The 115343-nt window shown below is 74.1% G+C and carries 92 protein-coding genes, 2 tRNA genes and 1 pseudogene; 48 read left to right on the top strand and 47 right to left on the bottom strand.

Annotated features, from left to right (window positions below; translation table 11 throughout):
• Nucleotides 1-2 precede the first annotated feature (2 nt).
• The 7 genes from ACYVO2_RS10250 to solA form a co-directional block, all read right to left on the bottom strand.
• A complete protein-coding gene (locus tag ACYVO2_RS10250) occupies nt 3-1283 on the bottom strand; it encodes an NAD(P)/FAD-dependent oxidoreductase (RefSeq protein ID WP_461007348.1) in 1281 nt (426 codons plus the stop codon).
• Nucleotides 1284-1390: 107 nt separating this feature from the next.
• Nucleotides 1391-2230 carry an ABC transporter permease gene (locus tag ACYVO2_RS10245; protein WP_461007347.1) on the bottom strand — a complete coding sequence of 280 codons (840 nt, stop codon included), beginning with the start codon at nt 2228-2230 and terminating at the stop codon, nt 1391-1393.
• Entirely contained in the window at nt 2227-3093 is an 867-nt protein-coding gene (locus ACYVO2_RS10240) for an ABC transporter permease (protein WP_461007346.1), read from the bottom strand. Before ACYVO2_RS10240 ends, ACYVO2_RS10245 begins: the two co-directional genes overlap by 4 nt.
• Nucleotides 3094-3132: 39 nt before the next feature.
• Complete coding sequence (locus ACYVO2_RS10235; RefSeq protein WP_461007345.1) at nt 3133-4299, bottom strand: ABC transporter ATP-binding protein; 1167 nt, start codon at nt 4297-4299, stop codon at nt 3133-3135.
• Entirely contained in the window at nt 4292-5386 is a 1095-nt protein-coding gene (locus ACYVO2_RS10230; protein WP_461007344.1) for an ABC transporter substrate-binding protein, read from the bottom strand. The genes ACYVO2_RS10235 and ACYVO2_RS10230 overlap by 8 nt, the downstream gene beginning before the upstream one ends.
• A gap of 186 nt (nt 5387-5572) precedes the next feature.
• Nucleotides 5573-6253 carry a haloacid dehalogenase type II gene (locus tag ACYVO2_RS10225; protein ID WP_461007343.1) on the bottom strand — a complete coding sequence of 227 codons (681 nt, stop codon included), beginning with the start codon at nt 6251-6253 and terminating at the stop codon, nt 5573-5575.
• Nucleotides 6254-6372: 119 nt separating this feature from the next.
• Nucleotides 6373-7509, bottom strand: coding sequence for an N-methyl-L-tryptophan oxidase (gene solA, locus ACYVO2_RS10220; protein WP_461007342.1), 1137 nt, complete (start codon nt 7507-7509; stop codon nt 6373-6375).
• Between the two features lie 296 nt (nt 7510-7805).
• On the opposite strand from solA, the gene ACYVO2_RS10215 reads away from it, so the two are divergent.
• Complete coding sequence (locus ACYVO2_RS10215) at nt 7806-9428, top strand: PucR family transcriptional regulator (RefSeq protein ID WP_461007341.1); 1623 nt, start codon at nt 7806-7808, stop codon at nt 9426-9428.
• A 104-nt stretch (nt 9429-9532) separates the two neighbouring features.
• Here the strand turns inward: ACYVO2_RS10215 and ACYVO2_RS10210 are convergent, their stop codons facing one another.
• The 5 genes from ACYVO2_RS10210 to ACYVO2_RS10190 all read right to left on the bottom strand — a co-directional run bounded on the left by ACYVO2_RS10210 (nt 9533) and on the right by ACYVO2_RS10190 (nt 14270).
• Complete coding sequence (locus tag ACYVO2_RS10210; RefSeq protein ID WP_461007340.1) at nt 9533-10591, bottom strand: tartrate dehydrogenase; 1059 nt, start codon at nt 10589-10591, stop codon at nt 9533-9535.
• A 73-nt stretch (nt 10592-10664) separates the two neighbouring features.
• A complete protein-coding gene (locus ACYVO2_RS10205; RefSeq protein WP_461007339.1) occupies nt 10665-11549 on the bottom strand; it encodes a LysR family transcriptional regulator in 885 nt (294 codons plus the stop codon).
• Between the two features lie 286 nt (nt 11550-11835).
• On the bottom strand, nt 11836-12210 hold the full coding sequence (locus tag ACYVO2_RS10200; RefSeq protein ID WP_461007338.1) for a fic family toxin-antitoxin system, toxin component: 375 nt from the start codon (nt 12208-12210) through the stop codon (nt 11836-11838).
• Nucleotides 12207-12458, bottom strand: a complete 252-nt coding sequence (locus ACYVO2_RS10195; RefSeq protein WP_461007337.1) for a plasmid mobilization protein — start codon at nt 12456-12458, stop codon at nt 12207-12209. The genes ACYVO2_RS10200 and ACYVO2_RS10195 overlap by 4 nt, the downstream gene beginning before the upstream one ends.
• Nucleotides 12459-12650: 192 nt before the next feature.
• Nucleotides 12651-14270 carry a PucR family transcriptional regulator gene (locus tag ACYVO2_RS10190; RefSeq protein ID WP_461007410.1) on the bottom strand — a complete coding sequence of 540 codons (1620 nt, stop codon included), beginning with the start codon at nt 14268-14270 and terminating at the stop codon, nt 12651-12653.
• A gap of 255 nt (nt 14271-14525) precedes the next feature.
• Here ACYVO2_RS10190 and ACYVO2_RS10185 point away from each other — a divergent pair, with 255 nt between their 5' ends.
• The 3 genes from ACYVO2_RS10185 to ACYVO2_RS10175 are packed head-to-tail and all read left to right on the top strand — an operon-like array spanning nt 14526 to nt 20154.
• On the top strand, nt 14526-15785 hold the full coding sequence (locus ACYVO2_RS10185) for an aspartate aminotransferase family protein (protein ID WP_461007336.1): 1260 nt from the start codon (nt 14526-14528) through the stop codon (nt 15783-15785).
• Nucleotides 15782-18697: an FAD-binding and (Fe-S)-binding domain-containing protein gene (locus ACYVO2_RS10180; protein ID WP_461007335.1), complete on the top strand. Its 2916-nt coding sequence runs from the start codon at nt 15782-15784 to the stop codon at nt 18695-18697. The genes ACYVO2_RS10185 and ACYVO2_RS10180 overlap by 4 nt, the downstream gene beginning before the upstream one ends.
• Nucleotides 18694-20154 (top strand): NAD-dependent succinate-semialdehyde dehydrogenase, encoded by a 1461-nt coding sequence (locus ACYVO2_RS10175; protein WP_461007334.1) that lies wholly within the window; start codon nt 18694-18696, stop codon nt 20152-20154. The genes ACYVO2_RS10180 and ACYVO2_RS10175 overlap by 4 nt, the downstream gene beginning before the upstream one ends.
• A 235-nt stretch (nt 20155-20389) precedes the next feature.
• Here the strand turns inward: ACYVO2_RS10175 and ACYVO2_RS10170 are convergent, their stop codons facing one another.
• A complete protein-coding gene (locus tag ACYVO2_RS10170) occupies nt 20390-21337 on the bottom strand; it encodes an alpha/beta hydrolase family protein (protein WP_461007333.1) in 948 nt (315 codons plus the stop codon).
• A 283-nt stretch (nt 21338-21620) separates the two neighbouring features.
• Between ACYVO2_RS10170 and ACYVO2_RS10165 the strand changes: the two genes are divergently transcribed.
• Nucleotides 21621-22010, top strand: coding sequence for a MerR family transcriptional regulator (locus tag ACYVO2_RS10165; RefSeq protein WP_461007332.1), 390 nt, complete (start codon nt 21621-21623; stop codon nt 22008-22010).
• Between the two features lie 73 nt (nt 22011-22083).
• Here ACYVO2_RS10165 and ACYVO2_RS10160 read toward each other — a convergent pair whose 3' ends face one another.
• Complete coding sequence (locus ACYVO2_RS10160) at nt 22084-22821, bottom strand: SDR family NAD(P)-dependent oxidoreductase (RefSeq protein WP_461007331.1); 738 nt, start codon at nt 22819-22821, stop codon at nt 22084-22086.
• Nucleotides 22822-22906: 85 nt separating this feature from the next.
• On the opposite strand from ACYVO2_RS10160, the gene ACYVO2_RS10155 reads away from it, so the two are divergent.
• A complete protein-coding gene (locus ACYVO2_RS10155; RefSeq protein ID WP_461007330.1) occupies nt 22907-23539 on the top strand; it encodes a TetR/AcrR family transcriptional regulator in 633 nt (210 codons plus the stop codon).
• Between the two features lie 193 nt (nt 23540-23732).
• Here ACYVO2_RS10155 and ACYVO2_RS10150 read toward each other — a convergent pair whose 3' ends face one another.
• A complete protein-coding gene (locus ACYVO2_RS10150; protein ID WP_461007329.1) occupies nt 23733-24290 on the bottom strand; it encodes a TetR/AcrR family transcriptional regulator in 558 nt (185 codons plus the stop codon).
• 87 nt (nt 24291-24377) lie between these two features.
• Here ACYVO2_RS10150 and ACYVO2_RS10145 point away from each other — a divergent pair, with 87 nt between their 5' ends.
• The 3 genes from ACYVO2_RS10145 to ACYVO2_RS10135 all read left to right on the top strand — a co-directional run bounded on the left by ACYVO2_RS10145 (nt 24378) and on the right by ACYVO2_RS10135 (nt 27206).
• Complete coding sequence (locus tag ACYVO2_RS10145; protein ID WP_461007328.1) at nt 24378-25535, top strand: FAD-dependent monooxygenase; 1158 nt, start codon at nt 24378-24380, stop codon at nt 25533-25535.
• 298 nt (nt 25536-25833) lie between these two features.
• A tRNA-Met gene (locus ACYVO2_RS10140) sits at nt 25834-25908 on the top strand.
• Nucleotides 25909-26201: 293 nt separating this feature from the next.
• Nucleotides 26202-27206 carry an AraC-like ligand-binding domain-containing protein gene (locus ACYVO2_RS10135; RefSeq protein WP_461007327.1) on the top strand — a complete coding sequence of 335 codons (1005 nt, stop codon included), beginning with the start codon at nt 26202-26204 and terminating at the stop codon, nt 27204-27206.
• Nucleotides 27207-27402: 196 nt separating this feature from the next.
• On the opposite strand, the gene ACYVO2_RS10130 is transcribed toward ACYVO2_RS10135, so the two are convergent.
• Nucleotides 27403-27795 (bottom strand): hypothetical protein, encoded by a 393-nt coding sequence (locus ACYVO2_RS10130; RefSeq protein ID WP_461007326.1) that lies wholly within the window; start codon nt 27793-27795, stop codon nt 27403-27405.
• A gap of 574 nt (nt 27796-28369) precedes the next feature.
• On the opposite strand from ACYVO2_RS10130, the gene uppS reads away from it, so the two are divergent.
• The 7 genes from uppS to ACYVO2_RS10095 all read left to right on the top strand — a co-directional run bounded on the left by uppS (nt 28370) and on the right by ACYVO2_RS10095 (nt 37101).
• On the top strand, nt 28370-30070 hold the full coding sequence (uppS, locus tag ACYVO2_RS10125; protein WP_461007409.1) for a polyprenyl diphosphate synthase: 1701 nt from the start codon (nt 28370-28372) through the stop codon (nt 30068-30070).
• 91 nt (nt 30071-30161) lie between these two features.
• Nucleotides 30162-31547, top strand: coding sequence for an aminotransferase class V-fold PLP-dependent enzyme (locus ACYVO2_RS10120; RefSeq protein WP_461007325.1), 1386 nt, complete (start codon nt 30162-30164; stop codon nt 31545-31547).
• Nucleotides 31548-31676: 129 nt separating this feature from the next.
• Nucleotides 31677-32000, top strand: a complete 324-nt coding sequence (locus tag ACYVO2_RS10115; protein ID WP_461007324.1) for a PadR family transcriptional regulator — start codon at nt 31677-31679, stop codon at nt 31998-32000.
• 62 nt (nt 32001-32062) lie between these two features.
• Nucleotides 32063-32401, top strand: a complete 339-nt coding sequence (locus ACYVO2_RS10110) for a hypothetical protein (protein WP_461007323.1) — start codon at nt 32063-32065, stop codon at nt 32399-32401.
• Between the two features lie 23 nt (nt 32402-32424).
• Nucleotides 32425-33516 (top strand): serine hydrolase domain-containing protein, encoded by a 1092-nt coding sequence (locus ACYVO2_RS10105; protein ID WP_461007322.1) that lies wholly within the window; start codon nt 32425-32427, stop codon nt 33514-33516.
• A 276-nt stretch (nt 33517-33792) separates the two neighbouring features.
• Entirely contained in the window at nt 33793-35310 is a 1518-nt protein-coding gene (locus ACYVO2_RS10100) for an ABC transporter substrate-binding protein (protein WP_461007321.1), read from the top strand.
• Nucleotides 35311-35331: 21 nt separating this feature from the next.
• Nucleotides 35332-37101 (top strand): ABC transporter permease subunit, encoded by a 1770-nt coding sequence (locus ACYVO2_RS10095; RefSeq protein ID WP_461007320.1) that lies wholly within the window; start codon nt 35332-35334, stop codon nt 37099-37101.
• Nucleotides 37102-37141: 40 nt separating this feature from the next.
• On the opposite strand, the gene ACYVO2_RS10090 is transcribed toward ACYVO2_RS10095, so the two are convergent.
• Nucleotides 37142-38113, bottom strand: a complete 972-nt coding sequence (locus tag ACYVO2_RS10090; protein WP_461007319.1) for a PrsW family intramembrane metalloprotease — start codon at nt 38111-38113, stop codon at nt 37142-37144.
• Between the two features lie 420 nt (nt 38114-38533).
• Here ACYVO2_RS10090 and ACYVO2_RS10085 point away from each other — a divergent pair, with 420 nt between their 5' ends.
• The 5 genes and pseudogenes from ACYVO2_RS10085 to rbsD all read left to right on the top strand — a co-directional run bounded on the left by ACYVO2_RS10085 (nt 38534) and on the right by rbsD (nt 44482).
• Nucleotides 38534-39541 carry a LacI family DNA-binding transcriptional regulator gene (locus ACYVO2_RS10085; protein ID WP_461007318.1) on the top strand — a complete coding sequence of 336 codons (1008 nt, stop codon included), beginning with the start codon at nt 38534-38536 and terminating at the stop codon, nt 39539-39541.
• Complete coding sequence (locus tag ACYVO2_RS10080) at nt 39538-41064, top strand: sugar ABC transporter ATP-binding protein (protein ID WP_461007317.1); 1527 nt, start codon at nt 39538-39540, stop codon at nt 41062-41064. The genes ACYVO2_RS10085 and ACYVO2_RS10080 overlap by 4 nt, the downstream gene beginning before the upstream one ends.
• Nucleotides 41054-43067 (top strand): annotated as a pseudogene (locus tag ACYVO2_RS10075) (ABC transporter permease/substrate-binding protein). Before ACYVO2_RS10080 ends, ACYVO2_RS10075 begins: the two are co-directional and overlap by 11 nt.
• 105 nt (nt 43068-43172) lie before the next feature.
• Nucleotides 43173-44084 (top strand): ribokinase, encoded by a 912-nt coding sequence (rbsK, locus tag ACYVO2_RS10070; protein WP_461007316.1) that lies wholly within the window; start codon nt 43173-43175, stop codon nt 44082-44084.
• Nucleotides 44081-44482: a D-ribose pyranase gene (gene rbsD / locus ACYVO2_RS10065; RefSeq protein WP_461007315.1), complete on the top strand. Its 402-nt coding sequence runs from the start codon at nt 44081-44083 to the stop codon at nt 44480-44482. Before rbsK ends, rbsD begins: the two co-directional genes overlap by 4 nt.
• Nucleotides 44483-44698: 216 nt before the next feature.
• On the opposite strand, the gene ACYVO2_RS10060 is transcribed toward rbsD, so the two are convergent.
• Together ACYVO2_RS10060 and ACYVO2_RS10055 are read right to left on the bottom strand one after the other, a co-directional pair.
• On the bottom strand, nt 44699-45118 hold the full coding sequence (locus ACYVO2_RS10060; protein WP_461007314.1) for a hypothetical protein: 420 nt from the start codon (nt 45116-45118) through the stop codon (nt 44699-44701).
• 278 nt (nt 45119-45396) lie between these two features.
• Nucleotides 45397-45825 (bottom strand): MarR family winged helix-turn-helix transcriptional regulator, encoded by a 429-nt coding sequence (locus ACYVO2_RS10055; RefSeq protein WP_461007313.1) that lies wholly within the window; start codon nt 45823-45825, stop codon nt 45397-45399.
• A gap of 136 nt (nt 45826-45961) precedes the next feature.
• Between ACYVO2_RS10055 and ACYVO2_RS10050 the strand changes: the two genes are divergently transcribed.
• Nucleotides 45962-46849: an MBL fold metallo-hydrolase gene (locus tag ACYVO2_RS10050; protein WP_461007312.1), complete on the top strand. Its 888-nt coding sequence runs from the start codon at nt 45962-45964 to the stop codon at nt 46847-46849.
• A 17-nt stretch (nt 46850-46866) separates the two neighbouring features.
• Nucleotides 46867-48174: an MFS transporter gene (locus ACYVO2_RS10045; protein WP_461007311.1), complete on the top strand. Its 1308-nt coding sequence runs from the start codon at nt 46867-46869 to the stop codon at nt 48172-48174.
• A 14-nt stretch (nt 48175-48188) separates the two neighbouring features.
• Here ACYVO2_RS10045 and ACYVO2_RS10040 read toward each other — a convergent pair whose 3' ends face one another.
• Both ACYVO2_RS10040 and ACYVO2_RS10035 read right to left on the bottom strand, forming a co-directional pair.
• Complete coding sequence (locus tag ACYVO2_RS10040; protein ID WP_461007408.1) at nt 48189-48827, bottom strand: response regulator; 639 nt, start codon at nt 48825-48827, stop codon at nt 48189-48191.
• Nucleotides 48824-50026, bottom strand: a complete 1203-nt coding sequence (locus tag ACYVO2_RS10035) for a sensor histidine kinase (RefSeq protein ID WP_461007310.1) — start codon at nt 50024-50026, stop codon at nt 48824-48826. Before ACYVO2_RS10035 ends, ACYVO2_RS10040 begins: the two co-directional genes overlap by 4 nt.
• Nucleotides 50027-50136: 110 nt before the next feature.
• Here ACYVO2_RS10035 and ACYVO2_RS10030 point away from each other — a divergent pair, with 110 nt between their 5' ends.
• Together ACYVO2_RS10030 and ACYVO2_RS10025 are read left to right on the top strand one after the other, a co-directional pair.
• Complete coding sequence (locus ACYVO2_RS10030) at nt 50137-50895, top strand: ABC transporter ATP-binding protein (RefSeq protein WP_461007309.1); 759 nt, start codon at nt 50137-50139, stop codon at nt 50893-50895.
• Nucleotides 50895-53273, top strand: coding sequence for an ABC transporter permease (locus ACYVO2_RS10025; protein WP_461007308.1), 2379 nt, complete (start codon nt 50895-50897; stop codon nt 53271-53273). Before ACYVO2_RS10030 ends, ACYVO2_RS10025 begins: the two co-directional genes overlap by 1 nt.
• Before the next feature lie 46 nt (nt 53274-53319).
• Here the strand turns inward: ACYVO2_RS10025 and ACYVO2_RS10020 are convergent, their stop codons facing one another.
• Nucleotides 53320-53781 carry a MarR family winged helix-turn-helix transcriptional regulator gene (locus ACYVO2_RS10020; RefSeq protein WP_461007307.1) on the bottom strand — a complete coding sequence of 154 codons (462 nt, stop codon included), beginning with the start codon at nt 53779-53781 and terminating at the stop codon, nt 53320-53322.
• A gap of 133 nt (nt 53782-53914) precedes the next feature.
• Between ACYVO2_RS10020 and gap the strand changes: the two genes are divergently transcribed.
• Complete coding sequence (gene gap / locus ACYVO2_RS10015) at nt 53915-54919, top strand: type I glyceraldehyde-3-phosphate dehydrogenase (protein WP_461007306.1); 1005 nt, start codon at nt 53915-53917, stop codon at nt 54917-54919.
• Between the two features lie 143 nt (nt 54920-55062).
• On the opposite strand, the gene ACYVO2_RS10010 is transcribed toward gap, so the two are convergent.
• Nucleotides 55063-55635, bottom strand: coding sequence for a dihydrofolate reductase family protein (locus tag ACYVO2_RS10010; RefSeq protein WP_461007305.1), 573 nt, complete (start codon nt 55633-55635; stop codon nt 55063-55065).
• A gap of 437 nt (nt 55636-56072) precedes the next feature.
• On the opposite strand from ACYVO2_RS10010, the gene ACYVO2_RS10005 reads away from it, so the two are divergent.
• Entirely contained in the window at nt 56073-60317 is a 4245-nt protein-coding gene (locus ACYVO2_RS10005; protein ID WP_461007304.1) for a hypothetical protein, read from the top strand.
• Nucleotides 60318-60478: 161 nt separating this feature from the next.
• Nucleotides 60479-61933 carry a tryptophan 7-halogenase gene (locus ACYVO2_RS10000; RefSeq protein ID WP_461007303.1) on the top strand — a complete coding sequence of 485 codons (1455 nt, stop codon included), beginning with the start codon at nt 60479-60481 and terminating at the stop codon, nt 61931-61933.
• A gap of 18 nt (nt 61934-61951) precedes the next feature.
• Here ACYVO2_RS10000 and ACYVO2_RS09995 read toward each other — a convergent pair whose 3' ends face one another.
• Both ACYVO2_RS09995 and ACYVO2_RS09990 read right to left on the bottom strand, forming a co-directional pair.
• On the bottom strand, nt 61952-69850 hold the full coding sequence (locus tag ACYVO2_RS09995; protein ID WP_461007302.1) for a type I polyketide synthase: 7899 nt from the start codon (nt 69848-69850) through the stop codon (nt 61952-61954).
• A gap of 149 nt (nt 69851-69999) precedes the next feature.
• Nucleotides 70000-71724 (bottom strand): discoidin domain-containing protein, encoded by a 1725-nt coding sequence (locus ACYVO2_RS09990; protein ID WP_461007301.1) that lies wholly within the window; start codon nt 71722-71724, stop codon nt 70000-70002.
• A 313-nt stretch (nt 71725-72037) separates the two neighbouring features.
• On the opposite strand from ACYVO2_RS09990, the gene ACYVO2_RS09985 reads away from it, so the two are divergent.
• Nucleotides 72038-73255 carry a hypothetical protein gene (locus ACYVO2_RS09985; RefSeq protein ID WP_461007300.1) on the top strand — a complete coding sequence of 406 codons (1218 nt, stop codon included), beginning with the start codon at nt 72038-72040 and terminating at the stop codon, nt 73253-73255.
• Nucleotides 73256-73502: 247 nt separating this feature from the next.
• Here ACYVO2_RS09985 and ACYVO2_RS09980 read toward each other — a convergent pair whose 3' ends face one another.
• The 3 genes from ACYVO2_RS09980 to ACYVO2_RS09970 form a co-directional block, all read right to left on the bottom strand.
• Nucleotides 73503-75188 carry a ribonuclease J gene (locus tag ACYVO2_RS09980; protein ID WP_461007299.1) on the bottom strand — a complete coding sequence of 562 codons (1686 nt, stop codon included), beginning with the start codon at nt 75186-75188 and terminating at the stop codon, nt 73503-73505.
• A 112-nt stretch (nt 75189-75300) separates the two neighbouring features.
• Nucleotides 75301-75786, bottom strand: a complete 486-nt coding sequence (locus ACYVO2_RS09975; RefSeq protein WP_461007298.1) for a hypothetical protein — start codon at nt 75784-75786, stop codon at nt 75301-75303.
• A 348-nt stretch (nt 75787-76134) separates the two neighbouring features.
• Nucleotides 76135-76587, bottom strand: a complete 453-nt coding sequence (locus tag ACYVO2_RS09970) for a hypothetical protein (RefSeq protein WP_461007297.1) — start codon at nt 76585-76587, stop codon at nt 76135-76137.
• A gap of 340 nt (nt 76588-76927) precedes the next feature.
• On the opposite strand from ACYVO2_RS09970, the gene ACYVO2_RS09965 reads away from it, so the two are divergent.
• Together ACYVO2_RS09965 and ACYVO2_RS09960 are read left to right on the top strand one after the other, a co-directional pair.
• On the top strand, nt 76928-77161 hold the full coding sequence (locus tag ACYVO2_RS09965) for a hypothetical protein (RefSeq protein WP_461007296.1): 234 nt from the start codon (nt 76928-76930) through the stop codon (nt 77159-77161).
• Nucleotides 77158-78267: a radical SAM protein gene (locus ACYVO2_RS09960; RefSeq protein ID WP_461007295.1), complete on the top strand. Its 1110-nt coding sequence runs from the start codon at nt 77158-77160 to the stop codon at nt 78265-78267. Before ACYVO2_RS09965 ends, ACYVO2_RS09960 begins: the two co-directional genes overlap by 4 nt.
• Here ACYVO2_RS09960 and ACYVO2_RS09955 read toward each other — a convergent pair.
• Complete coding sequence (locus tag ACYVO2_RS09955; protein WP_461007294.1) at nt 78242-78826, bottom strand: GNAT family N-acetyltransferase; 585 nt, start codon at nt 78824-78826, stop codon at nt 78242-78244. The two genes, ACYVO2_RS09960 and ACYVO2_RS09955, sit on opposite strands and share 26 nt — an antisense overlap.
• Before the next feature lie 194 nt (nt 78827-79020).
• On the opposite strand from ACYVO2_RS09955, the gene ACYVO2_RS09950 reads away from it, so the two are divergent.
• On the top strand, nt 79021-80232 hold the full coding sequence (locus ACYVO2_RS09950) for a glycoside hydrolase family 64 protein (RefSeq protein WP_461007293.1): 1212 nt from the start codon (nt 79021-79023) through the stop codon (nt 80230-80232).
• A 122-nt stretch (nt 80233-80354) separates the two neighbouring features.
• Here the strand turns inward: ACYVO2_RS09950 and ACYVO2_RS09945 are convergent, their stop codons facing one another.
• Together ACYVO2_RS09945 and ACYVO2_RS09940 are read right to left on the bottom strand one after the other, a co-directional pair.
• On the bottom strand, nt 80355-81275 hold the full coding sequence (locus ACYVO2_RS09945; RefSeq protein ID WP_461007292.1) for an RNA polymerase sigma-70 factor: 921 nt from the start codon (nt 81273-81275) through the stop codon (nt 80355-80357).
• Nucleotides 81272-82477: an NAD(P)/FAD-dependent oxidoreductase gene (locus ACYVO2_RS09940; RefSeq protein ID WP_461007291.1), complete on the bottom strand. Its 1206-nt coding sequence runs from the start codon at nt 82475-82477 to the stop codon at nt 81272-81274. The genes ACYVO2_RS09945 and ACYVO2_RS09940 overlap by 4 nt, the downstream gene beginning before the upstream one ends.
• Before the next feature lie 258 nt (nt 82478-82735).
• Here ACYVO2_RS09940 and ACYVO2_RS09935 point away from each other — a divergent pair, with 258 nt between their 5' ends.
• The gene (locus tag ACYVO2_RS09935; RefSeq protein WP_461007290.1) at nt 82736-83986 is read left to right on the top strand and encodes a L,D-transpeptidase; all 1251 of its coding nucleotides are present in this window, start codon (nt 82736-82738) and stop codon (nt 83984-83986) included.
• A 152-nt stretch (nt 83987-84138) separates the two neighbouring features.
• Nucleotides 84139-84816: a hypothetical protein gene (locus ACYVO2_RS09930; protein WP_461007289.1), complete on the top strand. Its 678-nt coding sequence runs from the start codon at nt 84139-84141 to the stop codon at nt 84814-84816.
• A gap of 163 nt (nt 84817-84979) precedes the next feature.
• On the opposite strand, the gene ACYVO2_RS09925 is transcribed toward ACYVO2_RS09930, so the two are convergent.
• Nucleotides 84980-85378 carry a hypothetical protein gene (locus tag ACYVO2_RS09925; RefSeq protein ID WP_461007288.1) on the bottom strand — a complete coding sequence of 133 codons (399 nt, stop codon included), beginning with the start codon at nt 85376-85378 and terminating at the stop codon, nt 84980-84982.
• 45 nt (nt 85379-85423) lie between these two features.
• A complete protein-coding gene (locus ACYVO2_RS09920; RefSeq protein WP_461007287.1) occupies nt 85424-89137 on the bottom strand; it encodes a phage tail protein in 3714 nt (1237 codons plus the stop codon).
• A gap of 344 nt (nt 89138-89481) precedes the next feature.
• On the opposite strand from ACYVO2_RS09920, the gene ACYVO2_RS09915 reads away from it, so the two are divergent.
• From ACYVO2_RS09915 to ACYVO2_RS09905, 3 genes are all read left to right on the top strand, one after another.
• Nucleotides 89482-90579 (top strand): barstar family protein, encoded by a 1098-nt coding sequence (locus ACYVO2_RS09915; RefSeq protein WP_461007286.1) that lies wholly within the window; start codon nt 89482-89484, stop codon nt 90577-90579.
• Between the two features lie 211 nt (nt 90580-90790).
• The gene (locus ACYVO2_RS09910) at nt 90791-91690 is read left to right on the top strand and encodes a GNAT family N-acetyltransferase (RefSeq protein ID WP_461007285.1); all 900 of its coding nucleotides are present in this window, start codon (nt 90791-90793) and stop codon (nt 91688-91690) included.
• 181 nt (nt 91691-91871) lie between these two features.
• Entirely contained in the window at nt 91872-92195 is a 324-nt protein-coding gene (locus ACYVO2_RS09905) for a hypothetical protein (RefSeq protein WP_461007284.1), read from the top strand.
• 137 nt (nt 92196-92332) lie between these two features.
• Here the strand turns inward: ACYVO2_RS09905 and ACYVO2_RS09900 are convergent, their stop codons facing one another.
• The 3 genes from ACYVO2_RS09900 to ACYVO2_RS09890 all read right to left on the bottom strand — a co-directional run bounded on the left by ACYVO2_RS09900 (nt 92333) and on the right by ACYVO2_RS09890 (nt 95362).
• On the bottom strand, nt 92333-93502 hold the full coding sequence (locus tag ACYVO2_RS09900; protein ID WP_461007283.1) for a hypothetical protein: 1170 nt from the start codon (nt 93500-93502) through the stop codon (nt 92333-92335).
• A gap of 14 nt (nt 93503-93516) precedes the next feature.
• Nucleotides 93517-94347, bottom strand: coding sequence for a class I SAM-dependent methyltransferase (locus ACYVO2_RS09895; protein ID WP_461007282.1), 831 nt, complete (start codon nt 94345-94347; stop codon nt 93517-93519).
• A gap of 148 nt (nt 94348-94495) precedes the next feature.
• Nucleotides 94496-95362, bottom strand: a complete 867-nt coding sequence (locus ACYVO2_RS09890) for an LLM class flavin-dependent oxidoreductase (RefSeq protein WP_461007281.1) — start codon at nt 95360-95362, stop codon at nt 94496-94498.
• A 9-nt stretch (nt 95363-95371) separates the two neighbouring features.
• Here ACYVO2_RS09890 and ACYVO2_RS09885 point away from each other — a divergent pair, with 9 nt between their 5' ends.
• Nucleotides 95372-95497: a hypothetical protein gene (locus ACYVO2_RS09885; protein ID WP_461007280.1), complete on the top strand. Its 126-nt coding sequence runs from the start codon at nt 95372-95374 to the stop codon at nt 95495-95497.
• Nucleotides 95498-95550: 53 nt separating this feature from the next.
• Nucleotides 95551-95850, top strand: coding sequence for a hypothetical protein (locus ACYVO2_RS09880; RefSeq protein ID WP_461007279.1), 300 nt, complete (start codon nt 95551-95553; stop codon nt 95848-95850).
• A gap of 114 nt (nt 95851-95964) precedes the next feature.
• Here the strand turns inward: ACYVO2_RS09880 and ACYVO2_RS09875 are convergent, their stop codons facing one another.
• The 3 genes from ACYVO2_RS09875 to ACYVO2_RS09865 form a co-directional block, all read right to left on the bottom strand.
• Nucleotides 95965-96366 carry a cupin domain-containing protein gene (locus ACYVO2_RS09875; RefSeq protein WP_461007278.1) on the bottom strand — a complete coding sequence of 134 codons (402 nt, stop codon included), beginning with the start codon at nt 96364-96366 and terminating at the stop codon, nt 95965-95967.
• A 113-nt stretch (nt 96367-96479) separates the two neighbouring features.
• Nucleotides 96480-97325, bottom strand: coding sequence for an SAM-dependent methyltransferase (locus ACYVO2_RS09870; RefSeq protein ID WP_461007277.1), 846 nt, complete (start codon nt 97323-97325; stop codon nt 96480-96482).
• A 236-nt stretch (nt 97326-97561) separates the two neighbouring features.
• Nucleotides 97562-98788, bottom strand: a complete 1227-nt coding sequence (locus ACYVO2_RS09865) for an MFS transporter (RefSeq protein WP_461007276.1) — start codon at nt 98786-98788, stop codon at nt 97562-97564.
• Between the two features lie 253 nt (nt 98789-99041).
• On the opposite strand from ACYVO2_RS09865, the gene ACYVO2_RS09860 reads away from it, so the two are divergent.
• Nucleotides 99042-99476: a MarR family winged helix-turn-helix transcriptional regulator gene (locus ACYVO2_RS09860; protein ID WP_461007275.1), complete on the top strand. Its 435-nt coding sequence runs from the start codon at nt 99042-99044 to the stop codon at nt 99474-99476.
• A complete protein-coding gene (locus ACYVO2_RS09855) occupies nt 99473-99925 on the top strand; it encodes a hypothetical protein (RefSeq protein ID WP_461007274.1) in 453 nt (150 codons plus the stop codon). Before ACYVO2_RS09860 ends, ACYVO2_RS09855 begins: the two co-directional genes overlap by 4 nt.
• Before the next feature lie 46 nt (nt 99926-99971).
• Here ACYVO2_RS09855 and ACYVO2_RS09850 read toward each other — a convergent pair whose 3' ends face one another.
• Nucleotides 99972-100439, bottom strand: a complete 468-nt coding sequence (locus tag ACYVO2_RS09850) for a hypothetical protein (protein WP_461007273.1) — start codon at nt 100437-100439, stop codon at nt 99972-99974.
• A 439-nt stretch (nt 100440-100878) separates the two neighbouring features.
• Here ACYVO2_RS09850 and ACYVO2_RS09845 point away from each other — a divergent pair, with 439 nt between their 5' ends.
• Nucleotides 100879-102270, top strand: coding sequence for a glutamate-cysteine ligase family protein (locus tag ACYVO2_RS09845; protein WP_461007272.1), 1392 nt, complete (start codon nt 100879-100881; stop codon nt 102268-102270).
• A gap of 157 nt (nt 102271-102427) precedes the next feature.
• Here the strand turns inward: ACYVO2_RS09845 and ACYVO2_RS09840 are convergent, their stop codons facing one another.
• Both ACYVO2_RS09840 and ACYVO2_RS09835 read right to left on the bottom strand, forming a co-directional pair.
• Nucleotides 102428-103447 (bottom strand): LacI family DNA-binding transcriptional regulator, encoded by a 1020-nt coding sequence (locus ACYVO2_RS09840; RefSeq protein ID WP_461007271.1) that lies wholly within the window; start codon nt 103445-103447, stop codon nt 102428-102430.
• 132 nt (nt 103448-103579) lie between these two features.
• Nucleotides 103580-104200 carry a DUF6817 domain-containing protein gene (locus ACYVO2_RS09835; protein WP_461007270.1) on the bottom strand — a complete coding sequence of 207 codons (621 nt, stop codon included), beginning with the start codon at nt 104198-104200 and terminating at the stop codon, nt 103580-103582.
• A 178-nt stretch (nt 104201-104378) separates the two neighbouring features.
• Here ACYVO2_RS09835 and ACYVO2_RS09830 point away from each other — a divergent pair, with 178 nt between their 5' ends.
• Both ACYVO2_RS09830 and ACYVO2_RS09825 read left to right on the top strand, forming a co-directional pair.
• Nucleotides 104379-105284: a LysR family transcriptional regulator gene (locus ACYVO2_RS09830; protein ID WP_461007269.1), complete on the top strand. Its 906-nt coding sequence runs from the start codon at nt 104379-104381 to the stop codon at nt 105282-105284.
• Between the two features lie 86 nt (nt 105285-105370).
• Nucleotides 105371-105444, top strand: a tRNA-Cys gene (locus ACYVO2_RS09825).
• On the opposite strand, the gene ACYVO2_RS09820 is transcribed toward ACYVO2_RS09825, so the two are convergent.
• A complete protein-coding gene (locus tag ACYVO2_RS09820; RefSeq protein WP_461007268.1) occupies nt 105433-106158 on the bottom strand; it encodes a DUF2278 family protein in 726 nt (241 codons plus the stop codon). The genes ACYVO2_RS09825 and ACYVO2_RS09820 overlap by 12 nt on opposite strands.
• Before the next feature lie 214 nt (nt 106159-106372).
• A complete protein-coding gene (locus tag ACYVO2_RS09815) occupies nt 106373-108460 on the bottom strand; it encodes a cellulose binding domain-containing protein (RefSeq protein ID WP_461007267.1) in 2088 nt (695 codons plus the stop codon).
• Nucleotides 108461-108826: 366 nt separating this feature from the next.
• Here ACYVO2_RS09815 and ACYVO2_RS09810 point away from each other — a divergent pair, with 366 nt between their 5' ends.
• The gene (locus ACYVO2_RS09810; RefSeq protein WP_461007266.1) at nt 108827-109096 is read left to right on the top strand and encodes a hypothetical protein; all 270 of its coding nucleotides are present in this window, start codon (nt 108827-108829) and stop codon (nt 109094-109096) included.
• 122 nt (nt 109097-109218) lie between these two features.
• Here the strand turns inward: ACYVO2_RS09810 and ACYVO2_RS09805 are convergent, their stop codons facing one another.
• The gene (locus ACYVO2_RS09805) at nt 109219-110718 is read right to left on the bottom strand and encodes a hypothetical protein (protein WP_461007265.1); all 1500 of its coding nucleotides are present in this window, start codon (nt 110716-110718) and stop codon (nt 109219-109221) included.
• A 287-nt stretch (nt 110719-111005) separates the two neighbouring features.
• Here ACYVO2_RS09805 and ACYVO2_RS09800 point away from each other — a divergent pair, with 287 nt between their 5' ends.
• Nucleotides 111006-111128 carry a hypothetical protein gene (locus ACYVO2_RS09800; RefSeq protein WP_461007264.1) on the top strand — a complete coding sequence of 41 codons (123 nt, stop codon included), beginning with the start codon at nt 111006-111008 and terminating at the stop codon, nt 111126-111128.
• 14 nt (nt 111129-111142) lie between these two features.
• Here ACYVO2_RS09800 and ACYVO2_RS09795 read toward each other — a convergent pair whose 3' ends face one another.
• Nucleotides 111143-111364 (bottom strand): hypothetical protein, encoded by a 222-nt coding sequence (locus ACYVO2_RS09795; RefSeq protein WP_461007263.1) that lies wholly within the window; start codon nt 111362-111364, stop codon nt 111143-111145.
• 870 nt (nt 111365-112234) lie between these two features.
• On the opposite strand from ACYVO2_RS09795, the gene ACYVO2_RS09790 reads away from it, so the two are divergent.
• Together ACYVO2_RS09790 and ACYVO2_RS09785 are read left to right on the top strand one after the other, a co-directional pair.
• On the top strand, nt 112235-112771 hold the full coding sequence (locus ACYVO2_RS09790) for a DUF4240 domain-containing protein (protein WP_461007262.1): 537 nt from the start codon (nt 112235-112237) through the stop codon (nt 112769-112771).
• 250 nt (nt 112772-113021) lie between these two features.
• Complete coding sequence (locus ACYVO2_RS09785) at nt 113022-114392, top strand: hypothetical protein (RefSeq protein ID WP_461007261.1); 1371 nt, start codon at nt 113022-113024, stop codon at nt 114390-114392.
• A gap of 29 nt (nt 114393-114421) precedes the next feature.
• On the opposite strand, the gene ACYVO2_RS09780 is transcribed toward ACYVO2_RS09785, so the two are convergent.
• Nucleotides 114422-115006: a discoidin domain-containing protein gene (locus ACYVO2_RS09780; protein ID WP_461007260.1), complete on the bottom strand. Its 585-nt coding sequence runs from the start codon at nt 115004-115006 to the stop codon at nt 114422-114424.
• Between the last annotated feature and the right edge of the window lie 337 nt (nt 115007-115343).

Below are 115343 nucleotides of genomic sequence, written 5' to 3'. Positions count from 1 at the left end.
GGTCAGCGGATGCGGTCCAGCGTCTTGTAGTAGGCGCCCGCGAAGGGCAGGAACCAGGCGGTGCCGTTGTAGAGGGGGATGCGGGGCGGGGCCAGGTCGCGGACGGGGCTGACCTCGGGGCGGCCGTCCATCACCTCGGCCATGACCTGCCCCATGTGCGTGGCCATCTGCACGCCGTGGCCCGCGTAACCCATGGAGTAGTGGACGCCGTCCTCGGTCTGCCCCGCGTGCACGATGCGGTCCATGGCGAAACCGACGGAGCCGCCCCACACGTACTCGATCCTGGTCCGGGAGAGCTGGGGGAAGATCTCGCACATCTCACGGAACAGGATGGCTCCGCTCTTCTTGTCCGAGGTGGGGTCGGACGGTGCGAAGCGGGCGCGGCCGCCGAACAGCAGCCGGTTGTCCGGGGTGAGCCGGAAGTAGTGGCAGACCTTGTTGGAGTCGACGATGAGGCGGGCCTTGGGGATGATGTCCCGGGCCAGTTCCTCGCCGAGCGGCTCGGTCACGATGATGAAGCTGCCCACGCAGACCTGCCGGCGGCGCAGCCACGGGAAGTTCTTGTCGGTGTAGGCGTCGGTGGCCATCATGACCTGCCCGGCGCGGATCGGACCGCGCTCGGTGCCGACCTCGAACCGGCCGCCGGCGGTACGCCGCACCCCGATGGCCGCGTTGCGCTCGTGGATCTCGACCCCGGTGCGTTCGCACGCCTCGGCCATACCGCGCACGAAGCGGCCGACGTGCAGGGCGGCGCTGAGCGGGTCGAGCAGGCCGCCGTGGTAGGCGTCGGATCCGATCTCGGAACGCAGCTCGGCCTTGCCGATCAGCGTGGTCTCGTGTCCGAAGCACTTGGCCAGGGCGCGCTGTTGGGCCTTCTTGCTCTCGAAGTGCGAGGGCCGGGACGCGACGCCCAGGCGTCCGACGCGGCGGAACTGGCAGTCGATGGACTCCTCGCGCACGAGCCGCTCGATGGTGTCCACGGCCTTGCCGTAGGAGTTGTAGATCTCGCGCGCCCGTTCCAGTCCGTACCGGCGGATGGCCTGGCGTACGCCGATGGTGAAGCCCAGGTTGGCCATGCCGCCGTTGCGCGCGGAGGCACCGGAGCCGATCTGGCCCTTCTCGACGAGGGTGACGCGGGCGCCCTTGCGTGCGCAGTGGAGGGCGGTGGACAGACCCGTCAGGCCGGCGCCGACGACCACCACGTCGGCGTCCTCGGTCAGCGGCTTTCCTGACCGGTCGGGAAACACCCCGGCGGTTTCCATCCAGTAGGGAATCGTCTTCATTTCGGGTCCTCCGCGGGGGGATTCGAAGTGGGGCGCGGGGCCGGGCGCCATCAGGGGGACGGCCGACGGCGCTGCCAGTGGTGGCGCGGCCCGTGCCGGCGCAAGGCTCAGGTGAGGGGTTCGACGGGCAGGATGTCCTGGCCGGTGCGGTGGCCGCCGAGTTTGCGGACGAGGGCGACCAGGGCGAGGACGACGATGGCCAGGGCGATGAGGACCGCGCTGACGGCCGTGACGGTCGGGTCGACGTCGAACTGGAGGGCGTTGAAGACCAGGACCGGCAGGGTGCGGGTGTCGGGGGTGGACATGAACTGGGCGATGAAGAACTCGTCGAAGCTGGTGATGAAGGAGAACACGGCGGCGGCGATCAGGCCGGGTGTGGCCAGGGGGAAGGTGATGCGCCGGGCGATGGTGAGCCGGCTGGCGCCCATGCTGGCCGCCGCGTCCTCGAGTCGTTCGTCGATGCCCCGCAGGGTCGCCACCATGATGAGGACGGCGACGGGCGCGGCCAGGACGGTGTGCCCCAGGGCGATGGCGAGCGGGCTGCCGAGCATGCCGGCCGGTTCGAAGAACAGGAACAGCCCGAGTGCGATGACCACCTGGGGAATGAGCATCGGGGCCAGGACCAGTCCGTAGACGGCCGCGTGCAGGGGCAGCCGGCCACGGGCCAGGGCGGTCGCCGCGGTCACGCCCAGGATCAGGGAGAACACGGTGGTCAGGGCGGCGACCAGGCTGGACAGGGCGATGGAGGTGGCCCAGTTGCCGTCGGGTGCGGCCATCCGCTCGTACCAGCGGGTGCTGTACTCCTTGGGCGGGAAGGTGCCTATGCCGTCGGCGCCGAAGGACGTGACCAGGATGATGACGATGGGCATCGCCAGGAACAGCAGGATCGCGGTGGCGCTCAGGGCGCGGCCGACGTGTCCGGCCCGGGTGGGAGGCAGTTCCATCATGAGCTGCTCCTTCGTGCGGCGGTCTTCTTGCGGCGGAGCTTGGCCAGGCCGAGCACGCCCAGGCCGGCGAAGGTGAGCAGGAGCAGGATGACGCCGAAGGCGGCGGCGGAGTTCCACTGGTCCTGCTTCATCACCTGCTGGTCGATCAGCGCCGCGACGACGGTCTGCTTGTCGCCGCCCATCAGGGCGGGGGTGATGTAGTAGCCCAGGCACAGGATGAAGCTGAGCAGCCCCGCGGTGCCGATCCCGGGGGCGACCAGCGGCAGGTAGATCCTGCGGAAGATGGTGATCCGGCTCGCGCCGAAACCTGCCGCCGCGGCCAGGAGCCGGCCGTCGACGTTCCGCATCGTGCCCTGGAGGATGAGGACGGTGTAGGGGAGCATCACCGAGGTGGTGCCGATGACCACGCCGATCTCGTTGTACAGCAGCGAGTACGGGGCGCCCGGCGCGTGCAGTGACGACAGCACGGTGTTGATCATGCCGTGTTCGCCGAGCACGATGATCCAGCCGTAGGTGCGCACCAGGGCGCTGATGAAGTGGGGCACCAGGACGATCAGCATGGCGAGTGCGGCGAGCACCGGCCGCATCCGGGCGATGGCGTGGGCCAGGACGAAGCCGACCAGGAGACTGAGCACGGCGGTCTCCGCCGAGATCCGCAGGGTCGAGATCAGTACGGACAGGTTCGCCCCGCTGAGCGCGTCGGCGTACCAGTGCAGGGTGAAACCGCCGCTGTCGCCCTCCAGGCTGAGGGAGAGGACACCGATGATCGGGTAGACGAACAGGACGAGGAGGAACACCGTCACCGGGACGGCGTTGACCAGGGCGATGCGGGAGCGGTGCCCGCGTATCGCGGACGTTCTCACGCGCACCTTGGCGGGTGCGAGAGCGGTGTCGGCCACGGCTCACCCCCCGTCCGTCTCGTCGAAGAGGCTGACGTCCTCGCGCTCGGCGGTGACGCAGACCCGCTCTCCCACGCGCGGTGGGGTCCGGGCGGTCTCGATCCGCAGCGGCGGCGTGCCGGGCGCGGCACCGTCCAGGCGGAGGGTGATCCTGGTCAGCGAGCCGACGTACACCGCGGTCTCGACCGTGCCGGTACAGCAGCTCTCCTCGGCGCTGACCAGGCGCAGCCTGCCCGGCCGCACGGCGGCGCGCACCCGCTGTCCGGGCGCGAAGGAGTGGGCGCGGGCCGTGAGGACGCCGCCTGTTTCCAGCCGCACCTGGGTGCAGTCGTGTGCTCCACCGTCCTCGACCTTGCCGGTGAGGAAGTTGGCGGCGCCCAGGAAGTCGGCGACGAAGGGAGTCCGGGGGCGTTCGAACAGGCCGCGGGGGGTGTCGAACTGCTCGATCCGGCCGTCCTTCATGATGGCGATGCGGTCCGACAGGACCAGGGCTTCCTCCTGGTCGTGCGTGACGTAGACGACGGTCAGGCCGAGTTCGCGCTGGATGGACTTGATCTCGGTCTGCATCTGGTCGCGGAGCTTCTTGTCCAGCGCGCCCAGCGGTTCGTCCATCAGGACGATCGGTGGGCGGTAGACCAGGACCCGGCACAGGGCGACGCGCTGCTGCTGGCCGCCGGACAGCTCACGGGGCTTGCGGCCGGCGAACTTGGACAGGCCCGCCGCCTCCAGGGTCTCCCCGACCCGGCGGCGGATCTCCGCCTTCGCGACCCCCCGCAGTTGCAGCGGGAAGGCGACGTTCTCGGCGACGGTCATGTGGGGGAAGAGCAGGTACTGCTGGAAGACGAAACCGAAGTCGCGCTTCCCGGGGCTGAGCCGGGTGACGTCGCGGCCGTCCACCCTGACGGCGCCGGAGTCGGGCTCGGTGAACCCGGCGAGCATCATCAACGTGGTGGTCTTGCCGGACCCGGACGAGCCCAGGAAGGTGACGAACTCACCCGCCGCGATCTCCATGTCCACACCGTCGACCACGGTCGTCCCGCCGTAGGACTTGCGCAGCCCCGTCACCGACAGCGACTTGCCCGTCGGTGAGGAGGAGCGTGGGGCCAGGGCGGCGGCGAGCTCGTCGGCGGACAGCTTTCCGGCGGTGAGGCTCTGGGTCCGCTCAGGCATCGGCCCACTCCTGCCAGCGCTTGGTGACGGCGTCACGGTTCGCGTCCCACCAGGCCACATCGGCGTCGAACCCGGTCTTGAGGTTCTCCGGCGAGGTCGGCAGCATGGCCAGGACGTCGTCCGAGAGCAGCTTGTTGGCGCCGGGGACGACCGGGCCGTGCGGGAAGAGCTTGGCGAACGCCGCCTGCACCTCGGGACGCAGCGAGAAGTCGATCAGTCGGTAGGCCGCGTCCGTGTTGCCCGCGCCCTTGGGGATGCCCCAGCCGTTGGTCATCCTGCGCGCGCCGTTCCACTGGTAGGCGACCGGCTGCCCCTGCTTGATCAGCTCGTCCGCGCGGCCGCCCCACAGGCTGGTCATGACGACTTCCTTGCGGCCGATCAGGACGGCCGGCAGGGCGCCGGTGTTCCAGAACTTCTTCACGTCACCGCGGATCCGCGACATGGCCGCGAACGCCCGGTCCAGATCCAGCGGGTACAGACCGTCCAGCGGCACCCCGTCGGCCAGCAGCGCGAACTCCAGCTCCGGCAGGTCCACCTCCGCGCTCTGGAGCGAGCGCGGCCCCTTGTAGGAGTCCGTGTTCCAGAAGTCGGCCCAGCTCTTCGGGACACGCTTGAGGCTGTCCGTGCGGTAGGCCATCACGCTCGCCCACACGTTCTTGCCGACCGCGTACTCCGGCAGGTTGTGCCGCGCGATCCCGGCGCCCTCGACACTCTTCAGCCGGTCGTGGTCCACCGGCTCGAGACACTCAAGCCGGGCCATTTTCGCGAAGTTCAGCAGTGTGTTGTCCATCAGGTCCACCTGCGGACGGCCCTGCCTGACCTGGGCGATGATCTGCGCCGACTGGTAGTTGACCGTCGTGACCGCAATGCCCGTCTCCTTGGCGAACGGCTCGTAGATCGCCTTGGTCAAGGCGTCGTGGTACGAGCCACCGCTGTTGCTGACGACGAGCCTCTTCTTGCCGCCGCCCGACGAGCCGCGGCTCTGGCTGTTGCCCATGAGGGTGCCGCAGCCGGTCATCGCGGCGGCGGCGGCCGCGGCGCCTGCGGTGCGGAGTACGGCTCTGCGGCCTATCCGGTTGCTTTCCATGGCGGTGCCTCCTGGAGAACGCTGGGGATTCGGGGAATCCGTGATGCGGGGACGACGCACGGGTCCCGACGTGGGGAGCCGGGACGCCGTGAGTCGCGGACGGAACCGCGCGGGGCTCATGGGCGGCCGCGCGGGACCGGGGCCCACCTCGAAGAAGGTGCTGGGTGAGCGGGTGTGCGTCGCGTGTCAGATGCCGAGCATCCGGTTGACCTCGTCCAGGGACTTCACCGTCACGTAGTCGTAGCCGTGGGTGACCGGGTCGCAGCCACGGTCCAGGAGGATGAGGTTGCGGAAGCCCATGTCGTGCATCGGCATCAGGTCGTAGCGGGTGTGCGAGGCGACGTGCAGGAAGTCCTCGGGGGACGCGTCGAGCCGGTCGAGCATGTACTCGAACGCGGCGTACCGGGGCTTGTAGTAGCCGGCCTGCTCCGCGGTGAGGATCGCGTGGAAGTCCGCCCCGAGCCGGGGCACGCTCTCCGCGAGGATGGAGTCGTCGGCGTTGGAGAGGATCACCAGCTTGTAGTGCTCGCCCATCTTCTTCAGCGGCGCCGGCACGTCGGCGTGCGGGCCCCAGCTCCGCACACCGTCGGCGAACCGCTTGCCCGCGTCCGGGGCCGCCTTCACGCCCCACTTGCGGCAGACCCGCTCGAAGGAGTCCTGGAGCACCTGCTCGTAGGGGTAGTACTCGCCGCGGACCTGGTCGTAGCGGTAGCCGCGGAACTCCTTGATGAACTGGTCCCACCGCTCGGCCGGGATCTGGTCGCCGACGAGCTCGTACGTGATGGGGTTCATCGGCCACTCGATCAACGTGCCGTAGCAGTCGAACGAGACGTACTTCGGGCGGAACTGGAACGAGGGAATGGGCATGGAAGTGCTCCACCTTCTTGCTTCGGGGAACCGGTTGCGGCCGGCGCCCAGGTCTTTTGGACATGCTCATGACAGAGATGTCGATCGGGGGGTGACAGGCCGTCGACGATCGCCGGGGGTCAGGCGGCGCCGACTCCCGCCGGAGCGAGGAAGTCGACGGGGTGCTCAGTGGTGCCGTCGAGCGCCAGGTCGGCGGCGATCTCACCCATCGCGGGCGAGAGCTTGAAGCCGCTGCCGGAGAATCCGGCCATGACGATGATGTCGTCCTCGCCGGGGAGATGACCGACGAGCGGGTTTCCGGACTCCGTGTAGCCCTCCATGTAGGCCGACATCCTGATGGGGTCGGGGTTCAGGTCGGGCATGAGTTCACGGATGAGCTCGCGGAAGGTGCCGAGTTCTTCGGGGCGGACCGTACGGTCGAACCGTTCGGGCTCGGGCACCGGCGCGTGGTACTTGAAGGAGAGACCGAGCTTGACGGAGATGCCGTCGGGCGACGGGAGCCCGAAGCAGTCGTGGGGTGTGCTGCGCACGAAGGGAGGGGCCCCGCCCGTGAACCAGTCGTGGCGGGTGGGCACGTGCCAGGAGCAGATCACCCGGCGGACGTCGACGGTCCGCGGGAGGTCCGGGAGCAGTGTGTTGATCCACGGGCCCACGGTCACCACGGCGGCGTCCACGTGGTCCGCGCCGTGGTCGGTGACGATCCGCACGCCGCCTCCCGCCGCGGGGACGACCTCCCGCACCGGGGTGTAGCGGTGCAGCCGGGCGCCCATCTGTTCGGCGCGGGTGGCGGCCGCCTGGACCGACGCCTCGGGCCTGATGATGGAGCCCTGCCGGTCGAGGACGGCGATGTGTCCGTCCGGGAGACGATGCTGCGGGTAGCGACGGGCGAGGGCCTCCCGGTCCAGCACCTCGTGATCCAGACGATGGGCGATGCTGGAGGAGAGGAGGAGGCGCATGGACGGCGAGGCGGTCTCCCCCATCACGAGGCAGCCGCTGCGGCGTCGCAGCGACCGGCCCGTCTCCGCCTGGAGCCGCTCCCACAGCCCGTCCGCGAGCCGCAGCAGCGGAACATACCTGGGTTCGCCGAGGTGGACGGCTCGGAAGATGCGGCTCTCGCCCCCGGCCGCGCCGCGGTCGTGACCCGGCGCATACCGGTCGTAGCCGATGACCTCGGCTCCGCGGGCGGCCAGTCGCCACATGGCCTGGCTGCCCATGCTGCCGGCACCGATCACGGCGACGCGCTTCGGGACGCGCATGAGGTCGCTCCTCTCGACGGTGTGGTCTGGGTGGCGGTGTGGTCTGGGTGACAGTGGGGCCCCAGCACGGCGCGGACGCCTCGCGTACCCTTCCGGTTCGAGTCCCGCTGGGGATGGCGTTCACTTTCGGCCCGGGGGAACCCGCAGGTCAACCCACACTGTGTTCCACCTTGGGGCCTTCTTGAGACGGTGTGTCCCGGCGGACGACCGGACTGCACAAAATGCCAGCCGCCCCTTGTCACGGTGAGTGGCCGATGCGAGGGTGAGTCCGACCCCCTCGGATGAAAGCACCCTCTATGCACCCCAGGCATCCCGCAATCGGACACTTCCCCACGGTCAGGGAGGTACTGCGCCTGCCCGTGCTCGCCGAAGGGATGCCGCGCGTACTGGCCGGCGAGTCGCATCTGGACAGCGCGGTGCGCTGGGTGCATGTCACCGAGCTGCTCAATCCCGCCGATTTCCTGGAGGGCGGCGAGCTGGTGCTGACGACCGGCATGCCGTATCCCGAGGACGCCTCCGAGCTGCGCGGCTACGTCGACCAGCTCGCCGACGTCGGCGCGGCCGGCCTGATCGTGGAGCTCGGCTACCGGTACCGGAAGGTGCCCGACGAGCTGGTGGCGGCGTGCCGCGCCCGTGAAGTGCCGCTGGTCGAGCTGGCCCGTGGCGTCCGGTTCATCGACGTCACACAGACGGTGCACGCGCTCATCCTCGACGCGCAGGGGGCCCTGTTGCGTCGCGGGAGGGACATACAGGACATCTTCACCGCCCTGACGCTGCGGGACGCGGCCCCCGAGGAACTGGTGCACACCACCGCGGAGCTCACCGGAGTACCCGTGGTGCTGGAGGATCTCACCCACCGGATCCTGATGTGCGAGCTGCTCGGCCGACCGTACGAACCGGTGGTGTCGGCCTGGTCGCGGCGGTCGCGGGCCGCCCCGACGCCGGAGAAGATCACGCCGAGCGGCCCGGAGGGATGGCTGGTCGCGCCGGTGCAGGACCACCACGGACCGTGCGGGCGGCTGGTCCTCCTGGAGGGCCGGCTGAACGCCGAGCCCGACCCGGAACACGTCCTGGTGCTGGAGCGCGCGGCGGTCGCGCTGAGCATGGCGCGCCTGGCCGGGCAGGCCTGGTGGGAGCGTCGGGCCCACCGCTCCGTACTGCGGGACCTGTACCAGCGGCGTTTCCGCTCCCCCGCGGACGCCCGCGCCCGCGCCGAGGCCCTGGGGCTCCCTGCCCTCGGGCACCGGCTCTTCGCCGTGGTCATCCGCCACCCGTACACCGGCACCGAGGGTGAGCACCTCGACGAACACATCGCGAAGGCGCTGGCGCAGACCGGCGTCCGCGCCCTGGTCGGCGCGACGGCCCCGGGGCGGATCGGCGTGCTCATGGCACTGGCACAGGCGAGCGCCTGGCAGCCGGTCGCCGAGCGGATCGGCCGTCTGACCCGGGAGGAGCTCGGACCGCAGGCCGTGGTCGCCGTCGGCCCCGGGGTGACCGACCTCGCCGGGATCGCCCGGTCGTGGCAGGAGGCGGAGCAGACGGCCGAGGCCATCACTCCGGCCTCCCCGGAGCGGTGGTTCTACGTCCCCGCCGACGTCCAGCTACCGGAGTTGCTGGGCGTCCTGCGGGAGGACACCCGTCTTCAGCGGTACGCGGAACGGCAACTGACCCGCCTCATCGAGCACGACGACCGCAACGGCGGCGATCTGCTCCCGGCGCTGCGCGCCTATCTGGCGGCGTCCGGGAACAAGTCGGTCGCGGCGAAACGCGCCGGCATGTCCCGGCAGGCGTACTACCAGCGCCTCCACACCATCGAACGGCTCCTCGGCTGCGACCTGGAATCAGGTCTCCAGCGCACGTCCCTGCACGTCGCGGTGCTGGTCCTGGACGCGCGAGAGGCATCTGCGCCCGGCGCGTGACGGGCACGTCGGCCGTCACGCGGAGCAGCCGAGGGAGAGGGCGCGGGAGTGCCCGGTGAGCGGTGGACGGCGTCGTCCCTGCCGCCCACCGAGGCGGAGACGGCTCAGAGGAGCTCGATCAGCTTGTCGGTGAACTCGGCGGTCGTCGCGGTTCCGCCCAGGTCACGGGTGCGGATATCGGTCTTGGCCAGGACCGAGGCGATCGCGTCCGTGATGTCCCTGGCCGCGGCGGGATGGCCGAGGTGGTCGAGCATCATGGCCGCGGACCAGATCGCGCCCAGCGGGTTGGCGATGCCCTGGCCCGCGATGTCGGGCGCGGAGCCGTGCACCGGCTCGAACATGGAGGGGAAGTCCCGCTCGGGATTGAGGTTGGCCGCCGGGGCGATGCCGATGGATCCGGCGACCGCGGCCGCGAGGTCGCTGAGGATGTCGCCGAAGAGGTTGGAGGCGACGACGACGTCGAAGCGGCCCGGCTCGAGGACGAACTTGGCCGCGAGCGCGTCGATGTGCTGCTGGTCCCAGGAGACCTGCGGGAACGAGGCGGCCCGCTCGGTGACGAGCTGGTCCCAGAACGGCATGGTGTGCACGATGCCGTTCGACTTGGTGGCGGAGGTCAGATGGCCGCCGCGCCGGGAGGCGAGCGTGAAGGCGTAGTCCAGCACGCGGGTGACTCCGGCCCGGGTGAACACGGCCTCCTGCACGGCCATCTCGTCCGGGAAGCCCCTGTTGAGTCGGCCGCCGACCTCGCTGTACTCGCCTTCCATGTTCTCGCGCACGACGACGATGTCGACCTCGCCCGGCCGTGCGCCGCGCACCGGGCTGTCGACGCCCTCGAAGACACGGATGGGCCGGAGGTTGACGTACTGGCGGAATCTGCGCCGGATCGGGATCAGCAACCCCCACAGCGAGACATGGTCGGGCACCCCCGGGTGGCCCACCGCGCCCAGCAGGATCGCGTCCTTGTCGCGGAGCCGGTCGATCCCGTCGGCGGGCATCATGGCGCCCTCCCGCAGGTACCGCTCGCACGACCAGTCCTCGTACGACGTGTAGGACAGGGTGAAGCCGTGGCGGCGGCCGAGGACGTCGAGCACCTGCCGTGCCGGGGGCAGTACCTCGGCGCCGATGCCGTCGCCGGGGATCAGGGCAATGCGGTGGTTCGTCATGCCGTCGATTGCAGCAAGGCGGTCCGCGGGGCGTCCAAGACGCAAAGCGGATGTCCCTTATAAGCGCTGCCTATCAGGTGCCGGCGGCCGAGCCGGCGGCCGTGACGAACGCGGCGGCCGCCGGCGACAGGCTGCCGCGGCGGCTGACGAGGGCGATGTCCAAGGTGGTCTCCGGCTCGATGTCCAAGACGCGGGCGCCCATCCGCCGGGCCACGTCCCGCCAGGAGTCCGTGACCACCGCGAGCCCGACCCCGGCCAGTACCAGGGGCATGAGCGACACGCGGTGCTCGGTCTCGGCGGCGGCGGTGAACTCGACGCCCCGTTCCCGCAGCGCGTCGACGTAGGCGCGCATCCCGGTACCCGGCTGCCCGACGATCAGCCGCTGTCCCGCGAGCTCCCGGCAGTCCACCGCCGTCCGATCGGCGAACGGGCCGTCGGCGGGCACCACCAGCACAAAGCGCTGCCGCCCCAGGGCATGCGAGACGACCTCCTTGTCGGAGACCCGACCGGCGGACGCCAGCAGCCCCAGCTCCACGGCGCCCGTGCGCACCATGTCGATCACATCACGCGAGGTGAACGCCGCCTTGATGGCCACGGAGACGCCGGGATACCGGTGGCTGAAGGCACTCACCAAGGTCGTCAGCGGCTCCACCGCCTGCGACGGCATCGACGCCACATCCAGGCGCCCCGCACGCAGCTCCTGCACCGCCGCGACACTCGCCCGCGCCGTCTCCAGGCTCCGCACGGCCTCCCGGGCAGGGTCGATCAAGGCCCTCCCGGCCTCCGTCAGCACTGCCCTGCGCCCGATGCGACGGAACAGCTCGGAGCCGAGATCACGCTCCAGTGCCCGCACGGCCTGCGACAGCGACGGCTGCGACACGTACAGAGCCGAGGCCGCACGGTTGAACCCTCCACGATCGACAATCGCGAGGAAGTACTCAAGCTGCCGAATGTCCATACGCGCCCTCCGGCCCTCGAGGATCAACCGACGACTCGATCGGTCCCGACCATGGTTGCGCGAAGGATCGCCTCGACGAAGGAGGACCACCGGTGCACCGGCCGTGATCGTCCCCGAGGCGCGGTCTCGGGCACGCGTCGCCGACCGCCGCGCAGGGCCAGGTCGCGGCCGGGCCTCCGCAGTCCCGGGGGCGCGGTGAGGCGTCGTGGACGGGCGCGGGTCCCGGAGGGGCCGGCATGGGGGCCCAGCGGGCGGCCGGGCGGGGTGGTCGTCGGTCGCCCGCGGGTCAGGCGGCGATCCATCCTTTGAGCTCGTCCGCGACTTGGCGCACGCTCATGCCTTCGCGGCCGATCCGGTCGGCGAGGTTCGCGGCCTGCTTCGGCTGGACGGTCACGATCGCTCCGCCGACGGTCAGGTAGGAGGCCGCGACGACGGCGGCGAACAGCTCGTTGGCGTACTCCAGGGCCGGCACCCGGATCAACTGGTGCATCAGGGCCGCGGCCCGGTGATGGACCTCGGTGTAGACCGGGACCTCCATCACGGTGTCGGCATGGCGCGCGACAGCGGCCGCGAGCGTGCCGAAGTCGGTCACGTCGGGGTCACCGGGAATGTGCAGATGCGCCAGGTCCAGCAGCCACGCCCGGTCGATACGGACGATCACGCGGCCCTCCCCCGGGGGCCGCTCCCGGGGCGGGCGGCGCCGGGGGCGGGTCCGAACTGCTCCGCGAAGGCCTCGGCGAAGGTGTCGGTGAAGTGGGCGCCGGCGGCCAGGAACCGGTGGCGCAGGTCGTTCGCCTCGTCGGTCAGGACCTGCCGGGCGTACTCGGCCACGGACAGCCCCGCGGCCTCCGCGCGTGCCTCGATCCCCGCGTACGCCTCTTCGTCCACCCGGACGTTGATCTGCTTCATGCCCACCGAGTGTAGCGAAGCGTATGTGGCGCTACAGCCGCCTCGGGGAAGGGTTCCTCACCGGCCTCGCCCGCCGCCGCGAGCCAGGCGCGCTCCGCCTCGTCGGCGCCACCGGGCGCAGGTGTTCACCGCCCCCGACGGATCGCGGAGCCCCGGGGGTCGGCGGGCGGTGCGGCGGGGCGCCGCGCGCCCTCAGCTCCGCCGCATCGCCTCCAGTGCCATCAGCGCCACGTGCAGCTCCGCGCGGTGCTCGCCGGATTCCAGGTCGCGGTCCAGGAGCCGTTCGATGGTGTGCAGGCGCTGGTAGAGGGTCTGCCGGGAGATGGTGCCGCGGCGTGCCGCGTTGGTCTTGTTGCCCGCGGCGTCCAGGTAGTGGCGCAGCGTCGCCGTCAGCTCGGTGCCGTGCCGGGTGTCGTGTCCGATGAGGCGGCCGATCTGGCGTTCCACGTAGTCCTGGAGCCGGACGTCCTCCCGCAGGGCGTGCAGCAGGTGCGGCAGTCCGATGTCGGACAGCTCGTGGAAGGGCTTGCCCGTGGAGCCCGGCGGCACCGCCTCCGCGACGCGGGCCGCCTCCCGGAAGGAGCGGGCGGCGCGGGAGACGTCGGTGACCTGCGAGCCGACGCTGACCACGGCCCGGGGGTCGAGGTCCCGGGCGGCGCCGGCGAGGCGTTCGGCCCGCGGGCGCCAGGGCCGGTCCTCGCGCAGGGCCAGCAGGACGCCGACGCGCCCCGGGGCCAGCCGTCCCACCAGCGCGGGAGCGGCGCCCAAGGCCCGGGTCAGCGCGGTCTCGAGGTCGGCGCAGTGCTCGTCCCCGGCGTCCACCAGGACGGCGAGGAAGTGGACCTCGTCCGTGGGCAGGCCGAGGGCGGCGGCCGCGGCCCTGGCCTCGGCCGGGGTGCGGTGGCGCTGCTCGACGATGGTGCGCAGGGCGCTGCGGTGCGCTCCGCGCTCCCAGCCCGTGGGGTGGATCAGCCGGGCGATGGTCAGTGTCATGGCCGCCCGCTCCAGCACGGTCACGTCCTCGGGCCCGAACGCCGGGGCCCGGCGCGGGTGCCCGCCGGCCGCCGGGTGCGGGCCGGGGAGCATGACGACGCGGCCCCACCGTTCGCCCTGGAACTCCACGGGCGCCACCAGCCAGCCCTCGGGGCCGCGCACCTCGGCCTGGTCGCTCTGCGGGGCCGTGCGGGAGCGCCGCTCCCAGTCGGCGAGCGCCTCCTCGGTGCGGCACGAGGGCTCCCAGGCCACGGCCTGGTGCACCAGGTTCTCCAGCACCACAGTGCGCCCGCTCATCTCCGCGGCCGTGCGCACCACGTCCTCGGGTCCCGCCCCGCGCAGGGCCAGGGCGGTGAACGCGTCGTGGATCTGCTGGGTCCTGCGCAGGGTGTGGGCCTGGCTGCCGAGGAGCAGGGCGTGCACGACCTGGGTGACCTCCAGGAAGTTGACGTCGCCGGCGAGGGTCACCAGCGGCAGGCCGCGGGCCCGGCAGGCGCGCACCAGCGCCTCGGGCGGGCGGTGGTACCTGCGGACCAGTTCGATGACCAGGGCGGCCGCGCCGACGTCGGCGAGCTCGTCCACGTACCGGCGCACCTTCCCGGAGTCCTCGGGCAGCGGCATGCCGGTGGTCAGGACCAGCTCGCCGCCCTTGAGGAACGAGGCCGGGTCGGTCAGCTCGGTGATGTGCACCCAGCGGACCGGCCGGTCCAGGCCGTGCTCGCCGGCGACGACGCTGGGCAGGCCGGTGGCCAGGACGGGCAGCGCCAGCACGTCGGCCACGGTGAGCGGCCTGCCCGCCGCGCCGGCCGCGGCCGGCAGGCCGGTCGGCGGCGGGGTCTGCGGCGGCGGGGTGCGCGGCGGCGGCACCGCCCGGTGTTGCTGATTCACGGCGCTCTCCTGACGTGCCAGGTCACTGTGACAAGCCGTTCCGCCCCGCGCAAGAGCCGTCGGGCCCGCTTGACATTTCGTCCAGAGCGGCCGGGCGGCCCGGACACGCCACGCGTTGTCCCGGGCCGCGGGCCGGGCGAGGCTCGACGTGCCGAGCCACCGACGACCAGTGGGCTGGAGAGACGCATGACGAACCTGTCGCCACACCTTCGCCAGGCGACCCCTGTGGTCGCGGCCCGCGGCGAGGGCGTGCACCTGTACGACGAGGACGGGCGCCGCTACCTGGACTTCACCGCGGGCATCGGGGTCACCAGCACCGGGCACTGCCACCCGCGGGTGGTGGCGGCGGCCCGCGAGCAGGTGGGCGCGCTGGTGCACGGCCAGTACACGACGGTGCTGCACCCGCCGCTGCTGCGCCTCGTCGAGAAGCTGGGCGAGGTGCTGCCCGAGCGCCTCGACAGCCTGTTCTTCGCCAACTCCGGCAGCGAGGCGGTGGAGGCCGCGCTGCGCCTGGCCAGGCACGCCACGGGCCGGCCCAACGTGATCGTGTGCCACGGCGGCTTCCACGGGAGGACCGTCGCCGCCGCCTCGATGACCACCTCGGGCACCCGTTTCCGCTCCGGGTTCGCGCCGCTGATGAGCGGTGTGGTGGTCACCCCGTTCCCGACCGCCTTCCGGTACGGCTGGGACGAGGAGACCGCCACCGGGTTCGCGCTGCGGGAGCTGGACTACGTCCTCCAGACGATCTCCTCGCCCGAGGACACCGCGGCGGTCGTCGTGGAGCCGGTGCTGGGCGAGGGCGGGTACGTGCCCGCGACCCGCGGGTTCGTCGAGGGGCTGCGCGAGCGCGCGGACCGGCACGGCTTCCTGCTGGTGATGGACGAGGTGCAGACCGGGGTGGGGCGCACGGGGCGGTTCTGGGGCCACCAGCATTTCGGCGTCGTCCCGGACGTCCTGATCACCGCGAAGGGGCTGGCCAGCGGCTTCCCGCTGTCGGGCATCGCCGCCCCCGAGGCGCTGATGCGCAAGGCGTGGCCGGGGTCCCAGGGCGGGACCTACGGCGCGAACGCGGTGGCGTGCGCCGCCGCCTGCGCCACCCTGGACGTCGTCCGCGACGAGAAGCTGGTGGCGAACGCCGAGGCCATGGGCGCGCGGCTGCGGGCGGGGCTGGAGGCGGTGGCCGCCGACCACCTGGGCATCGGCGACGTGCGCGGCCTCGGCCTGATGCTGGCCTGCGAGTTCGTCACGACGGAGGGCGAGCCCGACCCGGCCGCCGCGGCCCGTGTGCAGCGGGCGGCGGTGGACGAGGGGCTGCTGCTGTTGCTGTGCGGCGCCTGGAACCACGTGGTGCGGATGATTCCCGCGCTGGTGGTGGACGAGGCCGCGATCGATCAGGGGCTGCGCGCCTGGGAAGCGGCCGTGCGGGCCGGGGCCCTCGCGCGATGAGCGACCGCGCGGCCGTCACCGGCGACCTGCTGCGCCTGCTCGCCGAGACCGCTCCCGGCCTGCGGGCCGAGACCGGTGCGGGCCGCGTCGCCCCGTACGCCTACGACGCCTCCAACTACCGGGTGCCGCCGCTGGCCGTGGTCTTCCCGCGCACCCCCGGCGAGGTGTCCGCCGTGCTGCGGGCCTGCCGCGGCCTCGGCGTCCCCGTCACCCCGCGCGGCGGCGGCACCAGCATGGCGGGCAACGCCGTGGGCCCCGGCGTCGTGCTCGACCTGTCCCGTCACATGAACCGCGTCCTGGCCCTGGACCCGCTGGCGCGCACCGCCCGGGTCGAGGCCGGGGTGGTCCTGGACGACCTGCGGGACGCCGCCGCGCGGCACGGCCTGACCTTCGGCCCCGACCCGTCCTCGCACAGCCGCTGCACCCTCGGCGGCATGATCGGCAACGACGCCTGCGGCAACCGCTCCGTGCGGCACGGGCGGACCGGCTCCCATGTGGAGTCCCTGGAGATCGTCACCGCCGGCGGGCTGCACGCGGTCGCCGACCGCACCGGGCTGCGCGCGGCCGACCCGGACGACGCGGAGGCGGTGGCCGCGGTGGCCCGGATCGCGGCGGAGACCCGGCGGCTGGTCGAGGCCAACCTGGCGCCGCTGCGCACCGAACTCGGGCGCATCCCCCGGCAGGTCTCCGGCTACCAGTTGCACCACCTGCTGCCGGAGAACGGCTTCGACATGGCCCGCGCCCTGGTCGGCACCGAGGGCACCTGCGCGGTGGTGGTGGCCGCGACGGTGCGCCTGACCGCCCCCGCCCCGGCGACGGCGCTGCTCGCGCTGGGCTACGACGACGTGGTGGCCGCCGCCGAGGACGTCCCGGAGATCCTGCGCTGGTCGCCCACCGCCGTGGAGGGCATGGACGAGGCCATCGTGGCCACCATGCGCGCCCGCCGCGGCCCCGGCTCCGTCACCGGGCTGCCCGAGGGGAGCGCCTGGCTGTTCGTGGAACTCGACGGCGACGAGCCGACGGCGGTCGCCACCCGCGCCGCGGAGCTGCTCGGCGCGCTCGAGGCGGCGGGCCGGATCCGCGACGGGCGCCCGGTGGCGAGCGAGGCGGAGCGGCGCTCCCTGTGGCGGGTCCGCGAGGACGGCGCGGGCCTGGCCGCGCGGCTGCTGGACGGCGGGGAGTCCTGGCCCGGCTGGGAGGACGCCGCGGTCGCCCCGGAGCGGCTCGCCGCCTATCTGCGGGACTTCCGGGCGCTGCTGGCCGCCCACCGGCTGGCCGGGGTGCTCTACGGGCACTTCGGCGCGGGCTGCGTGCACGTGCGGTTGGACTTCGACCTGGCCACCGACGGCGGACGGGCCGCCGCCCGGCGGTTCCTCAAGGAGGCGGCGGCCCTGGTCGCCACCCACGGCGGGACGCTGTCGGGCGAGCACGGCGACGGCCGGGCCCGCGGGGAGCTGCTCGAGGCGATGTACAGCACGCGGATCCTGCGGGCGTTCGCGGAGTTCAAGCGGATCCTGGACCCGGACGGGCTGCTGAACCCGGGCGTGATCGTGGACCCGGCCCCGCTGGACGCCGACCTGGCCGCGCACGCCGCGCCCGCGCCGGGCGGCCGGGCCACCCTGTTCACCTTCCCCCACGACGAGGACGGCATCGCCGGCGCGGTCCGCCGCTGCGTGGGCGTCGGCCGCTGCCGCTCCCACTCCGGGGGCGTGATGTGCCCCAGCTTCCGGGCCACCGGCGAGGAGAGCGCCTCCACCCGCGGGCGGGCCCGGCTCCTCCAGGAGATGGTGCGCGGGGAGACCGTCCGCGACGGCTGGCGCTCGGCGGAGGTGCGCGACGCCCTCGACCTGTGCCTGTCCTGCAAGGCGTGCTCCACCGACTGCCCCGTCGGCGTCGACATGGCCACGTACAAGGCCGAGTTCCTGCACCACCACTACAAGGGCAGGCTCAGGCCGCGCTCCCACTACTCGCTCGGCTGGCTGCCGCTGACCTCCGTGCTCGCCGGGTACGCCGCGCGGCCCGTCAACGCGCTGCTGCGCGGGCCGCTCGGCAGGCGGCTGGCGGGGCTCGGCGGCATCACCACGGAGCGCGCCGTGCCCGGCTTCGCCTCCCGGCGCGAGCTGCGCTCCGCGCTGCGCGCCGTCCCGGCGGCCGAGGAGCCGGCGGCGGTGCTGTTCGTGGACAGCTTCGCCCGCGCCTTCCGCCCGCGCCTGGTGCCGGCCACCGCGCGGGTGCTCGCCGACGCCGGGATTCCCAGCGTGGCCCGCGACGGGCTGTGCTGCGGTCTGACCTGGGTCAGCACAGGACAGCTCGCCGTGGCCGGGCGGATCATGGCGCGCACGGTGGCCCGCCTGGACTCGGGTCCCGGGCGCGCCCTGCCCGTTGTCGTCGCCGAACCGAGCTGCGCCGCCGCCCTGAAGCGCGACGCGCCCGAGCTCCTCGGCACCGCCGCGGCCCGGCGCGTCGCCGCCCGCGTGCACACCCTGACCGGCGCCCTCACCGAGCTCGCCGCCCCGAGCTGGGCCCCGCCCCCGCCGCCGGAGCGGATCCTGCTCCAGACCCACTGCCACGAGTACGCCACCTTCCCCGGCCACCGCCCCGCCGACCTGCTGCGCCGCCTGGGGGCGCGGACCGTGCAGGAGGCGGAGGGCTGCTGCGGCCTCGCCGGGAACTTCGGCTTCGAGGCGGAGCACTACGCCACCTCCATGGCCGTCGCGGACCTGTCCCTGCGCCCGCGCCTCGACGCGTTCCCACCCGCGGGGCGGGCCGCCGTGGTGGCCGACGGCTTCGGCTGCGCCACCCAGGTCGGCCACCTCGCGGGCGACCGCGGGGTGCGCGCCGTCCATCTCGCCGAACTGCTCGACCCCGCCCCCGCCGCCGACCGGCAGGACCAGCCAGGAGGAGCCCCATGAGCGCCCTGAAGGACGTACTCGACCGCGTGCCCGGGCGGCTGCTGATCGGCGGCGCCTGGCAGGACGCCGCCGACGGCGCCACCACGCCCGTGGACGACCCCGCGACCGGCGAGGTCCTGTGCCGCGTCGCCGACGCCGGCCCGGAGGACGCCTGGGCGGCCGAGGAGGCGGCCGTGCGGGCCCAGGAGGGCTGGGCCCGCACGGCGCCGAGGGAACGCGGCGAGATCCTGCGCCGCGCCCACGAGCTGCTCCTCGCCCGCACCGAGGAGTTCGCCCTGCTCATCACCTCCGAGATGGGCAAGCCGCTGGCCGAGGCCAGGAGGGAGGTGGCGTACGCGGCGGAGTTCTTCCGCTGGTTCGCCGAGGAGGCGGTGCGGATCGAGGGCGGGTACGGCCCGCTGCCGGACGGCCGCACCAGGATGCTGCTGGCGCGCCGCCCGGTGGGTCCCGCCCTGCTGATCACGCCGTGGAACTTCCCGCTGGCCATGGGCACCCGCAAGATCGGGCCCGCGGTCGCGGCGGGCTGCACCATGGTGCTCAAGCCCGCGCCGCAGACCCCGCTGTCCAGCCTGGCGCTGGCCGCGGTCCTGGAGGAGGCAGGGCTGCCGGACGGCGTGCTCAACGTCGTCACCACCTCCCGGGCGGGGGAGGTCTGCGAGCCCCTGCTGCGGGGAGGGCGCATCCGCAAGCTGTCCTTCACCGGCTCCACGCAGGTGGGGCGGCTGCTGCTCGCGCAGTGCGCCGGCACCGTCGTCCGCACCTCGATGGAGCTGGGCGGCAACGCCCCGTTCATCGTCTTCGACGACGCCGACCTCGGTGCCGCCGTGGACGGTGCGATGACCGCGAAGATGCGCAACATGGGGCAGGCGTGCACCGCGGCCAACCGCTTCTTCGTCCACCGGTCCGTCGCGGCGGAGTTCGGGCGGCGGCTCGCCGAGCGGATGGGCGCGCTCGTCCCCGGCCCCGGCACGAGGGACGGCGTGGACGTCGGCCCGCTCATCGACGAGGCGGGCCGCGCCAAGGTCGGGGAGCTGGTCGCCGACGCCGTGGCGCGCGGCGCCCGGGTCCTGGTCGGCGGCGCGGCGATCGAGGGGCCCGGGTGCTTCTACCCGCCGACCGTGCTGGCCGACGTCGATCCCGGCAGCCGGCTGATGGACACCGAGATCTTCGGCCCCGTCGCGGCCGTCCTCACCTTCGACGACGAGGACGAGGTCGTGCGCCGTGCCAACGACACCCCCTGGGGCCTGGTCGGCTACGTCTTCACCGAGGGCCTCGACCGCGCCCTGCGGGTCGGCGAACGACTCGAGGTGGGCATGGTCGGGGTGAACACGGGCCTGGTGTCCGACCCGGCCGCGCCGTTCGGAGGCGTCAAGCAGTCCGGTCTCGGCCGCGAGGGCGGCCGGGTCGGCATCGAGGAGTTCCTCGAGTACCAGTACCTCGCGGTGCCCGTGCGTTGACGGTGGCCATGCCCTGATCCACCGTCACGCGCACCGCGCAGGGCCGCCCCCGCCCCGTGTCCGGCAACCCTCCCCTGGCCGGGCGCGGGGCGGGCGGCGCCGCGGGCGCGCCGGAGCGCCGTGCCGGGGTGCGGTGCCGGGGTGCGGTGCCGGGGTGCGGTGTGCCGCCGGGGCGGCGGCCGGGTCGCCGGTGTCGCCGGCGGGTGACGTGGTGGTGCGGTGTCCTGTTGCTTCGTCACTTGGAATCCAGCCGCCCCAGCGGGTGGGGGTTGTCGGAGAGCGCCTTCCGGGCCGCCGTCCAGCCGGAGCTGTCGACGCCGAGTGCGTGGCGCAGATAGGCGAGGGTGACCTGCTGGACCAGGGCGACGCGGGCGGGGTTCTCATCCGTGGTCTCCGCGGCCCCGTGGCCGGAGACGCCGCCGAGGAAGTGCTCCGCCCCGTACAGGGTGAGCAGGCTCTTGTCGCCGGGGCTGAGGGTGTAGGGGTCGGTGGTCCAGTCCGCGCCCCGGACGGTCAGCGGGAGGTCGTCCGCGTCGCCCGCGACCACGAGGGCCGGGGCGGTCATGTGCGAGAAGTCCGGGCTCCTCAGCCAGGGGAGGTTCTCGGCTGCGAACGGGGTCAGGTGGTCTCCGCCGGCGCCTGCCGTGGCGAGCAGCACGCCCGCCGTGACGCGCGGGTCGGACAGGTCCTCGGCCTCCCCGGTCCGCGGGTCGCGGACGCGCAGGCCCAGCAGGATGCCGGCCGTCTGGCCGCCGAAGGAGTGCCCGGCCGCGGCGACGCGGTCCGGGTCCAGGCGCCCGGCCAGGCCGGGGAGGGCCGCTGCCAGGACGTCGAGGTTGTCGAGGACGCGCTTCATGTCCTCGACGCGCAGCCGCCACAGGTGGGGCCGGCGCGGGTCGTCCGCGGGAAGGCCGAGTGTCCTGGAGTCGAGGTGGGTGGGCTGGATGACGGCGAGGCCGTGGGCGGCCCAGTGGTCGGCCAGCGGGCCGTAGCCGTCCAGGGACGAGCCGAAGCCGTGCGCGAGGAGCACGACCGGCAGGGCGCGCCCGGTCAACGGCGCGGACACGCGCACCCGCAGGTCGGCGCCGCGCCCGGGTGCGGGCAGCACGACCGGCTTGACCGAGACGACCGGGGCGGGGGCGGGCGCGGTGATGAGGGCCGTCGGCGTGTCCGAGGTGGTCATGAGGGGGTGTTTTCCCTTCGGGTCGTGGGTGGCGAGTGCCGGCCCGCGGGTGCGCCGGGTGGCGCCGGGGCCGCGCCGCACCGCCGTGCGCCGACCGGGCAGGCGCCGCGCACCTGCCGCCGTCCCGCGGTGTCGCCGCCCCGGGAGGGGCGGATACGGGCCGGGTACGGGCGGGGCGGGGCCGGTGTCCGCGGGCCGGGTGGCGGCCGGCACGCGTTACGCTAAAACCTGACGTCGACGTCAGGGGCAAGGCGCGTGGTCCCGCGGCACGGGAGGGGACACGATGCGCATCGGTGAGCTCGCCGCCAGGACGGGTGTCAGCGTCCGGGCCCTGCGGTACTACGAGGAGCAGAGGCTGCTCGCCCCGGAACGCAGCGCCAGCGGGCAGCGGCACTATCCGGACAGCGCGGTCGAGCGGGTCCTGCTGGTCCGGCGGCTCTACGCCGCCGGCCTGTCGAGCAGGGCGATCGTCGAACTCATGCCGTGCGTCGTGGACGGCCGGGCCACCCCCAAACTGCTCGCCCGGCTGGCCGTGGAACGCGACCGCATCGACGGCCGCATCGCCGAACTGGCCGATGTCCGCGAGCGGCTCGACTCCGTGATCACCGGCGCCACCGGCAACATGCGCACGGGCCGGCCCTGCCCCCAGCGGTCCGGTGCGGGGAGCCCGTGACGCCGCGCGCCGCGCGAGTGCCGTAACCGGTGCCGCGCGGGGCGGCGGCGCCCCGGGCCCTGTAGGGAGTGGCTCAGATCTGCGCGTAGCCGCCGTCGGCGAGCAGTTCGGCGCCGGTGATGAACGAGGCGGCGTCGGAGGCCAGGAACAGGGCCGCCGCGGCGATCTCCTCGGGTTCGGCCAGCCGGCCCAGGGGCACGTTGGCATCGACGAGCCGCTCGACGTTCGGCCCCGCCGCCGCCATCAGGGCGGGTGTCCTCGTGGGCCCCGGGCTGAGCACGTTGACCCGGAAGCGGCGCTCCCGTGACTGGCGGGCCCAGTTCTGCACCAGGTTGCGCACCGCCGCCTTGGACGCGCTGTAGACCTCGAGTCCCTCGGCGGGGCGCACGCTGTTGCACGAGCCGATGACCACGACCGAGGCGCCCGCCGAGAGCAGCGGCAGGGCCTTTTGGACCGTGAAGAGGGTGCCCTTGACGTTGACGGCCAGGGTCAGGTCGACGTTCTCCTCGGTGTGTGCGCCGAGCGTGGCGTCCGCGACGAGTCCGGCGTTGGCCACCAGCACGTCGATGCGCCCGGCCTGCTCGCGCACCCGGGCGTAGAGCGCGTCCAGATCGGGCAGCGCCGTGAGGTCGGCCCGTACGCCGGTGGCCGCAGGGCCGATCTCCCGCACCGCCGCTTCCAGGCGGTCCGTGTCGCGGCCGGTCAGGAAGACCCGCGCGCCTTCCCGGGCGAAGCGGTGGGCGATGGCCAGCCCGATCCCGCTGGTCCCTCCCGTGATCACTGCCACCTTTTCCCGCAGTACACCTGACATGGCGAGGCCCTCTCCAATTATGGAATCGATCGTCCAGAACCCTTTCAGTTATGGACGATCGAGTCAAGAACGATAGGCTGGCACCGTGCCGCGACCACGCAAATTCGACGAACGCCGCGTCCTCGAGCTGGCCCGGGAGCGGTTCTGGGCGACCGGTTACGCGGGCACGCGGATGGACGAGATCGCCGAGGCGACCGGCCTCGGCAAGGGCAGCCTCTACGGCGCCTTCGGCGACAAGGGCGCCCTGTTCCACCGGGTGTTCGACGAGTGGTGCACCGCGATCGTCGAGCTGGCCGAGCAGCGACTGGCCGGCGGCCCGGACGAGGAGGCCTTCGCCCGGCTGTCCGCGTACGTGCGGTTCGTCACGGCGGCCACCGCCGCCGACACCGAGCGCCGCGGGTGCCTGCTGGCCAAGGGAACGGCCGAGCTGGCCCAGCACGACCCGACGGTCGCCGGCCGGGCCGCCGAGACCGTGACGGCACTGCTGAAGCTGCTGCGCACGGAGATCGCCGCCGCTCAGCGCAACGGCGACATCGACGGCGACGCGGACCCGGAGCGGCTGGCGGCGCTCCTGCTGGCGGTGCTCCGCGGCGTCGAGGCGGTGGGCAAAGCCGGACTGGACCCGCAGACCCTGCGGGGCATCGCCGACACCGCGCTGGCGGTCCTGCCCCGACCCGCGGGGCAGGACCGCCAAGGCCCGCGGGAAGACCCGCACTGAGCGATCCCCCCGGACGCCGCGGCCGACCGGGCCGGCCGCGACGTCCGGGGGACCCGCCGGTCCGGCACTCCTGCGCTCACCCGGCCTGCCCGGCCCACACGCCCGAGCCCAGCCGTCCCGGCCCCGGACGCCCGCCCGGCTCCAAGGACCGGCACCCCGCCGCCCGTCACGTCGTGGGCGAAACCGGTGTGGGCTATCGGAGCGCCGCAGCCACCAGCCCGCGGATCTCCTGGTCCGACACGGTTCCGCCCCCCACCAGGCGGTCGAAGACCAGTCCGTCCACACAGGTGAGCAGCGTGACGGTACGGTCCTCGGCGTCCGCGACGCCTTGCGCGGCCAGGAAGTCGCGCACGGCTTGTCGGGCCGCGTTCCGGCGCGGCACGAGGATCTCCCGCAGCTCGGGGTGGCGCACACTCTCGATGGCGCACGCGTAGCGCGCCAGGGAGCGTCGCCGCCCCTCCCCCGTGAGCCGTCGCTCGACGAAGGCGGCGATCCCGGCCACCAGTTCCTCGGCACTCCGCGGCACCGGCGCCTGATCCCCAACCGCCTGGAGTTCCGCCTGGTCAAGAGCGACGAGGCGCCGCACCAGTGCGGTGAGCAGCGCCTGGCGGGTGCGGTAGTAGGCGGACGTGGTGCCGGGTGGCAGGTCTGCCGCCCGGTCCACGGCGCGATGGGTCAGTCCCCGGATTCCGGCCTCGGCGAGCACGCCGATGGCCGCGTCGGCGAGGACGGTGCGTCGGTCTGTGGGCATCCCCCTTTTCTACACCTGTAGAGGAGCGGGGTACTCTCCTTCTACACCTGTAGAAGGAACAGGGCGGGGCGGGCGAGGGAGGGCCGTATGGGTGGCAGCGCGGTGGTGGTGGGCGGAGGCATCGGCGGGCTGGCCGCCGCGATCGGTCTGCGTCTGATCGGCTGGGAGGTGACGGTCGCCGAACGCGCCCCCGTCCTCGCCGACGTGGGTGCGGGCATCTCCCTGCACGCCAGCGGCGTCCTTGCCCTGGACGTCCTCGGCGTCGGCGAGGCGGTGCGCGCGGCGGCGCGGCCGCAGTACACCGGAGGGACCCGTGTCCCTGGTGGCGCCTGGCTGGCCCGGATGGACGGGACCGCTCTCGAGCGCGAGCTGGGCACGCCGATCGTCGGTATCCCCCGGGCCGTGCTGCACCACCTGCTGCGCGCGGCACTGCCGTCCGAGTGCCTGGTGGTCGGGGCCGAGGTGACGTCCGTCGACCGCTCCGACCCCAGCCGGGTCCGGCTGCCGCTCGGGAACGCCACCCTCGAGGCGGATCTGGTCGTGGCCGCCGACGGAGTGGGCAGCCGGCTGCGCGCCCGTCTGTTCCCTCGGCACCCCGGCCCGGCCTACAGCGGGTCGACCGTGTTGCGCGCCATCACCGAGCGCCCGGTGGAGTTGGCCACCGACTTCGAGCTGACCTGGGGGAAGGGCGCCGAGTTCGGCCACATCGCGTTCGCCGACGGCCGGGCGGAGTGGCACGCGGTGCTCAACTCACCGCCAGGGGTGGGGCACGCGGACGCCCTCGCCGCGATGCGCCGCCGCTTCGGCGACTGGCACGATCCGATCCCCGAGCTGCTGGGCGCCACCCGGTCCGACGCCGTCCTCCACCACGACATCCACGAACTGGTGACGCCCTTGCCCTCCTTCACCGCGGGCCGGGTCGCGCTGCTCGGTGACGCGGCACACGCCATGACCCCGAACCTCGGCCAGGGCGCCTGCCAGGCACTGGAGGACGCGGTCGTGCTGGCCGCGGCACTCGCCGCCGAGCCCACCGTCGAATCGGCGCTGGCCCGTTACGACGCCGAGCGCCGCCCGCGCAGCCAGTCCGTCGCACGCGCCGCCCGTCAGGCCGGCCGGATGGGTCAACAACTGACCCACCCGCTGGCCGTCGCCGTGCGCAACACCACTCTCCGGCTGGCCCCCTCCCGCGCGACGGTCCGCACCATCCTGCGGCATGCCGAATGGACACCGCCGGACTTGGGCTGACGGCACCGGACCCGCTCCACGGCCGGTCAGGGGCGCTCTTCGAGGGTCCCTTCGCGATGACCCGCGGTTCCTGACGGGCCGTGATGCCCCGGGCTCGGCCGGCTGACAGGCGGGCCCGCAGTGCGGACGGGCGACGCGGGGCGGCCACGGGCGCGGACGTACGGCCCGGCCGGGCGTGGGCGGCACGGCGGCGGCAGCCCGAAGGGCAGCCCAGGAGGTGGCGTCTCGCGGGGCCACGGCGCCGGCTGCGGGAAATCCCAACCCGAGCCTTGCGGGTGGCGTATGCTGGGAACACCGACGCGGGGTGGAGCAGCTCGGTAGCTCGCTGGGCTCATAACCCAGAGGTCGCGTGGTTCGAATCCCGCCCCCGCTACGAAGATCCGGCTCCCTTCCCGACATCGTCGGAAAGGGAGCCGGAGTCGTTTCGCCCGCACGCCGGCCCTGTCACGGGCGCCGGGCACGCGCCCGGTCGGCCCGCACCGTGACCCGGCCCCTGTGCGGAGAGGCGTCCCGGGCCGGGCCTCCGCCCCAGCGGATCCGGGGACCGCTGCCGGATTCGGCCTCCGCACCCGTGAACTGGCCGAAGGTCCGCTGGACTGTGTCCCGCCCCGCGTGCCATGTTCGAAGGCTGTAGGAGTCAGCGGGGGGCGAGGACTCGGCGTGTTGGTGACGGAGTTCGATTCGGAGGCCGTGGTCCCGGCGGAGCGGTTCGGGGCGTACAAGGAGCTCGCCGACAGATCCCACATGCCCCACGGGCGGAGCAGCGCGGACCGGGACGACTTCCGCGCGCGGATGCGCCTGCTGTCCCTGGGGGACGTGCAGATCTCCGGGCTGGCCAATCCGCATCTGCGGGTGGTGCGCACCTCCAGGCTGGTGCGGCAGGGCGACCCGGAGGTGTACAACGTGCTCTGCCTGCTGTCGGGCAGGGGCCGCCATGCCCAGGCCGGGCGGGAGGCCGAGATCCGGGCGGGGCAGTTCGTCGTCGTGGACAGCAGCCGTCCCATGGCCGCGGAACTGCACACCCCCGCGGGCGACTGGTCGTGGATCATCGCCCGCCTGCCCCGCGTCCTGGTGCCGCTGCCCGACACGGCGGTGCGGCGTCTGCTCGGCGTGTCGATCCCGGGGCACGGAGGGATGGCCGGCGTGCTCCGCGGCTGGCTGACCGACCTGCACTCCCGCGCCCACGAACTCGCCCCGACCACGGCGCGGAGCCTGGCGTCGATCACCACCGACCTGGTCACCGCCACCCTCGCCCGGCATCTGGAGGCCGAGGACGGCGCCACCGCCGAAGCGCACAGGCGCACCCTGTGGCTGCGCGTCCACGTCTTCATCGACCAGCACCTGGGCGACCCCGGTCTCACCCCCGAGGCCATCGCCGCCGCTCACGGCATCTCCACCCGCCACCTGCACCGGCTGTTCCCCGAGCACGACCGCACCGTGGCCGCCTGGATCCGCCACCGACGCCTGGAGCGCTGCCGCAACGACCTCGCCGACCCCGCGCTGCGCGGCCGCTCCATCCAGGCCGTCGCCGCCCGCTGGGGGTTCGCCGCCCCCGCCCACTTCAGCCGCGCCTTCCGCGCCGCGTACGGCGTCTCGCCCCGGGAGCACCGCGACACCGCCCGGACCGGCGCCGCCCAGGACCGGCCGGACCCGGCGGGCCCGGGGGGCTGACGCCGGTCCCTGTACCGAGACCCGGCAGGCGGCGCTCGGGTCGGCTCGCGGCGCGGGAGACCGCCGGCCAGGTCCGGGAGCCGTTGCCCCGGATGGTGAGGCCCCAGTTGTTGCCACCGCCGTCGGGGGCCACGGCCCGGACAGTGCGCGGCGGGGCACCCTGTCGGCCGGCGGTTCCCGCCGCGCACCGCTTGGGTCAGGCGGTCATGTACGCGATTCCGCAGTCGGTGAGGAAGCCGGAGGCGCCGTCACGCCTGCACACCTCGATCGACAGGCGGTCGCCCGGCTCGTACGCGCCCCACGCCGTGCCGTGGCCGGGAGTGCCGTTGGCGCCGTTGGCGTCCTCGCCCGACACGATCTGGCGCCCGTCCAGGTCCTCGTTCCACACGTAGGCCACGACCCTGCGTCCGTCCGCGCGGGTGTCCTGGACGATCAGCTCCCTCGTGGAGGAGTTGAACTTCGCGTACCCGTAGGAGCTGGGGCTGGTGTAGCCGGTGCCGGTGGCCGCCTGGGCGGTGCCCTGCGCCGTCATGCCGAGGGCGAGCGCGAGCCCGCCGACCACCATCGCCGACCGCTTGAGCTGTTTCATTCTTCCCCCTGTGATCCTTACCGCCGACACGCCGAGTGTCGGCGGAAGGTGGATGTCGGACGACAACGACTCTGCACGGCGGACCTGGGGGGAACCTTCGCGGAACCTGCAATCGTCTGGTGGGCGTCAGTCACCGACGGTCCGGATGGCGGTGCTCCCGGCACAGCGCACCACCTGGGAAGCGTGAGCCCGGGCGGCGTGGAGCGCTTGGAGCCGTTCGGCATCCGGTCCGCCGCCGGCGCGACAAGAAGCGGTGCAGCCCTGACCCAATTGGGAATTGACGTTCGATTGGTGATTCGATATTCGCACAGGCGTACGCGATCTTCACATGGCAGCTTGATGTGTGGCAAGCCTGTCGAGATGCATATCACATGAAAGAATTCCGATTTCGATAACACCTTCCGCGGGAAACCTCTCAGCGCGGGAGAGGGAGTGTCCGCAGGCCACAGACCCATCGGCGCAAGGGGGGACGGTGTCATCGGACATATTCGGCGACGCCCCGGCGGAGGTTCGGGCCGCCTATCGCGTCTGCCGTCGGCTGGTGCGGGTGGCGCACCCGGAGGAGTTCGCGCTCATGCAATTGATGCCGCCGCCGTTGCGGGCGGCGGGCTGGGCGCTCTATGCGGCGTTCCACACGGCGGACGAGCTGATCGATGTCGGCGAGGGCACGGCGGCGGAGCGAGCCGCGCGGCTGGCGGTGTGGACGGGTGCGCTGCGGGCGGAGGTCGAGGCGGGGGCGAGCGGGGACCCGGTGCGGTGCGCGGTGGTGGACACGGTGCTGCGCTGGGGGATCGACCCGGCCGAGCTCGAGCTGTCGTGGGCGGCGCTGGCCAGGGACGCGGCCGGGGTGCGGCCGCGGACGTGGCAGGAGTGGAGCAGGCGGGCCCAGGACCAGAACACCAGTTGGCTCGAGCAGGGGCTGCTCCTGCTGGAACGCGCGGGCATGCCCTCCCCGGTGCGGCTGGGGCAGTTGGCCGGCTTTCCCCGGTTCCTCGACGGTCTGTATCTCACCGACACGCTCGCCGATCTGGCCCACGACCTGGACCGCGGCACGGTGGTCCTGCCCGCCGAGGTGCTCGACGCCCACCCGGGCGCCGAGGCCGGTCTGGCGGCCCGGCGCTGGACGCCCGCCGTGCGGGACCTGCTCGCCCATCTGCTGGAGCGGGCGCGGCGGTGGCTGCGGGCCGGCCCCGGCGAGCTGGCGCCGCGCCTGCACCCGGCGGCGGAGATACTGCTGGACGCTGTCGTCGCCTTGTTCCTGGCCCGGCTCGACGCGGTGGACCGCGCCGGGAAGGCGGTGCTGCACCGTCCGTCCCGTCCCGGTCCGGTGACCCGGCGGCGGGTGCTCGGCCCGGCCCGTGCCCGGACCGCACTGCTGTGGCACCTGGTGCGGGTGCCGGACGCTCCCCCGGTCGTCGCCGCCCCGGCCCCGCCGGCCCCGCCGGTCCGGCCGGTCCGGCCGGCGTCCGCGCCGCCGCGCCCCGTCCCGCCGCACCCCAGCGGCGCCCGGCCCCCGGACCTGCCGCCGGGGGCCGCGCCGCGGCATGTCGCGATCATCATGGACGGCAACGGGCGGTGGGCCGCCGCGCGCGGCCTGCGGCGCGACGAAGGGCACCGGGCGGGCGCGGAGGCGCTGCTCGAGGTGGTGTTCGGAGCCCTGGAAGCCGGGCTGCCGCACCTGACCGTCTACGCGTTCTCCACCGAGAACTGGCGGCGCCCCCCGGAGGAGATCCACCGCCTGGTGCGGCTGACCGAGCAGCAGGTGCACGACGACCGTCTGCGCGGCCACGACGTGCGACTGCGCTGGATCGGCGACGAGCAGGGCCTGTCGGTGCAGCAGGTCCGGGCCGTGGACATGGCCGAGCACGCCACCCGCGGCCGCCGCGGCCTCACCCTCAACGTCTGTCTGAACTACGGCGGCCGCACCGAGCTCACCCGCGCCGCCGGGGCCATCGCGCACTCCGCGCTCGCCGGCGATCTCGACCCGGCCCGCCTGTCCCCGCGCGACCTCGCCCGCCATCTGCCCTACCCCGCGCTGCCGGACGTGGACCTGCTGTGGCGCACCGGTGGCGAGCACCGGCTGTCCAACTTCCTGCCCTGGCACACGGCCTACGCCGAGCTGCACTTCACCGACACCCTGTGGCCCGATGTGGACCGCCGGGACCTGTGGCAGGCCATGACCGCCTACGCCCGGCGCTGCCGCCGCTACGGCGCCGCCCCCGCCACCGACCCCGCACCGCCCCGCCTGCCCGCACCCCGGAGCGAGCCCGCATGACCGGGCCGCTCGCGTACTCGGCGCGGGCCGCGGGTGGGCGGCGGCGCCCGGCCTCCTCCATTCGCGGGTGCGGGGCAGTTACCGTGGGCACATGCCCGACTCTGCCGCGATGGCCGCACTGCGCACCACCGAGTACGGCTACCTGGACGAGAACGCGCACGTCTACCTGGACCACACCGGCGCCGGACTGCCCGCCAGACGCCAACTGCGCGCCCACGCCGAACGAATAACCCGCACCGCCTTCGGCAACCCGCACTCGGAGAGCCCCGCGGCGGCGGCCTCGGACGCCCTGGTGGCCAGCGCCAGGCGAGCCGTGCTGCGGTATCTGAACGCCGACCCGGACGAGTACGCCGTCGTCTTCACTCCCAACGCCACCGGGGCCGTGCGCCTGGTCGGGGAGGCGTACCCGTTCACCGGGCGCAGCGGCCTGGTGCTCACCGCGGACAACCACAACTCCGTCAACGGCCTGCGCGAGTACGCCAGGTCGCGCGGGGCCGGCACCACCTATGTGCCGCTGGACGGGCCGGAGCTGAGGACCACCGGCGACGCGGTCGGGCACGCCCTCGCCACCGGGCGCGGCGACGGCGGACTGTTCGCGTTTCCCGCGCAGAGCAACTTCACCGGGGTGCAGCACCCGCTGGAGTGGATCGGGCGCGCCCGGGCCCTGGGCTGGGACGTGCTGCTCGACGCCGCGGCGTTCGTGCCCGCGAACCGGCTGGACCTGGGTGCGGTGCGGCCCGACTTCGTCGCGGTGAGCTGGTACAAGGTCTTCGGTTACCCCACCGGCATCGGGGCGCTCGTGGCCCGCCGCGAAGCCCTCCGCCGGCTGCGGCGCCCCTGGTTCTCCGGTGGGACGATCCAGGTCGCCAGCGCGGCGGGCGGGTGGCACCGCCTGGCCGACGACGAGACCGCCTTCGAGGACGGCACGCTGGACTTCCTGTCCATCCCGGACGTCGAGGTGGGCCTGGACTGGGTCGGCTCGGTCGGCGTCGACGCCGTCCACGACCACGTCGCCGGTCTGACCCGCCGCCTCCTCGACGGCCTGCGTGCCCTGACGCACTCCAACGGCGAGCCCATGGCCCGCGTGTACGGCCCCCTCGGCACGGACATGCGCGGCGGGACCGTCAGTTTCAACTTCCTCGACCCGCGGGGCCGGGTCGTCGACGAGCGCGCCGTCGGCCGTGACAGCGCCGCCCGCGGCATCTCGTTACGCACCGGCTGCTTCTGCAACCCGGGCGCCGGCGAGGCGGTCTTCACCCTCGACCCGTCGGCGCTGAGTGGCCTGCGGCCCACCGCCACCGGGACCGTGGACGACTATCTGGCCGGCCTGGGCATGCCCTCCGGCGGCGCCGTCCGCGTCTCCACCGGCCTGCCCTCCAACCAGGCCGACGTCGACGCGTTCCTCGGGTTCGCCGCCGACACCTACCGCGACCGCGTCCCGGAACTCGACGGCCTCAGCCCTCGGCTGCGCTGCTGAGGCCGAGGCCGCGCGGCCCTGGGCCCAACCAGGGGGCAGGCGACGTCGGGTGGGGCCTCCCGCCCTGTGCGCGGGCGGACTTGTACAACGGCTCGCGATGCATCGGGGCGCGATGTATCGTCGCGTGTCATGAGTGAACAGATGCTGTTCATCCTGGCGGCCCTCGTCGGCGGGGAGGGTCACGGGTACGGGATCGCCCGTGAGGTCGAGGCGCTCTCCGGGGGACGGGTCCGGCTCACCGCCGGCACGTTGTACGGGGCCCTGACCCGGCTGGGCCAGGACGAGCTGGTCGAGCACACCGGGGACCGGGTGGTCGACGGGCGACGGCGGCGCTACTACCGGCTGACGGCCGCGGGTGAGGCCGCCCTGGAGGCCGAGGTGGCGCGGCTGCGGGCCACGGCGGCGGCCGTGGACCGGCGGCTCGCCTCGCGCGGACGCCTGGGGCCGGCGTGAGGAGCCGGGTGCTGGAGTGGTGCCTGCTCGCCTATCCCCGTGACCGCAGGAGAGCCGACGGCGTGGTGCTGCGGGACCTCGCGCTCGATCTCGCCGCCTCCCACGGGGTCGCGCGCGAGGCCGTGTCGCTCGTGCGGGGCGGCGCCGCGGAGCGGATCGCGTCGTCGTCGGGCCGTCGCCGCGCGGTGGTCGTCGCTCTCTCCGCCGGCGTGATCGCCGCCGCCGTCCTGCCGGCCGTCGGCGGGCAGACGCGGGTGGAGGTGGAGCGGTACGCGTGCACCGGACACGCCTGCGGCGACACCGCGCGGATCGTCGCCCAGCACGAACGCGACGGCTGGGAATGCCGTCCGACGCGGCCGCTCGGGGGCCGGGAGGCGGGTTGGCGATGTTCTCTGGGATGAGAGCGGCCGCACGACGCCGACCGGTGACCGCGGTGACCTCGGTGCTCGTGCTGGTGGCCTGGTTCGCCGTCGGCTGCGGGTCCGGCGGTGGCGGGCGCGGCGCGATCGAGGAGTTCCTCGACGGCGAACTGCCCCGAGGATCCAGCGGCACCCTGATCGCGGCGCGCGGCGGCGAGCTGGAGGTCTGCCGCGGCTGGGGGGCGAGCGACCGCGAGGGCGACGTCGACGCGGGTTGCGACACGGTCTACGACATCGGGTCGGTCACCAAGCAGTTCACGGCCGCCGCGGTCGTCAAACTCCAGGCGCAGGGCCGGTTGAGGACGTCCGACACGATCGGCGAGCACCTGCGCGGCGTCCCCGGTGACAAGCGGGGCATCACGGTCGGGCACCTGCTGACCCACACCTCGGGCCTGCTCGACAGCCTGGGGGACGACTACGAACCGCTGTCCCGCGCCGAGTTTCTCGACGAGGCGCTGGCCTCCGATCTCCTGGCCGCGCCGGGCGAGGAGTACCGCTACTCGAACGTCGGCTACAGCCTGCTCGCCGCCATCGTCGAGGAGGTGTCCGGCGAGGACTACGAGAGCTACCTCGCCGAGCACCTGTTCCGGCCCGCCGGCATGCGTCTCACCGGCTACGTCCTCCCGGACTGGGACGACGGCGAGATCGCCGTCGAGTACTCCGCGGCAGGCGATCCCCGGGGCACGCCCCTCGACCACCCGTGGGCCGACGACGGCCCGTACTGGAACCTGCGCGGCAACGGCGGCATGCTCTCGACGGCGCGCGACATGTACCGCTGGCACCTCGCGCTCGACGGCGACCGCGTCCTGGACCCCGCCGCGAAACGCGAGCTGTTCGAGCCCCGTGTGCGCGAGGCGCCCGACGAGACGTACTACGCGTACGGCTGGGTGGTCACCGCCCCGGACGGTTCGGGGATCCTCTGGCACAACGGCGGCAACGACCTCTCGTACGCCGAGATCGCCCGCGAGCCGAACGGTTCGGGGTTCGTCTTCTGGGTCACCAACCGAGTTCGGAGCACCGCGGGCGACTGGGATTTCGAGGAGACGGGCGCGGGCATCACCGAAGGCGTGATGGAACGGCTCCACGACAGCCGCTGACCGGCGGGGGTGGTGGTGCGGAGGTCACCCGGAGGGCGCTGCACGCCAGGACGAGGCGGCCCGGGCGCCGAATGCCGCCCTCCGCACCGACCACCCCCCAAGTGGCGGCTCTGGCCTTTGTTTTGACGCTTCATCAAGACCGCCCACCCCGGGCGCACACCTCCCGGCACCCACCCCGATGGGGGTTCAGTAAGGGTTGCCTTATATGCTGACGCCGCCTTCGTGCCGCCCCGGGCATGTCAAGGCTCGCTCGCGCCCGTACGACAGGACCCCACCATGCGCACCACCGCCCGCGGCCTCATCGCAGTGCTCGCACTCTGTCCCCTGCTTGCCGGCTGCTTCTCGGCCGGAGACAGCACCGGCTCCGGCTCCGGCGGGGCGGACGGGCGCCTGCGGGTGGCTCTCGCCGTGCCGCCGGTCCAGGCCCTCTCCCCGTACAGCAACGACGCCACGGTGCTGAGCAAGCTCTCCGTCGCCGAGGGGCTGACCGCGCTCGGCGAGGACGGCACCGCCGAGCCCGCGCTGGCCACGTCGTGGACCCGGGTGAACGACACCACCTGGACGTTCGAGCTGCGCAAGGCGTCCTTCCAGGACGGCACCGAACTCACCGCGGACTCCGTCGTGTCCGCCCTCGGCCACGCGAACGCCGCCGAGCCCAAGCCGCGCGTGCTGAGCGATGTGACGCTGACCGTGAAGGCCGCCGACGCGGACACGGTCACCATCACCACCGGTACCGCCGACCCGGTGCTGCCGCTGCGCCTGGCCAGCCCGGCCCTGGCGGTGCTGTCCGCCAAGGCGTACCGGAAGGACGGCACCGTCAGCCCGGTCGGCACCGGTACCGGGCCCTTCGAGATCACCAGGCTGAACGGCAAGACGAAGGCCACTCTCGACCGGTTCGACGGCTACTGGGGCGGCAAGGCCAAGGCGTCCGGCATCGACGTCACCTGGATGGCCGACGGCACCGCCCGCGCCAACGCGCTGCGGGCCGGCGACCAGGACATCGCCGAGTGGATACCCACCGCCCAGGCGGCGCTGCTCGCCAGGAGCACCCGCCACGAGGTGCCGTCCGTGCGCACCGACAGCCTGATCCTCAACACCGGCGGCGGCGTCTTCACCGACCCGGCGCTGCGCGCCGCCGCTCGCGAGGCCGTGGACGGCTCCGCGCTCGTCGACTCCGTCTTCGGCGGCTACGCCGACCCCGCGCAGGGCCTGTTCGGCCCGGCCGTCCCCTGGGCGGCCGGCGACCGCGTCCAGGTGACCGGCCGCCCTGAGGCCGCCACCACCGCCCAGGTGAAGGCGAGGACCAAGGGCAGGACGCTGCGCCTGGCCACCTACACCAACCGCAGTGAGCTCCCGGAGGCCGCCACCGTGCTCCAGCAGCAGTTGGAGAAGGCCGGGTTCGCGGTGAAGCAGGACGTCCGCGAGTACACCCAGATGGAGGCCGACCTCCTCGCCGGCAAGTACGACGCGCTCGTCTTCTCCCGGGTGACGCTGCTCGACACCGGTGACGCGGTGGCCTACCTCGCCAGCGACTACACCGGCGACGGCGTCTACAACATCGCCCGGCTGCGGGACGCGGCCGTCGACAAGGCCGTCAGGGCCGCCGCGGAGGAGAGCGACACCGACCGGCGGCGGCAGAAGGTCATGCGGGCGGAGGCGGAGATCCTGCGCACCGACGCCGTCGTCCCGCTGGTCCACGAGCAGGTCGTGCAGGGCATCGCGGACGGCGTCGAAGGGGTGCTCCTCGACCCGCGCGAGCGCTCCCTGATCGACCTCTCCACCCACCGCCGCTAGCCCCGGCGGAAGCGACCGCAGGTGAGCACCGCATCCACCGGCCGCACCCCGGCGCGCCGCCTCGCCGGGTGGCGGACCGGGGCCGGCCGTCTGCTCGCCGGGGCCGTGCTGCTGGCGACGGTGGCGCTGCTGCCCTGGCTGTCCCGCACCGATCCGGCGCTGACCGTGCTGCGGGCGCGCTCCGGCGAGCAGGCGCCCACACCGCGGGCGCTGGCCGCCGTACGGGAGCAACTGGGCCTGGCGGACGGGCCGCTCGTCCTCCTCGGACGCTGGCTGAGCGGGCTGGCGCGCGGGGACGCGGGCCGCTCGTGGGTGTCGGGCGAGCCCGTGCTGCCGCAGGTCACCACCGCCCTGGGCGTCTCGCTCACCCTGCTGGCCGGCACGCTCCTGGTCACCGCGGCCACCGCCGGGCTCGTCTGCGCCCGCACCCTGCGCCTGGGCTCCCGGCGGCGCCTGCGGCACGGGCAGGCCGGCGTCGGCGCCGCCGTCCTCGCCGCGTCGCCGAAGTACCTGCTCGCGTCGGTGCTGGCCACCGTGTGCGGAGTGTGGCTGGACTGGCTCCCGTCCAGCGGCTGGGACGGTCCCGCGTCGATGGTGCTGCCGGCGCTCGCCATGGGGCTGCCGTCCGGCGCGCTGATCGGCGGGCTGCTCGACCAGTCGCTGCCCGCCGCCTTCAACGAGCCGTGGGCGCGGACCTGGCACGCGCTCGGCTTCCCGCCGGGGCACTCCGCCCGGCACGCGCTGCGCCGCACCCTGCCGGGTGTGCTGCCGCAGTTCCTGCCCACCGTGGTCGGGCTGGTCGGCGGTGCCGTCGCCGTCGAGAAGATCTTCAACATCCCGGGGCTCGGCCGGCTCGTCCTGGACGCCGCGGTCGCCCAGGACCTGCCCCTCCTCCAGACCGGCACCCTCGCCCTCGTCCTGATCGGCACCGCCGCGGGGCTCCTCGTGCGGGCCCTGCGGCTGGCCCTGCTCGGGCCCGCGCTGCGCGGCGGGGCCCTGCCCACCCTGCACCGCCCCGCCCTCCCGCGGCGCCGGTCGCTCCGGTACACCGCCTGGGCCTGCGGCATCGCGCTCGTGGTGCTCGTCACCGCGGGGATGCTGCGCGACCCCCTGCACGTCGACACCACGGCCCGGCTGCTCGCGCCGTCCGCCGCGCACCCCCTGGGGACGGACGCGCTGGGCCGCGACCTGCTGGCCAGGATCGGCCACGGGGCGCTGCGCACCGCCGCCGTGGCGTGCGCGGTGACGGCGGTCAGCGCGCTCACCGGGCTGGCGCTCGGCATGCTCCCCCGGGTGAGCGCCGGGCTGGCGGACGTGGTCTCGACGCTGCCCGCCGTGCTGGCCGGGCTGCTGGTCACCGCCGTCCACGGCCCGTCCACCGGCGGCGCGGCGCTCGCGGTGTGCCTGGTCGGCTGGAGCCCGTACGCCGCCCAGACCGCGGCCCTGCTGGAACAGGAGCGGGCGAGCGGGCACATCACCGCGTCGATCGCGCTGGGCGCGGGCAAGCTGCACCTGATGCGCCGCCATCTGCTGCCCGCGCTCGCCCCGGCGCTGCTCCGCAACGCCCTGCTGCGCTTCCCCACGGTGGTGCTCGTCCTGACCTCGCTGGGCTTCCTCGGCCTGGGCGAGCAGCCGCCCACACCCGAGTGGGGGCGGTTGCTCGCCGAGAACCAGGCGTACGCCGAACTGGCGCCCTGGACGGTCCTCGGCCCCGCCGCGGCACTGGCGCTCGTCGCCGTGTTCGCCGTCGCCGTCACGGGCATCGGCCGCTCGGAGGACGGCACCGCCTGATCCTCCACGGGTGGCCGTGCCCTCCGCCGGCGGGAGATCGTCAACTGAGCGGGGTCAGCGACTCCGGCCGCGGCGGGAGCGGGAGGCGCGGGTTCGCCGGCGGGGCGGGGGCGGGGCGGTGGCGGCGCCACAGGGTGGTCAGCCAGGCGAGGCCGACCGCGCCGACGACGGCGAGTCCGAGCCAGGACACGGCGGTGAAGAGGTCGATCTGGGCCGTGGTGGGGCGGGGCAGCCAGCCGTGGGTGAGCAGGTCGAGCTGCCGGCCGTCGCCCGTGAGCAGGAGGGTGACGACCAGGGCGACGGTGTGCATGGAGTCCCACAGGGCGTGCAGGGCGGACACGCCCAGGTAGGCGAGGGCCAGGCGCCGGGTGAACCGGAAGTGGCCGCGCCGGCTCGAGGAGAACAGGACGCCGCCGAGGATGGCCGTCCACAGCCCGTGCCCGACCGGGGAGAGCAGTCCGCGCAGGATCTCGGTCTGCACCAGTTGCGTCAGCGACAGGCCCTGGACGGTGAACAGGGCGGTGAAGGCGTAGCCGGCCGACTCGAAGGCGGCGAAGCCGAAGCCGACGGCGGCGCCGAGGATCATGCCGTCGCGGACGGTCCTTCGCGCGAGGTGGCGGGTGAGGAAGGCGAGGGTGAGGAGCTTGACGGCCTCCTCGATCAGGCCGACGCCGATGAAGAGACCGGAGGAGGGGTGCAGGAGGTATGCCTCGAGGACGGACGCGGCGAGCACGCCCAGGACGCCGCCGGTGAGGAAGGTGCTGAAGACGAGGGTGGGGGTGAGTTCGCCGGTGTCGCGGCGTTCGAAGGCCCAGACCACGAAGGTGACCGGGACGAGGAAGCTGCCGAGCAGGACGAGGGTGGGGACGAGGTTGGGGTTGCCCGTCCAGAAGGTGACGACGACGGCCAGCAGCCACAGCGGGAGGCCGGTGAGGAAGACCCGCAGCCACGGCCGGCCGGCCTGCCGCTGAGTCGTTGGCGTAGGAGGTGTCCGAAGCGGGGTCGTGGACATCGGTCTCTCCTTCCGGTGCCGTCGGCGGGCGGCGGCGATCCGTCCACCCCAACGTGCGGGAGTGCCCCGTTTCTCCCCGGCTGCCCGATCCGGCGCCGGACCGGGCCGCCGGGCGCCGGGACGGCCGTGATCCGGGGTCGGCGGTCTCCGGTCCGTCCCGCGGCCTGCCGGACTCCCCGTCTCGGCAGCACCGCGGGCAACACCCGCCTTCCGCAGCCCCACCTTGGACCAAGAGTTGGTAATGGCAAGGTTTCGGCCATGCCAACCTCCCACTGCACCCTCTTGACGCCGCCCATGTAACCGATTCCAATAGCCGCTTGTAATCGTTTCCTTGCGGTTTCTGCATCGATTCCTCCCAGTTTTGGCGTGCTCTGTTCACGCCTGCCCGGAGGGACGGTTTTCGGACAGGGAGTTGTACTGATGGCGAGCATCAAGGACGTCGCCTCTCGGGCGAGGGTCTCCGTGGCCACCGTCTCCCGCGTCCTCAACGGCCATCCCTCGGTGCGGCCCGCCACGCGTACGCGCGTCCGGGCCGCCATGGACGAACTGGGATACCGGCCCAACGCCGTCGCCCGCTGGCTCCGCACGGACGAGACCAGGACGCTGGGCCTGGTCATCAGCGACGTGCTCAACCCGTTCTTCACCGAGCTGGCCCGCTCCGTGGAGGACGAGGCCCGCGCGCTGGGCTACAGCGTCGTCATCGGCAACGCCGACGAGCGCCCCGCCATCCAGGACCACCATGTGCGCAGCCTGCTGGAGCGCCGCATCGACGGCCTGCTGGTCAGCCCCACCGAGGGCGGTTCCCCGCTGATGTTCGAGGCGGTGCACTCCGGCACCCCGCTGGTGTTCGTGGACCGCTGGCTGGAGGGCGTCGAGGTCCCCGTGGTCCGCGCCGACGGCCGCTCCGCCGTCCGGGACCTGGTGGCGCACCTGCACGGGCTCGGCCACCGCAGGCTCGCGGTCATCGCCGGGCCCGCCGAGACCGCCACTGGACGCGAGCGCGTCCGCGCCTTCCGCGCCGCCCTGGGCGACTTCGGCCTCGACCTGCCCCCGGAGTACACCGGCCAGGGCGACTTCCAGGCCGCGAGCGGCCGCCGCGCCACCGCCGCCTTCCTCGACCTGCCCCGGCCGCCGGAAGTCGTCTTCGCGACCGACAACCTGATGGCTCTCGGCGCCATGGACGAGATCCGGGCGCGCGGACTGCGGGTGCCCGACGACGTGGCACTGGTCGCGTTCGACGACATCCCGTGGTTCGTCCACACCGACCCGCCGATCACCGCGATCGCCCAGCCCACCCAGGCGCTCGGCAAGGCGGCGGTGCGGTCGCTCGTGGACCTGGTGGAGGGCCGGGACGCCCTCTCCGTCACCCTGTCCGCCCGTCTGGTGGTGCGCCGCTCGTGCGGCGCGCCCGAAGGGAGCGCCCGGTGAGCGCCGACCACCGCCCCGAACTGCTGCGCGTGACGGGGATCCGCAAGGAGTTCCCGGGCGTGCTCGCGCTCGACCGGGTCGACTTCGACCTGCGGGCCGGCGAGGTCCATGTGCTGCTCGGCGAGAACGGCGCCGGCAAGAGCACCCTGATCAAGATCCTGTCCGGCGCCCACCGCCCCGACGCGGGCCGGATCCTGCTGGACGGCCACCAGGTGCGGGTGCGCGGAGCGCAGGACGCGGAGCGGCTCGGCATCGCCACCATCCACCAGGAGTTCAACCTGGTGCCCGACCTCACCGTCGCCGAGAACGTCTTCCTCGGCCGCCAGCCGCGCCGGTTCGGCCTGCTGGACCGGCGCCGCATGGAGAGGGACGCGGCCGGCCTGCTGGACCGGGTCGGCCTCGACGTCCACCCGCGCGCCCGGGTGCGGGAGCTCGGCATCGCCCGGCTCCAGATGGTGGAGATCGCGAAGGCGCTGAGCCTGCGCGCCCGGGTGCTGATCATGGACGAGCCGACCGCCGTGCTCACCACCGAGGAGGTGGACCGGCTGTTCCGCATCGTGCGGCGGCTGCGCGACGACGGCGTGGGCGTCGTCTTCATCACCCACCACCTGGAGGAGATCGCGGAGATCGGCGACCGGGTCACCGTGCTCCGCGACGGCCGCAGCGTCACCCAGGTCCCCGCCTCGACCGGCCGGGACGAGCTGGTGCGGCTGATGGTCGGCCGCAGCATCGCCCAGCAGTACCCGCGTGAGCGCGCCACCGCGGGAGCGGCGGACGCGGCGCCGCTGCTGCGCGTGCGGGGGCTCACCCGCGGGGGCGTGTTCGAGGACATCTGCTTCGAGGTGCGGGCGGGCGAGGTGGTCGGGCTCGCCGGACTCGTCGGCGCGGGCCGCACCGAGGTCGCCAGGGCCGTGTTCGGCGCCGACCCCTACGACTCCGGCACCGTCGAGGTGTGCGGCAGGCGGCTGCCCGGGGGCGATGTGGGCGCGGCGATGGACGCCAGGCTCGGCCTGGTCCCGGAGGACCGCAAGGGCCAGGGCCTGGTGCTCGGCGCATCGGTGCAGGAGAACCTCGGCCTGGTGACGCTGCGCCGGGCCACCCGCGCCGGATTCGTGGACCGCGCCGCCCAGCGCCGTGCCGCGGCCCGGATCGCCGAGCGGCTCGGCGTGCGGATGGCCGGCCTGTCCCAGCAGACCCGCACCCTGTCCGGCGGCAACCAGCAGAAGGTCGTCATCGGCAAATGGCTGCTCGCCGACACCCGCGTGCTGATCCTCGACGAGCCCACCCGCGGCGTCGACGTGGGCGCCAAGGTCGAGATCTACCAACTGGTCAACGCGCTCACCGCGGCCGGGCACGCGGTGCTGATGATCTCCAGCGACCTGCCCGAGGTGCTCGGGATGAGCGACCGGGTGCTGGTGATGGCGCAGGGCAGGATCGCCGGCGAGCTGTCGGCGGCCGAAGCGACACAGGACGCCGTGATGGCGCTCGCAGTGAAGGATCTGGAGGGTTCCCGTGGCCACTGACCTGCTCAAGCGCAGCCCTGGACCGAGCAGGCAGGGCAGCCGCACCGCCGCCGCGGCACAGGCCGGTCGCCTGCTGCTGGACAACGGCGCGCTGACCGCCCTGGTGGCGCTGCTGGTGGCGATGTCGCTGCTGTCCCCCGACTTCCTGTCCACCCAGAACCTGCTCAACGTCGGCGTGCAGGCGGCCGTCGTCGCCATCCTCGCCTTCGGTGTCACCTTCGTCATCATCTCGGCGGGCATCGACCTGTCGGTGGGCTCGGTGGCCGCCCTCTCCGCGACCGTGCTCGCCTGGTCGGCGAGCAACCAGGGCCTTCCGGTGTGGCTGGCGGTGCTGCTGGCGCTCGCCACCGGTGTGGGGTGCGGGCTGGTCAGCGGCGCGCTGATCGCCTACGGCAGGCTGCCCGCGTTCATCGCCACCCTCGCCATGCTGTCGGTCGGCCGGGGCCTGGCGCTGGTGATCTCCAACGGCAGTCCGATCGCCTTCCCGTCCTCCGTCTCCCACCTCGGCGACACCCTCGGCGGGTGGCTGCCCGTCCCCGTGCTGGTGATGGTGGTGATGGGCCTGATCGCCGCCGTGGTGCTGGCCCGCACCTACTGGGGCCGCGCGATGTACGCCATCGGCGGCAACGAGGAGGCCGCCCGCCTGTCCGGTATCCGCGTCAAGCGGCAGAAACTGGTCATCTACGCCCTGTCGGGCGGCTTCGCCGCGGTCGCGGGCATCGTGCTCGCCTCCCGCCTCGCCTCCTCGCAGCCGCAGGCGGCCGACGGGTACGAGCTGGACGCCATCGCCTCCGTGGTCATCGGCGGCGCCAGCCTCTCCGGCGGCGTCGGCAAGGCGTCCGGCACGCTCATCGGCGCGCTGATCCTCGCGGTGCTGCGCAACGGGCTCAACCTGCTGTCGGTGTCCGCCTTCTGGCAGCAGGTGGTGATCGGCGCCGTCATCGCGCTGGCCGTGCTCTTCGACACGGTGCGCCGCCGGACCTGACCCGCGCCGCCCCCACTCCTGCCTTCCCTCCGATGTCCCCCTGCGGCGATTCCCCGCACAACCCCCGTCCGGAAGGACCCCCGCCATGCGCAACACCAGGCTCCCGATCGCCGCTGCCGCCGCCGCGACGCTCGCTCTCACCCTGACCGCCTGCGGCTCCAGCTCGGCCAGCTCCTCCGACATGAAGATCGGCATGTCGCTGTCCACCCTCAACAACCCGTTCTTCGTCGCCGTCAGAGCGGGCGCCCAGCAGGAGGCCAAGGCCCAGAAGGTCTCCCTGACGGTCACCGACGCCCAGAACGACGCCTCCCAGCAGGCGAACCAGATCCAGAACTTCATCAGCCAGAACGACAAGGCGATCATCATCAACCCGGTGGACTCGGATGCGGCGGGCCCCGCGGTCAAGGGCGCCAACAACGCCAAGATCCCGGCCGTGGCGGTCGACCGCGGCGTCAACAACGCCAAGACCGCGACCACCGTCGCCTCCGACAACGTCGCGGGCGGCAAGCTGGGCGCCAAGGCACTCGCCGAACTGCTCGGCGGCAAGGGCGAGATCGTGGTCCTCCAGGGCCAGCCCGGCACCTCGGCCGCCCGCGACCGCGGGGCCGGCTTCGCCGAGGGCATCAAGGCCTACCCCGGCATCAAGGTCGTCGCCGAGCAGCCGGCCAACTTCGACCGGACCCAGGGCATGGACGTCATGAGCAACCTGCTCCAGGCACACCCCGGCATCAAGGGCGTGTTCGCCGAGAACGACGAGATGGCGCTCGGCGCCGTCAAGGCGCTCGGCGCCAAGGCCGGCAAGAGCGTGAAGGTGGTCGGCTTCGACGGCACCGGTGACGGGCTCACCGCCATCAAGAACGGCACCCTGTCCGCCACCGTCGCCCAGCAGCCGTCACTGCTCGGCAAGCTCGCCGTCGAGAACGCCGTCAAGGCCGCCAAGGGCGAGAAGGTGGACAGCGTGGTCAACGTGCCGGTGAAGGTGGTGACCAGCGAGAACGTGGCGCAGTTCGCCAAGTGAGCCGCCGCCCGGGCCGGTGCCGCGCAGAGCGGCCCGGCACCGGCCCGGGCGGTGCACGGGCCCCGGCGGGGCGCGCAACGGCCGGCACGAACAGAGGGAGTTTCGATGGAGTCCGTCCACGACGTGGTGGTCGTCGGCTCGGCCAACGCGGATCTGGTGGTCGGGGTGGAGCGGCGCCCGGGAGCGGGAGAGACCGTGCTCGGGTCGGATCTGGCCGTCCACGCCGGCGGGAAGGGCGCCAACCAGGCGGTGGCCGCGGCCCGGCTCGGTGCCCGGGTGGCCCTGCTGGGCCGGGTCGGTGACGACGCCCACGGCCGGATGCTGCTGGGGGCGGTCCGGGCGGCGGGGGTGGACACCGGTGCGGTGCTGAGCGGCGGGGCGCCGACGGGTGTGGCGCTGATCGTGGTCGGTCCCGAGGGGGACAACAGCATCGTGGTGTCGCCCGGCGCCAACGCGTTGCTGTCCCCGGCCGAGGTGCGGGCCGCGGCCGGGCTGATCGCGTCGGCCCGGGTGGTGTGCCTGCAACTGGAGATCCCGCTCGCCGCGGTCGCGGAGGCGGTGCGGGCGGCGGGCCCCGGGACCCGGGTGGTGCTCAACCCCTCGCCGCCCGCGCCGCTGCCCGAGGCGGTGCTCGCCGTCTGCGACCCGCTGGTGGTCAACGAGCACGAGGCGCGGACGCTGCTCGCCGCGGAGGACCGCGAGGCCGCGGACGATCCCGAGCGGTGGTGCGCGGCGCTGCTGGCGCGCGGGCCGCGCTCGGTGGTGGTGACGCTCGGCGCGGACGGCGCGGTGGCCGCCGACGCCTCGGGCACCGTGCGGGTGCCGGGGGTGCCGGTGCGGGTGGTGGACACCACCGGCGCGGGCGACGCCTTCACCGGCGCCCTTGCCTGGCGGCTGGCCCGCGGCGACACCCTCGCCGACGCGGTGCGGTTCGCGGTCCGCGTCGGCGCCGCGGCCGTCACCCGCTCCGGCGCGCAGGACTCCTTCCCGACGATCGAGGAGGTGCCGCGGCCGTGAAGCGCAGCGGGATCCTGAACCGTCAACTGGCCGGGGCGACGGCGGCGCTCGGCCACGGCGACCTGGTGCTGGTCTGCGACGCCGGCATGCCGATCCCACCCGGGCCCGCCGTGGCGGACATGGCCTTCCGCAGCGGGGTGCCCACCTTCGCCGAGGTGCTCGCGGGGATGCTGGAGGAACTGGTGGTGGAGGGTGCCACGGCGGCGCGCGAGGTGGACACGGCCAACCCGCGGGTGGCGGGGCTGCTGCGGGAACGCTTCGGCGCGCTCGACGGCGGGCTGCGACTCGTCTCCCACGAGGCGCTGAAGGACCTCAGCCGGCAGGCCCGGCTGGTGGTGCGCACCGGTGAGGCCACGCCGTACGCGAATGTGCTCCTGCGCTGCGGGGTCGCCTTCTGACTCCGGCGGGTGGCGGTGGTGCCGCCGTGCCGCTCTCGCCGGTACGGGGGGTTCCGTGCCGCCGGGGGTTGCGTACCGCCGTCGCACGGCGTCCTCTGTCACCTGCTCGGGCGCCGTTCGCGTCGCTCTTGTGCGCATGAGGCGTCCCGCGGTTGCGCCGGGATGTCCCGGCACAACCGCGATGCCCCGACCGGAGCGGGGTCGAGGCGGTGTCCGTCAGAAGTGGGGGTCGAGGTAGGAGCCCCACTGCATGGTCTGCGAGTCGGCCAGGAACCAGTAGTCGGTGAGGAAGATCGTCTGCCAGGCGGGGTTGTCGGGGTCCAGTGACGACTGCTGGATGTAGTAGCCGTCCTCCGGGGTGAGGCAGTCCTTCCAGGTGTACCCGCCCGCACCGAGGTAGAGGTCCGGGCGCTCGGCGGCCCCTATGATCCCCCAGTCGTAGTGGCCGGAGGCCAGCGTGATGCGACGTTGGACGCAGGATTGCGGCAGGCTGCTGTCGGGGTCGGCGGTCAGCCACTGGGTCTTGGTGTTGTAGGCGATCGGTGCCGCCGAGGCCGCCGAGGCGGTGCCCGGTAGGCCCAGGAGGGCCACGAGCAGGGCCACCAGCGGTAGGAGCGTTCGCGAGATCCTCGCCACGATCATCTCCCCTTCGATGGGAACGAACCGGTGCACCGGGGCAGGAGGACACGGACGGGTAGCCGCGTACGCGCGGTCGTCTGCCTGCCCCGGACTGACAGTCCCCAGGACTAGCCCAGTCCCCTCGGGACCCGTCCCGTCCCCGGGATCGGCTCGTGGCCGACTCGTCGAGGGGCGGACGAGTCGCACTCCTCATCGGCGTCGGACGCTCCGCGGGAGCACGCGGCGGGCTCCTCTTCCGACCGTCACGTCGGCGTCGCCCCATGCGAGCGGGCGGCTCAGGGGCGGGTGACGGCCTGTTCCAGCAGGTCCTGGAGGGCGCGCTGCTGCTGCGGGGTGAGGGCGGCCAGGGGTGAGTCCCGGGTGAGGAGTTCGAGGAGCCGTTCGCGCAGGGCGGTGCCGTCCGCGGTGAGGACCAGGTGCTTGGCGCGGCGGTCGGTGGGGTGGGGGCGGCGTTCGACCAGACCCCGCTTCTCCAGCTTGTCGATGACGAAGGTGGCGTTGGAGGGCTCGCAGCTCATCCGTTCGGCGAGGTCGCGCATGGTCATCGGCCCGGTCAGCTCCCGCAGCGCGGTGGCCTGGGGTGCTGTGAGGCCCAGGGTGACGGCGCGTTCGCGCACATGGTCGGCGATCTGCTGGGCGAGTCCGTTCACCAGACCGCACAGCTCTCGCTCGGCGGTGGCCCGCGGCTCCGGGGACGTCGTCATGGGATTCATCCTACCAAGCCCATCAAGCCTACATATTGCGAGCTTGAATGTTTCTGACTTGATGCTTATGGTTGCGCTGTCGTCGCCGAGAGCCGCGGCGGCATCCGATGCCGGGGAAGCGAAGAAGGAGAGGACCATGACGGATTTCGCGGTCGACCGGGGCGAGCGGTTGCGGCGGGCGGCGGGCATCCGCTCGGTGCAACTGGGCGACCTGAGAGTGTCCTTCGTGCCGGACGGGGTCGTTCAGCTCCCGCCGCGCGGCTGGCTCCCGGACACCACCGACGAGGTGTGGGCCGCCCACCCGGAGTACCTGGACGACTCCGGCAGCCTGGTGGCGAGCCTGGGCGGCCTGCTGGTGGAGAGCGCAGACCGCGCCCTGCTGATCGACGCGGGGTTCGGGCCGCTCTCGCTGCCGCCCGACCCGGGCACCCCGCGCGGCGCGATCCGCGGGGGCGCGCTGCCGGCCGGCCTGGCCGAGCTGGGCCGCGCCCCGGAGGAGGTCGAGGCGGTGGCCTTCACCCATCTGCACCCCGACCACCTCGGCTGGGCGTGGCACCCCGTCCCGGGCGGCGACCTGCCCGTCTTCGCCCACGCCGACTACCTGGTGGCCGAGCCGGAGTGGGCCCAGCGCGACCTGCTGGCGGCACACGGCATGGCCGAGGAGGTCGCCGGACTGGCGCCGCGCGTCCGCACGGTGACGGACGGCCAGGAGGTCTTCCCCGGTGTGCGGATGCGGATCAGCGCGGGCCACACGGCCGGGCACGCCGAGTACGTCATCACCTCCGGCGGGCAGCGGCTGATCGCCTTCGGCGACGCCCTGCACTCGCCGATCCAGGTCGACCACCCGGAGTGGTCCGCGGCCGTGGACCACGACCCCGTCCTGGCCGCCGAGCACCGCCGCCGTCTGGTCGCCGAACTGGAGGAGCCGGACACCATCGGCTTCGGCATCCACTTCGCGGACGTGGTGTTCGGACGGGTCCGCCGGGACGGCGCCGGGCCCGCCTGGCGTCCCCTGGACGCCTGATCCGCCGGGGACGAGCGGTGACCTGGACCATCGCCCGCGGCCGCCCCGCGGAGCCGCGCACCGGGTACTGGCCGGGCGTCGTCGCGGCCGCGCTGACCACGACGGTCACGGTGATGCCCGGCTTCGCCCTCGGCGCCCTCGCCCCCGCGGTCGAACGGGACCTGCACCTGTCCCGCACCGCCCTCGGGCTGATGATCAGCGCCTTCTACGCCGCCACCGCGCTGGGTTCGCCCCTCGCCAAGCGGGCGGCGGCGCGCCTGCCCATCCCCGGGGTGCTCGCGGCGGCGGCGGTGCTCGCCTGCGCCGTGATGCTCACCGTCTCCCGGGCGGACGGCCCGGCCACCATGACGGCGGCCCTGGTGGTGGGCGGGCTCGGCAACGGCCTGGTCCAGCCCGCGGCGGGCCGGCTGATCGCCGCGCGCGTCCCCGGGCGCCGGCGGTCCCTGGCCGCCGGAGCGGTGGGCGCGGCGCTGGGCGCGGCCACCCTGGTCCCCGGCCTGCTGGTCGCCCTGGTGCTGCCAGCCCACGGATGGCGCACCGCCATGGCCGTCGCCGGCCTGGTCGCCCTGGTGCCGGTGGCGCTCGCCCCGCTGACCCGGCTGCCGCCCGGCCCGTCCCCGGCACGGGCCGGGCGGGCCCCGGCCGCTCCCGGGACCCGCCGGGTGCTGGTGCTGTGGGCGCTGGCCGCGGCCCTGTCGGCGACCGGCAACAACGCGGTGGCCACGTACTTCGTGCAGCTCGGCGCCCACTCCGGGCTCCCCGCCGCCGTCACCGGGAACCTGCTGTCGCTCAGCGCCCTGCTCGCGATCGCCGTCCGGCTCACCGCGGGCGCGGTCACCGATCGCGCGCCCCGCCGCAACCCGGCGGTGATCACCGCGATGATGCTCGCCGGAGGGCTCGGGCTCGCGCTCATCGCGATCGGCACGCCGACGACGTTCGTCCTGGGCGCCGCGCTGGCCTTCTCCGCCGGATGGGGCTGGACGGGGCTGCTGCTCGCCGCCACGCTGCGGCTGGTCGCCCACCGGGCGGAGAACGCCGGGCACACCGTCCAGATCGGCGTCTACACCGGCGCCACCGCCGCCCCCTACTCCTTCGCCGCGCTGTCCGGCGCCGTCGGCTTCACCGGTGCCGCGCTCATCGCCGCCGCCTGCGCGTTCGCCGCGGCCGCGGCCATGACCGCGGGAGCGCTGCTGGCGCGACGCCTGGAGCAGGACGAAGCCGCGGGAGCCGCCGCCCCGACGCGTCCGGCGGAGACCGGTGCGGCCGGACTCCGCCCCGCGCCCCCAGCGCTGGAGCGCGCACCGGCACGCGGGGCGGGGCGGTGACCGCAGCGGCCGGTTCAGGCGCGCAGGTAGGCCAGCACCGCCAGGACGCGGCGGTGGTCGTCCGGGGCCGCCGGGGGCAGGTCGAGCTTCGCGAGGATGCTCGCGATGTGCTTGGCTACGGCGGCCTCGGTGACGACGAGGCGGCGGGCGACGGCCGCGTTGGAGCGGCCCTCGGCCATGAGGGCGAGGACCTCGCGCTCGCGCGCGGTGAGCCGTTCCAGCGGGTCCCGCCGCCGGGCGAGGAGCTGGCGCACGACCTCGGGGTCCACGACCGTGGCCCCGGCGGCGACCCGGCTGACGGCGTCGGCGAACTCCTCGACGTCGCCGACGCGCTCCTTGAGCAGGTATCCCGTTCCGGTGCCGCCGCGTCGGTCGTCCAGGAGTTCCTCGGCGAAGGTCTGCTCGACGTACTGGCTGAGCACGAGGACGGCGAGCCCCGGCTGCTCGGCCCTGAGCCGACGGGCCGCCCGCAGGCCCTCGTCCCTCTGGCCGGGCGGCATGCGGACGTCGGCGATCACCAGGTCCGGCCGGTGCTCGCGGGCGGCGGCGAGCAGGGAGGGGCCGTCGCCCACGGCGGCGAGGACCCGGTGGCCGAAGCGCTCCAGCAGGTGGACGAGGCCCTCGCGGAGCAGGACCGCGTCCTCCGCGATCACGATGCGGAGGGACTGTCGCACGGGATCTCCGCTCTGAGGAGGGTGGGCCCGCCGGGCGGGCTGGACAGGAGCATTCTGCCGTCGGCGGCGGCGATCCGGTCGGCGAGGCCGGTGATGCCCGTACCGCGGGCGGGGTCGGCGCCGCCGGAGCCGTTGTCCTCGATGTCCAGCCGCAGGTGGTTCCCCCGGCGGCGGGCGGTGACGCGGCAGCGGTCGGCGCCGCTGTGCTTGGCGACGTTGGCGAGGGCCTCGGCCGTCACGAAGTACGCCGTCTGCTCGACGGTGGCCGGGAGCCGCCCGGGCAGGTCGAGGTCCAGGTCGGTGGGGATCGGGCAGCGCCCGGCGATGTCGCGGACGGCGGCGGGCAGCCCGCGTTCGGTCAGGACCTGCGGGTGGATGCCGCGGATCAGCTCGCGCAGCTCGGTGAGCGCCTCCTTGGCGAGGGCGTGCGCCTCGGCGACCTCCTTCGCCGCGGGGCCGCCGGGGGGCAGGTCGAGGCCGGCCAGGCCCAGTTTCACGGTGAGCGCGACGAGGCGCTGCTGGGCGCCGTCGTGGAGGTCGCGCTCGATGCGGCGGCGTTCGGTCTCGAAGGCGTCCACGAGCCGGGCCCGGGAGCGCATGACCTCGCGGAGTTCGCGGTCCCGGGGAACGAGGACGGCGCGGGCCACCGCACCGCGGGCGCCCGCCCACACGCCGACGGGGTACGCGGAGACGGGCAGCAGCAGGGCCCCGGCGACGGGGCCGGCCACGCTCTGCCAGGTGGATGCGGTGGGCTGGAGGGGGGTGAGCAGCAGGAAGCCGGGGATGCCCAGCGACACCAGGACGACGGCGAGGTCCGTCCAGCCGGCCGCCAGGACGGAGACGGCGCCGTAGCCGCCGGTCCGCAGGCCGCCGCGGAGATCGGACGCCCCGCCGGCCCGTGTCCCGGGCGCGCCGTCGATCCGGTCGGTGTCGACGAGCGCGAGACGGCGCCGTTCGAACGGTCCCGCGAGCGCGGCGGCGAAGACGACGACGGCGGCCGCGCACAGCACGGTGGTGACGGTGCCGAGGGGCGCGGCGAGCAGCCCGGCGACGGCCACGCAGGTCGCGGCCGCGAACACCCCGCCGGACAGCAGGTACCCCGCCGCCCGCCACGGCCACGCGGTGCGGAGGTATCCCAGCGGGCTGCGGCCGATGGCCTCCAGAACGGTTCGGGTCACGGCTGTGACCGTAGCGGCGCAGCACCCGGGCCGCGGTAGTGCCAGGTGGAGTGTCTTGTCTCGCCCGGGCGCCAATGCCCCGGCCGGTGGTTCTGCCGTTGCCTTGAGCCATGACCACGACACAGAACGGCCCGGCCGTGAGCCCCGTGCGGCTGCGGTCGCTGACCAGGCGCCACGGCACGGGCGAACGGGCCGTCACCGCTCTCGACGGCGTGACCGCCGACTTCGCGGCGGGCACGATGACAGCCGTCATGGGCCCGTCCGGCTCCGGCAAGTCCACGCTGCTGCACTGCGCCGCCGGCATCGACCGGCCCTCCTCGGGGGAGGTGCTGATCGGCGGTACGGAGCTGAGCCGACTGGACGAGAACGCGCTGACACTGCTGCGCCGGGAGCGGGTGGGCTTCGTCTTCCAGGCGTTCAACCTGGTGTCGGCCCTGACCGCGGCGCAGAACGTCGAACTGCCGCTGCGGCTGGCCGGACGCCGCCCGGCGGCGGGCGAGGTCGCCGCGGCGCTCGGCGCCGTCGGGCTCGCGGACCGCGCCGGGCACCGGCCGAGCGAACTGTCGGGCGGGCAGCAGCAGCGCGTCGCGATCGCGCGGGCGATCATCGCGCGGCCCGCCGTCCTCTTCGCCGACGAACCGACCGGCGCCCTGGACACCCGGGCCTCCCGGACGGTGCTGCGACTGCTGCGGCACCTGGTGGACACCCGCGGGCAGACGGTCGTGATGGTGACCCACGACCCGGCGGCCGCGGCGCACGCCGACCGCGTGCTGCTCCTGGCGGACGGGCGTCTGGTGGACGAGCTGCCGGGCTCGGCCGGAGCCGAGGCGATCGCCGCCCGGACGGCCGCTCTTGAGGTGCGGTCGTGATGGGCCCGGCCACCGTGCGAGAGCGGTGGGCGTCGTTCCTCGGATCGCTCACGGCCGTGGCGCTGGGCGTCGCGGTGGTGACCGTGAGCGTGCTGGTCCTGCTCTCGGACGGCCCCGGGGTGCCGGAGCGGCTGGCGGGCGCGCCGGTACTGGTGCAGAGCCCGGCGGGCGAGCGGACCCCCGGGGTCTTCGCGGAGAACCCGCCGTGGGCACCGGAGCGCGCCGAGGAGTTGCGGCGGGCGCTGGCCGGGCTGCCCGGGGTCGCCGCGGCGGTCGCGGACCGCTCCTTCTACGCTCAGGCGGCGGGCACCGAGCAGCGGAAGGGGGAGCGGCAGGGCCATCCCTGGTCGTCGGCGGCGCTCGCCTCCCACGACCTGGTGGCGGGCCGCCCGCCGGCCGCGGCGGACGACATCGTCGTGGACCGGGCCCTGGGGCTCGCGCCGGGCGAACCGGTCACGGTGCTGACGGCCCGCGGGCCGCGGCGGTTCACGGTGTCCGGGACGATGGACGGCCCCGGCTACTACGTCACCGACCGGCGCGCGGCGGAACTGGCCGGCGGGGTCCGGGTCATCGGCCTGCTCCTGGAGCCCGGCGCCGACGCACGCCGGGTCGCGGCCGCCGCGCGGCGCGCCGCCGGCGACAGCGGCACGGTGCTGACCGGCGCCGCCCGGAACGCGACGGCGCCGAAGCAGGACGAGACGACCCGCTGGATCGGCGGCCAGGTGGTGACCGCCATGGCGCTGCTGTCCGCGTTCGTCACCGTGTTCAACGTCGCCTCGGCGTTCGCGTTCGCCGTCGCCCAGCGGCGCCGCGAGTTCGGCCTGCTGCGCACGATCGGCGCCACACCGCGGCAGGTCCGGCGGCTGGTCCTCGGCGAGGCCCTGGTGGTGGGCACCGGCGGCGCGGCGGCCGGGGCGCTGCTCGGTGCGGCCCTGGCGCCGGCGATGGCCGGACTGCTCGTCGACGCGGGATTCCAGCCGGCGGGCTTCCAGGTGACCTTCCGGTGGTGGGTGCCCGCGGCGGCCCTCGTCCTGGGCGTCGCGGTGGCGCTGGCCGGGGCGTGGGGGGCGTCCCGGCGGGCGGCCGCGGTGAAGCCGCTGGAGGCGATGCGGGAGGCCGAGGTGGACAGCCGGCCGCTGACGCGGCGTCGGCGGGCCGCCGGGCTGACCGCGACGGGCGTGGGCGCGGCCTGCTCCGTGGCCACGGCCTTCGCGGGCGCCGACGCCATGGTGCTGCTCGCCCTCGGCGCGGCCATGGGCCTGACGGCCGGTTTCGCCCTCCTGGCGCCCGCGCTGGTCCGTCCCGTGATCGGGGCGCTGACCCGGCCGCTCGCCCACCGTCCCGGCGCCACGGCCGTGCTGGTGCGCGAGAACGCGCTCACCGCCGTGCGCCGCACCTCCGCCACCGTCGCCCCCGTGCTGGCGACCGTCGCGTTCGCCGTGCTGATCACCAGCGCGGTGGCGACGACCCAGAGCGCCGACACCGCCCGGCAGGCCGCCGCCGTCCGGGCCGAGGCGGCGCTCGTCCCCCGGGGAACGCCGGGGCTCTCGGACGCCGCGGCCGCCTCCGTCGAGGGCGCGGCGCTGCTGTCGACGACCGTCTACGGCGCAGAAGGCGGGCCGGCGCTGACCGCCGCCGGGGTGACGGCCGACTTCGAGCAGGTGTACGCGGCACCGGCGCCGCGCGGTGCCTCGGTGGCCGTCACGGCCGCGGTGGCCGCCGCGCACGGCTGGCGGGAGGGCCGCGTCGCCACGCTGACGTTCGACGACGGACGGACGCGGGCGCTGCGCGTCGCGGCCGTGCTGCCCGACTCCGTGCCGTACCAGGTGGTGCTCCCCCGCGAGCTGGTGCGCGCCCACGACCCGTCCGCGCTGGCCGACGTCGCCTACCGCACCGGCCCCGGCGCCGCGCGCCCCGACACCGCGCAGGGCGCACAGGAGGTCTCGGTGGAGGAGTACGCGGCCTCCGCCGACGCGGAGGAGGACCGGCTGGTGCGGATCTTCACCCTGCTGCTCGTCGCCCTTTCGGCGGGCTACACGGCGATCGCGGTCGCGTCCACCCTGCTGACGGCCACCGCGGACCGGGCGCGCGACCTGCGTGTCCTGCGCCTGTCCGGCGCGACGAACCGGCAGGTGCTGCTCGCCCTCACGGCCGAGACGCTCTGCGTGGTCACCCTGGGCGCGGTCCTGGGCGTGGCGGCGGCCGTCCCCGCCCTGCTCGGCACGGTCCACGGGCTGCGCCAGGAGCTGGGCCTGCCGGTGGAGCCGACCGTGGACTGGCGCGCGCTCACGGGCACGGTGGCCGCCTGCCTGCTCCTGGGCACGGCGGCGACCGCGCTCCCGGCCCGCACGGCGTTGCGGAGGATGCGGCGGGGGTGAACCCGTGGCCGCGGGCCGGGTCCCGACGTTCGGACGGGGACAGGCCCTAGCCTTCCGCCTGGGCTCCGAGATCCGCGAGGCGGGACAGGGCGGGGAGAGCCGCGGCGATCGCCTGTCGTTCGGCGGGCGTCAACCGGGCGATCAGCGGGAGCAGGTGACGGGCCCGGTCCTCGTGCCGGGCCTGGCCGATCCTCCGGCCGCTGTCGGTGATGTGGATGAGGACGGCGCGCCCGTCCGCCGGGTCGGGGCGGCGCTCCACGAGGCCGTCCCGCTCCAGGCGGGTGACCAACTGGGTGAGCCCCGACTGGCTGATCTGCTCGGTCCTGACCAGGTCGGTCAGCCGTTTCGGGCCGCTGTTGGCCAGGGTGTCCAGCACGGACAGCGTGGTGAACGACAGCTTCTGCACCGTGGGAAGCCGGATGTAGTAGCGGTTGAAGTGCTCGATCGCCCTGGTCAGGTCACCGACGTCCAGGTCGGCGCCGGGGTTGGCGCGCTGCGTAGATGTCACGGTAGAGATATATCCAATACTTATATAAGCTGCTGATAGATCTTCTTCTCGCGCCCCGGCCGGGCGCGTGTTTGACCGTACGCCGTGCAGCGGCGCGTCAAGACCTCAACAGCGCTAGGTGAGGAACACACCCATGACCGTGAGAATCGGTGTCAACGGCTTCGGGCGCATCGGCCGCAACGTCTTCCGCGCGGCGGCCGAGCGGGGTTCGGAGCTCGAGATCGTCGCCGTCAACGACCTGGGTGACGTGCCCACGATGGCCCATCTGCTCGCCCACGACTCGATCCTGGGGCGCTTCCCCGAGGAGATCGCCGCCGAGCCGGGGGCGATACGCGTGGGGGGCCGGGAGGTCAAGGTCCTCGCCGAGCGCGATCCCGGCGCCCTGCCCTGGGGCGACCTCGGGGTGGACATCGTGATCGAGTCCACCGGCGTCTTCACCGACGCCGCGAAGGCGCGCGCGCACGTCGCGGGCGGGGCGAAGAAGGTCATCATCGCCGCCCCGGCCAGCGGGGAGGACATCACGGTCGTGCTCGGCGTCAACGACGACGCCTACGACCCGGAGCGCCACACCGTCATCTCCAACGCCTCGTGCACCACCAACTGCCTCGCCCTCCTGGTCAAGGTGCTGCACGAGGCCGTCGGCATCGACAGCGGCATGATGACCACGGTGCACGCCTACACGCAGGACCAGAACCTCCAGGACGCCCCGCACAAGGACCTGCGCCGGGCCAGGGCGGCGGCCCTGAACATCGTGCCCACCTCCAGTGGCGCCGCCAAGGCCATCGGCCTCGTCCTGCCGGACCTCGCCGGCAGGCTGGACGCCTACGCCCTGCGGGTTCCCGTCCCGACCGGGTCGGTCACCGATCTCACGGTCATCACCCGCCGGGGCACCACCGTGGACGAGGTGAAGGAGGCGTACGCGGCGGCGGCCTCGGGGCCGTACAAGGGCCTGCTCTCCTATGTGGACGCGCCGCTGGTCAGCACCGACATCGTGGGAGACCCGGCCTCCTGCGTCCTCGACGCCGCGCTCACCCGGGTGTCGGGTCCGCAGGTCAAGGTCGTCGGTTGGTACGACAACGAGTGGGGCTACTCCAACCGCCTCGTCGACCTGGCCCTGCTCGTCGGGGCGTCCCTGTAGTTCGCACCCGTGGTCCGCACCGGCCCGGCGTGCCCTCCCACCCGGACGCCGGCGACGGCCGCCGTTCGCCGGACGGCGGCCGTCGCCGAGGGCGGGGTCATCAGGACCGCTCCCGCCGGCGGCGACGGCGGGCGGGAGCGGGGTCAGCGGAGGACGTCGAAGACGTTCTTCTGGAGGCCGTTGGCGTAGGCCTCGTGCTCGACGAGCCTCAGCCGCTGCGTGTCCTTGTCCGTGGCGCTGAACAGGCGCTTGCCCGCGCCGAGCAGCAGCGGGAAGACCAGCAGGTGGTAGCGGTCGATCAGCCCGGCGTCCGACAGGCTGTGGTTCAGCGCGGCACTGCCGTGGACGATGATCGGGCCGCCCTCGGTCTCCTTCAGGGCGGCGACGTCGTCCAGGGAGCGCAGGATCGCGGTCTCGCCCCAGTCGGACACCAGGTCGCCCTCGGTGAGGGTGGTGGAGACGACGTACTTCGGCATCACCTTGTAGTCCGCGAACTCCTCCATGTCCGGCCACACCTGGCTGAACGCCTGGTAGCTGACCCGGCCCAGCAGCATCGCGGTGGCTTCCTTCTGCTCCCGGTCCTTGATCTCGAACGCCTCGGGGAGGAACTCCACGTCCTTGAACGTCCAGCCGGAGTTGCGGTAGCCGGGCTCGCCGCCCGGGGCCTCGACGACTCCGTCGAGCGAGACGAAGGCGGTGCTGATCAGAGTGCGCATCTGAGGTTCCTCGGGGTCTGGTGTCCGGTTGTCGGCGGGTTCGGTCGGCGCTCGCTTCCACCGCCCTCGCGGCTGCCGCGCACCAACCATGACCTCTGACTGCCGATCCTGCCGGAACTCATCGGTGCCGCCGACATCGGGTGCGCCTGCCGCCTCGCCCGGGACGCTCCGGGGCCCGGACCGCCGACACGGCATGCCGCACATGCCACCCCGATGTGCGGGGACACGGGCGGAACGTTGCGGCACGGGCAGTTCTGCCGGATTCATTCCTTCCCCCGGGAGGTCGGGGCGACGATGGAGGGATGACGGGGTGGGGACTGGGCGGCGGTGGCCGGGAGGGCGGCGGCGGTGGTGCGCCGGCCCGTGGGAGCGGACGGTGGAGGCGGTGGGGCCGGAAGCCGTCCGGGACGGAGCCGGAGTACCGCCTGCGGCCGCGGGTGAACTGGCTGGCCGACTCGGTGGTGCACGGACCGGTGATCCAGGGGGACGTGGGCAGTGTCCAGTTCGGCACCGGGGTGCCCCTGTACCGGATGGACGCCTTCCCGGCCGGGCCGGCGGAGCCGGGGGCCCAGTGGTGGCGGGCGCGGCCCGCGCAACTGCTGCGGGCCGAGCACGAGCGGGTCGCCTTCGTGGGCCGGACGGACCAGCGCCGGGAGCTCGCCGCGTGGGCGCGTTCCGGCCCGAACGCCTCGGTCCTGCTGCTCCACGGGCCCGGCGGGCAGGGCAAGACCAGGCTGGCCATCGAGTTCGCACGGGAGTGCCGGGCGCTCGGGTGGCGGGTGCTGCGAGCGGACCACGGCGGCGGCCCGGTCCGCTCCGCCGGCCCGGTGTCCGGCGGCGGGACGGAACGCGGCGGCACACCGGTGCTGGTGGTCGCCGACTACGCCGAGCGGTGGCCCCGCGGCGGTCTGCTCGCGATGCTCGGCGACGCCGTGGAGCAGCCCGGCCGGGCCCGGGTGCTGCTGGTCGCGCGCTCGGCGGGCGCGTGGTGGCGGTCCCTCGCCGCCGAGCTCGACAAGGCCTGCCTCGAGCACCGGGCGCTGCGCCTGGCGCCGCTCGCCGACGGCTCCGGCGGCGCGCCCCGCCCCGAGGAGCTGTTCCGTGCGGCGCGGGACGCGTTCGCCGAGACCCTGGGGGTGCCCGGGGCGCTCGGCGCGGCGCCGCCCCGGGACCTGGCCACCGAGCCCGGGTTCCGGCAGGTCCTGGCCGTGCACATGGCCGCGCTCGCCGCGGTGCTGCACCACTCCGGGCCGGGCGCCGGCGCCCCCGGGGCACGGCCGGCCCCCACCCGCCCCGAGGCCGTCTCCGCCTTCCTGCTGGACCGGGAGCTGAGCCAGTGGGAGGCCCTGCACGCCGGCGGCCGGGTGGCGTCCACCGCCGCGGAGCTGGGCCGCGCCGTGTTCACCGCTTCACTGACGGGTGAGGTGCCGTACGACACCGGGCGGGCCGCGCTGGCCCGGATCGAGGCGTGCCCGCCGGGGCACGAGCAGCGGGCGCTCACCGACCACTCGCTGGTGTACCCGCCGGCCGCCCCCGACCGCGGCGGGGTGCTGCGGCCGCTGGAACCGGACCGGCTGGCCGAGGATTTCCTGGCCCTGACGACGCCCGGCCACGACGTCGGCGCCTTCACCCCCGAGTCCTGGGCCACCAGTGCCCCGGCCCGCCTGCTCGCGCGCCCCGGCGGTCCTGCGGAGCCCGTCCCGGCGCTCGCCCGGCCCGCGCTCACCGCCCTGGCCGCCGCCGCGGAACGCTGGCCGCATGTGGCGTCCCGTGGGCTCGCTCCCCTGCTCACCGCGCACCCCGGGCTGGCCGTCCTGGCCGGTGGTGCCGCGCTCACCGCCCTGGCCGAACTCGAGGCCCTGGACCCCGCGGTCCTCGAGGCCGTGGACGCCGACCTGCTCACCGCCGCCGCCTGCCTGGCCCGCCGCCTCCTGCCGCACCGCCTCGCGGCCACCGGCGATCCCCGCGCGCACGCCGAGTTGCACTCCCGGCTGAGCAAGCGGCTGTCCGACGCGGGGCTGCACGCCGACGCCCTGGGACCGGCCGAGGAGGCGCTGGCCCTGCGGGAGCGGTTGGCCGCGGCCGACCCCGCCGCCCACGGGCCGGAGCTGGCCCGGGCCCTGGACAACCTCGGCCACCGGCTGGCGCACCTGGGGCGGTGGGAGGAGGCCGGGTCCGCCGCGGAGCGGGCCGTGGCCGTGCTGCGGCAACTGGCCCGGGCCGACGCCGCGCACGAGCCCCGGCTCGCCGCGGCCCTGCACAACCTCGGCCACCACCTGTGGTGGCTGAACCGGTGGGAGGAGGCGCTGGCCGCCACCGAGGAGGCCGTCGCCGTGCGCAGGCGGCAGGCCCGCGGCGACCCGGCCGCCCACCAAGGCGATCTGGCGATGTCGCTGCACAACCTGGCCGCCCTGCTGATGACGGTGTCCCGGGGGCGGCAGGCGCCCCGCCGGGCGGCGGAGGCGCTGGCCGCCGCGGAGGAGGCGGTCCGGCTGCGCGGGCGGATGGCGGCGGACGACCCGCGGGCGCACCGGCCGGCCCTGGCCGAGTCCACGGGGAACCTCGGGGTCCTGCTGGCCTGCGCGTCCCGGCGGGCCGAGCCGGGTCCCGGGGGCGACGCCGCCGGGGCCGCGCTGGCCGAGGCCGTGCGGGACCACCGGGAGCTGGCCGGGGCGAACGCCAGGGCGCACGGGCCCGCCCTGGTGGTCTCGCTGTACAACCTGGGGGTGCGCCACCGGGCGCTGAAGGAGCACGCGGCGGCCGCCGCGGCGTTCCGGGAGGCGGACGAGCTCCGGCGGGAGCTGCGCGACATCGTCCCGCACGGGACGCTCCCCGACCCGGGCCCGGCGAGGCGGAGGTACACCCTGCATCTGAGCACCCGCGCCGAGTGGGCGCTCACCCCGCCGCTGCTGACCCTCGCCTGGTACGCCGACCGGGACAAGGAGAGGTGGCTCCGGGCGGCGGGCGGCTCCGAGGGCAGGGGCGCGGGGACGGGCGGCGTGCGGCAGCTTCCGGCGGAGGCGTCGGCGGCCCTGCCCCGGGGGCTTCCGGCCAGGGTGCTCCACGAGGCGCTGCGCACCGCGCACCGGCTGCCGAACCTTCCCACGGTGCTGGACCTGGCCGCCCAGCCCGCCGTACGGCGGGTCGCCGCGGGCGCGGTGGCACTGGCCGTGCTCGGTGCCGGGGCCCTCGGCGGGGACGCGGCGCCGCGCCGCCCGGAGCGCGCGGCGGCGGCGCCGAGCACACCCGCGCCCCGGCCGAACCCGCCAGGGGAGGCACCGGGGGACACGTCCGGCCCGACCGGGTCCCCCGGTCCCACGGAGCCCGGCACCGGCACCGCCCCGCCACCCGGCCCGTCCGGCGGCACGGACGGGGCGGGTGGTGGGACGGCCACGGGCGGCACGCCCACGGAGGGCACGGTCGGCGGGGGCACGGCACCGGGCGGGAGCGCGAGCGGCGCCGGCGGTTCGCCGTCGGGCGGGGCCGCGACGGGCGGCGCGGGGGCGGGCGGCACCGGCCCCGGCGGGGCGGGCCAGGGTGGTACGGGCCAGGGTGGGGCGGGCCCCGGCGGGACCGGCCCGGGCGGAGGCGGAGGCGGCGCGGGCTCCGGCGGTCCCGGAACGCCGCCCGCCGAGCCGAAGTGGGGCTACGCCGTCACCCAGGACGCCGCGGAGGCCCCGATCGGCCAGGAGACCCCCGCCGGGCCCCCCGACATGGAGTGGGGCACCTGGAAGCGCTCCGCCGACCCGGAGCTGGCCGCCCGGCGGGTCACGGTGGTCCGCGAGGCCACGGGCGTGTACCGGGTCGTGCTGCCCGGGGTCGGCTCCGACCGGGGCGTCCCCCACGTCACCGTCTTCTACAGCCCGTACACCGCCGACACCTGCCTGGTCCACGACTTCCGGCGCGCGGGCCGGGACGAAGTGGTGCGGGTCGGCTGCCACGCCCCGTCGGGGACCGCCAAGAACATGCGGTTCCACCTGTTCTTCGGCGAGGCGGGCGGGGACGGCGGCCCGATGGCCACCGTCCGCTACACGACCGGCTCGGGGGACGCCGACGCCGAGCCGCTGCGCAACCCGGGCACCGTCAACACCGCCGGCGGCGCCGTCCGGGTGCGCCGCACCGGCGTCGGAGCGTACCTGCTCACCCTCGACGGCGCCGTGTTCCGCGACGACGGCTACGCCCAGCTCACCCCGTACGGCCGCGATCCGGCCCGCTGCCAGAACGCGGGGGTCTCCGGGGACGGGGCGCGCCTGCGGATCCGGGTGCTGTGCCACGCCGTCACCACGGACGCCCTCCCCCGGCCCAGGGACACCCGCTGGCTGCTCACCTATGTGCGCCACGCCCCGCTGCCGAACGACGCGGGGCTGCCCGGCGCCTACGCCCAGACCACGGCGGCCGCGGCCATCGACCACGCCCGCTCCTACAGCACCTCGGGCGGGGCGATCACGATCAGCAGGGTGCGGGAGGGCGGCGGCTGGTACCGGGTCGACTTCCGCGGCGTCGGCAAGCGCTTCGGGTCCGTGCAGGTCGTCACCCTCGGCACCAGGCCCGGGTACTGCATGGACCAGTGGTGGAACTCCTACCAGGAACCCGGGCACGTGTGGGTGGACGTGTTCTGCTTCGACAGCGCGGGCCGCTACACCGAGATCCCGTTCGGCGTGGCGGTCCTCCGCGCCCCTTGAGGCGTCCCGGCGGCGGGGCGGGCGCGCCGACGCGCGTCGGGGCCGGGGGCCGGCCCGGGTCGTCCGGGTCCGTGCCGCGGTGGCCGCGGGTGGGACGCCAACTCCCGCACGAGGGCTGGGTATTGTCCTGGCCTGGGCACGGGCGACGAGTGGGGGTTCGGATGTACGACGCCGTGGTGGTGGGCGGAGGGCCGGCGGGGGCGACGGCCGCGACAGCGGTGGCGATGCGGGGTCACCGGGTGCTGCTCCTGGAGAAGGAGGAGTTCCCCCGGTACCGGATCGGCGAGTCGCTGCTGCCGTCCACGGTCCACGGCGTGTGCCGCCTGCTGGGGGTCGCGGACGAAGTGGAGCGCGCGGGCTTCACGCGCAAGCGCGGCGGCACCTTCCGCTGGGGCGGCAACCCGGATCCGTGGCGGTTCACCTTCGGCCTCTCTCCCCGGCTGGAGGACCCCACGTCGTTCGCCTACCAGGTGGAGCGGTCCGTGTTCGACGCCATCCTGCTGTCCGGGGCCCGCCGGGCGGGCGTGGAGGTCCGCGAGGGCTGCACCGCCACCGGTGTCCTGGGGGGCGGGGGCGACGGGCGGGTGGAGGGCGTGGCGTACACCGACCGGGCCGGACGCGCCCGGGAGGCCCGGGCCCGCCATGTCATCGACGCGTCCGGCGGCACCAGCCGCCTCCACGCCCATGTGGGAGGCGGGCGCGTGCACTCCGACTTCTTCCGCAACCTCGCGGTCTTCGGCTACTTCGCCGGCGGCGGCCGGATGCCGGAGCCGGACGCGGGCAACATCCTGTGCGTCGCGGTGGAGGACGGCTGGCTGTGGTACATCCCGCTGCGGCCCGACCTGACCAGTGTGGGCGCGGTCGTCGGCCCCGAGCAGGTGGGCGCCGTCCGGCGGGACGCCTACGGCACGTGGCGGCGCCTGATCGACTCGTCCCCGCTGATACGGGACCTGCTCGCCGGGGTGCCGAGGGCCACCGAGCCGATGTACGAGCGGCTGCGGGTCCGCAAGGACTACTCCTACACGAAGCGGAGTCTGTGGCGGCCCGGCATGGCGGTCGTCGGCGACGCGGCGTGCTTCGTGGACCCCGTGCTGTCCTCCGGTGTCCACCTCGCCACCTACGGCGCGCTGCTGGCGGCCCGGGCGGTCAACGCCGACCTCGCCGGGGCGGTGCCGGAGGAGCGCGGCTTCGGCGAGTTCCAGGCCCGCTACCGGCGGGAGTACCGCCTGTTCTACGAGTTCCTCGCCGCCTTCTACGACATGCACCAGGACGAGCGGTCGTACTTCTGGAAGGCCAAGAAGGTCACCGCCGCGGGGTCAGGGGAACGGGAGGCGTTCGTCGAGCTCGTCGGCGGCCTCGCCTCGGGCGACGGCTTCGGCACCGGTTTCGGGGAGCGGCTCACCGCCGCGTCCCGGGACGTGGACGCGGCGGTGCGCCGCCTGCCCGGCGCCGGTGACCTGCGCAATCCGCTGTTCGACTCGGACACGGTCCGCGCCGTCTTCCAGGAGGGCGCGGCCCTGGCGGAGCACGCCGGGTACGGTCCGCCGGCCGGGGACGGCCCGGGAGGGCTGCGGGTGTCCGCCGACGGCCTGGCCTGGCGGCCCCCGGCGGTGTGACCGGCCGGCTCGGGCCGGTCAGGGCACCCGGGCCCGCCGATCCGTCCACGCCAGGACCGCCTCGGCGGTGGTGGCGGCGTGCTCGGCGATGATCGTGCCGTGGTGTCCTGGCACGTCGGCGGTGTCGTGGGGCGCGATCCACGACGCGCGCCACCCGTCGTCCGGCGCGAACATGCCGGGCTGCGGGTCGGTGGCCCGCACCAGCAGCGTCGGCACGCGGGACGGCCGGGGCCGCCATTCCCGGATGACGCGCAGATAGGCGCCCATCGCGGCGACCGCGGTGTCCTCGACCGCCGTGTCGTACAGCTCGCCCATCTCCAGCGCGCCGTCGGCGGGCATGGCGAGGAGCCAGTCGGCGGCCTGGTTGTCCGGGGTGACGCGGTAGCAGTCGAGGAGCACCAGGCCGGCCGGGGGGTGCCCGGCGGTGGCGAGCGCGTCCGCGACGGCGTGGGCGACGCTGCCCGCCACCGAGTAGCCGAGGAGCACCACGGGGCGGTCCGGGAAGTGGGTGCGCAGCGTCGCGGTGTGCGCCGCGACGAGCGCCGCCCAGTCGACGGGCACGGCCTCGCCGCTGTCCATGCCGGGGTGGGAGACCTCGAAGACGTCCAGGTCGCCGGTGAGGCACTGGGCGAGCCGGGTGTAGAGCGACGGCCCGATCACCGGGTCGAAGACGTCGAAGCAGACCACCGCGGGGCGGGCGGACGGCCCGCCGGGGGCGGCGGGGGCGGTGAGCCGTCGGGGCGGCAGGGCGTGGCGGGCGCCGTCGGCGGCGGTGAACGAAGGCAGCGCGTAGGAGGCGGTCGCCAGCAGGTGGGTCGCGGCGACGATCTCACCGCGCTCGCAGATCCGGCGGTACAGGGAGGCGAGGGTCTGCGGCCCGCGGGTGGCCGCCCCGGGCGCCGCCGGCTGGTGCTCCGGCGGCGCGGTGAGCAGTTCGTCGCGCAGGAGGTCGGCGATCTCCTCGGCGCTGGGGTGGTCGAAGGCGACGGTGGCGGGCAGCCGCAGTCCGGTGAGCAGGCTCAGCCGGTTGCGCAGCAGCACCCCGGTCAGCGAGTCGAAGCCCAGGTCGGTGAAGTCGCCGTCGGGGGGCACGTCGGTGCCGTCCTGGTGGCCCAGGACGAGGGCGATCTCGCCGCGCACCCAGTCGAGCAGGGTGGCCTCGCGGTCGGCGGCGGGCAGGGCGGCCAGCCGCTCCCGCCACGAACCGGCGTCCTCGGGCCCCTGCGGCGACTCGTCGGCCGCCGGGCGGGCCGGGCCCGCGGGCGTCCCCCGCAGCGGCGGCGGCGCCGGGTGGCTCGGCCGGGACGGCGCAGGCACGATCGGGGCCAGCACCGGCTCGTCCATGGCCAGGGCTGCGTCGAACATGGCCAGCCCCTCCTCCGGGGTGACGGCGCGCAGCACCGTGCCGCCGGCCGCGGCGCCGCCGGTCCGCGCGGCCATCCCGGTCTCGTCCGCCCACGGGCCCCAGGCGAGGGACAGCGCGGGCAGCCCGAGCGATCGGCGGTGGGCGGCCAGGGCGTCGAGGAAGGAGTTGGCCGCCGCGTACCCGGCCTGGCCGGGGTTGCCCAGCAGCCCGGCCGCCGAGGAGAACAGCACGAAGTGGGTGAGGCCCGCGTCCGCCGTCAGCTCGTGGAGGTGCCAGGCGGCGTCGGCCTTCGGCCGCAGCACGGCCGCGAGGCGGCGCGGGGTCTGGGCCCCGAGTACGCCGTCGTCCAGCACCCCCGCGGCGTGGACGACGGCGGACAGCCTGGGGCCGCAGCCGTCGACCAGGGCCTTCAGCGCGGCGCGGTCGGTGACGTCGCACGCCACGAGGTCCACCCGGGCGCCCGCCCGGTCCAGTTCGGCGCGCAGCGCCCGCGCGCCGGGCGCGGCCGGGCCCCGCCGTCCGGCCAGCACCAGGTGCCGCACCCCGTGCCGGGTGACCAGGTGCCGGGCGAGGAGCCCGCCGAGGGAGCCGGTGCCGCCGGTGATCAGCACGGTGCCGTCGGCCGGGAAGGGCCGGGCCGGACCGGCGGGCTCTTCGGCGGCCACGAGCCGGGGTGCGCGGATCGCGCCCTCCCGGACCGCGAGCTGCGGTTCGCCGACCGCGAGCGCCGCGGGCAGCAGCGCCGGGGACTCGGGGCGGCCGTCGAGGTCCACCAGGACGATCCGGTCCGGGTGCTCCGCCTGCGCGACGCGGACCAGCCCCCACACCGCCGCGGCGGCCGGGTCGGGGTCGGGCGCGGTGGCGTTCACGGTGACCACCGCCAGCCGGGCGGCGGGGGCGGCGGGGTCGTCCAGGTGGGCGTGGAGCAGCTCCAGGGCCCGGGCGGTCATGGCGTGGGCCCGCGCCGGCGGGTCGGCGTGGCCCGCCGGGCCGGCGAGGGGCGCGAGGACCACCTGGGGGGCGGCGGCCGGTTCGGCGGGGAGCAGCCCGCCGAGGCCGAGGTCGTCCGGGCCGGTGACCCGCCAGGCGCGGGTGGCGGACGGGGGCGCGGCCGCGGCGGGGACGCCGGCCCAGGTGAGCCGGTGCGGCGGAGGCGGGCCCTGGTCCCGGACCGGACGGGTGGTCAGCGACCCCACGCTCGCCACCGGCCCGCCCGCGCGGTCGAAGAGCTCCACCGTGACGGTGTCCTCGCCGGTGGAGCGGACGCGGACCCGTACCGCCGCGGCGCCCGCCGCGTGCAGGGCGACGTCGCTCCAGGCGAACGGCAGTTGCGCCGGGGTCCCGTGCCCGCCGTCGGCGAGCAGGCCCGCGTGCAGCGCGGCGTCCAGCAGCGCGGGGTGGACGCCGAACCGCCCGGCCTCGGCGGCCACCGCTTCCGGCAGCCGCACCTCGGCGAACACCTCCGTGCCGCCGGCTCGCTCGTCGCCGCGCCGCCACGCCGCGGTGACGCCGCGGAAGGCGGGGCCGTAGGCGTGGCCGTCGCGGGCGAGCCGCTCGTACGCCCCTCGCAGGTCCACCGGTACGGCGCCCCTGGGCGGCCACTCCCCCGCCGCCCCGGCGGGTGGGGCGGCGGCGGGGGCGAGGGTTCCGGTGGCGTGCCGGGTCCAGGCGCCGAGCGCGCCGGAGTCCTCCGGCCGGGAGAACACCTCGGCCGTGCGCTGGCCCGCCGCGTCGCGTTCGCCGAGGACCACCTGCACCTGCGTCCCGCCGCCGTCCGGGGGCAGCCGCAGGGGCGCCACGACCGCGAGGTCCTCCAGCAGGCCGAGGCCGCACTCGTCGCCCGCGCGGATCACCATCTCCACCATCGCCGCGGCGGGCACCAGCGCCGTCCCGGCGACCACGTGGTCGCGCAGCCAGGGCTGCGCCGCGCCGGACAGCCGGCCGGTGCACAGCAGCCGGTCGGTGCCGGGGAGGGTGGTCGCGCGGTCCAGGAGCGGATGGCCCTCGGCGGAGGGCCCGGGGGAGGGCCCGGCGGAGGGCCCGGGGGCGTCCAGCCAGTACCTGCGGCGCTGGAACGGGTACACGGGCAGCGGCACCGCCCGGGCGGCTCCGGTGCCGTCGAAGACCAGCGGCCAGTCCACGGCGATCCCCTGGTCGTGCAGCCTGCCGAGCAGGTCGAGCACGCCCTCGGCCTCCGGCCGGCCGGTGCGCGCGGCGGCGGCGAACACCGGCCGCCGGGACCGGCGGCCGCCCTCGGCCGCGCCGTCGTCCAGGCAGTCCGCGGCCGCCGCGGTGAGCGCCGCGTCCGGCCCGACCTCCGCGAAGACCGTGACGTCCTCCTCCCGCGCCAGCCACCGCACCGCGTCCGCGAACCGCACGGTGTCGCGGGCGTGCCGCACCCAGTGGTCGGGCGAGCACAGCTCCTCCGCCGTCGCGCGGCGTCCCGTCACCGCGGACACGACGGCGACGCGCGGCGCGTGGTAGGTCAGCGACCCGGCGACGCGGCCGAGCTCGTCGAGCACCGGGTCCATCAGCGGCGAGTGGAACGCGTGGCCCACCCGCAGGCGCGAGGTGCGCCGCCCGCGCTCGGCGAAGCGCCGGGCGACGGCCAGCACGGCGTCCTCCGCGCCGGAGACCACCACGGACCGGGGCCCGTTGACCGCGGCGACGACCGGCCCGCCCGCGGCGGCGAGCTCCGCCACCGCCTCCTCCTCCGTCGCCTCCAGGGCGCACATCGCCCCGCGTCCGGGCAGGTGCCGCATCAGCCGCCCGCGCGCCGCCACCAGACGCGCCGCGTCCGGCAGCGAGAGCACCCCCGCGGCGTGCGCCGCCGCCACCTCGCCGACCGAGTGCCCGGCCAGGACGTCCGGCCGCACACCCCACTCCCGGAGCAGGTGGAACAGCGCCACCTCGAACGCGAACAGCTCCGCCTGGGCGCGGTCGGTGCGGTCCACCGGGACCCGGCCGAGCTCCACGCCCAGATGGCCCTCCAGCTCCCGGCGCGCCTCGTCGAACGCGGCGGCGAACACGGGGAACCGCGCGCGCAGTTCCCCGCCCATGCCCTCGCGCTGGGCGCCCTGACCGGTGAACAGCAGCGCGAGACGGCCGCCCCGGGCGGCGGTGCCCCGGCGGCGGCCGTCGGCCAGCGCGTCCAGCGCGGCGAGCAGCCGCTCGCGGTCTCCGGCGGGCACGGCCGCGCGGTGCGCCAGCGCGGTGCGGGTCGTGGCGAGGGAGAAGGCCACGTCCAGGGAGCGCGTCCGGGGCAGCTCCCGGAGCAGGGCGGCCAGTCGCCCGGCCTGCTCCGCCAGCGCCGCCGGGCCCGCGCCCGACAGCAGCCACGGCGGGACGGCAGGGGCGGGGCCGCCGCCGGTCCGGGCGGCCGGTTCCCCGGCGGGGGCGGTCGGCGGCTCCTCCAGGACGACGTGGGCGTTGGTGCCGCCGATGCCGAACGCGGAGACGCCCGCCCGGCGCGGGCGGCCCGGCGACGCGGGCCAGTCGCGGTCCTCCGTCAGCAGGCGGACCCCGCCCGAGGACCAGGCGACCTGCGGGGAGGGGGTGTCCGCGTGCAGCGTCCGCGGGAGCCGCCCGTGGCGCATGGCCAGGATCGTCTTGATGACCCCGGCGACGCCCGCCGCGGCCTGGGTGTGCCCGATGTTGGACTTCACCGAGCCCAGCCACAGCGGCCGCCCGTCCCGCGGGCGGTCGCGGCCGTAGGTGTCCAGCAGCGCCTGCGCCTCGATGGGGTCGCCCAGCGGGGTCCCGGTGCCGTGGCCCTCCACGGCGTCGACGTCGGCCGGGGACAGCCCCGCGTCGGCCAGGGCCTGGCGGATCACGCGCTGCTGGGCGGGGCCGCTGGGCGCGGTGAGGCCGTTGGAGGCCCCGTCGGAGTTCACCGCGGAGCCGCGCAGCACGGCGAGCACCGGGTGGCCGTTGCGGCGCGCGTCGGAGAGCCGCTCCAGCAGGACCAGGCCGACGCCCTCCGCCCAGGCGGTGCCGTCGGCCGCTGCCGAGAACGGCTTGCAGCGGCCGTCCGGGGCCAGGCCGCGCAGTCTGCTGAAGGCGACGAACGGCGCGGGGGTGGCCATCACGGTCACCCCGCCCGCCACGGCCAGCGAGCACTCGCCCGCCCGCAGGGCCCTCGCCGCCCAGTGCAGCGCCACCAGCGACGACGAGCAGGCGGTGTCCACGGTGACCGCGGGACCGCGCAGACCGAGGGTGTAGGCGATCCGCCCGGAGGCGACGCTGCCCGCCGAACCGAGCGCGAGGTGGCCCTCGAGCTCGTGCCGGTCCACGTGGAGCAGCCGGGCCGCGTAGTCGCCGTGCATCAGGCCGACGAAGACGCCGGTGTCGCTGCCCCGCAGGCCGCCCGGGGCGATGCCCGCCCGTTCCAGCACCTCCCAGGAGGTCTCCAGCAGGAGCCGCTGCTGCGGGTCGGTGGCCAGCGCCTCGCGCGGGGACATCCCGAACAGCTCGGCGTCGAACTCGGCGGCCCGGTGCAGGAAGCCGCCGCGCCTGGCGGTGGCCGTGCCGAGCCGGTCCGGATCCGGGTCGTACAGGCCCGCCAGGTCCCATCCCCGGTCGGTGGGGAAGTCCGAGGTGGCGTCGGCGCCGTCGGTCAGCAGCCGCCACAGGTCCTCGGGCGAGGAGACGTCCCCGGGCAGGCGGCAGGCCATGGAGACGACGGCGACGGGGTCGCCGTCCGGCCGCGCGGCGCCGGACACCGCAGCGGGCACGGGCGCCGGCGCCGGCGCGGGGCCCAGCAGGGCGCCCGCGAGCAGGTGGGCCACGGCGGCGGGCGTCGGGTGGGCGAACACCAGCGTCGCGGGCAGGGCCAGGCCCGTGCGCGCGGCCAGCCGGTCGCGCAGCAGCACCCCGCCGAGGGACGTCATCTCCAGGTCCCGGAACGGCCGTTCGGCCGCCACGTCCTCGTGCGCCCGCCCGCACACCGCGGCGGCCTCCTCGCACACCAGCCGCTCCAGCGTCCGGTGCCGGTCGGGCGGCGGCAGGGCGCGCAACTGCCGGCGCAGCGCCGCCGCGACCGCGTCCCGCGTTTCGGCGAGCCGCTCGGACAGGCCGTCGGCCAGCCGACCGCGGGCGATCTTGCCGGAGGCGGTGCGCGGCACGGCGTCCGTCTCGTACACCTCGTCGGGCACCTTGTGGGGGGACAGGCGTTCCCGGCACAGGGCCAGGACGGCAGAGGCGTCGACGCCGCCGGGGCCGGGGACGACGAAGGCCACCGGCACCTCGCCCAGGACGTCGTGCGGCCTGCCGACCACGGCAGCGTCCGCGACGCCCGGGCAGGCCAGCAGGACCTGCTCGACCTCGGTGGGGCTGACCATCTCGCCACCGCGGTTGATCAGTTCACGCACCCGGCCGATCACCCGGAGGTGCCCGTGGTCCGCCCACCGGCCCAGGTCGCCGGTGCGGTACCAGCCGTCCCGCAGCACCTCGGCCGTCGCCTCGGGGCGGTCGAGGTAGCCGAGCATCAGGCCGGGAGAGCGGACCCAGATCTCGCCTTCCCCCGCCTGGGTCCCGGAGGCGGGGTCCATCAGCCGGACGTCCGTCCCGGGCACCGGACGCCCGCAGGCGCCGTCGACCCGGGGGGCGCCGAGGGCGTCGACGGCGATCATCCCGCAGGTCTCGGTGCTGCCGTAGGCGTCGAGCAGCGGGGCGCCGAGCAGGTCCTCGACGGCCGCCCGCAGCTCGGGGGTGCCGGGCGCACCGGCCGTCACGGCGGCCCGCAGCCCCGGCAGCGGCCGCGTTCCCGCCTCCCGGGCGGCCGCCACCAGGCGGTGGTACGTCGCCGGGACGCCGGCCAGCAGGGTGTGGCGCTCCTCGGCCAGGGCGGCGGCCAGGCCCTCCCCGCTCTCCAGGATCCGCGCGCTCGCCCCCACGGCGGTCACGCCGAGCACGCACAGCGAGTGGGAGAAGCTGTGGAACAGCGGCAGCGGCCACAGCAGCCGGTCGTCCGGTCCCAGCCCGAACAGCGGGACGTAGCAGGCCCGGACCGACCACAGGGCGGCGCGCTGCGTGGACACCACTCCCTTGCTGCCGCCGGTGGTGCCCGAGGTGTAGAGGATCCAGGCCGGGTCGTCCGGCCCGAGGTCGTCCCTGGGCGGGCGGCCGGGCTCGGTGCCCGCCAGCTCCTCGTACGGAATCGTCCGCGCACCGCCTGTCCTGCGGTGGTCCCCGATCAGCACCCGCACCGCGGGGCCGTCTTCGGCGACGACCGTCGCGGCGCCGCTGTCGGCCAGCGTCCGCGCCCGTTCGTCCGGGGACAGCCGCGGGGACAGGGGCACCCCGACGGCGCCTGCCCGCGCCACGGCCAGCAGGGTCTCCACCAACTCCACCCGGTTGCCGAGGAGAACGGCGACCCGGTCACCGCGCGCCACGCCCAGCCGCGCCAGATGACCCGCGAGCCGCGCCGTCCGCCGCTCCAACCGCGCGAACGTCACGCTGCGCCGGGAGTCCTGGAACGCCACCTTGTGGCCCTGGCACCGCGCGTGCGTCCGGAGCGCGCCGATCAGATCACCCTGCAAGACGTTCTCCACATGATCAGCCTAGCGAGCGCGGTGGTGGGACGGACGCCCCCGTGCGCCCGCCCCACCACGTATTCACCGACCGGGCCCGCTCCCGGTGGAGGATCCGCGCCCACCCGCGCGGACGGTGGGACTCACCTCGCGCGCGGAACGTCGGGCCGTCAGCCGAACTCGAACGGGCCGATGTCGATGGCCGCGCCCCGGACGCGCGCCGCGCCGTCGACGTCCCGGGTGAAGTCCGGGCTGTGGGGGGTGCTGCCCTCGTCGACGACGTCGAGCTGCCGGGCCAGGGCGCGGAAACGGGTGAAGTCGTCGGGGACGATCGCGGGCACCGGCGCGTCCGGATTGCCCTCGAACTCCCGCCAGTCGTCGGCCACCGACGGATCGCGCAGTTCCAGGTTGTCCGTGTCGTCGGTCAACGCGTCCCTGCTGCCGCCGGCGTACGTGGAGCCTCCCCCGCTGACGAGGACGTTGTTGCGCATCCTGATGTTCGTCGTCTCCAGACCGTCGACCGTGCCGTGGAACGTCAGCACATGGCCGTCGGCTCCGCCGCGGAGGATGTTGTTCTCGATGACCCCGCCGGTGACGCTGCCCAGTTCGATGGTCTGGCTGCCGAAGGATTCGCACACGTTGCCGCGATAGGTGTAGCCGCGTACGTCGGCGGTCGGGCGGTGCCCGTTCTGCATGATCAGGCACTGACCGGAGACGCGTACGCAGTAGTTGTTCTCCACCGTGACGCCGTGGGACACGACCGTCCTGCTGCTGTGCTGGTAGTTCTGGATGCAGTCGGCGTGCGGCTCGCCCTCGCCCTTGTTGGCGTTCAGGTCGTGGATGTAGTTGTTGCGGACGGTGTGGCCGGTGCCCCAGATGCGCATGCCGTCGACGTCGTCGTTGCCGTCGTCGGACCACAGGTCGTAGATGTTGTTCCATTCGACGGTGATGCCGGAGCCGCCCCACAGGTGGACGCCGAAGTTGTTGGTCCCGGTCACGGTGTTGCGGGAGATCAGCACATCGCTGGCGCAGTCGTCGTAGTCGCAGGCGATGGCGTAGTGGATGTGTTTGCCCTTGACCAGGTTCCTGACGATCGTGTGTCCGGTACCGGAGAACTTGATCCCCGTCGACGGGTCGTCCAGGGCGTCACCGACCACCGTGAAGCCGTCGACGGTCGCGTCGCTGCCGCTGATGACGATGTTCCGCACCGTGACGACGCCGTTGGCGCGGACCGTGATCGCCTTGTCCACGGCCAGCGTCGTGTCGGAGTGGTCGCCGGGCCTGACGCAGACGACGTCCCCGTCCGAGGCGTCGTCCACGGCCCGCTGCGGGTCGGAGGTGCTGACCGTGCAGTCGTCGGTCCTGGGGTTGCCCCTGCCGTCGGTGCCGTACGGAAGGCCCGCGCCGGGGGTTCCGTCGGCGCCGAGCACCGCGGCTTCGGTGATGCTGGTCCACTCGTTGTCGGTGTTGCCGTGCCCGATGATCCGGACGTAGCGAGCCGACGTGTCGGCGATGTCGTACGCTTCCGGCCCGAGACCGGTGCCGCTGCTCACCGCCCGGGGCAGGACCGTGGACCAGCTCGATCCGTTCTCGGAGAGCTGCACGTCGAAGGTCGCCCGGCGAGTGTCGCCCTTGTGCCAGGCCAGCGTCAGCGAGCCGACGGTCCGTACGGAGCCGAGGTCGAAGCGGATCCACACTCCGTCCCCCTCCGCCGACCACCGCGTGGACAGCTTCCCGTCCACCGCGTTCGAGGGCACGTTGCCGTCGTGGGAACCGGCGGCCACCGCGGTGATCGGCAGCGGTGTCGCGGCCTCGGCGGGCGGACCCGACACCACCACCGTCGCCGCGCTCAGCAGTGCGGCGACACCGACTAAGGATGTCAGCGTTCTCGTCACTCACCGACCTCTTTCGATCGTTGGTTGTCGAACTGCCCTGTTCCGCGTGCCGAGAGCAGCGGTGATCAGTGGACGTGACCGCCGTCACGGGCCGCCGCAGGGCCCCGTTCTACCCGCCGCGGCACGGGACCCGTCCCGGGATCCCGCTGCCACGATGACCGACCGTGTGTCGGGGCCCCGGAGCGGCGGCCGCGCAGGACACGGAACCGGGGGGTGCCCCGCCGGAACCGAGGACATCGGCTCACTGGATCTCGCGGAGGCGGGGCTGTTGACTTGAGAGGTGACAGGGAGGCGCCGGAGCACCATGTTCGACGTGGACACGATTGAGCTGGCCGCGGGCAGGCACGACCCCGGCTCGGGTCGGGCGTCCTTCATGGAGGCCGTATCCCACTTCGCGGGAGAGGCGTGGTCGGACCGCCCTGAGTGCGTGTCGCCGCTGATCGCCGTCCTCGGCCGGGCATGGAACGACGCCTTGCCGGACGCGGACAGGACACGGCTGCTGCGGCCCCGCATCCTCCGGGTCGCCGGTACGCGCTGCCCCGTCGACCTCGGCGAACTGGGTGTCCTCAGGGCCTACTCGGGCGAGGGGGACCTGAAGGACGTCCCCTGCATGCCCGCCGACTGCGCCCGCGCCTGGATGTGCGCCGACTGGCTGATCCGGACCTACACGCCGACGTGGCTGAGGCTGGCGGGCAGGGACACGGCGAAGCTGGAGGAGCTGCCCGAACTCGTCTCCGGCCTGCCCGGCTACGAACGCTTCCCCGGCACCGCCGCGGACGCGGTCGTCATGGACGCGATCGTGGACCGGCAGCCGCGGGCCGAGCGCGACATTCCCTGGCTGGACTTCCACGCGTGCGTTTCGGACGCCGCGGCCATGACCGGCGGGCGGGCCGTGCGGGACGCCTTCAGCGCCGTGCCCTGGCTGGCCCCGGGTGCCCCGGACAGCCGGATCGATCACCTGGTGCGGGTCGCGACGGCGAACGCCGAGGCCGCCATGGCGACGGTCGTCCAGGCGGCCGCCCGGGACGCGGGCTGGAGCGACGCCCTGGAAGCCGAGCACCTGGCCACCCTGGACCTGGCACGGGAGGCCGCGAGGCGCGCCAGGCGGGAGGTCGAGCGGGCCGCGCCCGCCGAGGTGCGGCGTGCCGCCCGCGACGCCAAGCGGGCGGCACCGCCCTACGAGCGCGGCACGCGCACGGCCCGCGAACGCGCCACCCGCAGGAGCGCCGAGGCGGCCGTACGGCACCGCGCCGGCCGGGCCGTCACGCCCTATGTGTGGATCCGCGCCAAGGCCGCCGGCTGGGCCGCGGTCCGGGACTACAGGAAGGCCATGCACCAGTACGCGCCGCCTGCCGTGCGCGACGCCGCCCGGGCGGCGGCCGAACGCGCCTACCTCGACGTCGAACGCGCCGCCCCCTGGCAGCCGGCTCTCACCGCGGCCCAGGCCGCCGCCCGGCGCGCCCTCGCCCCGACCGTCGCCGAACTCCAGAACTCCGCGTGTGACCTGCTCGACCGCCTGACCAGAGCCTGAGGCGGGCGGCGACGGCGGCCGCCCGCTCGGGTTGGACTGCGCGAACCGGACACGTCCGCCACGGCGGGGCGCCGCCCGGCCGCCCCCTGCTTCCGGGCGGCGCCGCCGGCAGCTCGCCGGGGGACGCGCCCCCGCTCCGGCCGGGACGGCCGGAGCGGGTGGGGTCGGTGAGGCTGGGCGGTGGGTGCGCCGGGCTCTCGCCGCGTCGGCCGCTCGACCGGGTCCGGCGCCGCTCGGTGCGGGCCTCTCAGGCGTCGATGATCACAGGAATGATCAGGGGCCTGCGGCGGTGGGTGCGGAACGCCCAGTTCGCCACGGCGCGCGCGATGAGCTGCTCGAGCTGGTGCGCGTCCCCGACGCCTTCCTCCGCCGCTTTCGCCAGCGTCTTCTCGATCACGGGGACGACCGGTTCGAAGGTGGTGTCGTCGTGCACGAAGCCGCGGGCCAGGAAGTCGGGGGCCTCGGCCAGGGAGCCGGTGTCGGCGTCGACGATCGCCACCACCGTGACCACTCCCTCCTCCGCCAGGGTACGGCGGTCCTTGAGCGAGGCCTCGTTGACGCCGCCGACCTCCATCCCGTCCACGTAGACGTTGCCCGCGGGCACCTTCCCGGCGATCGAGAGGCGTCCGTCGACGAGGTCGACGACCACGCCGTCCTCCGCGATGACGACCCGGTCGGGGTCCACCCCGGTACGGATCGCCAGGTCCGCGTTGGCCCGCAGGTGCTTGAACTCGCCGTGGACCGGCATCACGTTGCGCGGCTTGACGATGTTGTAGCAGTACACGAGTTCGCCGGCGCTGGCGTGCCCGGAGACGTGCACCTTGGCGTTGCCCTTGTGGACGACGTTCGCGCCCCACCGGGTCAGGCTGTTGATGACGCGGTAGATGGCGCTCTCGTTGCCGGGGATGAGGGAGCTGGCGAGCAGGACGGTGTCGCCCTCGCCGACCCGGATCTGGTGGTCGCGGTTGGCCATCCGGGACAGCGCGGCCATCGGTTCGCCCTGGGAGCCGGTGCACACCAGGGTGATCTTGTGGTCGGGCAGGTTCTCCAGCTCCTTGACGCTGACCACCAGGCCGGACGGCACCCTCAGATAGCCGAGCTCGCGGGCGATGCCCATGTTGCGGACCATCGAGCGGCCCACGAAGGCGACCTTGCGGCCGTGCTGGTGAGCGGCGTCCAGGACCTGCTGGATGCGGTGCACATGGCTGGCGAAGCTGGAGACGATGACCCGCCGGGGCGCGGTGCGCATCACCTGCTCGATCGCGGGGTTCAGCTCGCGCTCGGAGGTGGTGAAGCCGGGCACCTCGGCGTTGGTGGAGTCGGTGAGGAACACGTCCACGCCCTCCTCGCCGAGGCGGGCGAAGGCGCGCAGGTCGGTGATGCGGTCGTCCAGCGGGAACTGGTCCATCTTGAAGTCGCCGGTGTGCAGCACCATTCCCGCGCCGGTGCGGATGGCGACCGCGAGGCTGTCCGGGATGGAGTGGTTGACCGCCACGAACTCGCAGTCGAACGGGCCGAAGCCGCGCCGGTCGCCCTCACGCACGCGCGCCGTGCGCGGCCGGATGCCGTGCTCCTTGAGCTTGGCCTCCAGGAACGCCAGGGTCAGCTTCGATCCGACGACGGGGATGTCGGACCGTTCACGCAGCAGGTACGGCACGCCGCCGATGTGGTCCTCGTGGCCGTGGGTCAGCACGATCGCCACGATGTCGTCGAGACGGTCCCGGATGGAGGTGAAGTCCGGCAGGATCACGTCCACCCCGGGCTGGGTCTCCTCGGGGAACAGCACACCGCAGTCGACGACCAGCAGCTTGCCCGCGTACTCGAACACGGTCATGTTGCGACCGATCTCACCCAGACCGCCGAGGGCGACGATCCTCAGCCCTCCCTTGGGCAGAGGCGGTGGGGGTTTCAACTCTGGATGGGGATGACTCATGCCTTGACGCTACCGGAGAGTCGCCTGGTAGATCCTTTACGTCCCGCGCGTTCCGGTGCAGCGGCGGACCGGGCGCCGACGATCAGCACCGGCCGAACGGCGACTGTCACACTCAGTGACGGGAGGGACGGCGATGGCGCGGCGGCGGCGCGGTGGGGCGATTCCCGGTTCGGTTGTGGATGCGCAGACGGATGAGGTGCCCATGGGGGGCGTAATCGCCATCCCCGTCGAGCATGCCGGTCACACATTCGACGGTGCTCCCGTCCACTTGGCGGACCGCGAAGGACGCCTCCGCGACCGAGGCCAGCACTGTGATCGCATCACGGACAGGCAGGCCCGGCGCCGGCGTCCCCGCCGTGCCTTCGACTTCGACCTCGTAGACGCCGTCTTCCAGCAGCCGTGCGCCACGCAGCCGCCAGCGTGAGCCCGGCTCCTCACAGGCCCGCCTCAGGTGGGGCAGCAGGTGCGCGTCGGGATCCTCGGTCACCCAGCCCTCCCGGCCCAACACCGCCGCGAGCCGCTTGACGTCGGGGGCCAGGGCCTGACCGGTGGCGATACCGGTGAAGCGTTGATCGATGTCCCAGCGTCTGCGGTCCATGGGTCCACCGTAGCGGCGGGACCCGGACGGATCCGCTCGACTCCGGACGCCGACTGACCGCGAACCCGCCGCCGACAGCACCGGCTGCGGCCCAGCGAGGCATCGGGTTCCCGCGTCCCTCATCGAAGTGCGTAACCGTCTCCACGCAGCGCCCGCACAAACGTCGGGCACGTCAACGCTGGTGGTCGGGGGCGGGCTCGGCCATCCGAGTGGGAGCCGTAGGGCTACTCGCCGTTCACCTGCTGTCGTTCACCTACTGCGGAAGCACCGCCCGGGATCCCGGCACCCGGCGGCCCACGGCGTCCGGGACGGTTTCCGCAACGTCTGAGCACCCTCACCCCTCACCCGTCACCACCTGCGAAGCCCCGTGCGCACGACGTCCCACAGGAGGTACACGAGGTAGAGAGCGAGCGCGGAGCCGCCGATGTAGAGCAGCGTGGTGCCGACGGCGTCGGACGACCCCGTGCCGCCCGGCCCCCGTGTGCCACCCGCACCGCCGGTGGAGATCGTGCCGGCCGTGCCCCCCACGCCGCTCACGCCGCCGGTCGCGGTCACGCCGCCCACGCCGACGGTGCCGCTTGTCACGCCCATGCCGCCCGCGCTGCTGATGCCGCCGACCCTGCCGCCCGAGGCACCCGAGGAGCCCACGCCGCCGGTGGTGCGGTCGGGGGCCAGGGCGTGCGCCGCGTGCGCCCACTCGGCCCCGGTGGCGCGGGGCGGCCCCGCGGTGCAGCAGGCGGCCGCCGTGGCGTGACAGGCAGCGAGCGCGCCCATCAGCAAGGTGCAAGCCAGGATGATCACGATACGCACGGTTCCCCCGATGACAGCGGGCACGGACGGAGACAGCGGCGCCGGAACCCGCCGCGCCGAGCACCGCTGCCCGTTGTCTGCCCGCTCCGCCCGCAGGGGTATCCACCGTCCCGGATTTCCGGGCGGCACTCGCCGTGAACCGCCCGCGCCCCCGTCCCGCCGTGGCGCACCGTCCCTCGTCCGGCTCACCCGGATTGTCGTTTTCTTCCGGCCCCCGGACGCTGGGAGGACCGTCCGCCCTCAGTGCCTGTCGTCGGATCCCCGCCTGCCCCGCGCGACGACGGGGATCCGACGACAGGCCCTGGGGGCCCGCCAACGTGAGGAGAAGGCGATGGTCGCCAGCGCACAGGGAGCAGGAGCGCAGGGAGCGGGGGCGCAGGGCCTGGGGCTCGCCGTCCGGGTGGAGGACCTCGCCCTCGACGACGAGGGCAGGGTCGTCGTCCAGGACCAGCAGCTCGCGCAGACGGTGGCGGCCGCCTTGACGCCGCTGCCGGGCGGCGGTGGCGGCACCGTCGTCAACAACTGCCACCACGGCAACTGCTCCTCCGGCTGCGCGCCGCGGTGAGGGAGCGCCTGCCGGAGGGGCGCACCCCGGTCGCGCCCGGCGACGAGTTCGACCGGGAGCTCGTCGCCTCGTTCCGCAACGACCGGCTGCATCTGATCCTGCTGCCGACCGAGCAGTGCAACTTCCGGTGCGTGTACTGCTACGAGGACTTCACCGTCGGCCACATGCGGCCGGAGGTGGTGGGCGCGGTCAAGCGGCTCGTCGACCGGCGCGCCGGCGAGCTGGCCCATCTCCAGGTCTCGTGGTTCGGCGGGGAGCCGCTGCTGGCCCGCCGGACGGTCGAGGACGTGGCCGCGCACGCCGTCGCGGCCATGGAACGCCACGCCGGGCTGCGCTACGAGAGCGACATGACGACGAACGGCTACCTGCTCGACGCCGACGCGGCCGGGCGACTGGCCGCCCTGGGCGTGCGCGCGTTCCAGATCTCCCTGGACGGGCCGCGGGCCTGCCACGACCGCACCCGGGTCCGTGCCGACGGCAAGGGCTCCTTCGACCGGATCTGGCGCAATCTGCTGTCGGTCAGGCGGAGCCCGGCGGATGTGCGGATCATGCTGCGGGTCCACCTGACCCCGGCCAATGTGGCGCTGATGCCCGAGTTCCTGACCCGGGTCCGGGACACCTTCCTCGGCGACCCCCGGTTCAGCGTGTTCCTCAAGCGCGTGGTGCGGCTCGGCGGGCCCGGCGACGCGGAGATGGACGTGCTCGACCCCGGCGACCCGCGCATCGAGGAGCTCCGCGCCATCGTGCTGCGGGACGGAACCGGGGACGGGAGCGAGGCCGCGGCGGGGAACGCCGGGCGGCTGTTCACCCCGGACGACGTCTGCTACGCCGCGCGCGCCAACTCGCTGATGGTGCGGGCCGACGGCCGCGTGGGCAAGTGCACCGTGGCGCTGTCCGATCCCGCCAACACCATCGGGCAACTGCTCCCGGACGGCACGCTGCGGATCGACAACGCCCTGCTGAGACCGTGGCTGACAGGGTGGCAGTCCCGCGATTCCGGGCTGACCGGGTGCCCGTACACGGCGTTCACCGGCCCGCCGCGCCCGCTGCTCCAGATCACCCCGCGCCCGCCCGAGCCGGTCACGCCGGCACCCGCCGGGCCATGAACAGCGCCCGTTCGCCGGCCGACTCGGTGCCGTCGTAGAGCGAGGTGTCCAGCCCGCAGAAGGCGAAGCCCATCCGCTGGTAGGCGCGCACAGCGGGCACGTTGACGCTGCTGACCTCGAGCCACACGTGCCCCGCCCGGCGCTCCCGGGCGAAGTCGAGGGCGTGGCGCATCAGGGTCCGCCCCACGCCCCTGCCCCGCCAGGCCGGCGCGACCTCGATGTCGCGGACGGTCAGACGCGCGTTCCACGGCTCGAAGGACATCTTCACGAACCCGCACAGCTCGCCCCCGTCGAGGGCGACCACGGTCCGGCTCAGCCCGGGATCGCCGTCGTCGTCGCCATCGTCGTCCTCGGCGGGGAAGACCTTGCGGATGGGTGGATCCACCGGGACCTCGCAGATCCTGAAGCCCTCGTCGGTGACGGCGACCTCGAACACGGAATCCGTCGTGAACGATCCGTCGAGCCTCGCCATGGCCTCGCCGTCCCCGGGCCTCGCGAGCCGGTGGACGACGGTTCCCACCACGCCGAGCACCGCCGCTTCGTCTGCTGTCCTCTCCATGGCGCGACTGTACTTCCGACGTCGCACGGCGTTCCCGTCCCCGCCCCCGCCCCCGTCCTGACGGCGACGGGACCGGGCGGGGAGGGACGGGTCGTTCGGCACGCGGCCGGTTCTGGTCTAGACCTTGACATGTACGGGGCGACGCGCCACGCTGAGAGCGCTCTCAGGGGGGGACGTCCACAGGAACCTGCCCCATGAGGAGGAGGAGCGTGCTTTCGCTACGGAAGACGCTGGCGTCACTGGCGGCCGTGGCGGCCGTCGCGGCGGGGATCACCGCCGCCGCCCCCGCGCCACCGGCCGAGGCCGCCGTGCCCGCGACCATTCCGCTCACGTTCACGAACAACTCCGGGCGGAGCGAACCGGTCTACATCTACAACCTCGGGACCGAGCTCTCGACCGGACGACAGGGCTGGGCCGACGCGAACGGCACCTTCCACGCCTGGCCCGCGGGGGCCAACCCGCCGGCCCCGGCCCCGGACGCCTCGATCGCCGGCCCGGCCGCCGGGCAGTCCAAGACCATCCGGATCCCGAAGCTCTCCGGCCGGATCTACTTCTCCTACGGCCAGAAACTCGTCTTCAAGCTCGCCACCGGCGGCCTGGTGCAGCCCGCGGTGCAGAATCCGTCCGACCCCAACGCGAACATCCTGTTCAACTGGTCGGAGTACACCCTCAACGACTCCGGGCTGTGGATCAACAGCACCCAGGTGGACATGTTCTCGGCCCCCTACACGGTCGGGACCAAGGAGGCCGACGGGACGGTCGAGAACACCGGGCGCCTGAAGCCGGGAGGGTACAGCGGGTTCTTCGCCGCCCTGAGGAGCCGGCCGGGTGGGTGGGCCGATCTCATCAGGACGCGGCCGGACGGAACCGTGCTGCGGGCGCTGGCCCCCGGGCACGGCATCGGGGCGGGGGTCCTGCCGGCCACGGCCATGAACGACTACATCGACCGGGTCTGGACGAAGTACAGCACCTCCACGCTGACGGTGACACCGTTCTCCGACCAGCCGAACACCAAGTACTACGGCAGGGTCTCCGGCAACGTCATGAACTTCACCAACGGCGCCGGGGCGGTCGTCACCTCGTTCCAGAAGCCCGACTCCGACAGCGTCTTCGGCTGCTACAAGCACCTCGACGCGCCGAACGACCAGGTCCGCGGCCCGATCTCGCGCACCCTGTGCGCGGGGTTCAACCGCTCGACCCTCCTGGTCAACGCGAACCAGCCGGACACCACCTCCGCCGACTTCTACCAGGACGCGGTGACCAACCAGTACGCCAAGCTCATCCACGCCCAGATGGCGGACGGCAAGGCCTACGCCTTCGCCTTCGACGACGTCGGCCACCACGAGTCGCTGGTGCACGCCGCCGACCCCCAGCAGGCGTACATGACGCTCGACACGATGAACTGAGCCGGACAAGGACCGGGGGCGCCCGGAACGCGCCGCGGGCGCGGGCGCGCCCGGTCCTCCGACCGGCACGCCGTTCGGGCGAGCACGCGGCACGTCCGCCGCGAGCCCGGCCGTGACGACGCTCACCGAGTCCCGATGTCGTGCACGGTGCCGGCGGCGACGGCATGGAGTTTGTCCGGATTGGCCACGTTGTGGATGGCGGTGACACGGCCGTCGGCGTCGAAGTCGAAGGCGACCGTGGCGATCACCCGTCCCGGCCCGCTGAACACGATGCCCGGCCCGCCGTTGATCCCGACGAGTTCGGCCTTCACATCGGCGGGTTCGACCCCCTGGTAGGTGACGGTGCCGATGGCCGAGAACCAGGCGGCCACCGTGGCCGCGCCCACCACCGGGCGCAGGGCCTGCCGGACCTTGCCGCCGCCGTCGGTCCACAGGGTGACGTCCGGGGAGAGCAGCTCCATCAGGGCGTTGATGTCCCCGCCGGTCGCGGCGGCGAGGAACCGCTCGGTGACCTGGCGCTGCCGCGGCCGGTCCGCGGCGAAGCGCGGCCGCCGGGCCCGCACGTGCGCGCGGGCCCGGCGGGCGGTCTGCCGCACCGCGACCTCGGAGCGCCCCACCGCCTCGGCGATCTCGGCGTGGCTGAAGTCGAAGACCTCCTTCAGCACGAACACCGCGCGCTCCAGCGGGCTGAGCGTCTCCAGCACCACCAGCATGGCCATCGACACCGACTCGGCGTCCGTGACGGCCTCGGAGGCGTCCTGGCCGGTGAGGATGGGCTCCGGCAGCCACGGCCCCACATAGGTCTCCCGCTTGTGCCGGGTGGAGCGCAGCCGCTCCAGCGCCTCGTTCGAGACGATCCGGGTCAGGTACGCCTTGGGGTCGGCCACCCGCGAGCGGTCCGCGGCGGACCACTTGACCCAGGAGTCCTGGACCACGTCCTCGGCATCGGCCGCACTGCCGAGGAGGCGGTAGGCCACGGAGAACAGCAGCCTCCGGTGCGTGTGGAAGACCTGCTGGTCGGGGTGGGCGGGCAGGCCGGTCACCGGGCCCCCCGGACGCGAGTGGAGCGCCCCCCGCGGGGCCAGAGGGCACCCGAGGCGGGCAGCTTCTTCATACGGCCGTAGGTCGGCCAGGGCGAGGCGGTCACCGTCTCCTTGTACCGGACGGCCGCGCGGCCGGTCAGGCAGATCCGGCGCGGGCTGCCGTCGGGCCGGGTGAACTGCACCACGGCGTCGCCGCGGCCCAGGCTCACCGGCGTGTGGTAGTAGCCGAAACGGAACGGCTTGGGCCGCCTGCCCCTGAGCACCCGGTCGATCGACAGCGCGGCGTGCACCCCGGTCGGCATGCCGCCCTGGCAGGTGCCGTGCATGACGCCGTAGCCCTGACGGATCGCGGCCGCGTCGCCGATCGCGTACACCTCGGGGTGGGACACCGACCGCAGCACGGCGTCGGTGACGATGCGTCCGCGCTCGTCCACCGCCAGCCCGGCGGCGGCCGCCAGCGGCGACACCCGCGTGCCCCCCGCCCACAGGACCGCCTCGGCGGCGACGCTCCCCCCGCCTGCCAGCTCCACCCCGCCGGGCAGCACCTTCACCACCTCGGCACCGGCGAGCACCCGGACCCCCAGGCGGTCGAGCGCGGCGCGCAGATGCGCCCTGGCCCTCGGGTTCATGGCCGCGCCGGGCTCCTGCCTGCCCAGCAGCACCACGCTCAGCCGCGGGTGCCGCTCGGCGATCTCCGCGGCCGACTCGACGCCGGTCAGCCCGCTGCCCGCGACCACCACCGTGCCGCTGCCGAGCCGCGCCAGCCGGCCGGCCAGCGCCCCGGCGTCCTGGGTGCTGCTCAGGGTGTACGCGTGCTCCTCGGCTCCCGGCACCGCCGAGGTGCCGGCGACACCGCCCAGCGCGTACACCAGCGTGTCGTAGGGCAGCGCCCGCTCGTCGTCGATCCGCACGGTCCTGGTCTCCGCGTCCACCGCCGTCACCCAGCCGCGTACGAACCGCGCGCCCGTGCCCTCCAGCAGCTCCGGGACGCTCAGCTCGGCGAGCCGCTGTCCGGTCGCCGCCATGTGCAGCCGCATGCGCTCGGTGAACCGCTCCCGCGCGTCCACCACGGTCACCCGCGCTCCCCCGCGCCGCTTCACCCGGGCCGCCAACTGGACGGCCGCGGCCATGCCCGCGTATCCCGCCCCCAGGATCACCACGCGGTGCGCGGTCGCCGTGCCGGTCCCCCGCTGTGCGCTCATCGTTCCGTCCTCCTCGGCTCGCTCGCTGACACCCACCGGATGGGAGCAGGCGGCCCGGACGTGACACGGCCCGGAAGTGACGCGCACCACACTCCGGGCGGGATCCATCGGTAGGCGGCCGGAGGGGGCAGAAGGACCGGGACGGCTCCCGGCCGCACCGGCGCTGCCGGGAGGCCGGTTCCCCGTCCAGGAACCGCGGCGGCACGCCACGCGTCTACGAGATCTCTTGGCGGTTCGTGTCCCACCTGGAGGATCACTGTGCAGCACAAGCGACGTGGACGCCCGTCGTCCGGACAGAGACGGCCCCGCCGCGGGAGGCACGGGTACGCCGCCCTCGCCGTCGTCGGGCTCCTCACCCTGGCGGCGTGCAGCGATTCCGGCTCGTCCGATGGGAAGAAGCCGGCCGCCGAGCGGGGCTCGGACAACGGCTCCTCGGACAAGGGGGCGCCCTCGGCCGCCCTCGCGCTGTCGCCCGTCGCGGACGGCAGGGACGTCATCCCCGGCGAACCGCTGACCGTGACCGCCAAGGGCGGGAAGCTGACATCGCTGACGGTCACCACCGGCGACGGACAGGCGTTCGGAGGTTCCCTGTCCTCGGACGGAACCTCGTGGACCTCCTCCCGGCCCACGGGGTACGGCGTCTCCTACACCGTCAAGGCCCGCCTCGCCGGCTCGGGCGGGAAGGACGAGACCAGCGAGCGCACCTTCACCACCCTGGGCAAGGACAAGATCTTCGTCGGCACCTACAACGTGGAGAAGGGCTCGACCGTCGGTGTTGCCCTGCCGGTGTCGATCGTGTTCAACAAGCCGATCCAGGACAAGGCGGCGATCGAGCGGAAGCTGGAGGTCACGTCCTCCCCGGCCGTCGAGGGCGCCTGGTCCTGGCTGAAGGACCGCGACGGCAAGGACAGGATCGACTACCGCCCGAAGGAGTACTGGAAGCCGGGCACCGAGGTGAAGCTCACGATGGACCTGGTCGGGGTGGAGAACGGCGACCTCGTCGGGACGCAGCGGCGCGAGATCGACTTCACCGTGGGCAAGTCCGTCGTCAGCACGGTGGACGTGGCGAAGAAGACCATGACCGTCGCCGAGAACGGCGAGGTCACAAGGACCCTGCCCGTCTCCACCGGCAAGCGGGGCTTCGAGACGTGGAACGGCACCATGGTGGTGATGAGCAAGGTCCCCACCATCCGGATGAACTCCGCGACGGTCGGCATCTTCGGGGCCGAGGCGTACGACCTGGGCGCGGTCAAGTGGGACGTCCAGCTCACCACGTCGGGCACCTACGCCCACGCCGCGCCCTGGAACGACGGGAAGTTCGGCCGGGTCAACGCCAGCCACGGCTGCATCGGCCTGAGCGAGGCGGACGCCGAGTGGTTCTACGAGCGCATGCACTACGGCGACCCGGTGACCGTGGTGAACTCCAAGGACACGGTGGCCGTGAACAACGGCTACGGCGCCTGGAACCTCGGCTGGGAGGACTGGAAGAAGGGGAGCGCACTGTCCTGAGCCGGCGGGGGATCCGCCGCGCCGGGCGCTCGGTCAGCAGGTCCGGGGGGCGCCGCCGTGCGGACGAGCGCGGAGGGATTCTCGGGCGGGCAGGGCTCGTTAGGGGTGCGAGCGGCTGACGGCGGTCGGCGGCGTGTGCTGGACTGGACCGCGTGAAGACTCGGGTGGTCGGCGTCGATGTCGGTTCGGTGTCCTCCGGGCGGTTCGCCTGGGCGGCGGTTGACACGCCTGGGCTCGGCGTGGCCGGTCAGGGGACTGATCCGGAGTCAGCGGTGCGGGCCCTGGCCGGGGGGCTGTCGTCCGGCGGCCGGGCCGCCCTCATCGTCGAGGCGCCCGCCTCCGTGCCGGTCCCGGCCACGGACCAGGCGAGCGCCTGGGCGGCACTGGGTCGGGCGCGAGCCGGAGAGGGCAACCGCCCGTGGTCGGCGGGAGCCGGCACGGGGGCACTGGCCACGGGTGTCGCGCAGGTCGCGTGGATGCTCGGGCGACTGGCCGGCCTGGTGCCCGGGGCGGGGGTGACCACACAGCCGGAGCGCTGGGCGGCCGGGCACGGACCGCGGTTGTTCCTCGGCGAGGCCCTGGTCTCCGGCGCCGGCAAGCCCGTGCCCACCGAGACCGGGCCCCACGCCGCCGACGCCGAGGCGGCCGCCCGCCTACTGGCCGAGCGCGTCGGGGAGTTCCCCGAACTCGAGTCGGACGTGCGGTGCGCGCCGCAGCACGCGTTCAATCTCCTCGCCGCCGCCGCGATGTGGGCGGGCCTGGACATCCAGGACGACGAACTCCGCCTGGAGGTGCTCGTGCTGCGGGCCCGCCCGGTCGGGCCCCGATGAAGGCTCGCCGCGTCCGTGCTCTCGGAGCCGGGAAGACGGTCGACGATTCCGCGTCTCACGTTGCCCTACGACTCGAGCGCATCCGCGGGTGCCGGAGTGGGAGTGCCGGCGGCGGCGGGCAGGCCACTGCCCGATTGGCGGCATTCCCTGCCGGCACCTGTTTTCACGGCCGGGGGATGACCTTCTCCCAGGGAGTGTCCTCATCCCCTTCGAAGGGCTCGGCGTAAGTCTCGGGAAAGCTGCTCGCGATCTCGTTCATCATGTCGCGGAAGTTGTCCGCGGAAAGCCTGTCCTGCCATGCGGTGAGGATGTCGAGCAGTCGGGCGATCGAGTCACCGTATTCGACATCGAATCTCAGGCTTCCACCGGACGCGATGTCGACCAGGGCCAGATCGACGGATCTGCCCTCGATCGACTGGAAGATGGACATGCGCATGTCGCCGTTGTCGTACACCGACTCGGCGACGCCCGATTCCCGGCTCCTGGTGGTCTGTTCCCACCCTTCGCTCGTCATACGCTCGACGATAGCCAGGCTGAGCTCGTCGAGACCATCGAACGCCATACGTTCCTCCGTCGGGCTGCATAGGGCGGGGGCGCCTCCGACACCTCAGCGGGCGAAGGGGATCTTCAGTATCTTCCTCTTCTGCCCGCCGGACGAGGGGAGTTCCACCATCATGGCCGCGTACTCGGCCTGCCCCATGTTACCGGCCGTGTACACGAGTTGCTTGAGAACCTTGTACATCTTGATGTTGGCCTCGCGGATCTCGTCCCGCGTAGGCGGCGACATGATGCCTCCGTCCGTCGGGTACATCCGAAGCTCGTGGTTCGCCCAGGCGGCTGTCATGGATTCACTGGCCGGTGTCCATATCCCGAGCCGAACCCCTGCTTTGACCAGACGAACGAGCGCCTTGATGGACTCCTTGTTCCGGCCGTAAATCTCTCCGGCCTTGTTCTCACCGGCCCCTCCGTAGACCGACATGGAGTTGACGGTGATGTCCATGCGCCAGTCCGCAGGCAGATCCTTCCCCCCTTGCGCGTCCTTCCCGGACCTCGCCGCGATGATCTTGGGGGTGCAGAACTTGTAGCACGGGCTGCGCGTCACGTTGAGCTCCAGGTGCGCCTTCTTCTCGCCGGCGTACGCATGCGTATACACATGCCAGCGGTCGAACATGAACTTCAGCAGCCTGGCTTCCGAGTGGTTCTTGCCATCGGCGTCATTCGTCAGGCGCTTTGTGCTCGGGAACTCGCCCAGCTTGTACTCTTTTTCTTTGCTTCCCAGAGTGAGGACACCCATCGCCACCGTGGGGGTGTCCTGGCCGCGCACCTCGTAAGTGTCGTCCGCGTTCTTCCGGGTCTTCAGGCGCAGGTTGTCCACGCTGACTTGCGGCGCGCTCTCGATCTTCTTCCGCTCGACTTCGTAGGCGTCATGGACCCTCTTCGCCTCCGGATGCGCGTCCAGATATTTCTCGAACGCGTCGGCTTCGCCTTCCTCTTTACCCTTGCTGTGATGACCTTCGGATTCGGGGCTTGCCGTGATCAGAACACTGAAACTGAGAGGGTCGCCTCTGTCGGGGACCAGACGCAGGCGGTTCAGCCCCTGCTTCCGATACTTGCCGTAGATGCCGGACAGTTTGCGGTCGACGGAATCTATGTCGACGCCGACGGGGAGGGAGGCCCTGAGCTCCGCGCTGACGGCCCTTCTGATGTTCTCCGGGCTGTTGCTCGCCGCCTCGCGGGGGCGTCTCGCCCGCCGCTCATCGTCCCCCTGGCCGTGGGGAGCCTTCCCGGGCTTGGGCCTGCTCCTGTTCCAGAGCCTCTTGCCGGCCGTGGCGATCCTGTCGATCAGTTTGTCGACGACGCGGTGGACCGGGCGGGCCGCCTTCTGGAAGACGCTGCGGATCTTGCCGGCGAGGCCCCCCACGCCGACCAGGGCGGCGAGGAAGCCGATGAGGAGGGGGAGGCCGGCGGCCAGGGCGGTCTCGATCATTTTGGGGACGCCGGCTTGGCCGCCGCCTGCGATGGCGATGACCGCGTCCAGGACGGAGTTGACGAACTCCGCGATCTGGGCGCCCTGGGTCACGACGAACGTGACGATGTCGATGATGCCCTTCACGGCCCGGACGAACGCGGAGGCGGGGGTGAGGAGGGAGACGATCCAGGTGATGCCCGCGATGATGACGGTGGGGATCAGGTAGGACTTCAGGTCGTCGAGGATGCGGGTTTTGAGGTCGCCGACCTCGGCGCCGATCTCGTCGACGGCTCCGGCGGGGCCCTCCTTGGCCAGGGCGGCGGCCACGGGGACGGACTGTTCGACGCCGCTCATGGCCTGTTCGGGAACGCCCTTGCGGACGATCTTGGCGCGGATGGTGGACCAGGTCAGGCCGAGGAGGGAGGCGACGAGGCCGATGACGCCCTTCAGGTCGAACTTGGCGGGGATCTCCAGGCCGGCCTTGGCGGCGGTGCCCAGGAGCCAGGAGACCAGGCCCTTTTGGAGGTGGGTGGCGATGTTGGAGAGGAACTGCCGAAGGCCGGCGCCGACGGCCGTGACCAGGTTGCGGAGGAAGCCGATCGGATCCTTGATGATCCTGGTGACGGCGGCGGCGGCCTTGGCCAGGACGCCCATCAGGAGGTTCTTCAGCTCGATGATGGTCCGGACGACGCCGACGACCGCGTCCTTCGCCTTGGCGACCAGGCCCTTGTTCTCGTCCTGGAGTTGCTTGATCTCGGCGTCGACGGCGTTCAGGGCCTGGGTGTACTTCGTCGCCAGGGTCTGGACGAGCTCCTGGGACTTGTCCTCGACGGTGGATTCCAGGTCGTCGAACTTTCCGGCGAAGTCCTTGGCGGCCTCCTGGCCGAACTTCTTCAGGTCGGCGGGGAGTTTGTCGGCTTCCGCCTTCAGCTCGGCGCGGCCGGCGGCGATGCGGGTCTTGGCGCGGCCCAGTTCCGCGCCGACGGTGTCGGCCACGGAGGAGATGACGGCCTGCATCCGGGAGACATAGAGCTTGCGGGACTCCTGGAAGATGTTCAGGCCCTCCTGGGGGAGGCCCTTGAACTTGTCCCGGACCCAGCGGGCCTTGCCCGTCCAGCCCGAGTACCGCTTGTCCTTGTAGGCGTCCATCCGCCGCTTGTGGTCGGCGGTGAACGCGTCCCTGGCCTTCTTCTCCCCGTCGGTGAACTGCCGGTCGACCTTGCCGTCCAGGTCGTCCAGGATCTTCCTGACGTCGTGCTGGGTGGCGTCGAAGACCTTCTGGAGCCTGGCGGTGGCCTCCTGGCGCCTGCGCTCGTCCGCCGACTTGGTCTCGCCCTTGCCGCCGTCCACCGCCTTGCCCGCCGCCGCCCGGTCCGCGGTCATGGCGGTCATGGCCTGCGCCCCGGCCGCGGCGGCGCCCGCCTTGGCCTCCGAGATGTGCGCGGACTCCGCCGCCCGGCCCTCGGCGGGGGCGGTCGCGGTGTGCTGCTCGGCTCTTCTCTTCTCCGACAGGGCGCCGGTGAACTGCGGTTCGTTGCTCTTGGCCAGTTGCTCCTCGGTGACATCGGCCTCGGTGAGCTTCCGGTCGACTTCCTCGTTGCCCTCGGAGAGGTCCAGCACCGCGGCCGGTTGCCGGTCCGGGGCGGCGCCGGCGGGATCCGGCGCGCCCGGGTTGGCGGGAGGGGTGTCCGGGCTCATGGGGAGGACCTTCTTGTCCTTGGCCCGGGAGGTGTCGGGGGCGGCGGCCGTGGTGGTCTCGATCTCCTCGGCGGAGGACTGCTTGCCGTCCTTGACCTTGCCGCTGACCTCGCCCTTGACCGCGTCGGCCCTGCCGGAGCCGGAGAACTCGTCGGCCTCCTCCAGGTTCTTCGGGGCCTGCTTGGCGATGGCGGCGTTCACCGCCGCGATGAACGCCGCCTTGTCGAAGCCTCCGGGCTCGGCCGCGTTCATCTTCTCCGCGTTCGCCGCCTTGCCCTGCGCCTCCTTGTCGTCGGGTGGGGCGACGGCGGCGTCCTGCGCGGAACGGGACTCGCTCTCGGCGGGCTTGTGCTGCGACAGCTTCTGCTTCTTCGCGCCGATGTCCTGCTTGACGCGTCGGAAGCCCGGCGCCTGCGCGGGCGGGGGCTTCACCACGGACGCGTGGCGCTGCGCGACCAGGCGGGACACCGCGGCGTTGCCGGCCACGCCCTGGAGGTGCCGCACGCCGGCGGGGGTGAGCGCCTGGGGGCGGCGCGGTGCGGAGGCGGCGGGGGACGGTGTGGTCCGCTGCTGGGCCGGGGTGGCGGCGCTCTGCCGCCGGGGCGCGTGGGGCGGGCGGTCGCCGTCCTCCGACTTCCCCGGTACAGCTCTCATGGCATCCCCCATCGCAACGCCGCGCCGCGTACTGGTGCCCTTTCCCTCGAGGCCACCATGCGGGCCGCCGGGGGTCAACGCACGGACGTCCGATTGCCGGGATGTGCGGCAGGAGTGCCCGTTAGGGCAACGGGCGCTGTCCTTCGGCGGCGACCGGCCGGGGCGGTCGGTGGACCGCCGCGGGCCGGTGCGCGGAGGGCCGGGTGAGCGTCGCGGGCTCCGTCCCCGGCCGCGGTCCCGCCCTCACGCACCCCCGCCGGACGGACGGGGACGGCCCGCCCCGGGCCCCTCCCGAACGCCGCCGCCGCGCGGGCACGGCTCCACGTCCACCCCGCTTCGGCATCATGGGCACCGTGCAGGAGGACGAGGACCGCGGCGGGCGGGCGCGTCACACCCTGACCGGGTGGGAGCCCGACCGGGTCTGGGGCGTGTGCGCCGAGGTGGAGAACCTGTTCGGGGATGAGCGGCGCGCGACGTACGAGCTGTTCCGCTGGGTCCCACGGGGGAACGAGGTGCGCGGCTGGGTGGGCCGCAGGGTGTGGCTGGTGCCGGAGGACCAGGCGCTCGGCCCCTGGCTCCTCGAGGACGCCGAAAGCCTCGGCCGGCACCCCGGGACGGACAGCCTCGTGCTCACCGGCCTGGACGGCTGCGAGGGCCCGCCCGAGGGGTACCGGGGGCCGGTCCGCGTGCACGACGAGCACCGGTGGCTGGGCTCCTGCCGGGAGTTCGCCCGCGTCCTGCCCGCCGAGCGGGCGGCGCCTCCGCTCGTCCTGCGCGGGCTCGCACCGCGGGAAGAGTTGCGGCGGGCGCTGGCGAGGGGGACCCGGCGGGCACTGGAACTGGGGAGCGCCGCCCTGGAGACCCGGGACGACCGGGGCGAGCCGTTCGCCGAGCTCACGCTGTGGACCGCCGTCCGCGCCTGGCGGCCCTCCGCCCTCGGGGCGGACCTGATCGACCTGGAGTTGGACCGCACGCACTGCCCGCCCGTCCCGGAACACACCCGGCCGGTGTGGCAGCGGTGGCTCGCCGGGCCGCCGGACGCCCCCGGCGCCTGGAGCGGCCTCGGCACCCGGCAGCGTGCGGCCTGGCTGGACATCGTCCGGACACGGGGCTGCCGGCGCACACGCCAGGACGACCGGCCGGCCGGTCACGCGTACGAGCTCGACGGCCGGCACGTCACCGACGTCCCGGGCCTCCACCTGGCGCTCGGCGAGGCGGTGAACGGGCCGGGCGGCTACTTCGGCAACTGCCTGGCCGCTCTCGACGACTGCCTGCGCGGCGGGTTCGGCTGCACCACCCCCGCCACCCTGCTCTGGCGGGACTCCGGGACCGCGCGCGAGCACCTGTCCCGCGCCCTGGCACCGGACGGCCGGCCGTTCGATCCGTTCGCCGAGGTCCTGCGCGCTCTGGCCGAGGGCGGGATGCGCGTCACCCTGGCGTGAGTCCGGGCGCGGCGCCGGTGTACGCGTCCGGAAATCCTTTGGACGGTCCGCGAAAGATTACGTACTGTGTGGCTCCACGCCCTGAGACGGACGGAAGGAGGCGAGTGCCGTGCGGTTCACACCTTTCCAGCGCTCCCTTTTCCGCTGTCCCGGCGTGCTTCGCGAGTTCTGACCGGGAGCGCTCCAAGCAGCCTGTATCCCGGAGGAATCCATGACCGTTCCGGTCATCCGCGCGCTCTCCACGAGTGACGCCCATCTCTTCGACGCGCTCCCCGACCCGCTGGGCGCCCGTGAGGGCCACCGGCGCACCCGGTTCCGCCCCGACTGGAAGCGCGTCGCCCTGCGCGACGGCGAGGTCGTCGCCCGCGGCGCGTGGTGGGGCGGCCCCGACGACACGGAGCCCGTCAACATCAACTGGTTCGACGTGGCCGAGGGCGAGGAGGAGGCGGGGGCCCGACTCCTGCGCTCCGTCCCCTGGCGGGTCGAACTCGAGATCAACCTGCCCGGAGGCTGGCGCGACAATCCCGAGCTGCGCGCCGCCGCCGAGACACGCTTCGCCGCCGCGCGGGCCGCCGGGTACGAACTCCTGGTGGAACGCTTCCTGTACCGCTGGACCCCGCAGCAGGGCCTGCCCGAGCGGCCCGGACGCCTGCGCTTCAGCGCGGAAGGCGACGACGCCGTGTTCTTCGACGCGCTGCGCCGCATCCACTCCGCCACCCTGGACGCCCACGCGCTCAAGGCCATCGAGGAGGGCGGCCTGGACCAGGCCGCCCAGGAGGAGCTCGACTTCTTCCACTGGTGCCCCTCGCCGCGGGAGTGGTGGCAGGTCGCGCACACGCCTGAGGGCGACCTGGCCGGCATCCACATCCCCGCCCACAACCCCTCCGGCCCGATCATCGGCTTCATCGGAGTCGTCCCGGAGCAGCGCGGTCACGGCTACGCCTACGACCTCCTCGCGGAGTGCACCCACTTCCTCGCCGAGCAGGGCGCGGAGTTCATCAAGGGGGCGACGGACCAGGGCAACTTCCCCATGGCCGCGAACTTCGCCAAGGCCGGGTTCCCCATCGTCAGCGAACGCATCAACTTCCACCCGGTGGGCCGAACGGCCTGAGCCCCCGTCGTCGAATCCCCGTCGTCGCCCGAAGGGCGGTCCCGCGGCGTCCGGTGCGTGCTCCCGGCGTGCCGGGCGCCGCGGGGCGGACGGGGATTCGACGACCGACGCCAGTGCCCTGACCTCGTACGTCACCGCCTTTGGCACCGGCGCCCCGATGTGCCCCGGATATCCTCGGCCTGTGGTGGATCGCCGGCAGTACCTGAGATTCCAGCAGGACCGGACCGTGCTGGCGGCGGTCGGGACTCATCTCGATCCCCAGATCGGTCGGATCAGCGTGCGGCTGCCTCGGTCCGTGGCCGAGGCGGCGGTCGCCGCCTGGGAACGCGAGGAACCGGCCGGGGGCGGCGAGGAGAGCCGCGAGGAGCACGAACTGCGCGCGGACGCCGCCGAGCTGGCCCTGATCGGCCTGGCGATCTCCGCACGTGGCGTGTGGGATGCGGAGGGGGTCGTCGTCGACCTGGATGTCGTCCGGATCGCGGCGGCGTTGCGGGCCGCGGGGTAGGTCGGGCCGCAGGAGCGAGAGGCCGCCGCACCGGCCGGCGGTGGCACCCGGCGGTCCGGGCAGTGGGCGGGCCCGGACCGCTGGTCAGTGCGTGCCCGGCGGCATGCCGGTCGCCAGGGTGAGGGGGACGCGGTACGTCACCCGGCCCCGTCGCCGGTGGCGCGGCGCCGGCGGCGCCGGGGTCGGACGGTGGCGATCAGTGCGGTCGTGCCGAGTGCGATCACGCCGACGGAGGCGAGGAGCCGGCCCGCGAAGGGGACCTCCGGCAGGAGGAACGCGACGACGTCGAGGGCGAAGGCCGCCGCGGCGACCACGGTCAGTCCCGAGGCGACCCGGTTGAGGCGGGTGTCGAGCACCTGGGTGCGCTGCGCCGAAGCGGCCAGCAGCGAGTTGCTGACATAGCCGAGCAGTTTGTCGGCCCGTTCCTCGGTGCCGTCGAGGCCGATGACCTCGCGGGCGGCCAGATAGGTGGCCCGGTGGCCCTGCGCGGACTCGACCCGGTAGCTGTCGAGGTGGTGGTAGTCGGCCCAGACGCCGTCGAGGAAGCGCCGGAAGGCGTGGACGTCGTCGTTGTCCGGATAGTCCCTGGCCAGGTCGACCAGGATCCACCGGCCGCCCAGGATGGCGCCGAACAGCAGGGACTGCTGTGCCACCGCGATGTCGGTGGGCTCCGTCATCGTCAGCAGGTCGGGCAGCGGCGTCGTCGTGGGGCAGTCCCAGGCGTAGGTGTAGGGCAGCAGGATCCGGCAGGAGGGTCCCAGGTTGAGGGGGGGCACCCGGGAGTCCGGCTCCCACGGCGGGTCCGGGGTGATGATGTGGCAGTTGTACCGCACCGATCTTCGGTCCATCGCCGGCTGCGTCCCGCTCAGGGGGCGGTCCGGCCGCAGCGGCAGGTCCTTCACCAGGCCGCTGCTCGCCGAGGCGGCCAGGACCTCGGTGAAGATCGGGGCGTCCGCCTCGCGGAGCATCTGGTTGACCCGCGCGTCGAGCGCGTCGACCTCGGGGAGGGACATCCGCCGCAGGTCCGCCTCGTGCCGCAGCGCGTACACGAGGAGCACGGTGCCGCCGGTCAGTATTCGGGCGTGGCAGCCCTCGATCTCCGTCCCGGGCAGGGTGATCGCCGACCTGGCGATCCCGGTCAGGTCGATCTCGATCGTGGGGTCCGGGTTGTAGACCAGCGACCCGAGTTCGCCGGGCACGGGGCGCAGTTCGCCGTGTCCGGGTACGGGTACCGAGCGCACGCCGCCGTCGGATGAGCTGTAGTGCAGCGGGTACGCCCTGGTCTGTAGATGGAGCACGTCTCCCATGCCACCGCCTCGGGTTATGCGGGGGTGCCCCAGGACACCGCCACGTATTCGGGGATCAGGCGGGACTCCGGCACGTCGACCCGGTCCAGGTACCGCTTCTGGAGATCCTCGGGGCCGGTGTCCTCGATCGGTGTGCCCAGCAGCGCGGGCAGTTCCTCGTGGGCCAGGTGGGTCGCGTCCTCCGGGACGGAGTGGCGCCGGAACCAGTGCCGTTGGTCGGCGAGCACCTGGTTGTCCGCGGCCGAGGCGGGCCAGTAGCTGACGACGGTGACGGCGTGCGCGCCGAACCCGGAGCCCAGGCGCGCCACCGCCCGCGCGTCGTCCGGCGGCAGATAGAAGATCAGGCCCTCGGCCACGTACGCCACCGGCCGCCCGTCGGCCAGCTCGCGCACCCGGGCGGTGAGCCGCTCCCGGCTCTCCGGGTCGCCGAGGTCCGCCGCTAGGTGCCGCACGTCGCGCTCGGGCAGGAGGCCGGACGCCGTCAGTTGCGCCGCGCGCCGCCGCTTGGCCTCCGCCATGGCCGGCAGGTCCACCTCCAGCGCCACGGGGAAGGGCAGCAGCCACGGGTACGAGGAGAAGCCCGCGCCGCACACCACGAGCACCGTGTCGGGGTCCCGGCTCAGCGCGCGGGACAGCGCGTCCGCGACGCACCGTCCGCGCAGGGACACGACCAGGTCGTCGTGCGGGTACACCGAGCCGGCGAACTCCTCCCACAGCGCGCGCACCCCGGGCCGGTCGCCGTCGGGGATCCACGCCTGCGCCAGGGGGTCCCCGGAGAGCTCGGGCATGCGGGCGCGCGACTCGTTGACGAGATAGGCGGTCAGTTCCACTCCACGGTCCACCATCACCGTATGAAATCACAGGTCACCGTGTCGCCAACACAGTGGATCACAGGGCGGGTCGGCGCGCCCGCCACCCCGCCGCGCACCGCCCGGCGGAGGCGCCCGAGCCCCGGGCGGGCGGCTCCGGTGGCGGGCCGTCACGGGCGGCGCGCTACAGGGCCGGAGGGCCCTGCTCGACGCGGCGCAGCACCGGTGTGAGCCGGTCGAGCGTGTCGCTGGTCTGGAGCCGGCGCTCGTCCCACCAGGTGGCTCCCGCCTCGGCCAGCGGGCCGATCAGGTCGCGGGTCCTGGCGGCGTCGCCGCCCGGTGTGGCACCGCCGAGGACGATCTCGAAGGGGCTGCCGGCCCGGTCCTCGCGCTGCTCGCGGAGGTACGCGACCAGGTCGCGGACCTGATCCACGGGCGGGACCCGGCCGTGCCTGGCGTCGGCGAAGAGGGGGACCGCGCCGTCCCAGCGGGCGGCCCGGCGCATCGGCGGGCGGTTCGGCCAGAAGCCCGCGATCCAGACCGGCGGCCGCGGACGCTGCACCGTGGCGGGCAGCAATGTCACGTCCCGTGCCTGGTAGTGCCGTCCGTCGTGGTTCACCGGCTCGCCCGACCAGTAGCGCCGCAGCAGGTCGAGGCCCTCGTCGAGCCGCTCGGCCAGCACCTTCGGGTCCGTGGTGTCGCCGAAGCTCGCGTACTCGTCCTCGACCGGCCCGCCCAGCCCGGCGGCGAAGGTGACCCGGCCGCCGCTCACGGCGTCCAGGGTGGCCACCTGACGGGCGAGTTGCTGCGGGCGCCGCCGGGCGACGGGGGTGACCAGCGTGCCGAGCCTGATCCGGGAGGTCGCCAGGGCGGCGGCGGTCAGCAGCATCCAGGGGTCCCCGAAGGGCCTGCCGCCATGGCGGCGATGCAGCACGTGATCCCAGACGAACAGCCCGTCCCACCCTGCCTGCTCCGCCGCCACGGCCACCTTCGCCACGGCCCGGGGGTCGGCGAAGTCGCCGAAGTTCGGAATGTTGACCGAGAAGCGCATCCCCGCATCGTGCTGCACGGCATCGCGACCGGCAACCGGTTCGAGGTGTCCGCCGCCGGCGGCGCGGCCGGTGTGCGGCTCGCCGACACCGCGTGCCGGGTCCCGGAGCTTGTTTCCGAACCCGCCGAAGCATGACGATCGTCATCGCCGCGGTTCGCGGCGGTCCACGCTCCTGAAAGGCTGGTGGAATGGCGACTCGTCGATGGCTCAAGGTCCTGGCCTGGGTTCTGGTCATCGTCGGCCCGACCATGTTCTTCGTCAACGCCGAGGCGGTGCTGAACGGCAACGCCGTCGAGTGCGACGGCAGCCCGATGAGACCCGGTCAATGGTGCGCCAGTTTCAGCGGCGGCGAAAGCCTCAGCTATGAAGAGGAGAAGAGGAATGAAGCCCGGGGTGAACTCGTCGGCTACGCCGGGGTGGGCCTCGGCACCCTCGGTGTCGTCCTCTTCGTCGGCCATGGGATCGCCACTCGGCGAAGAAGCCGATGACGGCTCTGTCAGCCGTCCGCGCACCGGTTCGCGGTGACGGCTTCGCGAACGGTGCGCCTTCGGGCCAATGGGCCGAAGGAGCTTGGTCCGCGCGAACGGGTCCGGGAAGCCCTCTCACTCGTCGGGCTCGTCCAGCAGCACCACGCTTTCCTGTTCGTTGGGGTCGGTGCGGGCGATCAGGGCGGTGACGGGCTCCGTCGGGCTGAGGTTGACCGGCTGGTGGGGGACGCCCGCCGGCACGTAGACGAAGTCGCCCGCCTCCACGGTGACGCGCTTGCGCAGGCCCCGGCCGTATCTGGCCTCGGCCCGACCGGAGATGACGTAGATGGCCGATTCGTGGTCGGTGTGCAGATGCGGCCGGTCCGCGGCGCCCGGCGGAATCGTGACCAGGTGCAGGCACAACGCCCGCGACCCGGCGGAATCCTTGGAGATCCCGGCGAAGAAGGTGTGGCCCTGCTTCCCCTCGTAGGTCCGGCCGGTGTGCACCACGACCAGATCGTCCCTGTCACTGCTCATCTGCCCTCCCTCTCGGGCTGCCTGCGCCGAAGGCGTCCGCCGGGCAGGCGGGTCCGCTGTGGTTTTGTGCTCGGTGTGTGTGCCGCGGGCGGGAACGGCGGCCGGCCGGCGGGTCAGGCGGTGGCGACCACGATCAGGTGGGGCGAGTCGGGGGCGAAGGGGTTGCCCTGCCAGTCGCCGTAGGCGCTGACGTCGGCGAACCCGGCCTCCGCGCACAGGGCGGCGAACTCGTCCGCGCCGTAGATCCTCACGTCGTAGCCGCTGGTGGACTCGCTGGTGCCATCCGGGGCGACGAGAGTCCACCGGCCGTACTCCCGGGCATCGGCGGGGTCCAGGCGACGCTCGATGACCAATGTGCGGCCGCTGGTCAGATCGCGCTCTTCCCGCGCCGGTATGTGCCCGCCGCGGTGGGCGGCCGGGGTGACCATCGTGTGCATCAGGAAGCGGCCGCCCGGCTTGAGGGCCGCGCGGAAGTTCCCGAGCACCTCCAGGTCGTCCTCCCGTGCGGGGAAGAACCCGAACGAGTAGAACATGTTGATCACGGCGTCTGCGGGTTCCACCCGCGGCAGTCGGCGCATGTCGGCACGGACGAAGCGGGCGGGCGAGGCGGCGGACCTGGCCAGGGCGAGGAACCCGTCGTTGATGTCGAACCCCGTCACCCGCAGGCCGCGCCGGGCGAGTTGCACACTGTGCCGCCCATATCCGCAGGGGCAGTCGACGACGTGGTCGTCGGGCTGAAGCCGGCAGAGCCTGATGACCCCGTCCACTTCCTCCTCGGTGCGCCCGTCCAGCCGAGTGCCGCGGCCGAAGAAGCTGCCCAGGGAGTCGTCTCCCTCCAGATACAGCGGGCCGAAGAAGCCCCCTTCAGGGCTCCACCACGGCTCGCCCGCCCGCGCGTGCGACGCCGGATCCGACGGATCGCGGGCCGGTACCGGCTCGTCGAAGTGCTCGGACGCCATCTCGTCTCCAAACGCCGTGTCGCGATGCACGTGCTCCCGGAGCCGCCGCCCGGAGGGGCTGATCGTTCTCGCCTCCGGACGCCAGGGTCGATTACCGACCCTAGCCGCGCATCCGCCTCCGGCGTCAGCCTGATTCACGACACCGGCCGACCGGCCCCACCGGCACGACCGGGATCAGCGGCCCGCGTCCGCGGGGCGACGCGCCCGGCCGGGGTCCTGGGCACGGGCCCGGACGGTCACCGGTCCGGGCTGTGCCGGCGTTCCCGGTCCGGCCGGGCGTGGGCGAGTGCCCGGTCGGGGCCGGCCGGTGGGGGTGAGGCGGTGCGGGCGGTGATCACCATCACGGCGAGGCCGAGTGTCACGACCGCGGCGCCCACGTACAGCGGCGCGGTGTAGCCCAGGCCGGCGCTGATCGCGAGTCCGCCGAGCCAGGCGCCCAGGGCGTTGCCGACGTTGGAGGCGGAGACGTTGGCGCTGGCGGCGAGCGGCGCGCCGCCGGCGGCGTCCGTAACGCGGGTGATCATGCCGGGGACGCCGGCGAACCCGAAGACGCCCATCAGGAAGACCAGGACCACCGAGGCGGCCTTCCCGTGGGCCAGCAGCCCGAACGCCGTGAGCGTGGCGGCCAGGCCGGCCAGCGACGCGATCAGGGTGCGGTCGCGGTCGCGGTCGGCCGCCCGGCCCCCGACGACGTTGCCGATCACCAGTCCGCTGCCGTAGACCACGAGCAGCCAGGCGACGTCGGTGTCGGAGAAGCCGGTGACTTCGGTGAAGGTGTAGGCGATGTAGCTGAACGCCCCGAACATGCCGCCGTAGCCGAGCGCGGTCGCGGTGAGGGTCAGCCAGACCTGCCCGGAGCGGAAGGCACGCAACTGGGGGCGCACGCCGGCGGCCCGGTGGGCGTCGTCCACGGCGCCCGCCCAGGCCGGGACCCACACGGCGATGGCGGCCGCGGCCAGCACGCCGATCGCGGTGATCGCCCAGAAGGTGGCGCGCCAGCCCCAGCGCTCCCCGACCAGGGCGCCGAACGGCACGCCCAGCACGTTGGCGACCGTCAGCCCGGCGAACATCACGGCGACCGCGCGCGAGGCCCGCTCCGGCGGGACCAGGCGGCGGGCGACGAGCGAGCCGATGCCGAAGAAGGAGCCGTGGCACAGGGCGGCGACGACGCGGCCGAGCAGCGCCACGGTGTAGGTGGGCGCGACGGCGGACAGCAGGTTGCCGAGGACGAACAGCACCACCAGGCCGACGAGGACGGCCTTGCGGTGGACGCGGGTGGTGACGGCGGTCAGCAGGATCGCGCCGACCGCGACGCTCAGGGCGTAGCCGGAGATGAGCCAACCGGCCGCGGCCTCGGAGACGTCCAGGTCGCGGCTCACCTGGGGCAGCAGGCCCGCGATCACGAACTCGGTCAGGCCGATCCCGAAGCTGCCGAGTCCGAGCGCGACAAGCCCGGCGGGCATCCGCCGTGCGTCTCCCCCTTGGCGGATGTTCACGTAAACATCATGGGGTCGGACGCGGGTCCCGGCAAGGTCCCTCCGCGGCGCCGCGACGGCGATCCGTGCGTGGCGCCGCGTCCGACGGGCCCGGCCGACGCGTGGAACAGCCACGGACCGCGGCGGCAATCGGCGGGGGCGCCGCACGGCCCGTCCCTCGGCCTCGTGGTCGGCGGGCAGGCTTGCGCGCCGATAGTACGGTTCCGTAATTTCCGAAAGCGTGAATACCGAATCCGTACCACTTGACCGGTCGGTGCTGCTCACCTTGCAGCGCGCGACCCACGCCACCCTGCAACTGATCACCGCCGAACTCGTCGACCTCGACCTCACCGCCTCCGAGATCAACGCCCTGGCCAACCTCGCCGACGGCCGGGGCCGCACCGTGTCCCAGCTCGGCGCCGCCGTCGGCACCCGGCCCACGACGCTGACCGGCGTGCTGGACCGGCTGGAGCGACGCGGGCACATCACCCGCGGCACCCGTGCCGGTGACCGCCGCTCGGTGCTCATCGAACTCACCGAGTCCGGGCGCGCGGCGGCGGCCCTGATCCGGACGACGCTGGCCGACCTTGAGAGCCGCGCGCTGGACGGCCTGCCCGCGGAGGCGATCACCGGCTGCCACGCCGTCCTGGACGCGTTGATCAAGGAGGAGGCGTGAGCGCGGACGGCCGCGGCGCGGACGAGGAGTACTCGCCGTTCACGGAGCTGATGGCCGAGGTGATGGCCACCGCCGAACGGTTCGGGCACCGCCAGCACGTCCACCTGACCTGGCTGGCCGTCCGGCGCTACGGCACCGAGGCCGCGGTGGAGCTGATCGGCGACGGCATCCGGCGCACCGCCCGCTACGCGGGCGCGCCGCGGAAGTACAACGCCACCGTCAGCCGGGCCTGGGTCGAGCTGGTGGGCCACCACGTGGGCCGGTCGGGCACCGCCGACTTCGACGCCTTCGCCGACCGGAACCCCGCGCTGCTCGACAAGAAGCTGCTCACCCGCTTCTACCGGCCCTCGACACTGGCCGGCACCCCGGCCAGGAGCGGCTGGGTCGAGCCCGACCTCGCGCCCTTCCCCTGGCGGCGCGCCGGCGGCGAGGCCGGCACGGATCGTTGATCCCGCCTTGTCCGGCTCGAACCTGCACCGCCGCACCGACCGCCCTTCAAGGCGCCGATCCGCCCACCCGCCACCGGTCCGTCCCGGCGGCGAGAGCGCGCCTCGCGGCCTCCACCGTGTCACCCGGATTGGTGTTGAAGCAGATGACGGCCCGGGGAGCGTACCGGTGGACGACGTTGACGACGCGTTCGAAGAGCAGGAAGTTCGCGGGCACCACCCGGACTCCGGCGCCGATCATCACGCAGTCGAAGTCGCCTTCCGCCAGCGCCTCCCGCACCCTTGCCTCCGCCGTCGCCCCCAGGTCGATGACGCACCTCTCCACGGCGAGGCCCAGTGCCGTCAGCTCCGCGTCGATCGCCGCGCGGGAGGGGCCCACCCGGGCGGCGTCCGGATCCGGCAACGTCCGGAAGTCGACCAGCCCCGGATCGACGCCGACGAGCAGGATGCTTCGTCGCGCCGTCGGCGGGGGGTCGGCGCCGATGCCGGAGATCACGGGTTCGTCGTTCACAGCCATGACGGCGAGCCTAGAAGCTCATGTCGACTTGAGGTCAAGGCAGTGAAGGTCGTCGGCGCATCCGTGCCGCGTCCCCTCGGGCGGCGGCCGACGGCCGTCCCGCCGGGCGGGGCCCCGTCGCGCCTGGCCGAAACGTCGAGACTCACCCAAAGGGCGCATGTGCTCGGGAAAGTCGTCGTGTTAGCTTCGTGGCGGCCCGCCGACGGACGCGACACCCGCTCCGGGTTGACGGCGCCCGGTGGCGAGAGGTGCTCGAGAACGACACGGGGCGGCGTGGTGGGAGCGCGGCCGCTGCTCCGGCGGGTCCCCGGTCGAGGCGTCGATCGTCGCCGCGGCGCTCGGCAGGCGGCCGACGCCGTTCCGGCAGCCCGCCGCCTGACACGCGTATCCGGCTCCGGTGAGGTGAGCGGACACCGGGCATCGGCAGGAGGAGGCCCGAATGACCGCAGCTCCCCGGCGGGTCGGCATGGAACTGGAGTTCCCGGTGGTCGACCTCGCCACCGGGCGCGGAATGGACCGCGGCACGGCGGAGCGGCTGTGGCACTCCTTCGCGGCTCACGATTCCTCCTGGTCGGTCACGAAGGAGCCCGTCACCGGCGCCACGGTCGGCGTGCGCCGGAAGAACGGCGGCTACGAGGAGCAGGTGAACACCGACACGGGCGTGTGCACCGTGGAGGTGTCCCTGGCCCCCCAGGAGACCGTCCACGCGGCTCTGCGGGCCGCGCGGACCGTGCTGGGCGGGGTGCAGCAGGTGCTCACCCCCCTGGGCCACACGCTGCTCGGCGCGGGCATCCAGCCGCGGACCTGGTTCGATCCCGCCCGCAAGTCCCGCAAGGACTGGTATCTGCTGCTGGCCAGGCGCTGGCACTTGCACCACTGGTTCGTCCCGGTCGCCTCCCACCAGGTGTCGGTGGACGTCAGCCCCACCGAGGCCGTCCGCGTGGTCAACCTCCTGAGCGGGCTGGCCGGCGTCTTCGCGGCCTTCACCGCCTCCTCGCCCGTGGCCAGGGGAACCCTTCAGCCGTGGAAGGAGACCCGCAACCGCGTCTGGTACGAACGGGCCCGGCGGGTGCCCGAGGCGGAGGCGGCGTACACCTCCAACACCATGCCGTCCGCGCCCTACCCGGACATCGGCGCGTACCTGGAGCACTTCTGGGACTCCCGCGTCTACTTCCTGACCGACCTCAAGAGCGGCGGCTGCGAGGTCCTGGGCGGCCTGACGTTCAGGGAGTTCCTCCTGTCCGACGCCCCGGTCCCCGCCCGCGACATCACCGGGCGGCGGCTGCTGGTGGCGCCCGACCGGGGCATGCTCGACCGCATCCACCAGTACGGCTGGCCGGCCGCCAAACTGCACTACGGCTTCGACGCCCGCACCGGTGTGGAGGACGTCCGGTCCGCGCTGGCGGCCGGCCGCATCGGCGACTTCTTCCTGGACCACGCCGTCCGCTGCTACGTCGAGAACCGCTCCTGCGGAGTCGCCCCGCAGGGCGAGGAGGGTGCGGCCGCGGCGCTGACGGTGGGCCTGGTCGAGCGGCTCGACGACGCGGAGCGCCTGCTCTGCGGCGTGCCCTGGGCCGCATGGGGCGAGTTGTGGACGCGCGCCAGCACGCACGGGCTGAGCGCCGAGCGACCCGGGCTGCTCGGCGTCATGCGGGAGCTGCTGCGGATCGCCGAATCGGGGCTGCGGGCCAGGGGCGCGGGCGAGGAGGGCCTCCTCGCGCCCCTGTTCGCCCGCCTCGAGGAGCAGCGGACCCCCGCCGACCTGATGATCGACGCCTTTCGCGCCGGCGGCGTGCGGCGCCTGCTGGACGAGTTCGGCCACCGGTACTGACCGGGCCCCGCGGGGGGCGCTGGACGCCCGCGGCGACGGGCTCCGCCTCCGGCCGTGCGGCCAAGGGCTCTCCGGTGACGCCGGCCTGGCGTGCGCGCCCGCCGGCACGGAGTCCGCCCGCCCGGCCGTGAGCCGCCGCGGCTCCCCCGGCGGCGCCTCAGGTGGAGTCGCGTACGACCAGTTCGGGGTCGAACACCAGCGAGGCCGGTTCGGTGCGGGTGCCCTGGATGTGTTCGGTCAGCAGTTCCGCCATGGCCGCCGCCATCCGCTCCACCGGCTGGCGCACCGTGGTGAGGGCGGGCCGGCAGGCCACCGCCGCGCTCGAGTCGTCGAAGCCGACGACGGCGACGTCGCCGGGGACCGTCCTGCCCTGCTCGCGAAGGCACTGGCAGACGCCTTGCGCCATGAGGTCGTTCGCGGCGAACACGGCGTCCACCTCGGGGAAGCGGCTGAGCAGGCGGCTCATCGCCGCCGCGCCGCCCTCGGCGGTGAAGTTCCCCTCGGCGGCGGGCACATGGGTGATCCCGGCGCGAGCCAGCGCCTCGCGGAAGCCGGCCAGTCGCTCGCGCGCCGCGGGCAGGGCGCGCGGGCCGCAGACCGTGGCGATCCGCCGGCGGCCGCGGGCCAGCAGATGCCCGGCGGCCAGCCGGGCTCCCTCGGCGTTGTCGAGATCCACATGGCTGACCCGGGGCGGCCGGGCGGGGCGGGCGAAGCACACCGTGGGGACGCGCGCCTCCGCCAGCAGGCCGGGCAGCGGGTCGTCGGCGTGGACGGACACCACGAGCGCGCCGTCGGCGCTGCCCTGGCGCAGGTAGTCGACCACCTGCTCCCTGGCCGGTTCCGACTCCGCCAGCAGGAGCACCGGGTGGACCGAACGGGACCGCAGGAACCCCAGCACCCCGTCCACCACCCGCCCGAAGAACGGGTCGGAGAACACCCGTGCGGTGAAGGTGTCACCCGCTCCGGACAGGATCAGCGCGACCGCCTCCGTGCGACGGGTGACCAGGGACCTGGCCGCGCGGTTGGGGGTGTAGCCCGTCCTGGCGATCGCCTGGCGGACCACCCGCTGGATGCCGGGGTCCACGTTGCGGACCCCGTTGACCACGCGTGACACCGTCGCACGGGACACCCCGGCCTCACGTGCGACGTCTTCCAGCGTCGGTCCCCTGCTGCGCACTTCCGCACCTTAACGTGCGGCGATGCACCGGGAGCGGGCGGTCCGGCGCCCGGCTGCCCGGGGGGCCGCCCGGTTTCCGCGAGCCGCCGCCTGCCGACCGCCGCCTTCCACCCGGGCCGCCCCGCCCCCCACTCACCCCAAGGAGCCGCCCTGTCCGGCACCGTCGAGTTCGGCGTCCGCGGCTGAGCCCTGCCCGGTCCGACCCGCCGCGGGGAGCACCCTCTCGCAGTCCGACCAAGCCGGTTGGCTCAGCAGGGGCCGGAAGCGGGTGAACAGGGCGCGGAGCTCGGCTCCCCACCGCGCGCGGAAGGCGGGGTCGACGCGGGCGAGGTCGAGCTCGTTGGCGGCGGTCAACTCGGCGAAGTCCCGTCGCAGTCGCGGCTCCGGGATGTGGCGGCGGCCGGTGAACCGGTCGCGGAACGCCCCGTCGGCGTCCGCGAGCGTCGGATGGGTGGCCTTCCGGTCGCACGACGCGTAGAGGTGCACGATGGCTTCGGCCTCGGCGCCGATCACCTCGGCGAGTTCGGCGCGGCGGTCGGCGGGCAGCAGGGCGGTGGGGAAGCCGTCGGTGCCGTAGCAGGCGTGGCACAGGCCCGCGAGCCGGAGGGCGGGGCGGGCGCCCCACCCGGCGAGTCGGCCGTGGACGCGTTGGAGGTGGGCGAGGAGGGTGCCGCCCGGATGGGCGATGCCGGCGGCCCCCAGCTCGCGCAGCAGCGCGACGGCCCGGTCGGCGGTGGCGGGAGAGGCAGGCACGGGGCGGTGTCCTTCCGGTGCTCGGGGTCGGCACCCGTCCGTGCCTTCGCCTGCGTCCGGACTCGGCGAAAGCGCCGGACGGGTTGCCGCCTGGGCCCTGCCCCGATCCTTCTGGAACCCTGAACCCCAGTCAATCCTACTGTTTTTCTGGCTGTCCCCAAGCTGTAGCTTGGGTGACATGACTCTGGACGATCTACGGGTGTTCGTGGCCGTGTGCAGGGCGGGGAGCCTCAGCGCCGTCGCCCCGGAGCTCGGCCGCACCCAGTCGGCGGTGAGCCAGCATGTGAAGCGGCTGGAGCGGGAGGCCGGTGTGAGCCTTCTGGAGCGGCAGCCGCGAGGTGTCGTGCCCACCCAGGCGGGCCGTGTGCTGTGCGACGCCGCCGCCGACAGCCTCTCGGGCCTTGACCTGGCCCTGCGCCGCCTCGGCGACCTGGTCAGCGGGGACGCCGGCTCCGTGCGCGTCACCACGGGCGGAACGACGGTGCGGCACTTCATGGCCGAGGCCGTCGTCGCCTTCCGGCAGCGCCACCCGAAGGTCGCCCTGGAGTTCCGGACGGAGACCTCGAGCCACGCCTGCTTCGACGCCCTCGCCGCCGGGAAGCTGGACCTCGCCTGGGTCACCATCGACGGCCCGGTGCGCGGTGTCGAGCAGCGCCCCGTCGTCGCCCTGCCGTGGGTGCTGGCCGTCCGCGCGGACGATCCGCTCGCGAGCCGGCTCCGCGTCGGCGCGGCCGAGCTCACCGGCGTCAACCTCATCCGGCTCCCCGCGAACTCCACGTCAGGTGCCCGCCTGGACGCCGCGTTCGCCGAGCTCGGCGTGCGGAGCAGCTCCGACACCGGCGTCGCCGACTGGGACACCGCCCTGCTGCTGGCGGAGCTCGGCCTCGGCCACGCCGTCGTGCCGGTCCTGCCCGGCCGGCGGGTTCCCGGCGACGGCCCCCTCCGTCTCGTCCCGATCCCCGACCTGCCCCCGCTCCCGGTCGGCTGGGCCGCCCGCCGCTGGGACGCCCTCACTCCGCTCGCCCGGGTGTTCGCCGACACGGTCGCCGACAGTTGCACGGAGAAGGTGCGCGGCGGGATGTGAACGCCGCATGGCAGCCCCGTTGCGGTCCGGCCGTCGCCCTTCCCGCCGGCCGTCCGCCCGGCCTACGGTCGTGTCCGCAACCACACAGCCGTGTGCCCGAGTGGTCAGGGAACCGCCTGCAAAGCGGTCCACGCCGGTTCGAATCCGGTCACGGCTTCCACCACGCCCCGGCCTCCCGCGCCGAACGCGAGGGAGCGCCGGGGTCACGCGACCGGGTGCCCCGCGAGGTCCGTCTGCCCGGCCGGCTGGAGAACTTGTTCAGGAACACCTCGTACCGGCCGTCGGGGCGCTGGGTCAGCGTCGCGCCGTCCTGCCAGATCCCGTTCTCCGCCCACCACTGGGAACCGACCGGATCACCCTGGTTCTGGTGGACGTTGTGCATTCCGAGGTCCCCCTCGGGATCCTTGTCGAACGGCTCGCCGAAGACGAGGACGCGCCGCCCCGCCACCAGGATCGGCTCCAGCGCCGCGGCGGCGTCCACATTGGAGCCCGCGTGCCACGGCCGCGAGCCCAGCAGGTCCAGGAGGTCCTGGAGCCAGGACGGCGGGCGGCGCTGGAACAGGACGCCGGACCGGTCCACCAGCGCCGGATGGCGCAGGTAGTCCAGGGCCCCGGAGTCCGGCGTGTACGCGAGGTCGTGGTAGCCGGGGGCGAGGGCGGCGGCCGGCCCCAGAGCGCGCGCGTCCAGGGTGAACAGCTTCCACTGCACGCCCACGTTGGACTTGTGGCTGTCGATGTCCACGGCGCAGTGGTAGCGCCCGTCGGGCGCGTCCACCTCCAGGTTGACGTGGAACCAGCGGCCCTGGTTGTCCGGCCGGTCGCGGAAGTGGCGGTGGAGGGTTCCCGAGAGCACGCCGTAACGGTCGAGAGGCATGCGGCCAGTCAACCACCCTCGCTCACGAGGAGTCCCGCATTGGTGACGGACCGTACCGTGTCCTGTCCGTCGTGCGTCGAACGGCCTACGGGGGCACGTGCCGGCCGGCCACCGGTGCGGCCCGCCGCCGATCCGTGTCCCCCGCCCGCGGGGCGGGGGACACGGATCGGCCGACAGGGCCGGTGCGCGGCAGGAGCAGCGTCGCGGGTCCGGTTCAGGAGGTGCGGCAGACGGTGCCGTTGAGGGTGAAGGTGGTGGGTGCGGGGTTGGCGCCTTCGTTGGCGCCGACGAATCCGAAGGTGGCGGTGGAGCCGCCGCCGGGTGCGAGGAACCCGTTCTGGCCGTTGTCGGTGACGTGGACCCGCTGCCCGTCGCTGGTCACCCGGGCGTTCCAGGCGCTTTGCACGGACTGGCCCGCGGAGGGCCAGGTGAAGCCGAGGGTCCAGCCGTTGATCGGGGTGTCGGCGAGGTTGGAGACGGTGACCGAGCCGATGAAGCCGCTGCTCCAACTGTTGTCCACGCGGTAGGTCACCAGGCAGGTGCTGTCCCGCGGTGAGGTGGTGGTGAAGGTGAGCGGTGCCGAGGGGCGGGAGAGCCGGCCGTCGGCGTCCCTGGCCAGGACGTTGACGGTGTGCTCGGAGCCCGGGGGCAGGTTGCGCAGGGTCAGCGAGGTGGTGGTCGAGGTGCCCAGGAGCTGGGCGTTGGTGCCGAGGCGCTCGTACACCTCGTAGCGCACGGGCGTGCCGCGGGTGGCGGCGGGCCAGTCGAGGGTGGCCGTGGTGCTGTCCACGGCGGTGACCTTCGGCTCGCCGGGCGCGCCGACGGCCGCCTCGCCGGGGCGCGGGGAGAGCGTCACGGTGGTGATCGAGTAGGGCGGCAGGGTGTGGGTGCCGTCGCCGGCGGCGGGGACCGGTGTGACGTCGGTGTCGCCGCGGGCGTAGCGGTGGACGACCGGCACCTGGGCGGCCGGGGTGAATCCGGCGTAGTCGATCTCGACCGGGTGGGAGGTGTCCGGGTCCTTGTTGATGAGCATGACGCTGAGGTCGCCGTCCGCCTGGTGCACGGCGTGGACCGAGACCTGGTCGCTGCTGGAGGAGGCGGCCACCATGGTGTCGCCGGGGCCGCCGAGGGTGGTCAGGGCCTTGATGCCGTAGTAGGGGTGGAACGGGGTGTTCACCGGTGGCTGGCAGACGTCCCCGACGCAGCCGCCGCTGGAGAGCAGGCCGGCGTCGTTGAAGTCGGTCTCGCCGTCCACGGTGCTGATCGTGGTGGGTCCGTTGTGGGTGTTCCACCAGTCGACGTTGAAGACGCCGTTCTCCAGGGCGGTCATGTAGACGTCGGCGGCGAACAGGCCGTTCGGGCGGCTGTTCTGCTGGACGTTGGAGTTGACCTCGGTGAGCGCGATGCCGATCTCGGCGGAGCGCTCCCCGGCGTAGCGGTCGATCTGCCTGCGGACCTCGCGCAGTTGTCCGGGCAGCCGGGCGACCCGGTCCAGGGCCTCGTCGGCGGTGGCGCCGCCGGGGTAGGAGTGCACGATGACGAAGTCGATCGTGTCGGCGACCGCGGACAGCACCGTGTGGTTCCAGTCGGCCGAGTCACCGGGGCCGGTGATCCCGTCCGGCCAGTCCCCCGGGGTGGTCAGGACGGCGCCGATCTCGATGGTCGGGTCCACGGCCTTCATCGCCTCGGCGTGGGCGATGACGTTGCGCGCGTACTCCCGGGGGCTCTTGTCGGGATGGTCGTCGGCCTCCCAGCCGCTCCCGTAGTGGCCGTTGCCGTAGACCTCGTTGCCGATCTCCCAGTATTTCGCGCCGTAGCCCTTGGTGATGTTCGCGTAGCGGACCCACTCCGCGGCCTCCCGGGGGGTGCCGGTGCCGTAGTTCGCGATGATCATCGGCTGGGCGCCGGTGGCCCGGACGGTGCCCATGAACGCGTCGAACTCGGTGTTCGGCGCGACATAGCCGCCGGGGGCGGTGTGGCTCTCCCAGTGGTAGATGTCGCCGTAGGATCCGCCCGGGTAGCGCATCACTCCGATGCCGGCGTCGTCCATCAGCGTGACGACCTCGCGGTCGTTCATGTGCGAGTCCCAGATCGCGGTGTTGACCCCGAACGCCGCCTCGTCGATGGTCCCGAGCCCCAGTGACGCGTTGACCGAGACCTCGACGGCCGGCCCCTCGACCGGATCGGCCGAAGCCGGCGTCTGGGCGGCGACCGCCACCACGGCGGCCAGGGCGCAGGCCATCGCCGTGGCCAGTCCCCGGACGCTTCTGGACCGCCCGGGCGGACGGTGTGCGAGCAGCATCGGCGTGTCCCCTTCGCAGGTGGGCATGGCACCGGTCACGGAGCGCCGAACCGGCGTCGTCCTCCGTGCACGGCTCGCACTCCTGCCCGGGCCGCGGAAAGCACCTTGGGAGCGCTCCCACGATGATGTTGAGGGAGATGTGGCCGCGTCAATAGGCGGGCGCCGGTGACTCGCGTGGCGGCCGGGACGCGTGGGCGCGCTCGTCCCGGAGCGCCGGGAGAGCGGTGCGGCGGGGCGGCCGGGCGGCTCGGCCGCCCCGGTGGGGATCGACGGCTCGCGGTGCATGGCAGACCGGGCCGGGCGCGGCTACGGTGTGGACGGCCACCGGGTCACGGGGCGAGGACGGGCGTGGAGGGGGCAGGGGGCATGGGACGACTGCGGGGGATCGGCGCGGTGGTGGGCGCCGCGGTCGCGGTGCTGGTGCTCGCGGGGTGCGGCACCCCGACGGACTACAGCGAGATCGTCACGTTCACCGACGAGCACGGCCGTGTCTGCACCGCGGCGGTGCTCGTCGACCAGGAGGAGAACGAGGGCGACGACTACGAGATCACCAGCATCGACTGCGAGTACCCGCCGGAGGGCCGGACGCCGGGGCCGACCCGGTACCGGCCGCTGCCGGAGCGGAGTTCGGAGTGACGGGCGTCGGCGGGGCGCCCGCCGGCGGCGGCGGTCCGGAGCGCCCCCGGCGGTGAGGGCGCGCCCGGCGGCGGCGTCCTCGATGGCGTGGGGCGCGGAAGCCCGCCGCCGCGCGCCTGGTGCTACTCCCCCAGCCGGTCCGCGTGGCTCTCCACCAGCCGGCGGGCCCCGTCCGCCCCCAGCGCCGGGTTCGCCGCGGCGTCGTGGGCCAGGGCCTCGTCGTGCAGGAGTTCCCGCAGCCGTGGCGGCGGCAGGTTCGGGTGGCGGGCGAACGCGGCCCGCACCCGCGGGTCCGGGTCCCGGGTGAGCCGTTCCACCACGGCCGGGCCGGTGGCGGGGTCACGCGCGGCCAGGGCCCGCACCAGGGGGTCGTCGTGATCCGCGTACTCCGCCAGGCCCTCGGTCGGGAAGTGGGGCCGGGTGAGGAGGTGGTCGCGCTCGTCGCCCCGGTACTCCAGGAAGCCGCGCAGCAGCAGCTCCGCCGGGGCGTGCGGATGGTTCTGGGCGAGCAGGACGCGGACACCGAGGTCGTCGTCGGCGGCCAGGCGCCGCACCAGGTCGGGCGGCAGGTGGTGGTCCCGCGCCGCCCAGCGGCGCAGCAGGGGGTGGGCGGAGCACGCGGCCTCGCGCACCGTCACCGGGTCGGTGGGCACCAGCGGTTCGGGCTGGTACCCGAAGGTGCCGTCCATGGGGACCTCGTACTCGATCGCGGCGCGTTCCTCCTCGCTCAGCGCCGGGTGCGTGGACACGGCCAGCCGCACGTCCGGGTGGGGATCGGCGGCGAGGGCCGCCCGTTCGGCGGGGCCGAGCCTCGGGTGGCGCGCGACCGCCTCGCGCACCCGCGCGTCCGGGTCGGCGGCCAGCAGGCGCACCGCGTGCGCCGGCAAGGTCTCGTTCCCGGCCATGGCCCACCGCGCCTCCCATCCGTCGGGTTCCGCGGCGACCGCGGCAACGACGGCGTCGCCGAGGGCGCCCACGGACAGCAGCCAGTTCCTGCCGCGGGCACCGGTCGCCTCGGCCAGCGACCGCTCGACCCACCCGGGATCCCCGTACCGCAGCCGGTCGCGCGCGCTCTCCCGTACCGCCTCGTCCGGGTCCGCCCGCAGCGCCGCCCGCGCGTCGTCGGGCAGGACCGGCCAGAAGGTGACCGCCGCACGGCGCACCGCCGCCCGCGGGTGGGTGGGCATGGACCGGCGGAACGCCATCGAGGCCTGGCGGAACCAGAAGGGGTCCAGCTCGTCCCCGTAGGTGCACAGCATCCGCTCCAGGACCCGGTCCGGCAGCGGCAGCGGCCACGCCCCGCCCGGCCGGTTCGGCGGGGCCGACAGGTGGGCGCGGACCAGCCAGTCGGGGTCGTCCACCAGCCGGGCCCGAAGGGCCGGATCGGCGTGCGGGTTGCGGGCGAAGAAGCTGCGCGTCAGGGCGTCCGGGTGGGCGACCACCGCGTCCACGACGGCGTCCGGCAGCACCCGGTCCCGGCACAGCACCATCCGCACGGGCAGCGGCCCCGCGGCGAGCAGCCGCAGCAGCACGTCCTCCGCGGCGGCCGGATTCAGCGCCACTCCCGCGAGCCGCCGCTCGACCAGGTCGGCACCGTCCCAGATCCGCGCGGGCGTACGCATGCGCCTCTCCCCCGTTCCGCCGGGGACCCGGTATCCCCTGGACCGGGAATGTACGCCCGGCGGGCGGCCCCGCGGCGACCGGTGCGTGCTCTCGGCGTGCCGGACGGAAGCCCTCGTACCGGCCGCACTCGGGCTTCCGCCCGGTCCGACGAGACCGCGTGCCAGGCGTCGCGGGGCGGACGGGGATTGACGCCAGGCCCCAGAGACTGTCCGGCGAGTCGTGTGACTGGCGAGCGACCGGATCGTTCCGGCTGGTGTGGGGCGGGCGCTGGAAGTGCCGTCGCAAAGTGATCAACGGCTTTCTCTTTCGTCAACGCACCGGCATCCCCCTGGCGGGATCCGCCGACGCGCTGACGCGCTTCGGCAGCACAGTCACCCTCGCTGCGATCCGGCTGTGGCTGCGTTCGTGATCGCCGGGTAACCCTTACTCACCGGGATGACTTTGATGCCCGAGCAGGCCGAGCGCCGTCAGCACAGTGACACACAGGGTCATCCAGCCGATGAACGCGCCACCGCCGTACAACACCGCACCGGCCACCGGCGCCCCGGCCTCGTGCGAAAGTGCCCCCGCCACCACCGCGACCAGCAGCGACGACACGAATGACAAGAGCGTGAGAAGCACCTGAGCGGAAAAAGTCAGCCTCACCAGTCGATCCCTTCACGAAGGTGGTCGACCAGTCGGCGGGCAGCCTCAGCTCGACCACCGATTGCGATGGCCTGCTGAGGCTCCGCGACGATTGGAGACTCATCGTGCTCATTGCTTGCCGAGAGGAGCACTGTCCCCCATCGGACACGTCGCCAGTGCTCTGCGGCTCTCGAATGAGCAACACGGAGCCCAGCGAGGGGCATTGAAGATCGCCACCATTCACGACTGGAAGGCCGGCCGGGCCGGCATGCCGACCAACAGGGCGGTACACACCCATCGGACAGACCCTGATGCCGGGGCGGCCGGAAGCGGACGGGCGGCGGCCCGCCGGGGCAGCGGCGCAGCGCGGTGAGCAACCGGCGGGTCCCGTGGCGGCCGGGTGCCGGCGGGGCCGGCACCGCCGCCGGGAAAGGTGGGAACGGACCGTCGGATCCGAGCCGTTGGCGGGACCCGCGCGGAACTCGGTGCGCGGCCGGCCCTTCCCCGACGCCCCCGACGCGGGCGGGCGCGGAGACCCGGGCTGCAAGGTGGGTGGCACGCCGTGCTGGGCGCAGGCCCTCCAGTCGTACCGCTGCGCGTGCGGCGCCGAACCGGTGCCCGGCTGCCAGGTCCCGCAGGGCATGGAGTTCGGCACCCGCCCCGGCCGGAGCGGCCCGGCGGTATCGCCGGTGGCGCCTACTGCCTGTTCCTCGGCAACGAGGTTCATCTGCTCGCCCGCCCCCCACTGCGCCGCGGCCGCGGGCCGGTCGGCGTCCCGGACGGCCGCGCGCCCGGGGACCCGGGATCCGCGCGGCGAGACGGGCTCGCGGCGTGGTCGGCGGTCCCACGGGGACGTCGTGATGTCGGTGCCGGGTGGCATGCTCCCCCGGCATGGACAGACAGCGGTTCTGGCAGCTCATCGCGGCGGCACGCAACCAGGCGGCGGACCCGGACGACAGCGGGGCGGTCGCTCGCGAGGCGACCTCGCTGCTGGCCACCCGCCCGGCCGAGGAGATCGTCGCCGCTCAGCAGGTGTTGTGGGACCTGATGGCCGACTCCTACACGCACCCCCTGTGGGCCGCCGCCTACGTCATCAACGGCGGCTGCTCCGACGACGGCTTCGACTACTTCCGCGGATGGCTGATCGCGCGGGGGGACGAGGTCTTCGAGCGCGTGGTCGCTGATCCCGACGCCCTCGCGGAACTCCCGGTCGTGCGGGCCTCGGCGGCCGACGGCCTGGATCTGGACGGCGAGGAGGTGCTGGGCATCGTCTGGCAGGCACACATCACGGCGACCGGTGAGCGGCTCCCCGCCGGCGCGTTCACCATCCGTTACCCGGAGCTGGACCCCGCCTGGGGCTTCGACTTCGACGACCGGGACGAGATGGCCCGCCGACTGCCACGCCTGGCGGCGCTGTACGGGCTGTAGGCCAAGGCCGGTGCCGCGCCTCGCCGGGACCGGGCATCACGGGTGTGTCCGGTCGGTGCCCGAAGGGCTGGCCGATTGGACGGGGGCGGGTGGGTTTGTGCCGGGTTAGGCTCCGGCCATGGGGTTCAGTGTCCGCCACCGGCCGTCGGCGGCAGGGCGGGGCGGACTCCCGGGCTGGGGCCGTGTTCCCGGTGCGGCCCGCGGGTCCGGCTCCGTTCTCGCCTTGCAGCGGGCCGCGGGCAATCGCGCTGTGGCCGCCCTCATCGCGCGGGCGCAGGCCGCGGCCGGGGCCGGGCGGCCGGGCGTCCAGCGGGAGGAGGCGGGGCCGCCGACCGGGCGGGGCGCGCTGGACGACGGATACGACCGGGCCCGCCGGGAGGCCCGTTGGCAGGACGCGGCGGTGGCCCTGGAGGGGTTCAGCGACATCGACGTCAGGGAGCGGATCTCCCCGGCCAGGCTGCCCCTCGCCGAACGGGCGCACCTGCGGGCCGCCGTGCCCGAGTCGGCGCACCGGGTTCGCGGTGCGCTGATCGTGCTCGCGTACCGGGAGGCGGTCGCGCGGGGCGACTGGGCGTCGGCCGTGGTGGAGATCAACGGGCTCAACGACGAGGGGATCAGGGAGCACGCCGCGCAGCTCGCCCCCGAGCACGTCCCCCTGTGCGTCCGGGCGGCGCTCGAGAACCTGACCGGTGTCAGCCGCAACCGGGTGGTGGCCGGTCTGCGGGATCGGTACGAGCGGACCAGCGACGAGCCGGTCGGCACCAGGACGCTGGGCGTGGTGCAGCTCATGCAGGCGTCGGGGCTGGACGCCGCGACCGCGCTGGCGTACGTGCGCCTCAGGCTCGGGGTGACCACGACGACCAGCCCGGACGACAAGCCCGGTGACCCCGTCCAGGTCCTGGGCGCGGCGATGGGCGCGGTCGCGGCGGCCCCCAAGGGGAAGCAGCCGCCCGCCCTTCAGCGGGGCAACCTCGCCCACCTCCTGATCGGGGGCGTCTACATGGCGCGCAACCCGCTGTCGTTCTACGACCTGCCTGCCGTCGACTTCCTCAACCGGCTGGCCACCAAGTACCGCAGGGCCAAGGCGCGGAACGATCTGCTGGTGAACATCGACATGCGGCCGGACATCGTCGATCTGCCCAGGATGGAGATCTTCGAGATCAAGCCGCTCGGCTCGGCTGGCCTGGCCGTGGCGGAGATGAAGGACTACGTCGAGCTGCTCAACGGCTTGGTCAAGGAGGAGCACGCCGGATTCCGCCCGGGGAATCCCGGGAACCCGGGCACCACGGGCGTGCTGCCCTACGCCGATCAGGGGCAGGACGGCATCCTCGTGTGGGGCGCGCCGTACCCGGGTGCGATCCTCTACACGGTCATGAACCCGCAGACCGACGGCAGCGCCGAGCACGTCCGGGAGCGGATCCACAGCGGCGATCTCGTCGGCGGCGGCCTGATGTCGGGGGCGGGCGTGGAGGTGATGACCGGCGCGACCCTCGTGGTGACCCTCGCCGCCGTCGAGACGTTCCCCTCGCTGATCGCCGCGCTCAGCCGCGCCCTTCCCCTCGCCGAGCAGCCGGCGCCCGCGCTGGGGCTGGGCGGGCGGCTCGTCCCCGCCGCCCCGTGAGGCGGAGGCACGGCTCGGCGGCGGAGGCCCTAGCGGCGGGCGTGGCGGCCGAAGAACTCCACTTCCGCCACGGCGAGCCGGCGGTCGGCGGTCGCGCCGAACTGGTCGGTGACGGTGAGCCGCACCCGGATGACGTCCGAGCCCCGCACGGTGAAGGTCTGCTGCCCGGGTTCGTCGCGCAGCTTGACGGTCCTGGTGGTGGTCTGCCCGTCCGCCGAGGTCAGGGTCAGGGTGATGGCGGCGGGGCGGGCCTGGGTGAGGAACTCGTCCTGTTTCGCGGAGGTGCCGGGGAACACCAGGACGTTGCGCAGGCGCACGGGGCGGGCGAAGTCGGCCTCCAGGTACTGGTCGCCGCCCTTGGCCGAGGGTGACCAGTAGCGGTTGCTGAAGCCGTCGAAGGCGGAGGTGGCGGGGTGCCCGCGGGCCTCGCTCGACGCCCGGACCCGCTCGGGCTGGAGGGCCTCGGGGCGGGTGGTGTGGTCCTTGGTGAAGTCCAGCGCCTCGGGCAGCAGGTCGCGGCCGAACCAGGCGCCCGCGGCGAGGAGCAGCAGGAGCACGGGGACGGCGAGGCGGGGGCGGCGCCACGCCCGGTGGCGGGGGCGGGTGCCGGCCACGGGGGGCTGGTGGGTGGTGCGGCGGGCCAGCAGGCGGCGCCACCACGGCAGGCGGTCGGGGGCGGCGGCCGGGGCGGCGAGCGGGGCGCCGCAGCGGCTGCACAGGGTGCGGTCGGGCGGGTTGCCCGTGCGGCACTGGGGGCAGGGCCGGGACGCGGGGGGCCGGGCGTCGGGGGTGGTCCGGGACGGGGCGGCGGCCCGGGAGGACTCGGGCGGTTCGGGCTCGGGAGCGGGGGTGGCGAGCGCCTCGTCGGGGCGGCGCAGGGCGACTTGGGAAGTCGGAGGCCAAGCGGTCTTAGGAAGACAATCGGAAGGCACAACTCCTTGGCTCACAGAA

Source organism: Streptomyces capparidis, assembly GCF_054782095.1.
The sequence above is the reverse complement of the archived record's forward strand: the minus strand, read 5'-3'. Positions and strand labels throughout refer to the sequence as shown.

Coding starts and splice junctions, on each gene's coding strand:
- ACYVO2_RS10050 (WP_461007312.1), top strand. CDS start 45,962: ATGACGGATTTCGCGGTCGACCGGGGCGAGCGGTTGCGGCGGGCGGCG.
- ACYVO2_RS10205 (WP_461007339.1), bottom strand. CDS start 11,549: ATGGACATTCGGCAGCTTGAGTACTTCCTCGCGATTGTCGATCGTGGA.
- ACYVO2_RS09805 (WP_461007265.1), bottom strand. CDS start 110,718: ATGCGTACGCCCGCGCGGATCTGGGACGGTGCCGACCTGGTCGAGCGG.
- ACYVO2_RS10030 (WP_461007309.1), top strand. CDS start 50,137: ATGACCACGACACAGAACGGCCCGGCCGTGAGCCCCGTGCGGCTGCGG.
- ACYVO2_RS09910 (WP_461007285.1), top strand. CDS start 90,791: ATGACCGTTCCGGTCATCCGCGCGCTCTCCACGAGTGACGCCCATCTC.
- ACYVO2_RS10225 (WP_461007343.1), bottom strand. CDS start 6,253: ATGCCCATTCCCTCGTTCCAGTTCCGCCCGAAGTACGTCTCGTTCGAC.
- ACYVO2_RS09790 (WP_461007262.1), top strand. CDS start 112,235: ATGGACAGACAGCGGTTCTGGCAGCTCATCGCGGCGGCACGCAACCAG.
- ACYVO2_RS09915 (WP_461007286.1), top strand. CDS start 89,482: ATGGGCACCGTGCAGGAGGACGAGGACCGCGGCGGGCGGGCGCGTCAC.
- ACYVO2_RS10120 (WP_461007325.1), top strand. CDS start 30,162: ATGCCCGACTCTGCCGCGATGGCCGCACTGCGCACCACCGAGTACGGC.
- ACYVO2_RS09950 (WP_461007293.1), top strand. CDS start 79,021: ATGAGGAGGAGGAGCGTGCTTTCGCTACGGAAGACGCTGGCGTCACTG.
- ACYVO2_RS10170 (WP_461007333.1), bottom strand. CDS start 21,337: ATGACCACCTCGGACACGCCGACGGCCCTCATCACCGCGCCCGCCCCC.
- ACYVO2_RS10230 (WP_461007344.1), bottom strand. CDS start 5,386: ATGGAAAGCAACCGGATAGGCCGCAGAGCCGTACTCCGCACCGCAGGC.
- ACYVO2_RS10010 (WP_461007305.1), bottom strand. CDS start 55,635: ATGCGCACTCTGATCAGCACCGCCTTCGTCTCGCTCGACGGAGTCGTC.
- uppS (WP_461007409.1), top strand. CDS start 28,370: ATGCAATTGATGCCGCCGCCGTTGCGGGCGGCGGGCTGGGCGCTCTAT.
- ACYVO2_RS10100 (WP_461007321.1), top strand. CDS start 33,793: ATGCGCACCACCGCCCGCGGCCTCATCGCAGTGCTCGCACTCTGTCCC.
- ACYVO2_RS09980 (WP_461007299.1), bottom strand. CDS start 75,188: ATGAGTCATCCCCATCCAGAGTTGAAACCCCCACCGCCTCTGCCCAAG.
- ACYVO2_RS09900 (WP_461007283.1), bottom strand. CDS start 93,502: ATGGGAGACGTGCTCCATCTACAGACCAGGGCGTACCCGCTGCACTAC.
- ACYVO2_RS09880 (WP_461007279.1), top strand. CDS start 95,551: ATGGCGACTCGTCGATGGCTCAAGGTCCTGGCCTGGGTTCTGGTCATC.
- ACYVO2_RS09920 (WP_461007287.1), bottom strand. CDS start 89,137: ATGAGAGCTGTACCGGGGAAGTCGGAGGACGGCGACCGCCCGCCCCAC.
- ACYVO2_RS09955 (WP_461007294.1), bottom strand. CDS start 78,826: ATGGAGAGGACAGCAGACGAAGCGGCGGTGCTCGGCGTGGTGGGAACC.
- ACYVO2_RS10085 (WP_461007318.1), top strand. CDS start 38,534: ATGGCGAGCATCAAGGACGTCGCCTCTCGGGCGAGGGTCTCCGTGGCC.
- ACYVO2_RS10245 (WP_461007347.1), bottom strand. CDS start 2,230: ATGATGGAACTGCCTCCCACCCGGGCCGGACACGTCGGCCGCGCCCTG.
- ACYVO2_RS10215 (WP_461007341.1), top strand. CDS start 7,806: ATGCACCCCAGGCATCCCGCAATCGGACACTTCCCCACGGTCAGGGAG.
- ACYVO2_RS10160 (WP_461007331.1), bottom strand. CDS start 22,821: ATGTCAGGTGTACTGCGGGAAAAGGTGGCAGTGATCACGGGAGGGACC.
- ACYVO2_RS09820 (WP_461007268.1), bottom strand. CDS start 106,158: ATGCCTCTCGACCGTTACGGCGTGCTCTCGGGAACCCTCCACCGCCAC.
- ACYVO2_RS09890 (WP_461007281.1), bottom strand. CDS start 95,362: ATGCGCTTCTCGGTCAACATTCCGAACTTCGGCGACTTCGCCGACCCC.
- ACYVO2_RS10145 (WP_461007328.1), top strand. CDS start 24,378: ATGGGTGGCAGCGCGGTGGTGGTGGGCGGAGGCATCGGCGGGCTGGCC.
- ACYVO2_RS09965 (WP_461007296.1), top strand. CDS start 76,928: ATGGTCGCCAGCGCACAGGGAGCAGGAGCGCAGGGAGCGGGGGCGCAG.
- ACYVO2_RS10250 (WP_461007348.1), bottom strand. CDS start 1,283: ATGAAGACGATTCCCTACTGGATGGAAACCGCCGGGGTGTTTCCCGAC.
- ACYVO2_RS10090 (WP_461007319.1), bottom strand. CDS start 38,113: ATGTCCACGACCCCGCTTCGGACACCTCCTACGCCAACGACTCAGCGG.
- ACYVO2_RS09830 (WP_461007269.1), top strand. CDS start 104,379: ATGACTCTGGACGATCTACGGGTGTTCGTGGCCGTGTGCAGGGCGGGG.
- gap (WP_461007306.1), top strand. CDS start 53,915: ATGACCGTGAGAATCGGTGTCAACGGCTTCGGGCGCATCGGCCGCAAC.
- ACYVO2_RS09870 (WP_461007277.1), bottom strand. CDS start 97,325: ATGGCGTCCGAGCACTTCGACGAGCCGGTACCGGCCCGCGATCCGTCG.
- ACYVO2_RS10130 (WP_461007326.1), bottom strand. CDS start 27,795: ATGAAACAGCTCAAGCGGTCGGCGATGGTGGTCGGCGGGCTCGCGCTC.
- ACYVO2_RS09940 (WP_461007291.1), bottom strand. CDS start 82,477: ATGAGCGCACAGCGGGGGACCGGCACGGCGACCGCGCACCGCGTGGTG.
- ACYVO2_RS10175 (WP_461007334.1), top strand. CDS start 18,694: ATGAGCGCCCTGAAGGACGTACTCGACCGCGTGCCCGGGCGGCTGCTG.
- ACYVO2_RS10165 (WP_461007332.1), top strand. CDS start 21,621: ATGCGCATCGGTGAGCTCGCCGCCAGGACGGGTGTCAGCGTCCGGGCC.
- ACYVO2_RS10180 (WP_461007335.1), top strand. CDS start 15,782: ATGAGCGACCGCGCGGCCGTCACCGGCGACCTGCTGCGCCTGCTCGCC.
- ACYVO2_RS10115 (WP_461007324.1), top strand. CDS start 31,677: ATGAGTGAACAGATGCTGTTCATCCTGGCGGCCCTCGTCGGCGGGGAG.
- ACYVO2_RS10000 (WP_461007303.1), top strand. CDS start 60,479: ATGTACGACGCCGTGGTGGTGGGCGGAGGGCCGGCGGGGGCGACGGCC.
- rbsK (WP_461007316.1), top strand. CDS start 43,173: ATGGAGTCCGTCCACGACGTGGTGGTCGTCGGCTCGGCCAACGCGGAT.
- ACYVO2_RS10235 (WP_461007345.1), bottom strand. CDS start 4,299: ATGCCTGAGCGGACCCAGAGCCTCACCGCCGGAAAGCTGTCCGCCGAC.
- ACYVO2_RS09925 (WP_461007288.1), bottom strand. CDS start 85,378: ATGGCGTTCGATGGTCTCGACGAGCTCAGCCTGGCTATCGTCGAGCGT.
- ACYVO2_RS10185 (WP_461007336.1), top strand. CDS start 14,526: ATGACGAACCTGTCGCCACACCTTCGCCAGGCGACCCCTGTGGTCGCG.
- ACYVO2_RS09895 (WP_461007282.1), bottom strand. CDS start 94,347: ATGGTGGACCGTGGAGTGGAACTGACCGCCTATCTCGTCAACGAGTCG.
- ACYVO2_RS09845 (WP_461007272.1), top strand. CDS start 100,879: ATGACCGCAGCTCCCCGGCGGGTCGGCATGGAACTGGAGTTCCCGGTG.
- ACYVO2_RS09975 (WP_461007298.1), bottom strand. CDS start 75,786: ATGGACCGCAGACGCTGGGACATCGATCAACGCTTCACCGGTATCGCC.
- ACYVO2_RS09810 (WP_461007266.1), top strand. CDS start 108,827: ATGGGACGACTGCGGGGGATCGGCGCGGTGGTGGGCGCCGCGGTCGCG.
- ACYVO2_RS10055 (WP_461007313.1), bottom strand. CDS start 45,825: ATGACGACGTCCCCGGAGCCGCGGGCCACCGCCGAGCGAGAGCTGTGC.
- ACYVO2_RS10025 (WP_461007308.1), top strand. CDS start 50,895: ATGGGCCCGGCCACCGTGCGAGAGCGGTGGGCGTCGTTCCTCGGATCG.
- ACYVO2_RS10150 (WP_461007329.1), bottom strand. CDS start 24,290: ATGCCCACAGACCGACGCACCGTCCTCGCCGACGCGGCCATCGGCGTG.
- solA (WP_461007342.1), bottom strand. CDS start 7,509: ATGCGCGTCCCGAAGCGCGTCGCCGTGATCGGTGCCGGCAGCATGGGC.
- ACYVO2_RS09850 (WP_461007273.1), bottom strand. CDS start 100,439: ATGGCTGTGAACGACGAACCCGTGATCTCCGGCATCGGCGCCGACCCC.
- ACYVO2_RS09875 (WP_461007278.1), bottom strand. CDS start 96,366: ATGAGCAGTGACAGGGACGATCTGGTCGTGGTGCACACCGGCCGGACC.
- ACYVO2_RS09815 (WP_461007267.1), bottom strand. CDS start 108,460: ATGCTGCTCGCACACCGTCCGCCCGGGCGGTCCAGAAGCGTCCGGGGA.
- ACYVO2_RS10195 (WP_461007337.1), bottom strand. CDS start 12,458: ATGAAGCAGATCAACGTCCGGGTGGACGAAGAGGCGTACGCGGGGATC.
- ACYVO2_RS10210 (WP_461007340.1), bottom strand. CDS start 10,591: ATGACGAACCACCGCATTGCCCTGATCCCCGGCGACGGCATCGGCGCC.
- ACYVO2_RS09865 (WP_461007276.1), bottom strand. CDS start 98,788: ATGCCCGCCGGGCTTGTCGCGCTCGGACTCGGCAGCTTCGGGATCGGC.